The sequence below is a fragment of the Microbispora sp. H10830 genome, from assembly GCF_014161375.1.
GTDB classification, from domain to species: Bacteria; Actinomycetota; Actinomycetes; order Streptosporangiales; family Streptosporangiaceae; genus Microbispora; species Microbispora catharanthi.
On record NZ_JABBWX010000001.1, the window covers coordinates 1 to 112,283 of the forward strand.

Sequence of the window (112,283 nt, forward strand, 5' to 3'; positions counted from 1 at the left end):
CCACCCGCAGACGATCCGGCCGAACCCCTGGCGCACACCGCCCTGGCCGCGTCATAGTCACACCAACCCACAACTCGCCGACCCCACATGATCAGCAGCGAGTTACACCACTCAGCGGGACATCACCCGACTACCAGGACGCCTGGCAGCCCTGAGCGACGAGCCCACCCGTTCCGACGCGTCGGCGGTGGTGTCCCGCCTTCTCGGCAGTACGGCGGTGTTTTACGCTTCGGCTCTGTGAGTCGTTCGGCAGCCGGAGGGGGCTCGCGATCACCGGCAGCCGGCAGGCCATGAGCGACTCCCTGAGCAAGCCTGTGTTACCTGGAACTACAGGACCCAGCGCGGGCGTAGGGGCGAACGGGGGAGGCGATGGCAGAGCCGTCATCTCCGGGGACGGGACCGCTGTCACCGGATTTCAGCGGCATCGACCCGGGCGGCATGCGCGAGTTCATCGACTCCCTCGCGCGCGGCCACGGCGTCATCAGGCAGGAAACAGACGCCATCCGGCGGATTTTGGCCTCTGCAAACGTCTCGGCTGCCGGCCTGAATCCCGTCGGAGAGGTCCTGGCCTGGCTTGAGACCGAGCTGCCGAAACTGCGGCGGCGCCAGGCCGAGATTCTCGCGTCCGAGAAGGTGCCGGGGTGGCTGCCCGGCATGGGCTCCGGCCTGGTGCCGTTGGACGAAGGCGCGATACTCACCGCGTCCGGGGCCCAGCGCCAGGGCAAGGCGCTGGCCGAGCGATTCGCCGATACGACCGCGAGGGACTACGGCTTCCCAGTCGGGAAGACGAACGACGACGCTTTCACCCATCTGGTCGCCGAACTGAACGCGCGCCGGAACGACCCCGACTTCGTCGCCGCTTTCTTCGCCGCGCTCGGGGCCAAGGGCACCCTCGGGCTCGTCGAGAAGCTCAGGACCGGGATGGACCACCCCGAGAAGGCGATCGACACGGTGAGCCAGGCGTTCGGCACCGCGGTCCGGGAGGGCGGCGACGTACCGGGCTTCGCCGAAGTCAGGTACGAACTCGTCACCGGCAAGGCCCCTGCCGCGGCCGGTGCCTGGTTGCGGCCCTTGCCGGCGTCCTCCGCCGGGCCGCGCCCGCCTGCAGACGTGGGATTCGCGGAACTCCGCGACGGCCAGGCGACCGTTCCTGAGCACGGCGAACGTCGGCTGGGCGACCTGCTGCGGACCGGCGAGTTTCCCACCGAGTGGCTCGCCGCGGTGGTGAGCATGCACGCCCTCGGCAAGAAGAGCACGGTCGGCGGGACAGACCTGGCAGGCTTCCTGAACGCCCTGGGCAACAACCCCAAGGCGGCCAGGACGGCGCTGTCCACCGCGACCAAAGAGTACGGCTCGCTGCCGAAGGCGCTCAGCGCGCTCAACGGTCGAGTCGAGGTTCGAGGGTCGTCGTTGGTCCAGCCGGAGGTGCAGAAGGAGGAGGACTCTCGGGCGGACGCCTTCGGCCGCATGCTGGCCTCCGCGGCCGGAGCGTACGACGAGAAGGACGGCGCCCACTCCGCCGAGGTCGCCCAAGTGGCCTTCCAGCTCATCCGCGAGCTGCCCAGGCTCGACATCCAGGAACCAACTCGTGTCCACCTCGCCGAAATCGCCGGATCGTACGCGACGGAGATCACCGAAGGAGCCAACCTCGGCGACGCCAACCGCACCCAGCCCAGCGCGTTCGGCCCGGTTAAGACCATCATCCCCGGCCTGAAGCCCGCCTTCCGGCTGAGCCCGAAAGACACCTACGCCTTCGTCAAGACGTTCGCCGACTCCCCCGACCACATCAAGCCTTTCGAAGAGGGCATGGGCGACCTCACCAACAAACTTGTCAATGCCGCCGCACGTAAGGACCGTGGCACCGGCAACATTGACAACTTGGAACGAACGATGCAGGCGCTCGGCTATGTCTCTGGGATGCAGTTCACGGCGGAGCGGAAAAGCCAGGCCGCACTCGACGTGGAAGACCAGCAGCGGATCAAGAACGAGCTGTTCCTCGCCGGCCCGGCCCTCGGCGTGGGTATCAGCTTGGAGAAGTCCCGCACCATCCGCCGCCCCTCGGCTGCGGAGTCGTTGACCGTCCAGTTCGTCGCGCCCAGCACCGCCTGCCCGGCGCGGGCCATACTCTTGATCTTGTCCTTGACCTCGGCCAGCTTCGCCTTGTACGCGACCGCGTCGCTGAGCGGATGCTGATCTCATAGACGCCGACCTCCTGCAGCAAGGCGACGTCCTCGGTCTGCACAATCTGCGCCTCGATCTCCCGCAGCCGGTGATCGGCGTCCTGGATCGCCGCCTGCAATCGGACCACGGCGGGATATGGCAGAGGGCAAGCCAGTTCTGTATGTGATCGCGTGTGGAGGTCGGCCAGCGGGGGACCTCGCCGCCTTCGTCGAGCGCCTTCAGGCGGACGGCTGGACGGTCTGTGTCATCGCGACGCCGTCAGCGACGAAGTTCATCGACGCCGAGCGGCTCAGCGCACTCACCGGTTATCCCGTACGGCACGACTACAAGCGGCCGGAAGAACCGGACGTGCTGCCCCCGGCCGACGCCATGGCGGTCGTCCCGGCGACCTTCAACACGACCAACAAGTGGGCCCAGGGCATCAGCGACACCCTGGCACTGGGCCTGCTCACCGAACCATCGGTCTCGGCCTGCCGATCGCCGTCCCCTGGCCCAACCACGCCCTCGCGAAACATCCCGCCTTCCCCAACAGCGTGGCCCGGCTTGAGGAATGGGGCGTACGGATGATCCTCGATTGGGACCGTCTCCCCGCCCCCAACTCAGGCGCACCAGGAGCAGTTTCCTTCCCCTGGGACGATCTTTACGAAGCACTGCACGCCATACGCGGAAACATCGGCTCTTCACCTGGCTGAAACGGCTTTGTCGCCGGTCACCCGAAGGCGCTCGCGTGGTCGGCGATGAACGGGAAGCGACTCACCAGTTGGTCTCCCCGGCGAAATACTTGGCCGCCCGGCAGCAGGATGTCGCGCTCCAGCTCCAGTTCCCGGATCCAGGCCTTGAGCTGCTTGTTCTCCTCTTCCACGTCGCCCAGCGATAGCGGGGCCTGCGAATGCTTGGGCATCGGCCTCGCCTTTGCGTGCACCCCGGCCACCGAGGTGATCGTCCGGGTCAGCTCCGACAGGTATAGCGCCCCGCGTCGGCTTTGACGTCAGGCGGGTAGACCTTCATGACCACCAGGAACTCCTCGGTCTCCAGATCCCCATGATCTGGCACTCAAGGTGTCCACACCTCGGGGGAACCCCCGACCCATGCGTGATGCGTCCGGCCACCCACACCTTCAGTCCGAAACGGACATGCGTCCGTGTTCGCTCACGCTCCGGCCTCGTGGTCCGAGAAAACTGAAGCATTGGTGGCACCGAAGTGATGCGAATCACTTCTGATGACACCTCCCCACGGAAAGGGGACAGTGTTTGAGATCGGCAATGAGTGCGCTGGTGGCTTCGCCGCGTGGCGGCGAATGCGTGGACGGGGCAGCGTAGAACACGCCAGACCGGCCTTTTCAGAACACCGAAAGCATGACCTGCTCGACGTAGTCCCACTCTCGGAGGTTGGCGGCCATCGCTGGGAGGGCAACCAACGGCCGGGTCATGTTCAGGATGAGTCGCCTCCGGTCGTTCTTCTTGGCGACGTCGCCGCGTCCGGTGCCGGCTTCGCCGGCATCAAGGAGAGTCCGCTGCGGACGGGCCCTGATCCGACCGGCCAGGCCATGCGCGCCGAAGCCGAGATCGAGCACGATCCGGCCGCGACCGGTCAGGGCAGCGGGCAGATCTGGGCAGGCGCCATGGACGGCGTCGCCTCCGGCACCCAGGCGAGCATCGCCGTCCCGGCGGACACGCTTACCGACGGATGGAAGATCCGCTGGCGCCTGCGTGCGGTCGCCGGCGACGCGGCCTCGGCCTGGTCGGATTGGCAGCAGGTCACCGTGGACGTCGTCCAGCCGGGCGAGGAGCCTTTGGCCCAGACCACCGGACCGGTGATCCGCACCGACCAGAGCTTCACCGCCGCCGCCTGGCTGCGCTGGAGCGACAAGGACGGCGACTACACCGTCCTTGAGCAGAAGGGCACCCGCCAGGCGCCGTTCCGGCTGGGCAACACCGCCGAGCACGGTTTGGTGTTCACCTTCACCAGTGCCGACGCCACCGATGCGACGGTCGAGGGCGTTCTGTCGGGGGTCGAGCCGCCGATCGATGAGTGGTTCCACGTGGCGGGCACGTATGACGCGGCCACACGGACGGCCACCTTGTACCTGAACGGAGCACAGGCCGGAACCGCCCAGTTGTCCTTCCCCGCCTGGGACGCCCAGGCTCCGCTGCGGATCGGCGCGGCGATGGCCGGGAGCATGGACGAGACCGTGGCCTATCAGCGTCCGCTGTCGGCGTCCGGAGTCGCCGATCTATTCACGCAGGCCCAGGCGGCCACGGCTCCGGCAGCGCCGTCCGTGACGGTGAGCCCGGCCCGTACGTCGCCCGGCATCACGACGAGCGCCTCTTCCACCGCCGCCGCGGATGACGGGAGCTTCTACAGGCGGGTCGACCTGGAGGACTGCCTGGCCCTGGACGACAACTACGACGGGGACACGGCGGACAGCTATGTGACCTGGATGAAGGGGGAGTACGCCTTCGGCCAGTCCAGAATCCATGAATCCACCTACAACTACTGCTGGTCGTCCTATATCTACGTCCTGGAGTTCGCCGAGAATCCGTTCACAGGCGGGATGGTAAGGGCCGCGAAGCGGTCGTTGCTCAAGAAGGCGAAGAAGAAGAGCGGGCAGTCGGTCGAGGTCGAGGACGACGACGCGTTCCGGTTCCGCGCAACCTGGGTCATGCATACCTACCTCGGTGGCACGGGAGGAAAAGAGTTCTCCGAGGGTCAGCTCTTCGCCCAATCATTCAAGGTGTTCACCCGCTTCGACCAGTTCGCGATCGTCGACGGCGACGGCGACGTGAAGGTACCGTCGGGTGACCTGAGCGGGATCGAGATAGCATCCCACCCCGGCCAGGGGCTGGGCGAATGCCGCTATCAGAGCGGATCGAGAAAGGAGCGGGACGTCTCCGCATGGCATGCCGCCCCCGACGCCGAATTCATGTTCGGATGGCCGGACGGGATCGACAAGAACCGCGTCCACCGGTGCGAGGTCGGCGTCGTCGCCTTCATTCCCGGTGAGGATGTGGGCACGGGCCTGGCCATCCCGCTTTGGAGCCGGAAACTCGTCGACTCCCGCTTCATGCTCGAACAGGAGAAAATTCTCCGGCACGGCTCAGGAATCCCTGTCAGCGACTGGGACGGTGCTCCGTACACAGAGCTGGTGCCCGAGGTCCAGTGTGACTGGCAGAAGCTCGGCGGGCCCAGAACCCCCACCCGCATCGGAGGCTGCATCATTCCGTCGGTCCCCCGAGTATTCGTGATGTCCAAGAGCAAGAACCCGGATTTCGTCGAGGTCATCAATCACATCGAGAAGGCGCTCAAGCAGCGGAACAACGCGGACACCGCCCCACCGAAGCGGCCGGGCCACGACTGGACCAAGCCCGAGCTGCCGCCCGCGAAGACCACCATCGCGCTTCCGGTGAACAAGGTGATCCCCGGGAACTGGGCGGATGTCACCAGCAAGCCACTGACCAAGGTGAACACGACCGACGCAACAATCAACCGGAGACAGTTCTCCGGACTCCGGTTCACCACGGACGCGGGCACTACCGACGTGAAACGCTGGCCGAACGTTCCCGACGACTTCGTGGTGCCGCCCCGGGAGCTCGCAGGAGTGAACTACTGCAAATACTACTTCTACGACCAGTACGCGGTGACGAGGAGCTGGTATTACGGGGTCCCGAAGGCGGGATGGCTCAATTGCGATGAGTATCCGTTCGCCTCGACCAAGGAAGGTGCCGGCCGGCAGGACGGCAACTACTCCATCCGGGCGGTTTCCAAGGATGACAACATTCTCCACGGAAGAGCTCTCAACAGGTTCTATTCCGATTACCGGGTAGTGCCCGGGGAGCAGTTCTGGGTCAAGGTCGTAAGCTAGTCGAGTCTGCGGGGTGGAGGTGATCGCATGATCGCCTCCACCCCCTGTCGCTGAGATAGTCAAAGGAGCAGGACGATGGACATGACGCGGGCACTGCCCACGGAGAGTCAGTGGGACCTCCTGGACGAGCACGACTTGAACGCCCGCTTCGATGCGGCCTGGATCGACACGGAGGACGTGGAGGAAATCGCCGCGCGCTTCCGCGCAGATCCACGCTCCGGAATTCCTTGCGATCTCAAAACTGCATTTCGCCTGGCCGGCGATCGCGGGCAGGACAGTTTGGTGTGGATCGGGGCGCACTCGCCGGGCTGGTCTGTCGCGATCACCCTGGGCGGCGCTTTCACATTGCGAGAGACGGCCAGTGCGGGAGGAAGGCTTATCATCACTTATTGGCATATGGCCGAGCTGGGCGAGATCGACGATGAGGGAATGATCTACTACCAGGACGGGGAGCCCATGGGCACAGTGGGGGTGGAAAGGTTCCGGGAATATGTGCACGATCTGGACGCATTCGCTGACTTCCAGGGGGAAATGGAAAATTACCTCATCCTCGCGGGGCGGGTAACGGGCCGTTTTCTCGACCGGGCCTGGTTCGCGGTGCCGCGTGTCCTTTACCGCATTCCCAAGGGTGCGTGGCCTCGCATTCCCCACTGAGTCCGGTACCGCAGGAGAAAGCCAGGGCGAATCCAAACTTGGAGTTGTTGACGGCCCGGTGTGACTCTGGCAGATAATCCCATTCCGCTCCCGGTGGCGGCCCGGCGGCATGTGACACCTAGCGACCGCGGCCACCTGGACGGCGAAGGCACGTTACCGGCTACCGTTCGGGGGGTCAGCTTATCCCATAGCTGAGCTGGATCAGGGGAACGCCTTTTCCAGATCGTTCTGGGTGCGGATGCGAAGCTCCAGGTCACCGGTGCCGAAATGGCCGATGTTCCGGACGTCGCGGCTGAAGCCCTCCTCCAGTTCGATGCGGTCCGGATCGACCTTCACGAAGACCAGAATTGTCTGGGATTTGGGGTGGACTTCGACACAAGCGAAGTTTTTGATCCGGAAGTCTCCAGTTGGCCGTACAGGTCGGCGAGCGGCTGCGGTGCTTGCGCGAGGGATTCGGTCACGGTCTTGTACTGCGTCGGTACTTTGCCGCCGGTCTTCGACGGTGAGTTGTCCCCGGACCCGCCCGCGCCGCTGTGGGACGCGACCAGCTCAAGGGCGAGCAACTCACTGTCGAAGTCCCGGTATCGGATCAGCTCGATCGACCGGTTCATCGGCATGATCGCGTGCTCGTCATAGCGGTTGAAGTCGCCGGCGACGCACACGAGCCGGGGGTTGCTCCAGTCGATCTCCTCTGCGGCCTGCACCCCTAGCTTCCGCATGACCAGCAGTTCGAACTCGCCCCGATGGTCGAGGAGCCAGTCCAGGTAGAAAAGCCCTTGGCTGATGACGTTCTCGTTGCTGGCGCGCTTGTACTCGAAGATGACCGGGGAGCCGTTCTCGTCGATGCCGAGTGAGTCGATCCGGCCGCGATGTTTGGTCCCGGTGGAGTACTCCGTCTCCAGGAACCGTACGCCAAACAGCGTCTCCATGTTGTTCTCGATCAGGCGCTGTAACGATACCTCGACGGCGAAGGCGTTCCCTTTCAGCTCAGCTGCCTTCCCGTCTTGGATCCGGAACAGCTTCAGATCGCTCACGTGACAGCACAGCCGTCTCCTGATCTCCAAAGCTTCGCCTGGGCTTCGACTATGTGATGAGAGCGCCCCTGGATCGCGATCGGTTGCGGCAGGTTCAGGGCAGTCTGAGCTGACAGCGCGTTCCGGGGCATGTGAGCACGCGATAGCGGATTCCTCTGGCTCTCGGGGACCTCACTGAGCGGTGACCGGCCGCCAGGGCAGGTGCACCGGTTCGGAGGGGAGGTCACCGGCAAGCAGCCGGGGCAAAAGCGCGCCGATGCCGACGGGGAAGACGAGGTCGGAGGTGGTTTGAAGCTCCTGGACGGTCCACCAGCGGTGTGCGGCAATCGCCTCGCGTTCGTGGGCTTCGAGGCCGGAGGGAGCCAAGGTCAGACGGTCTACGCGGGTGAAGAAGAACGAGTCGACAGCGTGCAGGGTGAGCTCGCCGAATCGGGCAGGACCAGAGGAGACGGCCACCACCGGACCCAGCCGCTGCGGAGCCAGGATGTGACCGGTCTCCTCAAACAGTTCACGCACCGCCGCCTGAGAAAGGGTCTCTTCGTCGTCGACACCACCGCCGGGCGTGGCCCAGAAGTGGGAGGCGGGCAAATCGTCGGAGGCACGGAAACGGAACAGCAGGAGCCGGTCGTCGCGGTCGACCAGCAAAACGCGGGCGCTGGCCCGCATGGCGGGGACGGTCACCCTGCCGATCCTAGATGTACCCGATCATGGCGTTGGTGACCGTCGGCTGATCGATGGTAAGCCGTCCAGTGCGGTGTGACGTCGCCGGGTGTTGTAGTACTCCAGCCATGGTCGCAGGGCCTGGGCGCGTTGGATGTTGCTGGTGAAGAGCTGACGGTAGGCCTCCCACGCGATCTGCAGTGTGCGGTTACCCTTGGCGCCGAGCGCCTTCACCATCGCGGCATTGAGCCGCATGTGGGTGTCGTCGAGCAGGTCGAGTCGCCAGGACCTGCAGGGCACCGAGGAGCCGTCCTTGGTGGTGCAGGCGTCAAGCGAGGCGCAGCGGATCGAGTGCCGGTGCTGGGCGTGCGCGACCGCCTGGGCGTACGCGCCGGCGTCGGCGTGCGCGGGCGCGGCGACCGCGAAGATCGTCAGTATCGCCAGGGCGAGGCCGGTCAACTTCCTTGCCATCGGTCTGGTCGGGTCTGCATGATCCTCTCCGTTCTGAGGTCTCATGCAGTTGGACTCGGCCTGGCCCCGCCCGGTTGGCCACATCGCCGTATCAGGCCCGTGAACCGCTGCGTCCCCGATCGCCCATCGCGACGCTCCGCGCTGCCGACGAAAACGGCCAACCATGGCGGCTGGGTGGGGCGGTTCATTTGAACACACCGGGCTGGAGCAGCCTCGTTGACCGTGGATCCCCTGGTCAGCTCCGGTATTGACGGGCACCGGTCGGGAGCGGTCGGCACGTTCAGCTTCACGGTCAAACGACGGTCAGACAACAAAAGAGCCTGATCACTTGGAGAGTGATCAGGCCTCTGACCTGCTAGAACGATGTCGGGACGGCGGGATTTGAACCCACGACCCCTTGACCCCCAGTCAAGTGCGCTGCCAAACTGCGCTACGTCCCGTTGCCCTGGTCTCCCCGGGCACACCCAAACCTTAGCGCAGTTTCCGCCCTCGTGCGTACACGAACCGCGCCAGTGGGCCTAGGCTGGCGATCATGGGGAGGAAGGCGCGCATCGACCAGGAAGAACTCGTCCGGCTGGCCGCCGAAGGGTGGACCAACGCCCGTCTCGCGGAGCACTTCGGTGTCACTGAGTCGGGCATCCTGCAGGCGAAGCGAGCCGCCGGCCTGTCCAAGCCGATGACGGACCACAGCCGTGCCCTGCCGTGGAAGCTCCGGCGCGAGCACAGCCAGGGCGGCCCCGCCACCAACCTGCGGAACCTCTCCGCCGCGGCCCAGGGCCGCCGGATCCCCAAGGACAGGCTCAATACCGCCCTGCGGTGGGCGAACCGGCTGGTCGACAACGGGCTCGACATCGCCTACGACCCCGAGCGGGGCTTCCACGAGGTGCCCGCCGGGGACGACTCACACGTCGCCCGGGTCCTCGCCGAGGCCCGCGAAGCCACGGACGCGGCGGGCACCGGTCCCTGACCGTACGGCTCACACACCGTCGCGCGGCAGGGGCGTGGTCTCCTCGCGTACGTGCACGTGGCGCTCGCCCGGGTGGACGGCGGTGTGCGACTCGGTCTCCTGGACGTGGACGTGCGGCTCGGCCGCCGGGTCCACGGTGTACATCGTGTCCGGCTCGATGGTCTCCACCGTCTCCTCGGTCCGCGGGCGCCGGGTGTAGCGACCGGTCAACACCATGCCGACGACCCCCACGGCCATGAGAATCCAGCCGATCATTTGAAGATCGATTCCAGGAACGTCCCATTTGACGGCGAACGCGAGAACCGCGCCGACCGCGATGAAGGCGAGACTGGCCCCGAAGCCCATGGCTACCTCCTCTGCTGGTCAACCGCCCTTTACCCGCAGAATCCGCGATTACGCAAGGCGTGAAGACCGCTTTCCCGGGCAGTGCGGATGAACAACGCACTCACCCCTGGAGGCAGATATGACCGCCGTAGCATGGGTGGCCGTCGTGATCGTCGCCGTGCTGGTGATCCTGGCAGTCGGCTACCTTGTGTCGGCACGCAACCGCCGGCGCCACCTGCAGGACCGTTTCGGGCCCGAGTACGAACGGACGGTGCGGGAGAGCGACAGCCGTAAAGAGGCCGAGCAGGAACTGCTCGCCCGCGAGGAGCGCCACGCCAAGCTGGACATCCGCCCGCTCGACCCGCAGACCCGGGAACGGTACGCGAGGAAGTGGGCCGAGGTGCAGGAGCGCTTTGTAGACGCTCCCGGTTTCGCCGTGACCGAGGCGGACGCGCTGGTCACCGCGGTGATGGCCGAGCGCGGCTATCCCACGGACGAGTTCGAGCAGCGTCTGAGCGACCTGTCGGTGGCCCACGCCGCCACGCTCGACCACTACCGCAACGCCCACGACATCAGCAGCCGCGCAGCCCGGCAGGAGGCCACCACGGAGGAACTCCGTCAGGCGATGGTCCACTACCGCGCGCTGTTCCAGGAGCTTCTCGGCGACGGCGCCGACGTCGCTCTGCACGACCACGTCAACGGTGCCGCGCACACCACCGACGACTACGACGGCGCCTCCATGACCGGCCACCACGCGCACGTACGGAAGGCGGGGCGATGACCATGCGGACGAACAGGTACGACGAGCGCGACAACGTCGCCGAGCAGCCGACTCCCGAGACCCCCGAACCCCTCGAGGAGGAGGCACGCAGAGAGAGGGCTGTCGCGGACGCCGGGCGGGACGAGCACGAGGGTCCCGGTCCGGTCTACTCCCCCAGCGACGCGTACACCGCCGGCTACGCGGACGGCACGGCACGCGACGCCGGCGACCGCGCGTACCCGCGGGACACGACACCGGAAACCGGCGGTGACGCGCAGACGGACGGAACGACCGACGCGGACGGCGACGGCTCCCGCTTCCGCCAGCCGTACGGCCAGGCGGGCGACGACGTCCTCACGTCGCCCCAGACCGGCGGCAGGCACACGGCCGAGGGCGACCGCCTCGTCGCGGGCCGCCGTACGGACGACTACACCGAGCCCGGCACCCAGGCGGGTCCGTCCGGCGACGCCACGACCGGCGCGTACGACACCTACGGCGACGACGCGCACGGCGACGCTGAGACGGACGGCACCGGATATGCCGAGGACGGTGTGACCCCCGCCGACGCCACCACGGCCGCCGCTACTGGTGCCGCCGTCGACGGCCCGGTGGCCTACCCCGTCACGACCACCACCGCCGCCTCCGGCGCGGCGTCCGTCCTGGACGAGGCGCTGGACAGCCGGTGGCGCGAGATCAAGACGGGCTTCGTCGACGATCCCCGGCAGTCGGTCGAGCAGGCGGACGCGCTCGTGGAGGAGGCCCTGTCGGCCCTCACCAGCCGTCGGCAGTCGCTGCTCGACCAGTGGAAGGACAACGAGCGGGGCGACACCGAGGCGCTGCGCCTGGCCCTGCACGAGTACCACGCGTTACTGGCCCACCTGACCCGGAAGTGAGGTAACAATGCTCGCCATCGCCGCGGCGGTCGTCTTCGGGATCGCCTTCCTCCTCGACCTTCTCAACGCGAGCATCGGCATCGGCCTGACCGCGCTGCTCGCCCTCGGCCTGTGCCTGCTGTCTCTGCACCAGGCCGGCGTCGGCACCGCCGGGGTGAACTCCTGGCGCGGCGGGTGGCGGGGCGGACGCGTCCGTCGCTGACCCCGCGACCCGAACGTCTCCCCCGGAAAACACCATTCCTGAAAACGCGAAGCGGTCTCGTGGGAGCACACCTCCCGCGAGACCGCAGAACCGTATAAACGGTATAACCGCAAGAATCCGCCCCACCGGCCCCCTCAGGAGACCGAGATGCCCCACAAGGTGGAAGAGGTCATGACGCGCGATCCGGTCACGCTGCCGGAGGAGGCCCCGGTGGTCAAGGCCGCCAAGCTGATGCGCGACCGCGGGATCGGCGACGTGCTGGTGATCGGGGACGGCCGGCTGTGCGGGCTGGTGACCGACCGGGACATCGTCGTACGCGCGGTCGCGGAGGGCAGGGACCTCGCCACCACCCCGCTGGCGACGCTGTGCACCTGCGACGTGGTGACCGTCGGCCCTGACCAGGACGTGGCCGAGGCGGCGCGGCTGATGCGCGAGAAGGACGTGCACCAGCTTCCGGTGGTCGTGGACGGCCGCCCGGTCGGCATCGTCGCCCTGGCCGACCTCACCCCGGACCTCACCCGCGACCTCGCCCCCGCCCCCGCCTCCGACCTCACCCCCGCCTCCGCCTCCGGCCACGCTCCCGCCCCCGCCTGACGGCCCCCGTATGGCCCTGCCACCCGCGCAGGAGGGCGGACACCAGTGCCCTGTTCGCTCCTGCTGAAAATCATGCGTGAGTGAGCTAGCTGCTCATATAGCGTGTTCCGCATGATTTTGCCCTCCCCCCGGCGCTCCCCTGGACCACGGCCGTGCTGAGCCGTCTGCTCCGCACGTATCTGCGGCCCTACTCGCCCGCGCTCACGGCGGTGGTGCTGTTCCAGCTCGTCGGCACCATCGCCTCCCTGTACCTGCCGAGCCTGAACGCCGACATCATCGACCGTGGCGTGGCCACCGGCGACACGGGCTACATCCTGGCCACCGGCGGCTGGATGCTGACCGTGTCCCTCGTGCAGATCGCCTGCTCGATCGCGGCGGTCTACCACGGCGCCCGGGTGGCGGCGGGGTTCGGCCGGGATGTGCGGTCGGCGGTCTTCCACCGGGTGAGCGGCTTCTCCCAGCGCGAGGTCACCGAGTTCGGGGCGCCGTCGCTGATCACCCGCAACACCAACGACGTGCAGCAGATCCAGATGCTCGTGGTGATGACCTGCACGATGCTGGTCGCGGCGCCCATCATGGGGGTCGGCGGCATCATCATGGCCCTGCGTCAGGACGTCGGGCTGTCGTGGCTCATGCTGGTCTGCGTCCCGGTGCTGCTGGTCTCGATCGGGCTGATCGTCTTCCGCATGGTCCCGCAGTTCCGCGCCATGCAGACCCGCATCGACGTGGTGAACCAGGTGCTCCGCGAGCAGCTTTCCGGCATCCGCGTGGTGCGGGCCTTCGTCCGGGAGCGTGAGGAGATTCGCCGGTTCGCGCAGGCGAACGACGAGCTGACCGGGACGGCGCTGCGCGTCGGGCGGCTGACCGCGCTCATCTTCCCCACCGTGATGCTGATCCTCAACGCCTCCAGCGTCGCCGTGCTGTGGTTCGGCGCCGCCCGGGTGGACAGCGGTGAGATGCAGGTGGGCGCCCTCACCGCGTTCCTCATGTACCTGATGCAGATCCTCATGTCGATGATGATGGCCACCTTCATCTCGATCATGATCCCGCGCGCCGCGGTCTGCGCGGAGCGTATCGCCGAGGTGCTGGACACCGAGTCGTCGGTGCGCCCGCCCGAGCAACCTGTACGGCAGGTGGACCGGCGGGCCGAGCTGGAGCTGCGCGACGTCGAGTTCCGCTATCCGGGCGCGGAGGCGCCGGTGTTGTCCGGTGTCTCCTTCCGCGTGGCCGCGGGACAGACCACCGCGGTCATCGGCAGCACCGGGTCGGGGAAGACGACCCTGGTCTCCCTGGTGCCCCGGCTGTTCGACGCGACGTCCGGCGCCGTGCTGATCGACGGTGCCGACGTACGCGACCTCGACCCCCAGATGCTCTGGACGCGCATCGGCCTGGTGCCGCAGAAGCCGTATCTGTTCACCGGCACCGTGGCGAGCAACCTGCGGTACGGCAACCCGGCCGCCACCGACGAGGAGCTGTGGGAGGCGCTGGAGATCGCCCAGGCCCGCGACTTCGTCGAGGCGATGCCCGAGGGCCTGCAGGCGCCGATCTCCCAGGGCGGCACGAACGTGTCCGGCGGGCAGCGCCAGCGCCTGTCCATCGCCCGCGCGCTGGTCGCCAAACCCGAGATCTATCTGTTCGACGACTCCTTCTCGGCACTCGACCTCACCACCGACGCCAGGCTGCGCGCCGCTCTGCGCCCGTACACGGCCGACGCCGCCGTGGTGATCGTCGCCCAGCGGGTCTCCACCATCGCCGACGCCGACCAGATCGTCGTCCTGGACGACGGCGTCGTCGTCGGCATCGGCACCCATGACGAGCTGCTCGGTTCCTGCCCGACGTACGTCGAGATCGTCGAGTCCCAACTGACCGCGGGGAGTGCGGTATGAGCGACCGGCCCACGGCACGGCCCACAGCACCGGCGCGACCGCGGCCCGCCGGGGGCGGCGGTTTCGGGCCCTTCGGCGGCGGGCAGATGCCGGCGGAGAAGTCGATGAACTTCGGCCCCTCCGTCCGGCGGCTGCTGCGCCGGTTGAGCCCGGAACGGCCGAGGATCCTGGCCGTGATCGGCCTCGCCGTGATCAGCGTGGTGTTCTCCGTCATCGGGCCGAAGCTGCTCGGCCGCGCGACCGACGTGATCTTCAGTGGTGTGATCGGCGGACGGCTGCCCGCGGGAACGACCAAGGAGCAGGCCGTGCAGGGCCTGCGCGCCTCGGGCCACGGCGACTTCGCCGACATGCTCTCAGGGATGGACGTCGTTCCCGGTCACGGCATCGACTTCGGCGCGCTGGCCACGGTTCTGGCCTGGGTGCTGGGGCTGTACGTCGCGGCGTCGCTGTTCATGTGGCTGCAGGGCCGGCTGCTCAACGACGTGACGCAGCGCACGGTGTTCCGCCTCCGAGCCGACGTCGAGGACAAACTGCACCGGCTCCCACTGAAGTTCTTCGACGGCCAGCCGCGCGGCGAGCTGCTCAGCCGGGTCACCAACGACATCGACAACGTGTCCCAGACCCTGCAGCAGACGCTGAGCCAGCTGCTGAGCTCGCTGCTCACCGTGATCGGCGTGCTGATCATGATGTTCGTGATCTCGCCGCTGCTCGCGGTGATCGCGCTGGTGACGATCCCGGTCACGATGATCGTCACCGGGCAGATCGCCAAGCGCTCGCAGAAGCAGTTCGTCGCCCAGTGGGCTCACACCGGCACGCTGAACGCCCACATCGAGGAGGCGTTCACCGGTCACGAGCTCGTGAAGGTCTTCGGACGGGGCCCGGAGGTCGAGCAGGTGTTCCGGGAGCGGAACGAGGCCCTGTACAAGGCGAGCTTCGGCGCGCAGTTCATCTCCGGGATCATCATGCCGACGATGATGTTCATCGGGAACCTCAACTACGTCGCCATCGCGGTCGTCGGCGCCGTACGGGTGGCCAACGGGTCGATGAGCCTGGGCGACGTCCAGGCGTTCATCCAGTACTCCCGGCAGTTCACCCAGCCGCTGACCCAGGTCGCCTCGATGGCCAACCTGCTGCAGTCGGGGGTGGCCTCGGCCGAGCGGGTCTTCGAACTGCTGGACGCCGAGGAGCAGAAGCCCGACCCCGCCGACCCGGTGCTGCCCGCCACCCGGCGGGGGCGCGTCGAGTTCGAGCACGTGTCCTTCAGGTACGACCCCGAGCAGCCTCTCATCGAGGACCTGTCGCTGGTGGCCGAGCCCGGGCACACGATCGCGATCGTCGGCCCGACCGGCGCGGGGAAGACCACACTGGTCAACCTGATCATGCGCTTCTACGAGCTGGACGCGGGCCGCGTCACCCTCGACGGCGTCGACATCACGGCGATGCGCCGCGAGGACCTGCGCTCCCAGATCGGCATGGTGCTCCAGGACACCTGGCTGTTCGGCGGGACGATCCGCGACAACATCGCCTACGGCAATCCCATGGCCAGCGAGGAGGAGATCCAGGCGGCGGCACGGGCGACGTACGTCGACCGGTTCGTGCGCACCCTGCCGGACGGGTACGACACGATGATCGACGAGGAGGGCGGCAACGTCAGCGCCGGCGAGAAGCAGCTGATCACCATCGCCCGCGCCTTCCTCGCCGACCCGTCCCTGCTCATCCTGGACGAGGCGACGAGCTCGGTCGACACCCGCACCGAGGTCCTGGTGCAGCACGCGATGGCCGCGCTGCGCAGCGACAGGACGAGCTTCGTCATCGCCCACCGGCTGTCCACCATCCGCGACGCCGACCTCATCCTGGTGATGGAGGCCGGGAGCATCGTCGAGCACGGCACCCACGACGAGCTGCTCGCCACCCGGGGCGCCTACCACCGGCTCTACTCGGCCCAATTCGCCGGTGCCCTGGCCGGCGACGACACCCCCACGGAAGTGGGCTGAGGAGTGCCGCGTGGCCTCGGGTCACGCGGCACTCCCCACAGCGGGTCACGAGCGGGCGGACAGGGTGAACTCCTTGCGCGGCTCCTCGATGGCCCCCAGGGAGACGATCTCCCGGGGGAAGAACAGCCCGAGTGTCCAGTCCATGAGGATCCGGGTCTTCTTGTTGAAGGTCGGCATCCGCGTCAGGTGATAGGTGCGGTGCATCAACCAGGCGGGGAAGCCGCGAAGCTCCCGGCCGTAGATCTGCGCGACCCCCTTGTAGAGTCCCAGGCTCGCCACCGACCCCGCGTACTTGTGCCGGTATGGCCGCTGGGCCTCCCCCCGCAGCGCCGCGAGCAGGTTGTCGGCCAGCGTCTTGGCCTGCCGTACGGCGTGCTGGGCGTTGGGCGGGCAGAACTCGCCCGGCCGGGTGAGGTCGGGGACGGCGGCGGAGTCGCCCGCGGCGAAGGCGAAGTCGGTGCCGTGCACGCGCAGGTAGGGATCGACCCTGATCCTGCTCTTCTTGTCCAGGGGCAGGTCGCCCGCGCCGACCAGCGGGTTGGGCTTGACGCCGGCCGTCCAGACGAGGGTGTCGGCGTCGAACTCCTCGCCGTCGCTCAGCACGATGCGGCAGCCCTCCGCGGACTTCAGCAGCGTGCCCATGCGGATCTCGATGCCCCGCTCGCGCAGCTGCAGGGCCGTCCACTTGCCCATGTCGGGGCCCACCTCGGGCAGGATGCGGTCGGTGGCCTCGACCAGGATCCAGCGCATGTCCTCGCGGCGCAGCCCCGCGAAGTACTTGAGCGCGCCCGCCGCCATGTCCTCCAGCTCGGCCAGGGCCTCCACGCCGGCGTAGCCGCCGCCGACGAAGACGAAGGTGAGGGCCTTGCGGCGGACCTCCGGGTCCGGCGTGGACGCGGCGATGTCGAGGCGGCCGAGCACGTGGTTGCGCAGGGCGATGGCCTCTTCGATGGTCTTGAAGCCGATGCCGTACTCGGCCAGGCCGGGCACCGGGAGCAGCCGTGAGATCGAGCCCGGCGCGACGACCAGGTAGTCGTAGTCGATGGTGAGGTCGGGCCCCTCGTGCGGGGTGAACTCCGCCTTGCGGTCGCCCAGCCGCACCTGGGTGACCCGCCCGCTGAGGATCTGGCACTTGTTCAGCACCCGCCTGAGCGGGACGACGACGTGCCGCGCCTCGATGTTCCCGGCGGCCGCCTCCGGCAGGAAGGGCTGGTAGGTCATGTAGGAGTCGAGGTCCGCGACGGTCACGAGTGCCTCGCCGCGGCGGAGCCTGCGTTGCAGGCGGAGTGCTGTGTACATGCCGACGTATCCGCCGCCGACGATCAGAATCCGTGGGACAGCCATGGCTGTCCCCTACCCCTACTCAAGGAGGAAACGCATCGTCACCGTGGTCCCCCTGGGACCGGTGGTGACGTGGAGGTCGTTGCTCAGCATGCGCGCGACCCAGAGCCCCATGCCGCTGGTCGCGTCCTCCGGAGGCGGGTCGTGGCCCGGCTCGCCCTCGAGACGCCACTCCCGGCCGTCGTCGTGCACGGCCACCACCAGGGCCGGCCCCTCACGCCAGATGCCCAGCCGCGCCTTGGTCGACCCATGGGTGACGGCGTTGGTGGCGACCTCGTTGAGCGCGACGAGGAAGTCGCCGATCGCGTCCTCCCGCATACCACGACGCAGCGCCTCGGCGGCGGCGAACTCCCGCAGATCGGGCAGATCGGCTAAGGAGAAGGCACGCTCCCTCGCCGCTCTGGTGACGTGCGCGGGAACGCCGTCATCTTTCACCCGGTACACGCCTCCCGCCGGAAATCTGGCCGTCTCAGGATCTATGGGCTGTGGGCAGGACGAAGATACCCCGGGACACCGCCTTGGCACAGACGGTGTCCCGGGCATCGTCGCATCCTCTCATCCCGCGACGAGCTCCGCCCGGAGCTGGTCGAGGGTCTTGCGGAGGATCCGTGAGACGTGCATCTGCGATATGCCGAACTCCGCCGCGATCTCGGCCTGCGTCATGTTGCCGTAGAAACGCAGCAGGAGGATGTTCTTCTCCCGCTCGGGGAGAAGGTCGATGAGAGGCTTCAGCGCCTCGGTGTCCACCAGGGTGTCGAGCGCGTCGTCCTCTTCGGGGATCACGTCGCCGAGGGCGGCGGCGTCGTCGTCGGCACCGATCGGCGCGTCCAGGGAGAGGGTGCTGTACGCCGCGGAGGCGTCCATGGTGAGGAGCATGTCCTCCTCGGACAGACCCATCTTCTTGGCGAGCTCGGCGACGGTGGGGAACCGGCCCAGCTCCTGGGTCATGTCGGCGACGTGCCGGTTGAGCTCGGCCCGGCGCTCCTGGTAGAGGCGGGGCACCCGGACGGCCCAGGTGCGGTCCCGGAAGTGCCGCTTGACCTCGCCCGTCATGGTGACCATGGCGTACCCGCGGAAGCTGTGGCCCAGGGTGGGGTCGAAGCCGTTGATGGCCTTCATGAGGCCGACGTACGCGGCCTGGAGGAGGTCTTCCATCGGCTCGCCACGGTTGAGGTACCGCCGGGCGATGTCCCTCGCCATCGGGCGGTGCATTTCTACGATCTTCTCACGGAGGCGTTCCCGCCGCTCCTCGGACAGTCCGTCCTCGGCCAGCTCGGCCAGGAGCTCTTCGGCGGTCGGATTGCTGACGGTCTCTGCACGGACCTCGGCAGCCATCTGCGCAGTCCCCTCGTATTTTCTCGCGAGGGCGCCTACGCGCTGGGGTGACCACGCAGAAGGCACGCCTCGCTACAGTATCGAGACGAGGCCCTCTGCTGGACCTCTGCTTCAGTATATTGCCCCAAAATCAGGAGTATCACCACCCCTTCGGCACCAGTAATGTTGCCGCAGAGGAGGCGCGAGGTGTCTAACAACGGACTGCTGTCCCTGACGTCCAGCATGGCGGGGGACATCGTGGTGATCCATGTGAACGGTGTCCTCGACGCCACCACACGTGAGCAGTTCTCGGACTATCTGGACGCCGCGGCGGACGACCACGGTCCCGGCATGATCCTTGACCTGGGCGGCGTGACGTTCATGGACTCCCGGGCGCTGGGCCTGATCGTGCATCACTGGCAGCGCTCGACCACGGCCGGCGGCAACTTCGCGCTGATCTCCGTGCAATACCCGAACTCCAAGGTCATGTGGGTCACCGGCCTGTCGGAACGGCTGCCCCTGTTCGACACCCTCGACGAGGCCCTGGCCGCGTTCGCCGCCTAGAGCTCGCCGCGCCCCGCCGCCACCCCGCGCTGCCGCCCTCCGCTGCCACCCCGTGCCGGCCGCCAGCCCGCGCGTACGGCCCCGCTCAGGCCGGGGCGGCTCCCCCATGCTTCTGCTGGTGCTCGGTCACCAGGAGCTTGGCCAGGTCGGCCACCTTGACCTGGTGGTGCTGCGACACCCGCCTGAGCTCCTCGAACGCCTCCTCGGCCGAGCAGCCGCTCTTCGACATGATGATGCCCTTGGCCTGGTCGATCACCGACCGGCCCGCCAGGGCCTCCTGCATCTGCGCCGCGCCGGTCAGGACGTCGTCGAACTCCCAGATGTTGGCCAGCGCCACGGTGACCTGCTCGCCCAGCAGGGCCATGAGCGTGCCGCCGGAGCTGAACACGCCGGGGCGCACGCCGTACAGGCCGATGATCACGACGGCGCCTTCCACGGCGATCGGCACGACGAGGACCGAGCGCACCCCGTGCCGCACGGCGGTGGCGGCGTAGCGGGACCAGCGGGACTCGCGCATCACGTCGGGGATCGTCACCGGGCGCCCGGTGGACAGCGCCTCCCTCGACGGGCCCTCACGCAGGTCGCGCTCGCGATCGATCAGCACGGTGAGCTCGCTGTGGGAGGCGGCCAGCAGCACGCGCTCCTCCATCCACAGCTCGGCGGTGCCGCCGGCGCAGCCGGGGACGCCGCGCGCGACCGCCTCGGTGATGCCGCGCAGAACGCTCTCCGCCGACGTGCCCTCTGTCACACGGCCCAGCGCCGCGAGGTCACGCGCGAGAATGGATGTCGTCTCCATGGTAGAAAGACCATTCCCATAGTTTTCGGGTTAATCCAGGCTGGATCGATTAGACCCGGGGTTTGGCGTAGCGTCTACGTCGAGAGAGGGGGGCAGCTTGCCCGACACCGCCGAGCTCGAGCGCGCGTTGAGCGGGCTCGCCGACCGCATCGCCACCCTACGGGAAGATCCCGATCCGGGTGCGATGCTACGGGAGCTGGACGCCGCCGAGGAACTGGTCCGCAAGGCCCTGAGCGAGCTGGCGCGCGGCCGCAGGCGCAGGGACGGCGGCAGCCAGCGCGAGCAGAAGCTGCTGCGCCAGGTGTTCCGCGCGCTGCCCATCCCCGTGATCATCATGGACACGGGCGGCACGGTGCGCCGTATCAACAACGAGACCACGCGCCTGCTCGGCAGCCCCGCCGGCTACCTCCTCGGCCGCGCCTTCCCCCTGCTCGTCGACGTGACCGCCCGGGCAGCGTTCCGGCAGCGCTTCGCCGCCGTCCTCCACGGCGACGACAGCGCCTCGTTCCAGACCCGGCTGGCCCACCAGGGCCGCGCCCACACCGTACGGCTGGTGCTGAGCCGCCTGCGCATGCCCGGCGAGCCGCAGGAGATGATCGCCGGGGTCGTGCTGCCCACCGAGGTCCAGCTGCCCGAGCCGGCCGTACAGGCGGGCGTGCCCGACGACGCGGCGGTCCTGGCGGCGGCCAGGCGGCACGAGCTGCTGTCGCGGCTGACCGGGCTGCTGCTGGACGAGGAGAGCCTGCGCGAGCCCGTCGCCCTGCTGCGGGCGGCCCGCCTGCTGGCGGCGGAGACGGCCGACTGGGTGATCGCGGACGCCGCCAGGGACGGCGGCCTGGTCCGGTCGATCGTCATCGGGCCGAGCGACCAGCCGGTCGGGCGGCTGCAGCGGACGGTCGAGGAGGCCCCGCCCGCGCTGGCTCCGGTCGTGGAGCAGGTGATGACCACGCAGAGCGGCGTCGTCCACGAGATGCTGACCGACGACTCCCTGCTCGGCGGCGACGTGCTCCAGGCGATGCGCGCGGGCTCGCTGCTCAGCGTGCCGATCCGCGCCGACGACGAGGCGCGCGGCGTGCTCACGCTGGTGCGGCTGCGCGACCGGCCGCCGTTCGGCCTTGCCGACCTGGGCCTGATGGAGGAGATCGGCCTGCACCTCGGCCTGGCGATGCGTGCCCAGCAGGGGTTCCAGCGCCGGGCGCAGGCCGCCGACACCCTGCAGACCGGCGTGCTCCCCCGCACGCTCCCCGAGATCCCCGGCTTCGAGATCGCCGCCGCCTACCACCCCGGCTCCGGCATGCGCGCCATCGGCGGCGAGTTCTACGACGTGTTCCCCGTCAAGAACGGGTGGGGCTTCGTGATCGGCAGCGCGGCGGGACGCGGCGAGGAGGCGGCCGCCGTCATCGCCATGGTCCGCAACGGCCTGCGCGTGCTGAGCGTGTGGGAGGACGACCCGGGGCAGGCCCTGCACAAGGTCAACGACGCGCTCGTCGCGCAGAACACGGGCCTGTTCGTGATGGCCGCCGCGGGCTTCGTACGGGGGCGCAAGGTGCGGCTCGCCTCCGCTGGGCACCATCCCACCGCGCTGATCCAGCCGGGCGGCGGCGTCCGCTTCTCCGAGGGCGGCGGCGTTCCGCTGGGGTTCGAGGAGGGCTCGGTCCCCGCGACGGAGGAGCTCACGCTGTCGGCCGGGGAGACGCTCGTCCTCTACAGCGACGGCCTGGTGGGCTCGCAGAGTCCCGCCGGGGACAACTACGGCGAGCAGCGGCTCACCGAGGCCCTCGCCCGCTGCGCCGGGCAGCCCCCGGGCGCGGTCGTCAAGGCCATCGAGGAGGACCACCGGGCCTTCTGCGGCAGCCACGCGGTCGACGAGATCACCGTCCTCACGCTGCGCCGCTCCCGCTGACGGGATTTGCCGCCGCCTCGGCGACGTGGTGGACTGAGGTGAATGCGATACGTGGGGGCGGTCGCATGACTGAGTTCATCCACGAGGCCGGACTGTACGGCTCCGACGACGAGTTCCTCGGGACGGCCGTGCCGTTCGTCCGCGACGGGCTGGACAAGGGCGAGCCGGTGATGGTCACCACGACCGCGGGGAACCTCGATCTCCTCGGCGCCGCGCTGGGCGACGACGCCCGGCGCGTCGACTACGCCGAGAGCGCGTACTTCGGCCGCCGCACCGCGCAGCGGGCGGCCGCGTTCCTGCGCTACTGGGAGCGCAACGCGGCGCGCGGGCGGGTCCGCGTTCTGGCCGAGCCCGTGTGGGCCGGCCGCTCGGCCCGCGACGTCGTGACCTGGAAGCGGATGGAGTCGGCGCTCAACGTCATCCTCGCCGGCACGGGCGTGTGGATGATCTGCCCGTACGACACCAGGACGGCCGGTCCCGGCGTCGTCGAGGACGCGCTGCGCACCCACCCCTCGATCAGCGTCGGCGGCCGGGAGCGGCGGCCCTCCCCCACGTACGCCGACCCGGCGCGCTTCATCGGGGAGTGCGACCGCGAGCCGCTGCCGGAGGTTCCCCGAGACGCGGCGGTCGCGACGATCGGTCACCTGCGGCGCGTGCGGCGCTTCGCCGGCGAGCAGGCCCGGCTCCACGGGCTGGCGGAGGACAGGGCCACGATGCTGTGCGTGGCCGTGCACGAGGCGGCCCGCTACCTGGGCCTGCCGCTGATCGCCCGGATGTGGGAGACGTTCGGGGCGCTGGTGTGCGACCTGTGGGCCGGCCGGGAGACGGAGTGTGATCCGCTCGCCGGATTCACTCCTCCGGGTCCGGACGAGCGGCCCGGGGACGGCCTGTGGGTGGCCCGCCAGATCTGCGACTACCTGGACATTCGGCAGGAGGAGAGCGGCTGCCGGATCAGGTTGCAGGCGGCAACGGTGCGGCTGCAGGAGTGCGCATGATTTTTCCCGATTAGGCGTTTAGCGCGAATCAGAGTAAGGTAAACATCCTCTACATCGATCGTGCCTAGGACGCAGGCACACCCTTTCAGACGCCTTCCTGTCTTGAGGTGTGCCATGGATATCGCAATCGTCTCCGCGCACGAGCTGACTCCCGACACTCCCGCCATCGCCCGTGAGCTGGGGCGGGGCCACCGGGTGACCGTCTACACCCGCTCGAAGGTCCAGGGGGACGGCGTCGAGCACGTGCCCGCCGGACCCGACGTGGAGCTGTCGGAAAGCGACCTCCTGCCCTACATCTCGGACTTCAGCGACGGCCTGCGGCGCAGGTGGCGGGAGCACCGCCCGGACATCATCCACGCCTACTCGTGGTCCAGCGGCCTGGCCGCCATCGCCGGGTCCGAGGGCCTGGGCGTGCCGGTCACCCAGACCTTCCACAGTCACTACGACGACGCCCGGAGCGCCGCGCCGGTGCGGCGGCTGGAGTGCGCGATCGGCCGCCGGGCCAGGGCGGTGATCGCCGCCTGCGCCGACGAGGAGTCCGAGCTGATCCGGATGGGCGTGCCGCGCCGCAACATCTCGGTCGTCCCGCACGGCGTGGACATCGAGCGCTTCCGCCGTCAGGGCCCGGCCTTCCCGAGGGGCGAGCGGCCCCGCCTCCTCCACGTGGGGCACGTGGGCGCCGACTGGGCCGTGCACGCCCTGCGGGCCGTACCGGACGCCGAGCTGGTGATCGCGGGCGGCGACGACCAGAGCGTCGAGCGGCTGCGCGCCCTCGCCGGGGAGCACGGCGTGGCGGACCGCGTGGAGATGCTCGGCATGGTCCCGCACACCGCGATGCCCAAGCTCATGCGCAGCGCCGACCTGGTGCTGTCGCTGCCGCCGACCGTCCCCACGGGCACGGCCGCGCTGGAGGCCATGGCCTGCGGCATTCCGGTCATCGCCTCGGCCACCGGGGCGCACCTCGACTCGGTGGTGGACGGCGTGACCGGATTCCTGACCCGGCCCGACCGCCCGCTGGAGATCGCCCACCGGATCCGCCGCCTGCTCGGCGACGCCACCCTGCGCACGGCCATCGGCTACGCGGCCGCCGACCGCGCCCGTTCCCGCTATTCGGTCGAGCGAATCAGCATGGAACTGCTCCGCGTTTACGAGAAGACGTGCGCGTAAAGGCAAGCGATATTACCGGATTTAGGCCGTTATCTGAGTGAAATCATGTGATTAACTCGGCTCATGTCACGTCATGGGCCTGGTTTAGCGGTGGCGGCGGCGATGCTCATCGCCGCCGCCACGGCCTGTTCAAGCGGGGACTCCACGAAGGTGTTCAACGCCGGGAGCGAGTCCACCGCACAAGGGTCGGCGTCCTCCCCCGGTTCGCCCGGCGCGCTGCCGGGCAACGCGAACGCGGCGGGGCTGAGCGCGACGCAGACCGCCACCGCGGCCGCCGCACCCGCCGGAGAGGACGCCGGCCGGAACGGCGACGAGGCCGCGGAGAAGATCGGCGACACCACGGTCGCCGAGAAGATCGGCGACGTCCCCGCGGCCCCGTCACCGCGCCCCTCCCCAATTCCGTCACCCGGCCTCTCGTCCGGCCCGCGGGCGACACCCGCGCCCACGACCGGAACCGAGACCGAGCCGCCGATGCGGCTCGCGCGGCCCGTGCGCACCGCCGACCGGCCGGTCGTGGTGGACGCCATCGAACCGGAAGACGTGCCCCGGGCGGACCGCGCGCCCGCGCGGGAGTCCTCCCCGCCGTCGCGTACGCCGTCCGCTACACCGCCCCGCTCGTCCGGCGCCTCCGCGGGCGGCTGGGGCGACCCGGCCCTGGCCGAGGACTTCGGCGGGCAGGCGCTGCGTCTCGCCGGGGGCGGCGGCGACGTGGACCTGTCCGGAACCTCGGTCCAGCTGTACGGCCGCTGGGAGGTCCGCCTGCGGGCCGAGGGGGGCGCGCTTCCCGTCGCGCTGCTGCGGTCCGCCCAGTCGGGCGCCGCCCAGAACGGAGACTCGCGGCGCGACGGCTCCCGATACGACGAATCGCGATACGACGACTCGTGGCGCGACGATTCGGAATACGCCGGGCCGCAGGACGACGTCTCGCAGTCCGGCGAGACGGACGGCGCGGGGACGGAGGACACGGCGATCGGCGTGGCGGGGATCGCGGGCGGGCGGCGCGTGGAACTGTCCGTCCGGCAGGGCCGGGAACTGGCCCAGGCCGCGATGGCGGCCGACTTCACCCAGTGGCACACGGTCACCGTCGACTGGCTGCCCGGCCGGGTGACCTTCTGGTTCGACGGCAGGCAGGTGTGGAACTACACCGGCCCGTACGTCCCCCGATCCCAGATGGGCCTGGTGTTGCGCAACGACGCCTCCGGCGGCACGGTGTACGTCGACTGGGTGCGGGTCTACCGGGCTCCGGAGCGGTAGCCTTACCGGATGATCTCGGATGCGTGACGGAGACGCGGGGCGGGTGTGAGCGAACGGCACGGCACGGCCGGGCAACCCCCGGCCGATCCCTCGGCGGAACCCACAGCGGAACCCCCGGCGGATTCCAGGGCCGAACCCGCGGCAGAGGCGGTCCGGGCGGGCGACGAGGCCGTGTTCGGCGAGCTCGCCACGCGTCACCGGCACGAGCTGCGGGTGCACTGCTACCGGATGCTCGGGTCGTTCACCGACGCCGAGGATCTGGTGCAGGAGACGCTGCTGCGGGCCTGGCGGGCGCGGGAGAGCTTCGAGGGACGCTCGACGTTCCGGGCGTGGCTGTACCGGATCGCCACGAACGCCTGCCTGGACGCGCTGTCGGGCCCGGCCCGCGCCCGCGAGACGGTGGCGGCGGACGTCTCGGAGAGCCCGGGGCGACCGGCCGCGGCCGACGTCCCCTGGCTCCAGCCCTATCCGGACGAGCTGCTTGATCTGGCGGCGCCGGACGAGGGTGCGCCGGACGCGGTGGCGATCGCCCGGGAGACCGTCGAGCTGGCGTTCCTGGCGGCGATCCAGCACCTCCCGCCGCGTCAGCGGGCCGTGCTGATCCTTCGCGACGTCGTCGGCCGGCCGGTGGCCGAGACCGCCGAGGCGCTGGAGATGAGCGTCGCCTCGGTCAAGAGCGCGTTGCAGCGCGCCCGCGCGACGCTGCGCGGGCGGCTGCCCAGGCGTCGGGCGGACTGGTCCGCGGCCACCCGGCCCAGCCGCGACGAGCTCGATCTGCTGGAGCGCTACGTCACCGCCTCCAGGAACGCCGATCTGGCGGCGCTGGCGGCGCTGCTGCGCGAGGACGTCCTGCAGGCCATGCCGCCCGCCGCCCTGGTGTACGACGGGCGGGCGGCCGTGCTCGACATGTGGCGCCCGGTCCTGGAGGGCGAGGAGCGGTGGGGCGAGTGGCACTGCGTCCCGCTCGCGGTGAACCGGCAGCCCGCGGTGGCGAACTACGTGCGGCGGCCCGGTGAGACCTCCTACACCGCGGTCAACATCGACGTGTTGTGCGCCGAGGACGGCCTCATCACGGAGATCACCACTTTCGGCCCCGAGCTGCTGCCCCTGTTCGGCCTGCCGCTCTCCGTCCGCCCTTCCATCGTCGAACAGGCCGTTACCGGATCGTGATGCGGGATGACCGCGCGGACCGATTCCCTTTCCCGGCCCGCGCCGTCGTACGAGCGGTATCGCAGAACGCCACCAACGGAGAAGGGGAACACCATGCCGGACATCATCGAGACGACGCAGCCGGACGAGCAGGTCAGGGCGCTGGACCGGCTGGTCGGCTCATGGCGCGTGAGCGGCGGCGCGGAGGGCACGGTCACCTACCGGTGGATGGAGGGGGGATTCTTCCTCATCCAGGACATCCGGATGGAGCAGGACGGCCAGCCGATCGTCGGCCTCGAGGTCATCGGCCGTGAGAGGTCCTACGGGGCCGACAAGCCGAGTGAGGACATCAAGTCGCGCTACTACGGCAGCGGGGGCGACACCCTCGACTACGTCTACGAACTCGACGGCGACACGCTCACCATCTGGTTCGGCGAGAAGGGGTCTCCGGCGTACTTCCGGGGCACCTTCACCGCCGACGGCGACGCCATGACCGGCCGCTGGAACTACCCCGGCGGCGGAGGCTACGAGTCGAACATGACCAGGATCGGGTAGCCCCTTCACGGGTGGGGCGGGAGCAGGGCCGCCGCCTTCAGCGACAGGTGGAGCAGCAGGCGGTCCTCCCCGTCGGCGAGGTCGAGCCCCGTGAGGTGCCCGGCCTTGCCCAGGCGGTAGTACAGCGTCTGCCTGTGCACGCCCAGCGCCGCCGCCGTCTCCTGGACCTGCCCGGCGTGGTCGAGGTAGGCCTCCACGCTCGCCGCGATCCTGGGCGTGAGGGCGACCGACTCGGCGGCGAGGTCGGCCAGGTCGCGCGGGGACAGCCGGGCCAGCAGCCGGTAGACGCCGAGCGCGCTCCAGTCGGCGACCGGGGCGTGCCGCTCGACGTGCTCGGCCACCCGCAGCGCCAGCAGCGCCTCCCGCCAGCTCTGCCACGCCTCCCCCGGGTCGTCGCGCGGGCCCCCGACTCCGGCGGCCATGCCGTACAGGCCGTGCAGGAGGCGCGCGACGTGCGCGGCCTGCGCGGCGGGCGCCAGCACCGCGAGCAGCCGCGCGTCCACGGCCGTGTCGGCCACGTCCGGGTCGGCGAGCACGCCGCGCGGCAGCGTGCGCGGCGGTCCGGGGACCTCCGCGGGCGTCCGCACGGCCACCGCCGTCACCGGTCCCTCGACGTCCACCCCGGCGGTGGCGCGAACCGCGGGGTCGGCCGAGAAGAACTGGCGCAACGGGGCGTGCCGCCCGCGGGCCTGCGTGGCCAGCAGCGCGGCCGCCCGGCCGACCAGCGGCGCGACGGCGGCCAGTCGCTCGTCGGTGAGCGCCCCGGATTCGAGCGCCCACAGGTAGCCGTAGGTCACCCCGCCGTGCCGCAGCGGCACGCACACGCGGCCGAGCAGGCCGGGCAGCCCGGGGATGCGCACCGGGCCCGTCGCGGTGGCGATGCCGTACGCCTCGAAGTGGGCCCGCACCTCGTCGGACGCGTGCCTGCGCAGGATCGACTCCTGCCGCACGCGGTCGATGTCCCCGCTCTGCGCGCCGTACGCCAGCAGGTTGAACGAGCGGTCCTCCAGCGTCACGGAGGCGTCGAGCAGCCGGGAGATCTCATCGACGATGTCTTGCATGCTGACATTCTTGTGCATTTGTCGAAAAATGCTGTGGCGGATGTCCGTGGAACTTCCGTGACGTGCGGATTTAGCCTGAGGCCATGCTCGGTTCCCTGCTTCTCGCGGGCTCACGCAGCCCGCTCGCCCGCCGGGCCGTGTCGGGGCTCCCGCTCACGCGCAAGGTCGTCGACCGCTTCGTGGCCGGGGAGTCCACCACGGACGCCGTCGCCGCGACGCGCCGCCTGACCGGTTCGGGGCTGTCCGTCACGATCGACCATCTGGGCGAGGAGGTCCGGGACCCCGGAACCGCCGTCGCCGCCGCCAAGGCGTACGTCTCGCTGCTTGAGGAGCTGCGGCCGCTCGGCCTCGGCGACCGGGCCGAGGTGTCGGTCAAGCTGTCGGCCGTCGGCCAGGCCCTCGACCCGGGCATGGCCCTGGAGAACGCGCGGCAGATCTGCGCGGCGGCGCGGGAGTGCGGTTCCACCGTCACCCTGGACATGGAGGACCACACCACCGTCGACGCGACGCTCGGCGTGCTGCGCGTGCTCCGGGAGGACTTCCCGGAGACGGGCGTGGCGATCCAGTCCTACCTGTTCCGCAGCGAGGCCGACTGCCGCGACCTCGCGGGGTCGCGGGTGCGGCTGGTCAAGGGCGCCTACGCCGAGCCCGCCTCGGTGGCCTGGCAGAGCAAGGCCGAGGTCGACCGCGCGTACGTGCGGTGCCTGCGGGCGCTCATGTCGGGCACGGGCTATCCCATGGTGGCCACGCACGACGACCGGCTGATCGCGATCGCCGAGTCGCTCGCGGTGAGCGCCGGGCGCGGCCCGGACGACTACGAGTTCCAGATGCTCTACGGCATCCGGGCCGACAGGCAGGCGGCGCTGGCCGCGGCCGGGTCGCGGGTGCGGGTCTACGTCCCCTACGGCGACGACTGGTACGGCTACTTCATGCGCCGCCTCGCCGAGCGCCCGGCCAACGTCGCCTTCTTCCTTCGCGCTCTGAGGGGTAAATGATGGATGCGATCACCGACGTCCCGGTGCCGGCGAACGAGCCGGTGCACGCGTACGGACCGGGCAGCGCCGAGCGCGCGGCCCTGGAGACCCGGATCAAGGAGCTGTCGGGGGCGTCCCTCGACCTGACGATGACGATCGGCGGCGAGCGGCGCATGGCCGGCGGCGCCCCGATCGACGTCGTGCAGCCGCACAACCACGCCGCCGTGCTCGGCCGTACGGCCGACGCCACCGCGGCCGACGTGCGGGCGGCGGTGGACGCGGCGCTGGAGGCCGCGCCGCTCTGGCGGGCCCTGCCGTTCGAGGAGCGCGCCGCGGTGTTCCTCAGGGCGGCCGAGCTGCTCAGCGGCCCGTGGCGGGCCACGCTCAACGCGGCCACCATCCTCGGCCAGTCGAAGTCGGCGCAGCAGGCCGAGATCGACGCCGCGTGCGAGCTGATCGACTTCTTCCGGTTCAACGTCGCCTACGCCCGGCGGCTCCTCGCCGAGCAGCCGCAGTCGGCGCCGGGCGTGTGGAACCGCATGGAGTATCGGCCGCTGGAGGGCTTCGTCCTGGCGATCACGCCGTTCAACTTCACCTCCATCGCGGCCAACCTGCCGGCGGCGGCGGCGCTGATGGGCAACGTCGTGGTGTGGAAGCCGTCGCCGACGCAGCAGTTCTCGGCGCACTTCACCATGCGGCTGCTGGAGGCGGCCGGGCTGCCGCCCGGCGTGATCAACATGGTCACCGGCAACGGCGCCGCCGTCTCCGAGGTCGCCCTGCCCCACCCCGAGCTGGCCGGGATCCACTTCACCGGCTCGACGGCCACGTTCCAGCACCTGTGGCGCACCGTCGGAGAGAACATCACGGGCTACCGCGGCTACCCGCGGCTCGTCGGCGAGACCGGCGGCAAGGACTTCGTCCTGGCCCACCCGTCCGCGGAGACCGGTGTGCTGGCGACCGCGCTGCTGCGGGGCGCGTTCGAATACCAGGGCCAGAAGTGCTCGGCGGCCTCCCGGGCGTACGTGCCGCGCTCGCTGTGGACCCGGATGCGCGACGACTTCGTCTCGGCGGCCGAGTCGCTCACCGTGGGCGACGTGTCGGGCGACCTGTCGACGTTCATGGGCGCGGTGATCGACGCTCGGGCCTTCGCCAAGCACAGGGAGGCGATCGACCGGGCGCGGTCGGCAGACTCGATCGAGGTGCTCACCGGCTCCTACGACGACTCGGCCGGCTACTTCGTCCGGCCGACCGTGCTGGAGTGCGCCGATCCCACGGACGAGATCTTCTCGAAGGAGTACTTCGGCCCGATCCTCGCCCTCCACGTCTACGACGACACCGCGTACGACGCCGTGCTGGACCAGATGGAGAGCGTCGCGCCGTACGCGCTGACCGGGTCGGTCATCGCCCGGGACCGGTACGCGATCGACGACGCCACCGAGCGGCTGCGCTTCGCCGCGGGCAACTTCTACGTCAACGACAAGCCCACCGGGGCGGTCGTCGGGCAGCAGCCGTTCGGCGGGGCCCGCGCCTCGGGCACCAACGACAAGGCCGGCTCGATCTTCAACCTGATCCGCTGGGTCAACGCCCGCACGATCAAGGAGACCTTCGTGCCCCCGGTCGTGAGCGGGCCGTACAAGGGCGACGTGCCGCAGGGCGGCTGGCAGCAGCCCGATCTCGGCGACCTCGGCTACTGACGGACCGCGATGCCCTCGGAACCCGACGCGGGGTTCCGAGGGCGTCCTCGTTCATCCTGCTCACCTGAGCTCCACGACCATTGGCCGATTTGCTGGCCGGAATTTCGGCTACACGTCTACCATAGACGCATGGAGATAATCCCGATCAGCGAGGCCAAGGACCGGCTGACCGAGTTGGCCGATCGGGCTGCCCGTGAGCACGATCACTTCACTCTCACGCGAAACGGCCGCCCTCACGCGATGATCGTGTCGGTGGCGGAGTGGGAATCCCTGCAGGAGACTCTCGAAATCCTCGCCGACCCTGAGATGCGCGCCGATCTCGTCGAGGCCGCCGCCGCCGAGGCAAGGGGCGATGTGACGACAGAGGAAGAGATGGCCGCCATCATGGTCGCTCGCCTCGGCAAGGCGAGTGCGTGAGTGACCGATACAGCGTCCTCCTCGCTCCGCCGGCGCGCCGCGCCCTCAGCGGCGGTCTCCCGGAGGAGGTGGCCGCCGCCGCGCGGGAGCTCATCACCGGTGCGGTAGCCCGTGAACCGTGGCGGGTGGGCAAGCCTCTCCAGGAACCGTACGAGGGGCTGTACGTCGCCCGGCGCGGAACCTACCGGGTGGTCTACCGCATCGATGAGGACAAGCGCGCCGTGACGATTCAGACGATCAAGCACCGCCGGGACGCCTACCGGTTCTGAGCGCCTTTCAGTCCACTGCGACGGGTGGCCACCCGCGGCAAGACCCCGACATCGGGGTCACCGAGAGGGCGGCCACCGAGCCAGGGGATGAGCGCCTCGGCACTCTGCCGGCAGCAGCCCGATCTCGGCGACCTCGGCTACTGACGGACCGCGATGCCCTCGGAACCCGGTGCGGGGTTCCGAGGGCATCCGCGCGTCGCGGCGCGGGACCAGCGTGCGGACAGTCCCCAGACGGCGAGGGCCGCCAGGCTGAAGGCCGCGCCGAGCAGGCAGACGGCGCCCCAGCCCGCGACGCTGTACACAGTGGTGGAGGCCAGCGCCCCGGCGGCGCTTCCAGCCGAGTAGAACATCATGTAGCCGCCGATGACCCGGCTGCCCGCATCGGGGCGGTGGGCGTAGATCATGCTCTGGCTGGTGACGTGGACGGCCTGCACCGCCAGGTCGAGCAGGACCGCGCCGAGCGCGAGAGCCCACAGGGACCGCTGGGTGAGGGCCAGGGGGATCCAGGAGACCGCGAGCAGGAGCAGGGCTCCCCCGGTGGTCCGCTCGCCGAGGCCGCGGTCGTGCAGCCGCCCGGCCGGTGCGGCGGCCGCGGCGCCGGCGGCGCCGGCGAGACCGAAGGCGCCGATGGCGGTGTGGGTCAGGGACAGCGGCGGAGCGCTGAGCGGCAGGGCCACGCAGCTCCACAGCGTGCTGAAGGACGCGAAGACGAGCAGGGCGAGCACGCCCCGGGTGCGCAGGAGGGGTTCCGCGGCGAACAGCGCGACGGTGGAACCCAGCAGCCGGCGGTAGGGCATGCGGGGCGGCGCCGTGGGCCGGCGTGGCAGGACGCGCCGCAGGGCGAGGGTGAGGAGCAGCATCGCCGCGGCCGAGGCGAGGTAGACGGCGCGCCAGCCGGCCAGGTCTGCCAGCAGCCCGGAAACGGTGCGGGCGAGCAGGATCCCGAGCACGATGCCGCTCGTGACCTGGCCCACCACGCGACCTCGGCGGGCCTGCGTGCTCAGCGCGGCGGCGTAGGCGACCAGGGACTGCGTGACGACGGCCAGGAAGCCGACCGCGGCGGCGGAGGCGAACAGCACGGGCGCGTGCGCGGCGGCGCCCAGGGCCGCGAGCGCCGCGGCCAGCAGCAGCGACTGCGTGGTCACCAGTTTCCTCCGGTCGAGCACGTCGCCGAGAGGCACCAGCAGGAACAGGCCCAGTCCGTAGCCGAGCTGGGTCGCCGTGACCATGGCGCCGGCCGCCGCCTGCCCGATCCCGAAGTCCTGGGCGAGGGTGGCCAGCAGCGGCTGCGCGAAGTAGACGTTCGCCACGGCCGTACCGGCGGCCAGGGCGAACAGCACGGTGGTTCCGCGTGGTGCGGGACCCGCGTTCCCGATGTGCGTCTCGCGCCCGTCCGTGGTCTCGCACGTGGCCATTACCCCTCCTGGTTTCAAGTTGCTACCAGGCGCGAGACTACGGGCAGCTGGTAGCATGTTGCAACCAATGGGGTGTGAGAAAGAGGAACGACCGTGGTGAGACGGACCCGATTGGACGACAGCGACTGCCCCGTGGCGCGCTCGGTGGACGCCATCGGCGACTGGTGGTCACTGCTGATCGTGCGCGACGCCTTCGACGGACATCGCCGCTTCGGCGAGTTCCAGCGCAGTCTCGGCGTCGCGAAGAACATCCTCGCCGCACGGCTGCGTGCCCTCGTCGCCGGCGGCGTCTTCGAGGTCGTGCCGGCCTCCGACGGAAGCGCCTACCAGGAGTACGTCCTGACCCCCAAGGGCCGGGGGCTCTTCCCGGTGATCGTCGCCCTCAGGCAGTGGGGTGAGGGCCACTTCTTCGCCGAGGACGAGCCGCATTCCGAACTGGTGGACCGGCTGTCCGCCCGGCCGCTGGCCCCTCTGCGGATCCTGGCCGCCGACGGGCGTCCCATCGCCCCTGAGGACACCGTCGTCGTCAAGGTTCCCCACCGTCACTGACGCTCGGCGCCTCCTGGCACCGCTCGTTTCGGCAAGGCCGGGAACCTCGGCGACCTCGGCTGCCGACGGATCGCGATGCCCTCGGAACCCGATGCGGGGGTTCCGAGGGCATCACGTCGTTGCCTGTCCTGGCTCGCTCCGGCGTGCACCGAGGCGGGTGATGCGTACAGGCGGTCGCGTCGGGCGGACAGCGTGCGGGCCGGTAGCGGTACGTGTCAGCCGAGGGCGGCGGTGTCGATGACGAACCGGTAGCGGACGTCGGAGGCCAGGACACGCTGGTAGGCCTCGTTGATCTGGTCCGCCGAGATCAGCTCGACGTCGGCGCCGATGCGGTGCTCAGCGCAGAAGTTCAGCATCTCCTGCGTCTCGGCGATGCCGCCGATCATCGACCCGGCGTAGGAGCGTCGAGCACCGATGAGGGAGAACACGTTGAGGCTCAACGGTTCGGCGGGGGCGCCGACGTTGACCAGGGTGCCGTCGACGGCGAGCAGGCCGAGGTAGGCGTCGAGGTCGATGCGGGCGCTGACCGTGTTCACGATCAGGTCGAACCGGCCGGCGAGCTGCTCGAACGTGTCGGGGTCGCCGGTGGCGTGGTAGTGGTCGGCCCCGAGCCGAAGGCCGTCCTCCTGCTTCTTCAAGGACTGCGAGAGCACGGTGACCTCGGCGCCCATGGCGTGGGCGATCTTGACGGCCATGTGCCCGAGCCCGCCGAGGCCGACGACGGCGACCTTCTTGCCCGGACCGGCCCCCCAGCGGCGCAGCGGCGAGTAGGTGGTGATGCCGGCGCACAGCAGCGGCGCCGCGGCCGCCGGGTCGATGCCCTCGGGCACCGACAGGACGAAGCCGGCGTCGACGACGACGTGCGTGCTGTAGCCGCCCTGGGTGATGGTGCCGTCCCGGTCCACGCCACCATAGGTGGGCACCATCCCGTCCAGGCAGTACTGCTCGTCGCCGTTGCGGCAGTTGGCGCACTCACCACAGGAGTTGACCATGCAGCCCACTCCGACCCGGTCACCCACCCGGTGCCGGGTGACGGCGGCGCCGACCTCGGTGACGATGCCGACGATCTCGTGGCCGGGGACCAACGGATAGGGCTGGGGCCCCCAGTCGCCGTTGACGGTGTGGATGTCGGAGTGGCAGATGCCGGCGTACTCGACCTCGATGAGCACGTCGTTGAGACCGACGTCACGCCGTTCGATGATCGTGGGGGCAAGCGGCTCGGCGGCGGCCGGCGCGGCGTAGGCATGAACACGCATGGTGATTGCTCCTCAGGTAAGGGCCCGCCCCCCGAATGCTCACTGGGCTGGTGCTCACTGGGCTGTGCTCACTGGGCCGGTGCTCACTGGGCTGGGCGGCGTGGCCACCACCCATCCAAAGCGCCGGCCGGAGGGGGAGGAAGGCACCGGTGAAAGGTGTACTGGCAGGGCATCCCTGCAATGGGGAAGGCTACCTAGCCTGGAGACGTGGACAGCCGCACCGAGATCCGTGAGTTCCTGACCTCCCGCCGGGCCAGGATAAGCCCGCAGCAGGCCGGGCTGCCCTCCTACGGCACCCGCCGGGTCCCCGGCCTGCGCCGCGCCGAGGTCGCCCAGCTGGCCGGGATCAGCGTGGAGTACTACTCCCGCCTGGAACGCGGCGACCTGTCCGGAGTCTCCGGCAGCGTCCTGGACGCACTGGCCCGCGCCCTACGGCTCGACGACGAGGAACGCACCCACCTGGAGGATCTCGCCCGTGCCGCCGCACCCGCCCGGCGTCGCCGGCGCCGCCCCACCCCGCAGCAGGTGCGGCCCACCGTGCAACGGCTGCTGGACGCCATGACCGACGCCCCCGCGTTCGTGATGAACGGCCGCGGCGACGTCCTGGCGACCAACGCACTCGGCCGCGCCCTGTACGCCCCCATGATCGGCGCAGCCTGCGGCGCCACCCCCAACCACTCGCGGTTCATCTTCCTCGACCCCCGCTCCCACCAGTTCTGGGGCGACTGGGAACGCGCCGCCAACGACACCGTCGCCCTCCTGCACGCCCAAGCCGGCCGCGACCCCTACGACCAGGACCTCGCCGACCTCATCGGCGAGCTGTCCACCCGCAGCGACGACTTCCGCGCCCGCTGGGCCCGCCACGACGTCCGCCAGCACCACATCGGCACCAAGCCCTTCCACCACCCCGTCGTCGGCGACCTCCACCTCACCTACGAATCCCTCGACCTGACCGCCGACAACCTGACCCTGGTCGCCTACGGCAGCGAACCCGGCAGCGAGTCCGAAGACAAACTCCGCCTCCTCGCCAGTTGGGCCGGCACACTCGACGCCGCCCCCGAGCACGACGACCGCGGCCGGTCCCGGCCCGCCCCTCCCGCCTCGCGGTCGCGGCCTCTGGATGCCTTCTGACTTCGTCTCAGTCCTCGGCGGGGACGGCCATCTCGCCGAGGAGGGACCAGTCGTCCTGCGGGACCGTGACGTTGACGATTCTCGGGGTCTCGGCGAGGTGGGGCGGCAGCGTCCGCCGGGCCGTCCGGAAATGCTCCGACCCGACGTGCGCCGCACCGGCCTCGTCGTCCCGGAACGCCTCGACGAGGACATACTCGGCCGGGTCGTCGAGGCCGCGCGACCAGTCGAACCACAGGCAGCCCGGCTCGGCGCGGGTCGCCTCGGTGAACTCACGGGTGATCTCCGGCCACTGGTCGGCGTACTGCGGCAGCACCCGGAACTTGGCGGTGATGAAAATCATCTGGTGTCTCCTCAGGTGATCGCGGGCAGGACGACGTCCTCCAGGACCGCCCTCGGCGCCGTGTCCTGGCCCGCCCCGTTGTAGTCGCCGGCGGTGACGGCCACGACGAGGCCGAGATCGGGCAGCAGGAAAAGCCGCTGGCCGCCGTTGCCCATGGCCGACGCCCGGCCGTCCGGGCCCGCGTACCACATGTACCCGTAGGAGACGCCCTCCCAGGCGGGCACACGCGGGCGCAGCATCTCCCCGATCCAGCCGGGGGCGACCTCCCGCTCCAGCACCGCCTGCCCGATCCGGGCGAGGCCGCGCGGCGTCAGACGCAGGCCGGAGGCGGCCAGAGCGCTCCCGTCGGAGCCGGCCGACCATTCGAAGTCCCCGGCGCCGAGCGGCTCGAACAGCGCGGTGCGGGCGAACTCCTGAAGGCGCAGGCCCGTGCCCTTCTCCACGATCGCGCCGACGAGGGCCGCGGCACCGCCGCTGTAGCGCCACCGCTCGCCCGGCTCCTCCACGAACGGGCACTCCAGCACGTAGCGGCAGCGGTCCGGCGCCAGCTCCATCGCGATCTCGCTGTTCGCCGGGCTGGTGTAGGGCGCGCTCTCGTCCCACTCCAGGCCCATCGTCATCGTCAGCGCGTGGCCGATCGTCAGCCCGGCCCGGCGGGGATCGGCCGCCAGGTCGGCGTACTCGGGGAAGACCGACAGGATCGTCTCGCCGGGGTCCGGCGCCTGGCCGGACTCCAGCGCCAGGCCGTACAGCAGCGCCACCAGGCTCTTCGTGACCGAGCGCAGGTCGTGGAGCGTGTCCGGCCCGAAGTCCACGTGGCCGAGCGGAGTGTTCATCACGTAGTCCTCGCCGCCGCCGTACCACTCGAGGACGACGCGGCCGTGCCGGGCCACCACGACGCCGTGCAGGGCCGGAGCGCCGCCCCGCCGTACGAGGGCGTCCAGCCGGTGGGACAGGTCCGGTGCGAACCCGGCCTTCTCCGGGGAGATCAGCCGCATGCGTTTCCTCCGCTTTCTCGGGGATTCCTCCTCGTCCCGAGGCTCGCATAATTTTCTGGTGCTAAACAACCGACATAGGGGGTACCCAGCCTCGAAAGACGCCCCGAGCGAGCCGAGGTCGACATGCGGAGGATCCTGGCGGCTCTATGCGTCGCGGCCGCGGCCGTCACCGCCGCCTGCGGCGACATCAAGCAGGACTACTACACCCAGACGATGCCCCAGAACGAGGGGGCGAACGTGAACCTGCCCGGTCTGCTGCTCCGCAACGCCTTCATCATCGGCTCGCAGCAGCCCGCCCCGCCGGGGACCGACATGCCGATGTACATGATGCTGCTCAACGAGAGCGGACGCACCGACCGCCTGGTGTCGGTGGACACCGGGGGCGTGTTCCGGGAGGCCCGCCTGCCCGCCGGCGGCCTGGAGGTCCCCGGCGGGAAGTACGTCGGCGGGACGGCCCTCCCCCAGGTGCTGCTCGCCGGCCTCACCCGCCCGCTGGGCAGCGGTGGCACGATCCCCGTGACGTTCCGGTTCCAGAACGCGGGGGCGGCCCGGGTCTACGTCCCGGTCCTGCCGCCCGGAGCGTGGAGGAGCACCTACTCCCCCTGGCCGGGCGCGTCGCCGAGCCCGTCGCTGGCTCTTTCGCCCAGTTCCTCGCCGGCCGTCTCGCCGAGCCCGTCACCCGCCGGGAGCTGACCCGTCCCGGATCTCGGGGTTCGCGTCGATGATCTCCTCGGCGACCGCGCGCAGGCGGGGCAGGTACGCGGTCACCTCGCTCGCCCTGTGCCGCAGGTCGTCCGGCGACCCGGCGCCCAGGTCGGCCGCCAGGTCCGCGAACCCGGCGAGGTGGCCCGTCTCCCCGGGCGCGTCCGCGGCGAGGATCTTCAGGCACCGGGCGTACGTCGCGGCGATCCAGAAGACGGCCTCGCGGTGCAGTCCCCGCGCGACGAGGTCGGCGCTGCCGTCCACCGCCACCGGCCGGGCCGCCGCGGTGACGTCGGCGGAGAAGGGGAACGGCGTGCGGGCCGCGGCCGCCGCCGCGTCGAAGGCCCTCGTCATCGCGGCGAGGTGGGCGCTGACCCGCTCGCGGGTCAGGTGGGCGCAGCCGAGCAGGCCGAGCAGCTCCTCGTAGACGTCCGTCCGGCCGTACACCCGCAGGAGTTCGCGGACGGCCGGGTAGCGCAGCCGTACGGTGGGGTTGCGCAGCCCGGCGGCGAGGAGCACATGGGTCGTGATGCCGGCCGGGAACAGCCAGGCGGTGACCTGGTCGTGGAACGGTTTGCGGGGATCGAGCGCCGCGAGCCCGCCGGTGATGCGGCGTTCGGCGTCCTCGCACCGCAGACGGACCCAGCGCCGTTCGGCGAAGCCCGCCGCGACGGCGGCCTGGAGCCGGGCCAGCCGCCCGGTGGGGTCGGCGATCACGGTGTCGGTGCGGAAGGCGCCGGCCAGGTGGCAGGAGGCCAGCACGTCGTGCGCCGAGGCGAGCCCTTCCCAGGACACGTACGTGACCTCGACGAGCACGCCCTCCCAGGGGACCTTGCCGAGCTTGGGCGGCGGGACGGGATCGGTGACCACGACCGCCACGTCGACGTCCGACGTTGGCGGTAGCACCGCGTCGGGATCGGCCCAGGCCGCCGACCCGGTCAGATAGGCCCCGGCGAAGTTCGCGGCGGAGGCGGCCTCGCGGCCGACCCATCGGGCCGCCGCGGCCCGCGCGTCCCCGACCCGTGTCCCTCGCATGATCCACAGTGAACCACAGGGACGAAGGTGGCGTATGGCTCAGCCGGCCTGGTGCGTCGGTGAGAGCGCCGCCGGCTCCTGTTCAGACGCCGCGCCGGCCGCAGGGATGGGGAGCGTGACCTCCACCGTGGTGCCCGCCCCCGGCTCGCCGGTGACGAGGCAGGTCCCGCCCAGCTCCGCCGTGCGCTCGCGCATGGAGGTCAGGCCGACGCCCGAGCGGCGCTCCGGCGGCAGGCCCACGCCGTCGTCGGCGATCAGCAGGCGCAGCGCCTCGGGCTCGCGGCGCAGCTCGACCCGGACACGGGTGGCCCGCGCGTGGCGCCGGACGTTGGTCAGCGCCTCCTGCACGATCCGGTAGACGGCCACCTCGACGGCGGCGGGCAGGTCGGCCAGGTCGCCCTCGGCGCTCACCGCCGTGGCGGGGCCTTCTGCATCATCCGGCCCGGCCAGCGCTTCTACGGCGGCGGCCAGGCCGAGATCGTCCAGGACGGGCGGGCGCAGGCCGTACACGAGCTGCCGGAGGTCGCCCGTCACCGCGTCCATGCCGGAGCGCAAGTCGCGCAGCAGCCCTTCCGCCGCCTTGGGGGAGGTCTTCAGGCTGAGGCGGGCCATGGTGACGGTCATGGCCAGCTCGCCGAGCGTCTGGCCGAGGCCGTCGTGCAGGTCGCGGCGCAGCCGCCGCCGCTCCTCCTCCCGGGCGGCCAGGATGCGCTCCCGGGAACGCTGCAGGTCGGCCGCCATCCGCACCGCGTGTGCCACGTCGGCCGCGTACGGGACCAGCGTGTCCAGCACCCGTTCGTCGTGCGCGGCGAGGAAGCGTCGCGGGGCGGGCGGGCCGACCAGCAGCCGCCCCACCCGCTCGCCGTGCCAGATCAACGGCACCTCACGCGGGGAGTCGCCGACCTGCCCGCTGACCGTGGTCACCGCCTGGTGCCCCGGCTCGCCGCCGGTCACCTCCACCGCGATCCCCTGCACCGCCAGGCCCTCGCGCAGTACGCCGATCACCGGCGCGAGCGCCTGCGCCGGATCACCCCGGCGCACCTCCTGGACCAGCCGCTCGGCGAGCACGCGCGGGTCGCCCACCGGGCCGTAGAGCAGGCGGTCGACGGCACGTTGCAGCACCCGGCGCAGCGGCTGGAAGAACGCGCCTGTGAGGAGGGCGGACGCGAGCCCGGCGACCTGGTCGTACCCGGAAACCATCAGGCTCGACAGCGCGGCCACGCCGAAGTAGACCCCGCCGACCACGGCCAGCAGCCCCGCAGTGACGAAGGTCCGGCTGATGACGGTGTCGATGCCGTACAACCGGTATCGCATCACCGAGAACACCATCAGGACGGGGATGAGCGCCGCCCAGACGATCGACAGCCAGGTCAGCTCCGGCGCGGCTATGCCCACGAGCATGAACACGATGTACCCGGCGAACGCGAACAGCGGCCAGCCGATCTGCCGCCTGCCCACCGGGTCGGCCCGGCGCAGGCGCAGCAGCAGCGAAAGCGCCGCCAGCGGCAGCGTGACCAGGATCCCCGTCCAGGCCAGCGCCCCCGCCGCCGGGATGTACGGCGTCAGGGCGGGGATCTGCAGCGGGTTGGGGATGACGGCGGGGAACGGGTAGCCCTCGGCCGGTGGGTCCGGCCGCACCGACGGCGCCGCCGAGCCCGCCCGCGCACATCAGCCATGCCGGCCCGAACCGGGGCCGGTGCGCGACGAGGAACGCGCCGACCACCGGGAAGGTCACCCCCGCCGCCGACAGCGGCGTGTTCATCACCGGCAGCCGCCACTCCGCCGGAATCCCCGCGGAGATCAGCATCGCCGCGGCCACGAGCACCGGAGACACCACGGCCATGACGACAGCGGCCGCCCGGGCTGCCCACGCCATCCCGCCCCCGCTTTCCGGCTCCCCGTTCCCGCCTGACCCCAGGGTGCCCCCGAAACGGCACGAGAACGGCGATTTCCCCGCCATCGTGGCAGGGCCGTTACAACCGGGCGACGGACGGCCGGGCGGCCACCGGGCCGCCCGGCCGGGAACGGGGGCGATCAGCTGTTGAGCAGGTCGCGGATGCCGGACATCGCCTGGATGTTGCTCAGGATCGACAGGTGGTCGACGCAGGCGAGGGTGTGGTTGTCCGCCCCGGACAGCCGGGTGCTGGTGTAGGGGATGATGATGCCGTCACAGGGCGACACCCAGGTGCCGTACTTCGCCGACCCCGGCGTCTCGTCGCCGCTCAGTGAGACGATGTACGCCGAGCCGGGCAGCATCTCGATGCACGAGATGTTGATGGTGCAGGCACTGGCGTAGGTCGTGCCGTGGTTGGCGCCGGCCAGCGAGGCGACGTGGTCGACGTTGGCCGCTCCACCGAGCTTCTGCAGGTAATACCGCGTCACCAGGCCGCCCATCGAGTGGTTGACGATGTCGACCTTGGACGCGCCCGTGCTGGCCTTGATCTGGTTGACGAAAGCGGCCAGGCCCTGGGCGCTGATCACGTTCGACCCGGCCCAGTTGTAGTTGTAGCCGTACAGCCGGCCGGCGGACCAGCCGTTGGCCACCAGGTACGCCTGCAGGGTGGCGAAGTTGGTGCTGTTTCCCGTGTAGCCGTGGACGAAGACGACGGGGTTGTGCGTGGCCGCCTGCGCTGGGGCGGCGGGGGCGAAGAAGCCGAGGAGGGCCAGGATGCCGATGAGGGGGCCGACGATCCTACGCATGAGATCTCCTTGCCGTGGGGGATGACAGGAGTCTCGCGATCAGGACCGGTCACGGCATCGGGGAAATCACCAGTCGCCGTCCCCCGTCCCTTCGGGGGCGGGTCTTCCGCCAGAAGAAGCGTGGCGCGCCGCGATCAGGCGGGGATCTTGAGCACGACGACGGCGATGTCGTCGCGGGGCAGCCCGGACCGGAAGGCGACGGCCTCGTTCACGACCGCCTCGGCGATCCCCCCATGGCCCGGGAGGCGCGTCGCCGGGGGCGAGATCGACGTCGACGTCGGTCAGTCCGGCCCTGGGCAGCGGGCCGAGGACGTTGCCCGGCCGCCCGATCTCGCCGACCGCGTCCCCGCCGGCCCGCAGCGGGTGCGGGTGACCGGCCAGGAAAACGGTGAGTCGGAGTACTCCGTGCCGCCGGGGGTAGGCGGCGGGCATGGGCGCCGGGGTGTGAACCCGGTCCCTTCTCGCGGCCGATCCCCCGGCCGCGCCTACCGCACACGAAAGAAAGGAGAAGGCATGACGACCGCTCGCGACATCATGACCCCCCGGGCCGAGTGCGTGAACGCAGACGAGACCGTCCTCGACGCCGCGCAGAAGATGGCGCGCCTCGGCGTGGGCTCGCTGCCGATCTGCGGCACCGACGACCGGCTCAAGGGCGTGCTGACCGACCGCGACATCGTCGTGAAGGTGCTGGCCCAGGGCAAGGACCCGAAGTCGTGCCAGGCCGGTGAGCTCGCCCAGGGCGAGGCCGTCACGATCGGCGCCGACGACGACGCGGCCGAGATCCTGAGCACGATGGCCACGCACAAGGTCCGCCGCCTGCCCGTCATCGACGGCCACAAGCTGGTGGGGATCGTCGCGCTGGCCGACGTGGCCCGCGCCCTGCCCGACCGTCCGGTGGGCGACCTCGTGGGCGCCATCAGCACGGACTGACGTCCGTCCGCCGCCGTACGGCAGGCGGTCGCCGGAGCCCCGGTCCTCCCCCGGCCGGGGCTTCGCGGCGTGAAGGCCCTGTTTGATCCCGACCGAGGGGGTATGGCGGCATTTACGCGCTCTGTCCTGGTGGGACGTCGCCGGAGACGGAGCCGCCGCGACCGGGGGCGAGGCGCCGCAGCTCCGCGCCGAGACCCGCCGGCCGGACTCGTCGACGACCGAGGTGCCGGGAGGGGTAGCGATGGCCGACGACACCACCGCGGGCAAGCCGGAACGCTTCGCGTTCGACTTCGACCCCCGATTCACCCCCCTGCTGTCCGTCCTGGGCATCCGCCCGGACACCGCCGGGGCCCTGGTCGGCCCAGGCACGCTGCGGGTCCGCTTCGGGCCCTGGGTGATCGAGACCCCGCTGGCCAACGTCTCCGGCGTCGAGACGACCGGCCCCTACTCCCCGTTCCGGGCGATCGGGGTCCACGTGTCGCTCGCCGACCGCGGCCTCACGTTCGCCACCAACGCCCGCAAAGGGCTGTGCGTGCGGTTCCACGAGCCGATCCGGGGCGGCGAGCCGCTCGGGCTGCTGCGTCACCCCGGCCTGACCGTGACGGTCGCCGACCCCGCGGGACTCGCCGAGAAGCTCTCCCGGCGTCTGTAGAAGCCTCCTGGAGGAGATCCTTGATCCGCCACCTCGTACGCGGCGCGGCCGCCGGAGCGCTGTCCACCCTCACGATGAGCGCGGTGATGCTCGCCGGGCAGAAGAGCGGCCTGATGCCGGGCCAGCCGCCCAAGCACATCGTCAGGGCGGCTCTGCCGGGCCGGCGGCACCGGCCCAAACCCGGCGAGAGCGTCCTCGGCGCCGCCGCGCACCTGGGGTTCGGCGCCGGCTGCGGCGCGGCATTCACGCTGCTCACCCGCGGGCGCGGGGCCGGCGTTCCCCTCGGAGTGGGCTACGCCCTGCTGATCTGGCTCGGCGCCTACGAGGGCTGGATGCCCGCACTGAACATCCTGCCGCCCGCCTCGCGCGACCCCGCGCGCGGCCGCCCGGTCGTCATGGCCGCGGCGCACGTGGCGTACGGCGCCACGCTGGCGCTCGCGGTCCGCGCCATGCGCGGAGCGGACGGACGACACGACGAGAAGGAGGAGAGATGACGACGACGGAACGGCCGCTGGCCCTCGTGACCGGCGCCTCCAGCGGCATCGGGTATGAGCTCGCCAGGCAGTTCGCCCAGCACGGCTTCGACGTGGTGGTCACGGCGGAGGACGCGGAGCTCGACACCGCCGCCGAGTCGCTGAAGGAGCACGGCGGGCAGGTCATACCGGTGCGCGCCGACCTCACCCAGTACGACGAGGTCGAGCGGCTGTGGACCGCGACCGTCGCGGCCGGACGGCCCGTCGACGCCGTGGCGGTCAACGCGGGCGTCGGGGTGGGCGGCGCCTTTCGCGAGACCTCCCTGGAGGCCGAGCTGAAGCTCGTCGAGCTCAACGTCACGTCCTCGGTGCACCTGGCCAAGCGCGCCGTCGCCGCCATGGCCGCCCGCGGCAAGGGGAAGATCCTGTTCACGTCGTCGGTCGCCGCGCTCACGCCCGGGCCTTTCGAGGCCGCGTACGCCGCGAGCAAGGCGTTCCTCCACTCGTTCGCCGAGGCCCTGCGGAGCGAGCTGAAGGACTCCGGGGTCACCGTCACCTCGCTCCTGCCGGGCCCGACGGACACCGAGTTCTTCGAGCGGGCCGGCATGGAGGACACGCGGGTGGGCTCGGGCAAGAAGGACGACCCGGCCGAGGTCGCCCGGCAGGGCTTCGACGCGCTGATGAAGGGCGACGACAAGGTCGTCGCCGGGTCCCTCATGAACAAGGTCCAGAGCGTGGCGGGCCGGGTCACCCCGGACACGGCCAAGGCCGCCATGCACCGCCGCATGGCCGAACCCGGCAAGGGCGACACGTCCGAGAAGGACGAGTAGGCGCATCCGGCCGGGGCCCCGCCGAGAGCGGTCGACGCGCGGCGGGGCCCCGGCGACCAGCCGTCGTCGCAGCCGGTCAGCCGGCGACGTCCCTGAACGCGACGACCTTCCCGACGCGCAGCCGCACGAGGAACTCCCCCGGGACACCGTTGCGCCGGCCGTACTCCTCGGCCCGGTCCTCCCCCATGTAGCGGCCGCCGAGCACCGTCGCCCAGTGGCGCACCTCGGCGAGGTCGTCCGACAGGGTCGCCTCTCCCTCGGCCATCACATACGAGTACGGCGGGGCCTGGTCGTCGACGCACAGGGTCGCCCGGGGATCGCGGCGCAGCGCCTTGGCCTTCACTCCGCTCTCGTGAGTGGTGAACACCACGTCGTCCCCGTCGAGCGCGAACCAGATAGGCGTCACGTGCGGCCGCCCGTCCGCCCTGGTGATGGCGAGTTTGCCGGTCCTGGTGCCGCTCATGGCGAACTCGCGCCACTCCGCCTCGGTCATCCTTTCCATGGCGTCGAACCTAGCGCTCCTCGCCCGTTCGCCTCGTCTCCCCTCCCCCACGTGGTGGCCGTCTTCTTACGCCCTACGCACTAAGGCCGTCGCTTTTCCGTAGATGTACGGATATCGCTACGGATGTTCGCGTCCGGACCATGGTTCTAACGTCGCGCACGGGCCGGTTTCCCCGGCCGGGTCGGCGAAACGAGGAGTCCCTTGACGTAGAACTCCCCTCTTTTCTCCCAGCCGTCTCCGCCATGGGAGAGACGTCTCCGCTCGTGCCCGCCACAGCGGAAAGCACCATCCATTTCTCTCATCACCCCCCAAATCCCACTGTGTCCGCCGCCCGGGCTGGTCTCCCGGAGGCGCGACCGCCGGCGCCCGCCCACAAGGCGGACGTCATGTGGGAGGCAGAGAAAGGAAGACGCCCATGAGGCGCACAGCACTGCTCGCGGCGGCCGGCGCGCTGGCCGTGACGAGCGTGGTGGTACCCCCCACCGTCGCCGCGGCCAAGCCCCCGCCCGGCAGCGAGAGCGCGGTCAGGTCCCTCGCCGACGACCCGGCGCAGCGGGCCGCGGCCGCCGCCGACCAGGCCGTCGCGAGCGGCCTGGACGACCTGCGCGTGTCCCCCAACGAGACCTACCGGCGCACCGCCGTCACGCCGGGCGGCGGCATGTACTACGTCACCTACGAGCGCGCGTACAAGGGCCTGCCCATCGTGGGCGGCGACGCGGTCGTGGTCACCGACGCGAACGGGCGCGTACGCGACACCGAGGCGGCGTCCGGCGCCCTTCCCCTGGGCGTGCCGACCTCGCCGACGGTCACCGCGGAGACCGCCACCTCGACGGCGAAGACCGTGCTGTCGCGGGTCGACGACACCGCGGCCCCGCGCCTGGTGGTCCTGGCCTGGGGCGGCAAGCCGCGCCTGGCGTGGGAGGCGCTGGTCTCCGGCATCGCCGACGGCAGGCCGAGCATCCAGCACGTCTTCGTCGACGCGACCACCGGTGAGATCGCAGACTCCTACGACCAGGTGAAGGCGGGCACCGGCAACGGCTACTACTACGGCACGGTCACCATCAACACGAGCGGCTCCGGCACCTCCTACTCGATGACCGACTCCACCCGCAGCGGCATCAAGTGCGGCGGGCAGAACGGCTCGGCCTACACCGGCACCGACGACTCCTGGGGCACCGGAAGCGGGACCAACCTGGAGACCGCCTGCGTCGACGCGCTCTACAGCGTCCAGCGCGAGTGGGACATGCTGCGCGACTGGCTCGGCCGCAACGGCATCAACGGCAGCGGCGGCGGCTTCCCCGCCCGCGTGGGCCTGTCCGACGTCAACGCCTACTGGAACGGCAGTTACACCAACTTCGGCCACTCGCAGGACAACGCCCGCCAGGCCACCACGATCGACGTCGTGGCGCACGAGTTCGGCCACGCCATCTTCCAGACCACGCCCGGCGCGGCCGGATCCGGCAACGAGAACGGCGGCCTGAACGAAGCCACCGGCGACATCTTCGGCTCGCTCACCGAGGCGTACGCCAACAACCCGAACGACCCGCCGGACTACCAGGTGGGCGAGGAGGTCGACCTCGTCGGCGACGGGCCGATCCGCTACATGTACAACCCGTCCCTCGCCGGCGACCCCAACTGCTATTCCTCCTCGATCCCGAGCACGGAGGTCCACTCCGCGGCCGGCCCGCTCAACCACTGGTTCTACCTGCTCGCCGAGGGCTCCTCGCCGGGCGGCGGCAAGCCGAACAGCCCGATCTGCTCGGGCGGTCCCTCCTCGGTGACCGGCGTCGGCATCCAGAAGGCCGGCAAGATCTACATGGGCGCGCTGCAGCGTAAGACCTCGACCTGGAAGTACGTCAACGTCAGGACCGCGTCGCTGGCGGCGGCGGTCGAGTTGTACGGCGCGAGCAGCGCCGAGTGCGCGGCCACCAAGGCGGCCTGGAACGCGGTCGGCGTGCCGGCGCAGTCGGGCGAGGCGAGCTGCAGCTCGTCGGGCAACGACTTCTCGCTGTCGCTCAGCCCCACCGGGAGCACGGTGACGCCCGGCCAGTCGGCCACCGCGACGGTCGCGACGTCGACCACCTCGGGTAGCGCGCAGACGGTGAGCCTCAGCGCCTCCGGACTCCCGTCCGGGGCGAGCGCGAGCTTCAGCCCGTCCTCGGTGACCTCGGGCGGCTCCTCCACCCTGACCATCTCCACCAGCGCGTCCACGCCCTCGGGGACGTACACCGTCACCGTCACCGGCAGCGGGTCCTCGGGCGGCCACACCGCGTCGTACACGCTGACGGTGTCGGGCACCTCGGGCGGGCGCACGTTCACCAACGGCACCAACTACACGATCAACGACCTGTCCACGATCACCAGCCCGATCACCTCGACCGCCACGGGGACGGCGGCCTCCCCGGTGCAGCTGAGCATCACGATCTCGCACACCTGCGCCGAGGACCTGCGGATCAGACTCCAGGGCCCGAACGGCACCTGGTACACGGTCAAGTCCAGCGGCGGCTCCAGTTGCACCTCCTTCGGCACCAGGACCTACTCCGTCCCGGTCACCCAGACGGCGGCGGGCACCTGGACCCTTGAGGTCCGCGACCAGTACTACTACGACACCGGCTACCTCGACTCGTGGAGCATCACGCTCTGAGTGACGGCGGCGCAGCCCCCGGGACCGCACGGTCCCGGGGGTTTCCACGTCCCGGGGGCCGGTCAGGCGGGCGGTGCGATCTGGGTCCGCGACCGCACGCCGAGCTTGCGCAGCACGGTGGCGACGTGGGTCTCGACCGTGCGCGTGGACAGGAAGAGCACGTCGGCGATCTCGCGGTTGGTCCGGCCGAGCGCGACGAGCCTGGCGACCTCCCGCTCCCGCTGCGACAGCGCGCCGGCGCCCCGCCGCCCGCCGCGCGGGAGCGGGACGTCCACTCCGATGTCGCGCAGCACCCGCCTGCACCGGGCGGCGTCGTGCGTGGCGCCGAGCCGGGCGTACGACTCCGCGGCCTCCCGGTAGCCCGCCGCCGCGGCGCCGTCTCCGAGCGCGAGCCGGGACCGCGCCTCGCCCTCGGCCGACCGCGCCGCCGCGTAGGGCTGGGGCAGGGCGGCGTACGCCTCGCGGGCCCGGGCGTAGAAGGCGGCGGCGTCGGCGTGCCGGGGTTCGGCGGCGGCGAGCGCCCCGCGGGCGGCGTCGAGCGCGGCGTGCGCGGCGGGCGCCACCCGGCCCGCGATCCCGGCGGCGTACTCGTCCACCAGCTCCGCCGCCGTCTCCATGCGCCCGGCCCTGGCGAACGCGGCGACGGCCGACGGGACCAGGCCCGCGCCCCACACCCACACGCCCTTGCGGCGCAGCCGGGCGACCGCCCGCCCGGCCTCCGCGACGGCCTCGTCCCCCGCTCCCCGGGCGAGGTGCAGATCGACGAGCCCCCCGGCGGCGGCCGTCACGACCGGGACGTTGCGGGCCTCCGGCGCGTCCAGCCCCGCGCGGTGGAACTGCCTGACCGCCTCCTCCCATTCGCCCGTCGCCAGGGCGAGCAGCCCGAGCACCAGCCACAGGTCCACCGCGATCAGCGGCGTCTCCGTGGCCGACTCCCCCAGGGACGCCGCCCGGTCGCGCAGCCCGTCCCACCGTCCGGTGAGCCACTCCCTGCGGATCGCGGAGGCGGCGAGGAGAAAGGCCGGATACTGCGCGCCGGTCTCCAGGGCGAGCCGCCGCCCTTCCCGGGCGAACCGCTCGGCCGCCGCGTAGAGCCCGACGGTCGTCGCCGAGTCGTGGAGGTTGCAGTACGCCCTGGCGACCTCCCGCCGGACCCCCGTGCGCGGGTCCTCGGCCGGAAGCCTCGCGGCGACGTCGAACGCGCCGGGAGAGCCGGTCGTCATCTCGAAGGAGGCCCGGTTGGCCAGGACCGCGGCCGACAGCTCCGGGTTGTCGGCGGTGGCGACGAGCGCCTCCGCACGGGCCATCCACTCCGCGTGCTCCGCCAGCGACTCGGCGCCCCACTCGGGCATCGCCATGCTGGCCCAGCCGCGGGCGGCCAGCGTCGGCCGGTCGTTCAGCTCGGCGAGGGCGGCCATGATCTCCGGCCGCCCCGCGGCGGCGTCGCCCGCCTGGTTGGACAGGACGACGCCGAGGTTGAGCCGCACCTCGCCGCGCACGTCCCGGGAGAGGAAGTCGCCCCGCAGCACCTGGCGCAGCAGCCGCACCACCCGCTGGTGCGACAGGCCCGTCGCCGCGAATCGGCTCAGCATCAGCACCAGCGGGCCACGGTCGCGCACCGGCAGGTCGGGGTCGTCGAGCATGCCCTCGACCACCTCCACGGCCAGGGCGGTGTCGCCCAACGCGGCGGCCTGCTGGGCGGCGGCGGTCCCGTGGCTCACCCAGGCGTCGATGTTCCCGGCCTGCCGGGCGTGGAAGGCCAGCTGCACCAGCGGCGGCGCTTCCGTCGCGGCGAGCGCTGCCATCGCCCGGACGTGCGCCGACCGGCGTTCGGGGCCGGGGATGACGTCGTAGACGGCCTGCTGGGCCAGCGCGTGGCGGAAGCCGTACCGGCCGCCGGGGTGCTCGTGCAGGACTCCGGCGCGCAGCGCCTCAGCCAGACCGACGGAGCCCAAGCCGACGGAGCCCAAACCGACGGAGCCCAGCCCGGCGAAACCCGGTCCTGCGGCGGCGCCCTGCCCGGCGGAGCTCAGCGCGGCCGGGTCGCCGCCGACCGCGGTGATCAGCTCCTCACCCGCGGGAAGCCGCAGCACCGCCGCCGCCCTGACCGCTCCGGCCGCCGCCGGGGACAGACCGGCCATCCGCTCGGCCATCGCCTCGCGCAGCAGCAGCGGTGCGCCGGCACGGTCGACGGCACGGTCGAGCGCGTCCGGGTCGTCCGCGCCGGGCAGCGAGGCGGGCAGGGATCGGACCAGTTCCTCAACCACGAACGGGATGCCCGCCGTGCGCTCGTGCAGCCGCGTGACGAACCCGGGAGACAGGTCGGACCGCTCCAGCAGCGCACCGGCCAGGCTGGCCACGCCGGACGCGTCCAGCGGCGTCAGCCGCACGACCACGTTGGCCGTGTCCGGCTGGTGCCGGTAGGCCCGGCCGAGCGGCGGACCGGCGACGCCGTCCCGGCGGCACGTCGCGACCACCGCCAGCCCCTGCGGCGGCTGCCCCGTCAGGAAGCGCAGCAGGTCGAGCGTGCCGTCGTCGGCCCAGTGCAGGTCCTCGACGACGAGCACGGCCGGTCCGACGGCCGCCAGCAGGGCGCGTATCGCGCGGAAGACCCGGTGGCGTTCGGCCCGCGGGTCGTCCAGGGGCTGCGGCGACGGCGGCAGCACGCCGGCCAGTTCGGGAAGGTGGGCGCGGAGCGCGCCGGTGACCGGGTTGAGCCGGTGTGCCGCCGGGAGCCGGCCCCTGATGTCCCGCAGCGCCTCGAAGACCGGCCCGTACGGGAAGGGCTCGCGGATCTGGTGGCAGTAGCCGAGGAGGACGGCGCGGTCGCCGGACGGCAGGCGGTCGAGCGCGGCGCGGACGAGCCGGGTCTTGCCGATGCCCGCCTCGCCCTCCACCAGAACGACCGCCGGCGGGCGGGTCACCGCGTCGATGAGAGTCCGCAGCTCAGTGGCGCGTCCGACCAGCGGGGGCGGGGGCACGATGCTCATCCACGGCTCCAAGGTACGGGTTGCGAGTCCCCCAGGCTCGGCTACGGCTCAGTTATCCCCGTCCCTTGACCACCGGTCAACCCTCCGGCGTAACGGCCGTGTTGCGGAACCGGACAGACGTCCTGAGCCCTACTCGCGGCGGGGCCGGGAGGCGGCGTCCAGCGCGGCCGCCTCCTCCGGGGTGGGCGCGGTGCCGCCGAGGTGGGCCGGCTGCCACCACACACCCCGCCGCTGGTCGGGGTAGGTCCGCTGGGCCTCGTCGAGCAGGTCCGCCATCCGTCGCCGGAGGTCGCCGGTCAGCGTGGCGATGTCGTCGTCCGCTCCCGGAAGCATCGGCTCGCCGACCAGGATCGTGATCGGGACATGCCGCTGCAGCAGCTTGCGCGGCCGGCCCTTGGTCCACAACCGCTGGCCGCCCCACAGGGCGACCGGGATCACGGGCACCCCTGCATCGGCCGCCATGCGGATCGGGCCGCTCTTGATCTCCTTGACCGTGAACGACCTGCTGATCGTCGCCTCGGCGAAGTTGCCGATGATCTCACCGTCCTTGAGGGCCCGTACGGCGGCGTTGTAGGCTCCCGCCCCGGCCGCCCGGTCCACCGGGATGTGGTGCATGCCGCGCATCAGCGGGCCCGACACGGGGTGGGCGAAGACCTCCTTCTTCGCCATGAACCGGACCAGCCGCCCGGCGGGGTAGGCGGCGAAGCCGGCGAAGATGAAGTCGAGGTAGCTGACGTGGTTGCTGACCAGGACCGCGCCGCCGCTGCGAGGTATCCGGTCCGTGCCCTCCATGCGGATCCTCAGGTCGAGCAGTTTGAAGGCGGTCAGCGCGGTCCGCAGGACCGGCGGGTACACGATCTCAGCCATGCTGAAACCGTAACCTACCCGCCCGTAACTTCCGGCCGCCGTCCGCGGTCTCAGCGCGCGGGCCGGGCGCAGCGCCGCACCCATCGCGGGGAGAGCAGCGAGTCGGCCGATCCGGCGGCGGCGAGGGCCAGTTGGACGGCCGGGCCCAGAAATCCCACCCACAGGTCGGGGGTGACGACCGACGGCCTGTCTGACGACCACACCGTGTCGCCGTCCTGGGAGTGCCGCAGCAGCCGGAGCGTTCCGGTCAGGTGGGCGACGCGGCGGCGTGCCCGGTCGCGATGCCCGGGCAGGGCCTGCAGCATCCGCCACGTCTCCAGCACGCCCGACAGCCCGTGGCACATGGTCGGGTTGTCCAGGAACGGCGTGGCCTGGTCGAACGCGGCGACGGCCGCCTCCCGGACCTCGGCGTCCCGCGTGCGCGCGTGCAGCAGGCACCACAGGAAGCCCGCCACCCCGTGGCACCAGTGCTCCGCCACGCGCTGCTCGCCGGCCGTCGTGGCGAGGATGGTGGACCCGTCCTCCGTCAGCCCGTGGAGGGCGATGCCGCGCAAAGCGTCGTCGGCGAACGCCGCCACGCTCGCGCGGCCCGTGGACCTGCCCCAGGTCGCGAGGGCCGCCGCCACGCCGGCCGTGCCGTGGGCGGCACCGAGATACACCGTGCCGTGGGCGGCCCCGAGATACACCGGACCGGACGGATCCGGGTCCGCCGGCCAGCCGGTCAGTCCGCCTGCCTGCCGGGCGGCTTCGACGATCCTGACGACCTGTCGTCCGGCCAGCTCACGAGCCCATTCGGCGTCCAAGGCGGCGTCGATCAGGCAGCCCGCGAACACGATCCCCGCCGCTCCGGAGAACAGGTCGTAGCCACATGCCTGGCTCGCCGCCGCGTGCTCGAAGCGCCGCCGCGCGGCGACGACCAGGTCCGTCCGGCCCAGCCGTGCCCCTGCCAGGGCCAGCGCCACCGCCACACCGGCTTCGCCGGTGAAAAGCCCGTGCACGGGGGACGGCGGACGCTCGGCGAGCCATGTGGCCGCGTCCGCGACGTCGCCGGTGAACTGCCGGGTTCCCAGGGCGGTGTCCAGCGTCGCCAGCGCGACGACGATTCCTGCGGCGCCCGAGTGCAGGCCCTCACACTCGTATTCCAGGCAGTCGCCGGGCCGACGGTGGGCGTCGCGACGGGACGCCATGAAGCGCCGGGCGGCCAGGCCGGCACTCATCGCGGCACGGCGTGCCCAGCGCAGGTCCGGTGAGCCGTACGGGCCGGGGCCGGCAGCGCGCTCGGCCCGCATGGCGGGCAGGGCCTCTCTCAGCCGCTCGGCGATCTGGTCCGCGGCCGGCCGCCTCGCGGGATCGGGGTGATGGCACGCGCGCACGACGGCGGCGGCCGCCCGCTGCCCGTGCCACAGGAGCAGGCCGATCTGACGGCCCGCGTTGCCCTGCTCCGGCAGGACACCGGGGCAGTGCCCCAGGACGGCGTGGGCCAGGCAGGAGCCGAGGCCGTAGACGTCGTACGGCGGTGCCGCCGCCGCGTGGAGACCTTCCGGCGGCGTGTGCCCGTCGGTGCCGCACGGCACCGGGCGCTCCGTCCCGACCGGCGCCGCCAGTTCGAGATCGACGAGGCGCAGGCCGCGCGGCCCCACCCGCACGTTGGACAGTTTCAGGTCCCGGTGTACGACGCCCCTCGCGTGCAACCTGGCCACGGCCGCGGCGAGTGCCGGCATGAGATCGAGACGCTCCTGAGCGGGAAGCCGTTCCGGCCTGCCGCCTCCCTCGTCGGAGACGACGAGACAGCCGGCCGACGGGTCGTACGCAAGCGGTTCGGGGACGAGGCCCGAGCCGCGCAGCCGGTCGAGCACCCGCCTCTCGTTCTCCAGCCTGGTCACCACGTCGTCGCCGAATTCGTCGCCCTCGACACCCCGCCGTCTGTGCCGGACGACCACGAGCCGCTGGTCGGCGGGCCGTACGCACAGGGCCACGAACCCGCGGGCGTCCGCCCCCAGCAGCTTCAGCGGAAGATAGGCGGCGCCGTCGATCTCGATCGGGCCGTCGGGGTCGGTGGTCACGGGCCGGTCGGCCGGCGGCACGGGAGGGATGGCCCAGTCCGGCTGGCGGCCCCGGACGTCACGCGTGTCCGGATGCAGGCTGCCGTCGGGCGCGCGGAGCGCCGCACGGGGGACGCCGTCGGAGTCGACGATCACCTCCCCCGGCTCGAACTCGCCGTACCGGATGAACAGGGCCTCGCTGATCGAGCCGACCGGCAGGTCGGACGGTACGGCGGGTGCCCGCGCGGGACGCCACATCGCGTCGAGGCGCTCGACCAGCGCGGCCAGCGCGTCATCGGACGCCGGGTACACCGTGACGATCTTCCCGACCTGCGCGCGGCCGGCGAGCCCGGCGTTGATCCGGAGGATCGACGGCACGTCCTCCGGCAGCTTGAACGCCGCTCCGGCGTCGACCAGCGCGGGGAGCACGACGTCCAGCAGGTCCAGGGCGTCCGCCGCCGAGGCGGAGACGTGGAGCTTCCACCCCTGGCGCGGTAGCCGCTTCGGGGGCTCGCACGTCCGCCAGGAGACCGGGCCGTCCCGGTGGACGCCGGTCGACCAGTCCCCCGGCAGCCCGGCGGCGAACGCCTGGAGAGCCAGCGCGTACCGAGCGTGGAACCGCTCGGCGGGCGATGACCTGTCCATCGGCGACCTCTCGCCGCGCGTGTCCTAGTCAGGACAGCGACGGTAGGTGCAGCCGTATCCTGACCTGGTCTTGCTTCCGTCCGTGTCGTCGGTCGTCTCCTCCTGGAGATCCCGGGACAGGCCCTGCTCCGACAGGACCGCCATGGGGTCCGTCGCGAAGCGCGCCCGAAGCGCGTGGTCGCGCTCCAGCGAGACGCTGAGCCGCGACCAGAGGTCGCGCACCGAGGTCTCGTCGGCGATCGGCGCGGCCTGGCCGCCGCGCGTGACGAAGGTCTGCTCTGCGCTCGAAGACATTTCGGCGTACCTTTCTCTCGGCTCGGCCTGCCCTTCGCCGCCCCGGCTCAGCGGGGAGGTCTTGTGCGGACGGGCGCTCGCCACGCGCCTCACGCGGTCCGCGGGCAGCCGGATGTGCCGCCTGTCAGGGGCGAGGCCCTGCGCGGCTCGCGACCGATGTAACCCTGTCTCGGCCGCTTTGTGGCTTGGTACCCCGAGGCAGCACCCGCACGTGCGTCACTCCCGCCCGTTTGATGAAGAGTGACCACAGCCTTACCGAACACGAACCGGGCCGCCGTACCGCCAGACTCGAGTGCGACCGCGCTCAGTGGCCGCGGAAGGCCTCCTCCAGCCACCACGACGGGCGGTCGGCGGTGACCTTGGCGTGGACGAGCAGGGGTTTGTCGCGCGGCCCCTTCAGCCACTCGGCGACCCCCGACAGGTCCTCCTCCCGCCGTACGGTCACCGCCTCGAAGCCGAAGCCCCGCGCGATCCCCGCGATGTCGGCGGGCGGGAAGGTGACCGCGCCGAGCGGGAACCCGTGCGGGCCGAAATGGTGGACCTCCGCGCCGTACCCGTCGTCGTCGTAGACCACGACCACCATCGGCAGGCCGAGCCGTACGACCGTCTCCAGTTCGGCGACGCCCATCAGGGCCCCGCCGTCGCCGAGGGCCGCGACCGCGAGCCGGTCGGGCCGCGCGACGGCCGCGCCGATCGCGGTGGCCAGGCCGAGCCCGATCGACTGGTACGCCTGGGTGAAGCAGAACGCGCCGCCGTCCGGGACCGTGAGGAACATCGACGGATATCCCATGAAGTTCCCCGAGTCGACGGCCACCAGCCGCTCCTGCGGGAGCAGGTCGTCGAGCCCGATGGTCAGCGTGCGGGGGTCGATGCGCCCTTCCGCGCTCAGGTCCTCGTAGGGCACGTCGCGCCAGCGCCCCTCGCGGGTGATGCGCTCGGCGATCTCCGGAGCGCGGTAGCCGCGCGTCCCCGTCTCGCTCCCCGCCCCCGGTTCGCCGAGCAGGGCGGCGACCGCCCGCGCGGTCTCGCGTACGTCGCCGACCACGCCGAGGCCGATCTCGCGGTGCACGCCGAGCGCGTCGGGGTCGAGGTCCACCTGGACGACCCTGGTCTCCGGCCCGATCAGCGCGCCGTGCCGGGTGGTCCACATGGTGAACGAGCAGCCCCAGCCGACGACGAGGTCGGCGCCGCGGATCAGCTCGGCCGCGAGCGGGGTGGCGAAGCCGCCGCTCACGTCGAGGTCCCATGGGCTGCCGTGGAAGTGGCCCTTGGCGACCGCCGAGGTGGCGAACAGCGCCCCCACCCGCTCGCCGAGGGCCTCCAGCTCCCGCCGCGCGCCGCGGGCTCCCCGGCCGGCCACGAAGACCGGCCGCTCCGCCTCCGCCAGCATCCGCGCGAACCGCGTCAGCTCGTCGGACGGCTCCGCCGTGAGCCCCTCCGGCTCCTCGTCGTCCCCTGACTCGATGGGGAACGTCAGCCCCCACGCCGCCGGCACGCGGCTCGCCACGTCGCGGTGCGCGCCGCCCCGGCCGGCCAGCAGTTCGCGTACGGCCTCGGCGGCCTCGTCGGGCAGCGTCTCGGCCTGCACGTCCAGGGGCAGGTTGAGCACCACCGTGCGGCGCCCGAGCAGGGCGGCGAGGAAGGCCATCACGGTGTCGTCCACGACCGTGGCGGCCGACCCGACCCTGGCGCAGTGCGCGCCCACGGCCTCGGCGAGCGCGGTCTGGTCGATGCGGAAGTTGGAGGTGGGCGAGGTCACCTCCGGGGCGAGCACGAGCAGCGGGGTGCGGCTCTTGGCCGCCTCGGTGACGCCGGTCAGCGCGTTGGTCAGGCCGGGCCCCTGATGGACGGTGAGCACGGCGACCGTGCCGCTCATCCGGGCGTAGGCGTCGGCCATCGTGGCGGCCCCGCCCTCGTGCCGCGCCGCGACGTACCGCACGCCGTGCTCGACGAGGGCGTTGGTGACGTGGAAGTTGCCGCTGCCGACGACGCCGAAGGCCGCCCGTACGCCGAGGGCGGCGAGGGCCGCGCCGACGGCCTCCGCGACGTTCACCGCTCCACCAGCGCGAGCACGCGGACCGGGCTTCCCGAGCCGCCGACGATCGGCAGCGGGCCCGCGATCACCACCGCGCCGGTCGTCGGCAGCCGGTCGAGGTTGCGCAACTGGGTCAGGCCGTACTTCCCGGCACCCAGAAGGTAGGAGTGGCAGGGAAAGGCGGGGTCGAAGGAGTGGGCCGCGCCCGCGTCGGTGCCGACGGTCTCCGTCCCGATGCCCGTGATCGGCGTCTCCTCGGCGAGGTAGCGGGCGCAGGCGGGCGACATGCCCGGTGTGTGCGGCCCCGTCTCGTCGGCGTTCAGGAACTCCGCCTGGTCGTGGGCGCGCGCGTCCCAGCCGGTGCGGTACAGCAGCCAGCCGCCGTCGGGCAGCGGCCCATGCTCGGCCTCCCACGCCTTGACGTGGTCGACCTCCAGCAGGAAGTCGGGGTCGGCGGCCGACTGTGCGCTGAAGTCGAGCACCACGGCGGGGGCGATCAGCTTGGCGGGAGCCACCTGCGACACGTCCTCGCCGTCGCGCCCGGTCACCCAGTGGACGGGCGCGTCGAAGTGCGTGCCGGTGTGCTCGCCCGTGGTGAAGTTGTTCCAGTACCAGGCCGGGCCACGGTCGTCGTACCGGCTGATCTCCTGCATCGAGAACGGCACCGTCTGCCCGAACGGCTCGGGCAGCAGCAGGATCGGCGTCGTGTCGCTCAGCGGCGCGGTGAGGTCGAGCACCTCGATCCCCCCGCCCCGGATGCCGTCCACCAGATCCCGCAACACCGACATCAACGCCTCCCCAACAGTCAGGCCCCTGTGATCCTCCTACACCCGCCCCCCGGAACGCCATATCGGACGCGGGTGAACCGTACGACGACGATGATCGTCCAAACCACGTAGGCGATGCCAGACGGAGGAGACAAGGTGGCGGTGAGCTCTCGGGGCACTGGAGCCGCCGCGGCTTGGCTCGGCCATCCCGTGACACTCGCCGCGATCGCCGTGCTCCTCGTCAACGACCACCTGCTCAAGCGCTTATGGCCGGGCATGGTCACCGGCAAGCTGAGCGACGTCGCGGGGATGCTGGTCGCCCCGCCGCTGCTGGCGTTCGCCGCGGCCCTCGCCGTACGGCGCACCGTCGCTCGCGCTGGTGGCGGCGCCTCGCGGAGCGCCGCAGTGGAGTGCGGGGAGGCGGACGGGCGGGCCGCCCTGACGGCGATCGCGCTGACCGGCGCGGTCTTCGCCCTCGTGAAGACCACGCCGATCGGAGCGCGCGTGGCCGCCGACGCCTGGGCGTTGTTCACCCCCTCCGCCGGCGTCGTCGCGGACCCGACCGATTTGCTCGTCCTTCCCGCCCTCGGCCTCGCCTGGATCGTCCGGCGGCACGCCGTGCGGCCATCCTCCCGCCCCGGCCGTTCCGCACGCCGCGCCCGGCTGCTGGTCGCCCTGCCCGCGGCGGTTTTCGCGGTCACCGCAACCGCTGCGGCTCCGACCTTTCCGTCCGCCGTGCACGTGGAGGCGCACGACGCCGTGATCGTCGTGTACCTCGGCTACGGCCTGGACGGGCTTGCCACGAGCGACCAGGGCCGGTCGTGGCATCGCTGGACCAGCCCGCCGTCCGAGAGATCGTCGCGGACGACAGCCTGTGTGCCCGGCGAGCCGAGGCGCTGTTACCGAGTGGCCCCGCCTCTGCTCAAGGTCGAGCAGTCCGACGACGGAGGGCGCACCTGGGCGACGGCCTGGGAGGTCTCACCGGGCCGGCAGCACTACCTGTACCGGAGCCGATACGAGAGCAGCCCTCTTCGCTCCGACACCGCGGCGTCCACGGCCGTGGCGGTCCTGCCGGCGCCCCGGGGGCACCTCGTCGCCGTGGCGAACGGCCGCGACGGCGTGGCGCTGCGCGACGTCAGCGGACGATGGCACCGGCTCGGCTTCCGGGGATACGACGACCTGTCCGAGCAGTCGGCCGCACCCCTCTTCAACGCGGGCGAGCGCATCGAGGCGGAGACGGGGACGGCCTACCTCACCGCGCTGACCGTGCTGCTGGCCGCGCTGGCGTTCGCCGGGTGCCTGCGGAGGTCGCCGCTCGGCTTCTCGGCCGCCGGGTTCCTCACCTGGGTGGGCCTCTACATGACGGTGAAGGGCCCGGCGGGCATCTACGGGCTGCCGTTCACGGTCCTGGGCGCGCTCCTCGTGGTGGGCGGGTGTGTCGCGCTGGCTGCCATCGCCGCATACTCCCGTATTCGGGGACTGAGCTCGATCGTCGCGGCGCCGCTGACCTTCGCCGCGATCTACCTGCCGTTCCGGGGCTGGAGCGCCGGGCGCCCCGACGACTACGGCACCGCCGTGCTGCTGGCGGTCGTGCTGTGCTGTCCGGCCGTCGCCCTCGGCGCGCATCTCGCGATCCGGGCCCGAGGCGGCTACCGCCGGGTCGCCCGGGCGCTGCGCTCCCTCACCCGCTGACCCTTCACAGCCCTGCCCCCCCCGATGGCCCTTGACGTGGGCGGCCTCCAGATTTAACTTCTATGAAACCGCGTTCGACATTATCGAACGACGTTCAAACTCTGGACGGTCTCATGAACGACTCACCCCCCTCCACGTTCCAGAAGCTCCTGTCAGAACTGCTCGGCACCGCCTTCCTCGTGTACGTCGGCGCCGGCTCCGCCGCGGCCACCGGGGTCATCGCCACCGGCTCCCACGCGCCCTTCTCCATGGCCCAGCTCGGCATGATCAGCTTCGCGTTCATGCTGGTCATCGTGGGCACCGTGTACGCCATCGGGCACATCTCCGGCGCCCACATCAACCCGGCGGTCACGGTCGCCCTCGCCGCGACCGGCCGCTTCCCCTGGCGTGAGGTGCCGGGCTACGTCGCGGCGCAGGTCGCCGGAGCGGTCGCCGGCGCCCTCGGGATCTTCGCGACGCTCGGCGCGGACGCGGCCGGGGCCGCCGGCGGCGGCGTGACCGCGTACACCGCCGAGGTCGGCTTCGCCCGCGGCACGCTGATCGAGGCGATCGGCACGTTCATCCTGGTCTTCGTCGTCTTCGGCGTGCTCGACCGGCGGGCCGCCACCGGATGGGCGCCGATGGCGATCGGCTCGATCGTCTTCGCGATCATCGTGATCGTGGGCCCGGTGACCGGGGCCGCGATCAATCCGGCCCGCTACGCGGGCCCGTTCCTCGTGAACGCCGCCTGGGGCGGCGCGGTGAGCTGGGACCAGCTGCCGGCCTACTTCATCGGGGAGTTCGCGGGCGGGCTGCTCGGGGCACTCGCCTACACGGCGCTTGCGGCCTCGCGAGGAAGGACGAAGCTGGAGAGCACGACCACGGCAGTAGGGACCGCATCATGAAGAAGCTCATCAACAGTGTCGATTCCGTCGTCACCGACGCGCTGCGCGGCATCGCCGCGGCGCACCCCTCGCTCCGCGTCGACCTCGAGAACAAGGTCGTCTTCCGCGCCGGCGCCCCCCGGCCGGGCAAGGTCGGCCTGGTCTCCGGCGGCGGTTCAGGACACGAGCCGCTGCACGGCGGGTTCGTCGGCCACGGCATGCTCGACGCGGCCTGTCCAGGAGAGGTCTTCACCTCCCCCGTCCCCGACCAGCTCATCGAGGCGACCAAGGGCGTGGACGGCGGCGCGGGCGTGCTGCACATCGTGAAGAACTACACGGGCGACGTGCTGAACTTCCAGATGGCCGCCGAGCTCAGCGGCGACGAGGGCGTCGAGGTGGCGACCGTGCTGGTCAACGACGACGTGGCGGTGCAGGACTCCCTGTTCACGGCGGGCCGCCGGGGCACCGGGGCCACGCTGTTCGTCGAGAAGATCGCCGGCGCGCTGGCCGAGACCGGAGCGCCCCTGGCCGAGGTGGCGCGGGTCGCCCGGGAGGTCAACGAGCGCAGCCGCTCGTTCGGGGTGGCGCTGACGCCCTGCACGGTCCCGGCCGCGGGCAAGCCCACCTTCGAGCTGGGCGACACGGAGATCGAGCTCGGCATCGGCATCCACGGCGAGCCCGGGCGGACCCGGGCCCCGATGCGCGAGGCCCGCGAGATCGTCCGCACCGCCATGGACGCGATCGACGCCGACCTGCCGCTGTCCGGCGAGACGCTCGTCATGGTCAACGGCATGGGCGGAACACCGCTCATCGAGCTGTACATCGTCTTCGCCGAGGTGGAGGCGTACCTGCGGGAGAAGGGCGCGACGGCCGTGCGCAGCCTGGTCGGCAACTACGTGACCAGCCTCGACATGCAAGGCTTCTCGGTGACGACGTGCTCGCTGACCGGCGAGCTCACCCGGCTCTGGGACGCGCCGGTGGAGACACCCGCGCTGCGCTGGGGCCGCTGACCGCCATCCGAACCTCAGGAGTCCCCTCGTGAACACCCAGTTCTTCGCCGCCTGGATCGAGGAGATCGCCGCCGCCGTGCGGGCGCAGCGCGACCACCTCACCCAACTGGACGCCGCGATCGGCGACGCCGACCACGGCGCCAACCTCGACCGCGGGTTCACCGCCGCGCAGGAGGCGCTGGCCGGCGCCTCCCCGCAGACCCCGGGCGCGCTCCTCGTCCTCGTCGGCTCCACGCTCATCCGCAAGGTCGGCGGCGCCTCGGGCCCCCTGTACGGCACCGCCTTCCGCGAGATGGGCAAGGCGTTCGGCGAGGCCGCCGAGATCTCACAGGCCGAGCTGAGCACGGGCCTGAACGCGGCCCTGTCCGGCGTCCAGCGCCTCGGCGCCGCGGCGGAGGGCGACAAGACCATGGTCGACGCCCTCGCCCCGGCCGCGCAGGCGCTGGCCCAGGCCGTACGGGACGGGCTGAAGCCGGAGGAGGCGCTGGAGGCGGCGGCGGTCGCGGCCGAGCAGGGCGCCAGGGCGACGGTCCCGTTGCAGGCGCGCAAGGGGCGGGCCAGCTACCTGGGGCCGCGCAGCGTCGGGCACGAGGATCCCGGCGCCGCCTCGACGGCTCTGCTGTTCGGCGCGCTCAAGGCGGCCGCCTCCCGATGACCGCGAGCCGCGGCCGGGCCGCGCGGAGCCGGGACCAGTCAGGCGGCCGGGCCGCCGGGCACGGCGGAGCGGGGCGCGCCGAGGTCGCGCGAGAGCGCCCGTGCGGTCTCGCGCACGGCCAGCGCGATGTCCTCGCGCCGTGCCGGGTCCAGCACCCGCTCGACCGGCCCGACCACGGCGACGGCGCCGGCCACCGAGCCGTCCCGGGAGAAGACGGGCGCGGCGACGCCCGCGTCCCCCAGCGCCGCCTCCTGGTCCTCGACCGCGTACCCCCGGCGGCGCACCTCCGCGAGCGCCCGCTCCAGGTCGTCGCGGCCTGTCCTGGTGAGCCCGGTCAGCGGGGCGAGGTCGTCCGACAGCAGCTCGTCCCCGCGCGGGTCGTGGGCGGCGATGGCGTGGCCGAGTGCGCAGGCGTGCCACGGGATCGCCGCGCCCACCTCCAGGATCTGCACGACGTCGTCGGGCCGGAACACGTGATGGAGCACGATCACCCGGCTCCCCGACAACGTGCCGATCCAGACGGCCTCGTTGACGCGCTGGGCCAGGGAGTCGGCCCACAGCAGGCTCCTGGCCCGCAGTTCCGACCCCTCCAGATAGGCGTTTCCGAGTTGCAGCACGGCGGGCCCGAGCGCGTACTTCCCGGTGTCGGGGTCCTGCACGACCAGCTCGCAGGCGGCGAGCGTGCGCAGCAGCCCGTGCACGGTCGGCTTGGCCAGGCCGACCCGCTCGGCGATCTCGGTGACCCCGAGCCGGGGGGTGCCTGACCCGAGGACCTTCAGGATGAGCGCGGCGCGCTCCACCGACTGGATCACTTTTCGATTATGCCGAACGATCTTCAGGAATAACGAATGGTTGGCATCGTACTCATTTCACACAGCAGCGGCCTGGCCGCGGAGGTGGCCGCGCTGGCCAGGCAGATCGGCGGCGCGCAGGTGCCGCTTGCGGCCGCGGGAGGCACCGAGGACGGCGGTCTCGGCACCAGCCCCGACCGGGTGACCGCCGCCATCGAGGAGGTGGACCGGGGGGACGGCGTCGTGCTGATCCCCGACCTCGGCAGCTCGGTGCTCACCGCCAGGCTGCTGCAGACCCCGGGTGACGTCGTGATCGCCGACGTGCCGTTCGTGGAGGGCGCCATCTCCGCGGTCGTCGCGGCGGGCGGCGGGGCCTCGCTGGACGGCGTGCTGGCGGCGGCCGAGGAGGCGTGGCATGTCCGTAAGCTCTGAGCCCACGGCAACCACCGGACCCGCGGCAAACTCTGGGCCCACGGCAAACTCTGAGCCCGCGGCCCCCGAGGCCGGTGCCGGCGAGCGCGCGATCGTCCTGACCGAGGACCTGCACGCCCGCCCCGCGGGCGCGCTCGCCCAGACCGCCGCCGCCTTCACCTCGGCCGTCACCCTCTCGTACGGCTCCCGCTCGGTCGACGTGCGCAGCGTGCTGTCGCTGATGGGCCTGGGCGCCACGAGCGGGCAGACCGTGACACTGCGCGCCACCGGCGACGACGCCGCCGAGGCGCTGACGGCTCTCGGCGCGGTGCTCGGCGGCTGACGGACGCGCGGGAGTCCGGGCCGGCGCGGCCGGAGCCGTCCTGCGGCGGAGCGGTCATGACCCCACGGGCGCAGGATGGTCCTGCCTCTCGGACTTTCCGGCGCTCTCCAGGAAGTCGCGGACCTTCTCGGCCTCCGGAACACCGAGCTCGCCGTAGAGGCCGAAAGCCAGCCGCCCATGCGCACACGCCTGCTCCGCGTGCCCGAGCGCGAGGTGGGCGCGCGCCAGCCCGTCGTGGGCACGCGCCTGCTCCGGCCGGTTGCGCGCGAGGTCGGCGAGCGCGAGCGCGGCCGTGTGCTCCTCGACCGCCCGAGCCGGGTCGCCCGCCGCCTCGGCCAGCCCGTTGAGCGCGGCCGCCTCGTCGGCGGTGTTGCCGAGGGTGCGCGGTAGACCGCCGCGGCCTGCTCGTGGCGGATGCGCGCCTGGGCGAGCTCGCCCTGGCGCCGGAGGACGACGCCGAGGTGGTCGAGGATCACCGCCTCTCCCGCCGGGTCGCCCACCTTGCGGTGGAGTGCCAGCGCCAGGTCGAGATGGCGCCGGGCCTCCTCAGGGCGGCCGGCTCGGTCGAGGAGGAGGGCGAGGACGCCGAGCACGTTGGCCTCGCCCCAGGTGTCGGCGCCGATGCGGGTGAGGTCGAGCGCCTGCTTGAGGTAGTGCTCCGCCTGGGTGTCCCGGCCGCGGCGCAGAGCCACGTTCCCCAGGGTGAGCAGTGCCCGGGCCCGTTCGCCGGCCTCCTCGCACGCGTCGAGGGCCTGGTGGGCATGCTCCTCCGCCCGCTCGTACTCGCCGAGCCGCCAGTAGGTCCGCGCCAGGTCGGTGAGCGCTCGCGCCTGGACCTCGAAATCGCCGAGCGCGCGGCTGCGCCGCAGCGCCAGGGTGTGCAGCGTGAGCGCGTCGTCGTGATGTGCGTGCCGGTCGAGGTAGGGGCGCATCGCCAGGGCCAGCATGCCCAGGCAGATCTCGGGTCCGTGGACGGCGGTCGCGATGATGTTGGAGCGTTCGGCGTCGAGCCAGGCGATGGCCTCCGCGGCGTCGCGGATGGGCGCGATCGGGGTGGCCGGCTGGGGGATGCCCTCCCGCTGGCCGACCGTGTACGGGAAGAGCCGGTCCATCGCCGCGCGGGAGCGGTGCAGGTAGTAGGTGAGCAGCCGCATGACGGCGCCGTCGTCCTCGGCGAGCGAGCGGGCGTGCTCGCGGAGCAGGTCGTGGAAGGTGTAGCGGCCAGGGTCGAGCTGCAGGAGCATGTGGGCGTCGAGGAGGCATTCGAGCAGTTCCTCGGCCTCGTCGTCGCAGATCCCGGCCAGCGCGGCCGCGCCGCAGACGTCGATGTCGCGCCCCGGCACCAGCCCGAGCAGGCGGAACATGCGCTGCTCGTCTTCGTGGAGTTGCTCGTAGGAGAGGGCGAAGGCCGCCGACACCCCGTCGAGGAGCCGGCGATGGTCCCGCAGCCGCCCGGCCAGATAGGACACGGTCCAGCGCGGGCGATGCTGGAGGCGGGCGGCGGAGATCCGGATGGCGAGCGGGAGGTGCCCGCACAGCCGCAGCACCTCGCGTACGGCGTCCGGCTCCTGGTGAGCGCGTTCGCCCACGATCCGCTCGAACAGCTCGGCGGCGTCCGCCTCGCCCAGCACGTCGACCGACAACGCCTGGGCGCCGTCCAGGTCGACGAGCCGCCGCCTGCTGGTGATCAGGACGAGGGTGCCGGAGCGTCCCGGCAGCAGGGGGCGCACGTGCTCGGCGTCGAGAGCGTTGTCCAGTACGGCGAGCACCCGGCGATCGGCCAGCTCGGCGCGCCAGAGGGCGCTCCGCTCGGCCGGGGTGACCGGGATGCGGTCGGCGGGCACCCCGAGCTGGCGGAGGAGTGTCTCCAGCGCCGCGGCGGCGTCGATCGGCTCCCGGCCCGCCGTGTGGGCCTGCAGGTCGATGAAGAGCCGGCCGTCCGGATAGCGGGGGGCCAGCCGGTGGGCCACGTGGACGGCGAGAGCGGTCTTGCCGATCCCGGCCATACCGTCGATCGTGACGACCGCCGGCCCCTCGTGCTCGTGGTGATGCCCGTCCGCTAGCCGCTCCAGTTCGGCGGTCCGTCCGGAGAAATCGGGGATGTCGTAGGGCAGGAAGGTGGAGCGGGAGGGCTGGGCGGGAACGACCGGTGCCGGGCCGGCCTGGCGTAGGGCCGGATCGTCCGCCAGGACCGCCCGCTCCAGTTCTGTGAAGGCGTGTCCGGGGTCGAGGCCCTGTTCGTCCGCGAGAGCCGTACGGTAGGCGCGCGCGGCGGCCAGGGCGTCGGGCTGCCGTCCCGCGCGGTGCAGGGCCAGGACGAGATGGCCGTTGAGCTTCTCGCGCAGCGGGTTGGCGGCCACCTGGGCGGCGAGCTCGTCGAGCAGATCACCGTGTCGCCCCGCGGCGAGCTCGCCCTCCACCAGGCGCTCGTACGCCGACAGCCGCCGGTCGTTCCAGAGCTCCCGGACGCCGGTGACGTAATGCGCGTGCACGTCCTCCAGCGCCTCGCCGCTCCACAGGTCCAGGGCCTTGCGCAGCTCGCCGGCGGCCACGAGCTCGGTGAACTCCTGCGCGTCGATCTGTCCGGGCTCCGGCCGCGCGACGTAGCCGCCGGCACGCGTCTCCAGGAGCCCTACGGCTCCCGCACCGCGCAGGACCTTGCGGATCGCGGTGATCGAGGCGTGGATCTGCGATCGGGCGGTGTCGGGCCGGTCGTAGCCCCACATCGCGTCGATCAGCCGCTCGATGCCGATCACCCTGTCGGCGTTGAGCAGCAGGTAGGCCATGACAGCCCGATGACGTGGGGCGATGCCTGGCAGGGGCGCACCGTCGACGACCATCTGGACGGGACCGAGAAGGGTGAAGCGCAGCATCGTCCCCCCATCACGATCACATCGTGCGCGCATAGCGAATGTATCAATCCGGGCCGCCACTCTGATCTCACACGAACCGAGACGGATCTCACCCGAACCGATACGGAGGGAACACGATGGAAGCCCGGATGAAGAACCCCGCCACGATCATCCCCGCGGCGATGAAGCCGATCATGGAGCTGATGAAGGCCGCCCAGTCGCAGGGTCTTCCCCAGGAGCTCATGGAGATGATCCACCTGCGGGTCAGCCAGATCAACGGGTGCAGCTACTGTGTCGACGCCGGCCTGAAGAACCTGCGCAAGCTCGGCGAGAGCGACGAGCGCATCGGCCTGGTCTCCGCCTGGCGCGAGACCCCCTACTACACCGACGCCGAGCGCGCCGCACTGGAGCTGGCGGAGGCCTCGACCCGGCTGGCCGACCGCGCCGACGCCGTCTCCGACGAGGTCTGGGACAACGCCGCCGACCACTTCGACGAGAAGCAGCTGGCCTCGATCCTGCTGATGACCGCCGTCACCAACCTCTTCAACCGCCTGAACGCCCCGGTCCGGCAGATCGCCGGCAGCTGGTGAGTCCCCTCCCCCGACCCCCACGCACAGAAGGAGACACCGACATGTCCGCCGTACGCTCGCACCGCTACTCCGTCCCCGAGGCCGGCCTGGAGGAGTTCCTGGCCCGCAGGAGCTCGCTGATCGCGACCATCAGGGAGGGGCACCCCGGCCTCACCCGCACCGTGCTGGTCCAGCTCGAGGACGGCACCTACACCGACACCTGGCACTGGGAGAGCGGCGAGCAGATGGGCGCCGCGCTCGCCGCCCTGCCCACCTTCCCGGAGGCGCCGCTGACCATGGCCCTGACCAAGGACGCCACCGCTCTGAACGGCCGGGTCGTCGACGAGCACTGACGCGGGCAGGGCGCGACGGCCTCAACGGCTCCGCGTGCGCCGCGCGCGGGGCATGGCGACGAGCTGGTCGCGCCGGATCTCCTCCAGGTAGGTCCGCATCAGGTCGCCCGCGCGGGTGAACCAGTCGGACAACACGGCGATCTCCGCGGGCGTGTAGTCGGCGAACAGCTCGTTCAATCGCCGGTAGAAGGGTTCGTAGACGGCCGCGGCGGTGGCGGCCGCGGCCGGATCGGCGACGACGCGCACGCGGCGGCGGTCCTCGGGGTCCGGCTGCCGGTGCGCGTACCCGGCCTTCTCCAGCCGGTTCAGCACGCCGGTCACCGCACCCGTGGTCAGACCGGCCTGCTCGGCGAGCGTGCCCGCGCTGATCGGGTCGTCCCCCGCCGCCAGGATGAAGCCGAGGCAGGTGACGTCGGTGACGTTCAGTCCGAGCCGCTGGGCGATGTCGTGCTGCCCGACCAGGCTGAGCGCGATCAGCTGATCCATGCCGGCGAGAGCCTGCTCGGGCGTCGCCTCCGGGCGCGGCTTGCCGTCCATCCTCAATCTCCTTAGAATCTAAGATGTTTAGTTCGTGAGATAATTATCTCACCACCGAGGAGAATCATGAGCGGCATGCACGACGACGTCGATCTCGGGCACACGGTCGCGGGCTGGACCGGCTGCGTCGTCGTGCTGTGCGGCTGCTCGACGGTGGGCGTGGCGATGTGCGCCGCCTCGTCCCTCGGCGTCTGGCTCGGCATCGGCGTCATCGTCCTGGGCGGTCTGGCCGCCTGGGCCCTGCACCTGGCGGGCTGGGGCAAGCCCAGCGGCCCCCGTCCTCCCGAGCAGTGGGACTGGCGGGTGAAGGACGCGATGACGGGCCACGGCGTCTGCCTCGCCTGCCGTCTCGCGGGCCGCCGAAACGAACCTCGCACTGGAAGCGCTCCACGCGTCGATGCCGTCCGCGAGGAACCCGCGATCTCCGACATGCCGGTATTCGCCAACCGCTGAGCTCCGCGCTGTCCTAGCATCGTGCGGTGCTCGACCGGATGATCGATCAACGGTGCGACGACCTCTACCGTGCCGCGGAGGCTCAGGACGCCCCCGGTTTCCTGGCGACCCTACAGGACCTGTGGGAGAGGACAGAGGACTCGGACCCGGCCACCGCGGACGCCGTCCTCGTCCGCCTGTGCGGCCTGTTCGACCGGCTGACTCCCGGGCTCGGCGCGCGGCTCGCCGTGATGGGCGGCGCGATGGTCGAGAACGGAGCCGATCCCGCCCCGCTGATCGACCCCGTGGTCGCGGGACTGTGCGACGCGCTGGAGCGCTCCGCCGAGTTCGCCCGGGCCTGGCACGCGGTCACCGACCGGCGCCTCCCGGAACCCGGTCCGGACAACCGGGTGGTCCTCGGCGCGGCGCGCGTGCTCTCCGGCCCCTTCGGCCTGCCCGGACGGCTCAGGCTCGGCCGTCGCCTGCCTTTCGCTCACGCCCTCGATCTGGCCGTCGGCTGGTCGATCGCCGAGGATTGGAGCTTGGCCGCGACCACCGTGCTCCAGCGGTCGACGGCCATCCGCGCGGATCTCTCCCGGCGTCCGCGGCTCGCCGCGGCGGTCGCGGCAGTGGAGGACGACCGCCCCGACCTGTGGTGCCTGCCGAGGCTCCTGGCCGTACTCGACGACGAGCCGCTGGTCGTCCTGCACCAGCCGACCGGGCGGGCGTACGCGATGAGGATCGGCGGGATCGGGGACAACTTCCAGCTCTCCACGCTGCTGGCGCACGCCCTGAACGGGCACGTGCCGGTCACCATGCCCCATCCCTCCTGGGTCGCGGCGGCCGTGGACGGGCCCCTCGAACCCGAGGCCGGGCCGATCGTGGAGCGGTTCGACCTGCGCGACGCGACGGGCGAGTCGATCCGCACCGCCGGGCGCCCCGCCGACATCCCGATCCTCGACGGGCATCGAGTGGTGGTCCTCGGCAGTCCGTCGTTCCGGCGTACGTGGAACATCGGCCGTACCTATCCGATGATGCGGCCGTCGATCAGCCTCGACCGCGTGCTGTCCGAGGAGGAAGCCCGCATGTGGTCCTCCCGGGTGGCTCCCACTCCATGACCGTCCTCCCGGCGCGCGTGCCGCGGGAGCCCGGGGGTATCTAGTCTCGTCATGCGTGCCCTCACCCACCTGATCCTGCCGATGGTCGTGGTCTCCGCCATGACCTCGGGCTGCGGGGCTTTCGCCGACGGCGTACGCATCACCTACACCTCGGCGGGCCGTCAGCGTACTGTCGACTTCAGTCTGCGAGTGCTGCTGTGCGCACCCGGCGACACCGAGCGATGCAGGGAGGCGTACGAAGAACGCAGCACCACGAGCGACGACGATTGATTCATCAGCTCGTGTCGCCGTACGGAGGTCGAACGGCTCGGTCCACGACCCGATGAGCGACTCGGATCCGAGGAGAGGAAGACCATTGACGTATCCACCGCCGGCCTACCACGGTGACACGGGCGAGCCGACGGCGTCGTACCGGCGCCCGGACGCCACGCCCGAGCTCGACTACCCGAGCGGAACCACGGTGCACTATCTGGCGACCGGTGCGACGACCAATGGACAGTTCGGGCTCTACCGCTGGGACATGGGACCGAAGCCCAGCGGTCCGGCGGCGCATTTCCACCGGTCGATCTCCGAGTCCTTCTACATCCTCTCCGGCAGCGTGCGGATCTACGACGGGCGGCGCTGGATCGACACCGGCCCCGGTGACTTCGTGCACGTCCCGGAGGGTGGCGTACACGCGTTCCGGAACGAGTCGGGAGAGCCGGCGTCGATGCTGCTGCACTTCGCTCCCGGCGCGCCACGAGAGGGCTACTTCGAGGGGCTGCTCACGATCGCGGACATGAGCGAAGAGGAGAAGGCGGAGTTCTACCTCCGCCACGACACCTTCTGGCTCTGAGGAGCGTCCCGACGCGATGAGCCGAGGCGCCGCCGGCGGCTCATCGTCCGTTTGCCTGCTGACCTGAGGCATGCTCAAGGCCCCGTCTGGCTCGGAGACGGGGTTCGCAGGGGTGCGCCCCCTGTTGGGCACGCGGAAGTCGCCGGTCACGGTGAAGGGCACGTAGCCGATCGGGTGTCCGGTCACCTGGAGACCGGAGAACATCACGGTGATGTCGTGTGCGTCGGTGTCGTACACGTGGTCACCGATGGGGCCTTCCGGGGCATCAATTCCTGAGTGCTGTCATCCACGGCGAAGCTCTGTTGCTCCGGCGCGGACGGCCGTCCAGTCGGTTTCTGGCACATTCCGCAGGCCTCTCGCAAGCCATGTCATTCGCTCGGCGTGCTCGGCGCGTAATCGCTTCAAATCGAGTTGAATGCCACTCGGTGGCCCGGTCCGTTCCAACGCCCTGATTCTCCGCCCCATGGCGGTCATGAGTTCATGGTCGAATCGCCGGACGGCGGTGAGGAACGAGTCAGATGAAATGACGACCTGGCCGGATGGAGGGGCGCTGAACCGGATATCGCCGTCGTCGTCGTGCCGCCACGTCACCGTCACCACGTCGAGATCGTCGCTGACGGTGCGCCACACCCTGATTCGGGGCGGGTGCCGGATATAGCCGAGATCCACGGTGTGTTCGTCGTACCAGACCGCGGCGGTCGACGCCGCATCACCGTTCACGGGCCCCCAGGCGTCGGGATCTCCGGCGACGAAATCGAGGAGATCGGCCGGCACCGGTTCGAGGACGGCCGGTGTCATCTCGATGACGTCTTCCCACAGACGAGCCAGGTAGTTGTCGACATAGGGGCGCTGCCCAGGTGTGTCCGGCGTGTAGCGCAACAACTCGTGATCGGCCAGCTCGATCCAATACCAGCCATCGGTCAGTCCGAACCAGTGCAGTGTCCGGTCCTCATGCCCCCAAGGAGCAACCCTGCCCAAGGGTGTCAGCACGAAGCGGAATCTGATCACGCGTCCTCCTCACCGGCTGATTCGTCCCATCGTGACCGGAAGACCGCCCCTTCCGCAGCTAACCTCGTAAGGTGATCGACTTCAACAACGGCTCCCTCTTCAAGCTGAATCCGTGCCACCCGCAAGAGGTCGGCCCGGCCGTGGCTCCTCTCCTGCTCCACGGCGAGCAGATCGTCTCCTCCTACAAAACGGTCCGGGACTTCGTCGTCTTCACCGACAAGCGCGTCATCGCGGTCAACGTCCAGGGGCTCACCGGCAAGAAGCGCGACTTCTCCTCCCTGCCCTATAGCAAGATCCAGGCATGGTCAGTCGAGACCGCCGGGACCTTCGACCTCGACGCCGAACTGGAGCTCTGGTTCAGTGGCCTGGGCAAAGTCCGCTTCGAGTTCAAGGGCAACTCCGACGTGATCCGCCTCAGCCACATGATCGCCGGCTACGTGCTGTAGCAGCGTGGGCTCGGCGAGCCAGGTTCACAGCTGAAGGTCGACTGCCAGTCCGATGTTCCGCGCCGGGTCACCAGGAGTGCCGGCAGGCCAGTTCGCTGAGCGGTCCGCCGTTTGCCAGTGGTGCGGATAGGCCGGTCGCTGCTTGGGATCACGGGGCCACCACCGGCCCGGGTGTGAGCCGGGGTAAGGAGGCCGGCGATCCGAGCGGGGAATGGAGGACGCGGGCACGCAGTCGTACTGCGGGCACGGTGTGGTGAAGCACTGCTTGGGAGAGGGCACGCAGACGCGGCCCGGGCCACAGTCGACTGCCGCACACGGCGATCCGGGACTACACTCACCGGATGCTTGCCCGGCCGGCGGAGTGGCGATAACCGCCCGTGCCGGTGGAACCGCCGACACCTCGCCTGCCCAGGCATTGGCCGTGGCGGCTGGTGATGCCGCTACGGCCACGCCCACTGTCACGATCAGTTTTCGCAGCATTCTTCCCCCAGCTGTGGTGATCGCTTCTGCCTCTCGCGATGCTCGCACCGGCCGCGCCTGCTGACGGCAAAACGGCTCTCAGCAAGTTGCACGGCTTGCCGAAAGACAGATAGCCGACGCTGTCGCGCTGGGGTCACCGGATCGAGCGCCCGCGCCTGCCGACGCGAGAGGCCCCTACTTCCGCTGGAAGTGATCGGCCGCCGTTCTGGCGTGCGACAGAACCCTGAACCACCGGCATGAGCTGCAACGGCTGTCTCGGTGGTTCTCGGCATTTCGCAGCTGATCACAGTGTCATGTGCCCTGAGTGTGCCCTCTATCGGGCGGCCAGCGTATATCTAAGTAGCCTCGAAGCCAGTACGATGCAGCCCTTGCAGATAAGGGTTGTCTTTGGCTGCTGGCTGATGCGAGAAGATCATGTCGAGCGCATCACGAAGACTCGTGTCGACGGCAAGGTCGAACTCCTCGGCCGGGCAACGTCCGATTCTCGAATCGAAGTGCCAGCCATCTTTGGTCGCCACCCGTGTCCGCAACTCGATAGCGTCGACGTTCCTGGCGAAGCGCCACTCGTCCTGGCGGTCAGTCAGTTCGACCACGGCAGTGCTGTGAGTCCGCAGGATGTTTTGGGCAGCTCTCAGCATCAAGACGAAGTCGAGCACCGGCACAAATTCGGTAGACGTGCTGAAGTCGGCGTCTCCAATCTGAAAGACGACGTTGACGCGAAAGTGGCCAAAGATGAAGGCGGCCGGGGGGAGTTCCTCGACGGCCATCGGCTGCAACTCCGGCCCTCCGCCCGGCAGCCAGCCAGGACTCCATGTCGGGTCGCTGCGGACAGGTTCAAACCGAATAGCGATCATTAGCTGCGGACCCGGCCCAACCCGTTGATCTGGCCCAAGTGCCTGCTGCTGCGCGGTGCCCGTCCCGCCGGCCCGCCTCCTGTGCTGGCCCGGTCGCCAGTCACGGTGCAGCGCCGGGCCAACTCCTTCGGCGTGATCATGGTGTGCCGTCAGACCGTCTGCCTGAGCCGCCAGTACGCCGGCGAGGTCGTCACCGTGCACGTCAGCGACACGACCTTCACGATCGACCTGGACGAGGGACCGCGCACGGTGCGGCGGACCACCGACATCCCGATTCGGAACACAAAGCTCACCGACCCCGCAAGGTCGACCATGTTTCCTAGATCACCTGTCGCCCATGTCCTGGGACAGAAACGTCAGGCATCTCATGGGACTAGACACTGAGGGGAGGCCCCTGTCCTGCCTCGGTTGATGCTTGACGCCTCGCCGGAGGCGTCGATCCAGCACAACTGGAAAACGGACGCGCGGCCGGGCATGAGCAGTGTCAGGCTGTCCGGGTGACCTCAGCCGAGACAACCCTGATCCGTGCCGCCGCAGCTCGAAACAACGCCGACTGGTGTGCCTCGGTCTGCCGGTCCCACGGCATTGCAAACAGCTTCGGCGAGACGGCCTGGCGCAGTGCCTATCGCACGCCGCCGTACTACCCCGACGCCGTCACCTTGCGCCCCGACGCAGTCCCGGCCGACTTCCTGTCCGAGATCGACACGGCCTCACCCGGGTGTTCGATCAAGGACAGTTTCTCCGCTCTCGACCTCACCTTGAACGGCTTCGTCGAGTTCTTCACCGCCCAGTGGATGCACCGCCCAGCAGGGCTCCCCGCACCGGTAACACCGCCCCTGCCTACCGAGCGGGTCTCCACGGCCGCTCGGCTTCGCGACTGGCAGGCCGCCTGGCACGGCGGTATCCCAGCCCCGGATATCTTCCGACCAGCGCTGCTGGACGACCCGTCCGTGCTGGTGCTCGCCCTTCACGACGGCGAGGACCTCCGTGGGGGTGTCGTCTTGAACCGCAGCTCCGGGCTGGTCGGCCTCTCCAACCTCTTCGCCGCCGACAGCAGCGACATCGCCGCCGCCTGGTCATCAGCGATCACTGCAGCTGCCGACCATTTCCCCGGCCTTCCCCTGGTCGGCTACGAGCATGGCGACCATCTCACGCACGCGCTCGCCAGCGGCTTCACCGCGATCGGTCCACTCCGCATCTGGGTGGCGAGCGGACACATCAACCACGAAATCTAGGGCCAGCGGAAAGCAACACCCGACAGCGAGACGTCGCCCATCAACCGATGTTGCACCTGAGGGGAGACCCCCTGGTCCTGCCGATGGTCGGTGAATTGTCGCTTCGCAGTGACAGTCGAAGGTGGGTGGCGTTGTCCGTAGCGCTCTGTACGGTATCCCTATGTCGCTAACCTCGTGGGCCTTCAGCCTCACTCAGCAGTACCTTGCCGAGGCGCTACCGCGCCGGTGGGCTCATATTCAAGGCGTTGCTCGCCAGGCACGGATGCTTTAATCCGTCGTGGCCCCAGACTCGGAACTGCTAGAGGCTGCCGCAGTTCTTCATGACGTCGGTTATGCACCCGATCTTGCGACCTCCGGCTTTCACCCGCTTGATGGCGCGAGGTTTCTCCAGATGGTAGATGCTCCTAAGCGGCTCGTGGATCTCATCGCTCATCACTCGTATGCCCTCCTTGAAGCGCGCATGCGTGGTCTTGAGCACGACCTTGCGGCGTTCGATGATGAGGGGCCGTCGGTAGTCCGGGATGCGCTCTGGTATTGCGACATCACCACGACTCCGGATGGCGATGCTACGACCGGCCCTCAACGTATCGCTGAGATCAAGGAGCGCTATGGTCCGGATAGCCTGGTGACACAGTTCATCACTGAGGCATCACCTGAGCTGCTGGCCGCTGTAAATCGAACGGAGAACCGCCTCCGGGCTGCTATCGCTTCAGCCTAGATAGGTGCTGTCTTCTGAATGGATTGCGTGATCGATTCGTAGCCGCATAGTGGGATGAATGTCGAGGCGGTCTAGTTCCTCTCGACTGATCCATCGTAGCCGTCGAGGACATCGACTTCCTCGGTCGTTTGGTGCATGTAAACCGTCAGGTTCGGCTGATCGCCGGACGCCTGGTGTTCTCACCTCCCAAGCGCGGCAGGACCCGGATTGTGCCTCTGCCTGAGTCTCTCGGCCTGCGACTGAGCGCGCACATCGCCCCGCACCCGCCGGTCGCGGTCACGCTGCCGTGGGTCGAGAAGGGTAAGCCCAGGGGCGACCTGGTGACGGCGGAGCTCCTGTTCCCCGGCCCCAATGGCGGTGCCCTGCATCGCAACACGTTCAACCACACGTGGCATGTCGGTCTTGAGCGTGCGGGCATCGTGCCCCCGCCGGTGAAGGGAGAGCTCCGGAAGTCTCACCGCGAACATGGATGCCATGTGCTGCGGCACACTGCGGCGTCGGCGTGTCTCGGTGCCGGGGTCGAAATTCGCACGGTCGCTGAATACCTCGGTCACTCCGACCCTGGCTTCACGCTCCGGACGTATACCCACCTCATGCCGAACGCAGCGGACCGGGCGCGCAAGGCCATGGACCCGTTCTTCACTCAAGAGCAGACCGGGCCGAGTGCCCTGGTTGTACCCTCGGGAAGATCAATATGACCTTTACCCTGATAGACGCGCGGTGCCCTTACTTCCACTGGAAGTAGACGAACAGACGGCCGTGGTTCTTGGAGTCCTTGTCGATCCGGTGGTAGAGCGCCTTGATCTCCTTCTGCTCCAGGAAGCGCAGCACCTTCTTCTTGAGCTGGCCGGACCCCTTGCCCGGGATGATCTCCACCTGGGTCGCCTTCTTGCGTACGGCCTCCTGGATGATGCCGTGCAGCGCCTTGTCGATCTCGCTGCCCTTGTTGTAGATGTCGTGGAGGTCCAGCTTCAGCTTCACGGAAGCGAGTCTAAATCGCCGCTCGCCGTGGGACGCGGGGCGAGGCGGGTGACCGCGCCCCACGCCGGCACGGTCTCGCGTCAGCCGTTGATGTAGCCGACCAGGGCCTCCTTTTCACTCTCCAATTCCTGGATCGACGTCTTGACGACGTCGCCGATGCTGACGATGCCGGCGAGCCTGCCGTCGCGGACCACGGGCACGTGCCTGATCCGGTGGTTGGTCATGGTGCGGCGCAGGTCGTCGACGTTGGCGTCCGGGCCGCAGGTGCGCACCTCCACAGTCATGATCGACGATACGGGCATGGTGAGCAGCGCGACGCCGTGCTCGTTGAGCCGCCGCACAACGTCGCGTTCCGACACGATGCCCGCGATGGACAGCCCGTCCTCGGAGACCACGACCGCGCCGATGTTGAGCTCGGCCAGCCGGGCGAGAAGCTCGGACACCGTGGCGTGCGGAGGAACGGTCGCCACACCTGTTCCCTTACTCTGCAAGATCGTCCCGATGAGCATCGACACCGCCTCTCAGGGCACCCGGGGGACATGTCCCCGCTTCCGCTCCCGCCGGCCGGCCGGAGCGGCGAATCCTGTTTCCCCAGGCAACAGCGGTCGTCCTACCTCGTCAAGGGCCCCCACCCCTACGATGGCGAAATATCACCGCACGCTGGGGGCAGAGGATGGCCGAGAAGCTCAACACCGGGAGCCACGATCTCCCGATCTCAGACGCGCTCGCGGACTTCATGCGCGGCGGCTGGGCCGACACGCACGAGGACGTGGCGCCGTTGCCGGTCGCCGCGTACGCCGCCAAGCGGCGGGCGCGGCTCGCCGAACGGCTGCCCGGCGAGCGGCTCGTCATCCCCTCGGGCACGCTGCAGGCCCGCAGCAACGACGACGACCACCGGTTCCGCACGCACAGCGCGTTCGCCTACCTCACCGGCGGCCGGCAGCCCGACGACGTCCTGGTGATCGAGCCGTCCGGCGACGCCCGCCTGTTCCTGCATCCCCGCCCGTCCCGTGCCGAGTCGCAGGAGTTCTACCGCGACCGGCGGTACGGCGAGTTCTGGGTGGGCCGCCGTTTCGACCTCGCGGAGGCCGAGGCGGCGTCCCAGATCGAGTGCGCGCACATCGACACGCTGCCGGCCGCGCTGAGCGGACCGGCGCGCGTGCTGCGCGGGGTGGACGCCTCGGTCGACGCGCTCGTCTCCCCCGCCGGCGACGACCGCGACGCCGAACTGGCCGCGGTCCTGTCGGAGCTGCGGCTGGTCAAGGACGAGTGGGAGATCGCGGAGCTGCAGCAGGCGGTGGACGCGACCGCGCGCGGGTTCGAGGACGTCGTGCGCGCGCTGCCCGCGGCCCTCGCGCACCCGCGCGGCGAGCGGTACGTCGAGGGCGTCTTCGGCCTGCGCTCGCGGCTGGAGGGCAACGCCGTGGGCTACCAGTCGATCGTGGCCTCCGGGGCGCACGCGTGCGTCCTGCACTGGATCCGCAACGACGGACGGCTCGACCCCGCCGAGATGCTGCTGCTGGACGCCGGGGTCGAGGGCGACAACCTCTACACGGCCGACGTCACCCGCACGCTGCCGCTGTCGGGCCGGTTCAGCCCGGTGCAGCGTCAGGTGTACGACCTGGTCTACGAGGCGCAGACGGCCGCCATCGCCGTGCTGCGGCCGGGGGTGCGCTTCCGCGAGTTCCACGAGACCGCCATGCGGGTGATCTCCGACGGGCTGCGCGAGTGGGGCCTGCTGAGCCGGGCGCAGGCCGACGCGGGCCTGCACCGGCGCTACACCCTGTGCAGCAGCGGCCACATGCTGGGCCTCGACGTGCACGACTGCGCCCGGGCGCGGGCGGAGACCTACCTCGACGGCGTGCTTGAGGAGGGCCAGGTGCTGACCGTCGAACCGGGGCTCTACCTCCAGCCCGACGACCTGACGCTGCCGCCGGAGCTGCGCGGGATCGGCGTCCGCATCGAGGACGACCTCGTCGTCACGGCCGACGGCGCCCGCCTGATGTCGGCCGCGCTGCCCCGCCGCGCCGACGAGATCGAGGCGTGGATGGCCGCCCTGACCGGGTGACCCCCCTTCCGGTGCCGCGGGCCGGCGATCACCCGGCCGGCAGTGCGCGGTCCCGCGGGTTGCCGGCCGCGGCTCAGAGACGGGGCTGAGGCGGCTCTTCCGGCTCGCCCTTGTAGACGGGGTCGGATGGGTCGTCGATGACCGCATCGATCCGGATCGAGGTGTCGATGGCCTTCTCCGCCGCGGTCAGGACTCCGATCATGGACGTGCCGAACGCGTCGGCGTCTGTGCGGTCGGCGGCCTGTAGGCACGCCGGACCCGCGCTCCGGACGTCCAGTCCGAACTGGTGCCAGGACGCCTGCGCGGCCGGGTCGGGGATCTGGAAGTAGACGGGTTCCCAGGAGGCCACGTTCACCATGCCCTGGCACGCCGGCCGCACCTTGGCCATGAGATCAGCGGTGATCTCGAGCCGGCGGTCGCGCACCGCCGAATGGAGCAGCGTCACGATCCACCTACCGTTGCGAGTGGCGTGGTCGAGGAGATATCGGCCACCGAGCCGATACCAGGCGTGAACCTGCCGCCGTCGCATGTCCCGCGACACCGGCAGGACCGGCAGACCCGCCGTCTGCTGAAAGGCGGTCTGCATGTCGGCCGTCACTGATTGCGCCTTTGTCGCGAACTGCGCTTCGGCGTCACCCGCCATCAGCACGGCCGCGGTCGCGAGGGCCACACCGGGTATGCCGGCCGCCGACAGCACCGCTCCGGCGTACCGTCCTCCGGCCCTGGCGTGCGCGGTGACCGCGACCGGCGGGGGCGCCGGTGTGCCGTCCTTCGCGTGGATCGCCCGCCGGGCGAGGCGGAACAGGGCCGCCGATGCCGTGGCCGCCACCGCGATGACCGGGGCCATGAGCAGCGTGCTGTGCGCGACGAGGCCGAACGTGTTCCCGCCCTGCAGTTGCCGCCAGGCGGGACGCCAGGAGCAGGTGTCGTTGAGGACGTTCAGCGGTTGGATGCATCCGTCGACAGAGATGAGCGCGGTCGCGGCGCCCAGGCCGAGCAGCGCGCCGATCCCCGCGGCGGCGAGCGCGGCCGGCAGGCGGAACCGGGCCGAGGCCGCCGCGACCAGGGCGGCGACGAGTGCGCCGAAGGCGATCGCCCACAGTGACCAGATCGCGTAACTGAAGGCGTACATGCCGCCGCGTTGTCCCGGCGCCGCGTGCAGGGTGTGCAGCCATGCCTGGACGGCGGCGAGGCCGGCGGTCGCGATGACCGCTCCCAGCAGCGCGGGTGCGGTGGCCTGCCGCAGCGCGGGCGCCCGCCAAGCCACGGGAGCGGTGGCATCCGCCGCTGCGCGGGCGTCGCCCGGTGAGCGCAGCCAGCCGGGGCCGCGTACGGCGGCGCCAGCGGCCCACAGGACGAAGGGCGTGACCCAGGCCGCGACGGCGGCGACGGGCGTGAGCGGCTGATACGCCGCGTATCGCAGCACGGTGATCGTCGGGGCCATGACGGCGGTCGTGTCCGGGTGGGCGGTGCCCATACCGGGGAACCAGTTGACGATGGTCCGTCGCAGGCCCGCCGGGTCGTACCAGAATCCGCTGGCGTACATCGCGCCGTAGTAGTTCCACCAGGCGAACCACGCCGCGAGGATCAGCCAGCCTGCGATCAGGCACAGCGCCAGCGGCCATCGCAGCGACCGGCCCGGCCAGGACGCGGCGGCCAGGCGAGCACACTGACAGATCCAGCACGTCAAGGCGACCGCGACACCGACGACCAGCGCCAGCACCCACCATCTGCCGGGCGGCCACAGGTTCCCGATGACCTGACCGCTGACCAGCGAGCCGGTGGCCAACCCCAGGCCCAGCCACAGCCCGGCCCGCACCCCGGCGGGAGCCGGTCGGCCCAGCACGGCGGCGCGGACCACCGCCCGCCACAGCACCGCTGTGGCGGCCGCCGCGACCACGGCGGCCGGGACTGCGGCGAGGCCCTGCCCGAGCCAGTCGCTCAGGTCGGCGACGTGCGGCGCCACGTGCCCCATCAGGTGGAAGTTCATCAGCGTTGCGCTGGTGCCGGCCAGGAACATCAACAGCGAACTCACCGCGAAGAGCGGCGCCGGGTCGTCGAGGGCGTCGCGGCGGATCTCCCACCTCGGATGGGTGCGCATCTGGTCCAGCAGGACGCCCGCCCACCGGTGCGGACCCCGGCGCCCGGCCGGCGTGGGCCGCGCGGCCCAGACGTGCTCCAGCGGCGCGCCCCACCGCCTGGCCGTCAGGTCGGCGTACAGCTCCCTGCTGCGCAGCACGTCCGCACGGGCGAAGTGCATCACGATGGCGATGACCACGGGAACGGCCAGATAGCGCGTGATCACGGCGGTGAGCGTCGGGCCGACGCCGGCCGCGATGCCGAGCAGCCACAGTCCCGACCACCACAGCAGGTACGGGATGATCACCAGCACGACGAACGTCCGCCACAGGGCGACGGTGGCGTAGGTGATCGTGAGATCCCGGTTGGCGACGTGGCCGAGCTCGTGCAGGACGACGGCGTCGAACGTCCGCGGGTCGGTGGTGCGGCAGGCGACCAGTCCGCCGTGCAGGAGCAGCCGGGGGCGGCCGTTGGTGCCGAACACCGTGGCGCTCCTGGTGGTCACGGCCGGCGCGAAGAACAGTTCCGGCACCCGCGCGACGCGGCCCGCGGCCAGTTCCTCGACGCGCGCGGCGATCTCGGAGCCGCCGGGGACGAGGTTCAGACGGATGCAGCGGCCGGGGCGCTGCTTCCACAGCGGCAGCAGGACTGTGGCCGCCGCCGCGGCGGCGACGACCACCGCGGGCGCGGCCAGGATCTGCCACAACGGCGGAGGTGGCGCGTGCCGGGCCACGCAGGGGAGAAACGCCAGCGCCTGCCCCGTCAGACGGGTCGCCGTCGCCAGCGCGTGGGCGGAGTCCCAGTCGACGCCGGCCGCCAGCGCACACCCCTGGTAGCCGCCGAGGCGGAGCACGGTCAGTGTCGACACCAGCATGTAACCGCTGGCGGCCACGAGCAGGAGCAGCAGCAGAGCGAAGCGGGAGTTCGTGCCGGCGCCGAGTATCCGTTCGTCGAGCCTGGCCCGGACAGGCTCGACCGTGGTCACCGTGTCTCCCTCACATCGGCTTCTCCGTCGGACTCGCCCGGCTCGGCCAGCGCCAGACCGGCGACGACGCCGTCGGCGATCCGCTTGGCCAGGATCGGCGACAGCCCGGCCTCTGTGGCCGCGTCGAGGACCATCTGCCTGACCATCGCCTGCTGCTCGCGCGTGAGGGGAGGGATGGTTTCGGGCTTCGCCTTGCGGCGCCGAATGCGCCGCCACAGTGACGCCGAGCCGCGCGCCGCCCTGTCCACGGCTGCGTCGGCCAGCTTCTGGCGGGCGCTTTCCAGCGTCAACCACAGCAGCGGGGCCACCAGCGGAACGACGTCGGCGAGTCCGAAGCCGAGCGGGTCACGCCCGTGCCCGCGCCGGCGCAGCCGGGCCACCACCTCGGCGTCGCTGTAGCGCAGCAGCCCCTCGACCACGACCGCTTCCTCCGGCGCGCAGTCGGCCACGACCCTCCGTACGACATCGCGGACCAGAACCTCGGCGGAGCGTTCGGGCTGTGTGTTCAACGTCCCGTCCCTGGTGGAAGTTCGCTGACTTCGGAATCGGCCCCTGGGCGTGATGCTACAAGCGCCGATCGACGCGCATGCCGTTATTCGGGGGCGAGACCAGGGGAACCGTGGGTCGCGGGAACGCCGGCCGTGACGTCCTGGACCCCAGTTCACGTGATCGTCACATCGCTCCCCTACAGTGGCCTCGTGCGCCCCCCACTGGCCGTGGCCGGCCACACCGACGACGTGCTGGACATGGTCGCCGGCACACTGACCGAGGCCGAGCGCGAGCGCGCCGGGCGTTTCACCCGCAAGCGGGACCGCCTCGACTTCGTCGCCGCCCACCTGCTCGTACGGCACTGCGCCGCGGAGCTGCTCGGCACCCGCGCCTGCATGCTGACCGTGGTGCAGCGCTGCGAGGGCTGCGGGCAGGCCCACGGGCGGCCCTGGCTGGCCGAGGCCCCCGAGGTGTCGATCAGCCTCGCGCACACCTCGGGCTACGTCTGCGCGGTCGCCGGGTTCGGCCGGGTGGGCGTGGACGCCGAGCACGCCACGAACGGCCCGGCCGACGAGAGGCTGGTGGAGCTCGCGCTGACCCCCGCTGAGGCGAAGCTGGTCGGCGACGACAACCGCGGGCTGATCCGGCAGTGGGTACGCAAGGAGGCACTGGTCAAACGGGGAGAGCTCACGCTCGACCGGCTGCGCGAGGCGGACCTGTCGGCCCTGCCGCTGGAGGACGGGCTGTCGATCCCGCTGGAATGGCAAGGCCGTCACTTCGTCGAGTGGACGGCCGGCACGGTGATCGCCTCCGCGGTCACCGACGAGCCCGCCAAACTACGCCTTCTTGGCGGCTGACCGCCCCGGGGTGGGGTCGAGGAAGACCTGCCGGATCTCCGGGAACCGCTCGGTGAGCCGCCGCTCCACCTGGTCGGAGGCGAGCTCGAGCCGCTGCCCGGACGTCTCGTCGCGGAAGTCGACCTTGGCCGCGACCATGACCTGGCCGGGGCCCATCATGACCGTGACCAGCTCGACGACGGCCTCGACCTCCGGATGGGCGGCCAGCTCGCCGCGGATCTCCTCCTGCAACCCGCGCGGCGCCGCCTGGCCGATGAGCAGCGAGGCGTTGGTCCTGATCAGGGTCAGCGCCACGCCGAGCAGCAGCAGCCCGATGACGATCGACGCGACGCCGTCCCACACGGCCGAGCCGGTGAGCTGCGACAGCAGCAGGCCGACGCCGGCCGTCGCGATGCCGATCAGCGCGGCGGAGTCCTCCAGCACGACGGCCTTGAGCACGGTGTCGGAGGTGCGCCGCAGCAGCCGCCCGGGGCTCACCTGCCAGCGGCGGGCCTCGCCGCGAAGCTGCCGCAGGGCCTTCCAAAGGGAGACCGACTCGATCGCGAAGGACACCGCGAGCACGAGGTACGACACGCGGATGTCGCCCAGGCTCTCCCCCGCGGTGATCGTGTGCCAGCCGTGCGTCAGCGAGAACCCGGCCCCCACGACCAGCGTGAAGCAGGCCGCCACGATCGCCCACAGGTAGGCGGCCCGTCCGTGCCCGAGCGGATGGCGGGAGTCGGCGGGGCGCTCGCCGTGCCGGATCGCGGCGAACAGCACGACCTCGGTGGCCGTGTCGGCCGCCGAGTGCGCGGCCTCCGACAGCATCGCCGAGGAGGAGCTCATCAGGCCGGCAACCAGCTTGGCCAGCGCGATGGCGAGGTTGGCCGCGCCCGCGACCACGACGGTGCCTAGACTCTCACCGTTCTCGCTGTCAGGCATTCCGCTCCGTTCGTTCAAGTGATCTTATGCTGGTCGTCATGGAAGCCCCTCACTGGCTCACCCCGCAGGAGCAGCGCGCCTGGCGGGCCCATCTGGCCGCCCACCGCCTGCTCTTCCACCAGCTCGACCGGGAGCTGCAGGCCATCGGGCTGTCGCTGAACGACTACGAGATCCTCGTGAACCTCTCGGAGAGTCCCGGCCGCCGCATGCGCATGAGCGAGCTGGCCGACGCCACCATCCAGTCGCGCAGCCGGCTGTCCCACCAGATCTCCCGGATGGAGGCCGCCGGCCTGGTGACCCGGCAGGACTGCGAGGACGACCGGCGCGGCACGTTCGCCGTGCTGACCGACCAGGGCTGGGAGACGATCCAGCGGGTGGCGCCGGACCACGTGGCGAGCGTCCGCCGGCACTTCATCGACCAGATGACCCCCGAGCAGGTCTCCACCCTGGAGCAGATCTACACACCGATCGTCGATCGTCTCCAGGCGCTCCGCGGCACCCGGTGAGGAGGTTGCGGGACGGCGGGGGATGAGCACCGGCCCCGACTTCCCGCGACAGGCCGCGCCAAACCGATTGCCTGGGGAGCGCGTGCCGGCCCCGCCCGCTCGCTACGATCCGGCTGTGCGAACAATCCTCGGGCTCGTCGTGGCCGGCCTGCTGCTCGTGACCGCCTGCAGCGCGAAGAGCGAGACGGCCCTGCCGGACGGTCCGGCGTTGCTGAAGCGCTCGGCCGAGGCCATGCGGACGGTCAAGACGGTCGCCTTCACGATCGAGACCAAGGACAAGCCCGCCGTACCGGTCCGGCACGCCGAGGGCAGCCTCACCCGGGAGGGCGACGCCAAGGGCACCCTGCAGATCGAGATCGCGGGACTGCAGGAGATCGAGTTCGTGCTCGTCGGCGACAAGGTCTACTTCAAGGGACCCACCGGCGGCTTCCAGACGATGACCCGGCAGCAGCTCATGGCCCTTTACAACCCCTCCGCCGTGCTGACCGGCGTACCCGACCTGCTGTCCACCGCGAAGGACGTCCAGACACAGGCGGAGGAGAAGGTCGGCGACGCCGCCGCCTACCGGGTGACGGCCGCGCTGTCGCAGGAGGTGCTGGCCAAGCTGGTCCCCGGCGTGCAGCAGGGGGTCACCGGCACGCTCTGGATCGACAAGGCCACCAGCCGCCTGCTCAAGCTCGACCTGCCGCTCACCGGCGGCTCCGTGGCCGTGACCCTCGGGGACTACGACGCCCCCGTGACCATCGCCCCGCCCGCGTCATGACCGACGCCACCGACGCCACCGGCGCCACCGGGCAGACGCGGTCGACCGGGGCCGCCCGGCCCTCCATGCGGCACCGGCGTCTCGCGCTGGGCGTCGGCGGCGCCGCCGTGCTGCTCGCCGCGCTCGACGCGTACGTCGTGGTCACCGTGCTCGTGGACGTCGCCGCCGACGTCGGCGTGCCGCTGAACCACCTGGAGCGGGCGACCCCGGTCGTGACCGGGTTCCTGCTCGGCTACGTCGCGGCGATGCCGCTGCTCGGCCGCCTGTCCGACCGGTACGGCAGGCGCGCGCTGATCCACGCCTGCCTGGCCGGGTTCGCCGCCGGTTCCCTCGTCACCGCCCTGGCGGGGAGTGTCCCCGCCCTGGTCGCGGGGCGTACGCTCCAGGGCGTCGCGGGCGGCGCGCTGCTGCCGATCACCATGGCCCTCATCGGCGACCTGTGGGACGAGCGCGCCCGGCCGGTGGCGCTCGGGGCGGTCGGCGCCGCGCAGGAGCTCGGCAGCGTGCTCGGCCCGCTGTACGGCGCGGGCCTGGCCGCGCTCGCCGGATGGCGCGGCATCTTCTGGGTCAACCTCCCGCTCGCGCTCCTGGCCGCCGTCGCCGTGCAGGCGGCCGTCCCCGGCGGGCGCGAGCCGTACGGCCGGCCCTCCCGCGAGGCGAGCACGGGCAAGGCGGACGTGGGGAAGGTGGACGCGGGCGGCGGCGTCCTGCTCGCGCTGGCCCTCGGCCTGCTGGTCGCCGGGCTCTACAACCCCTCCCCCGACACGGCCGTGCTGCCGCCGTGGGGACTGCCGTGCGTGGCGGCCGGGGCGGTCGCGGCGGTGCTGTTCGTGCTGTGGGAGATCCGCTCCCCGGTCCGCCTGCTCGACCTGACGGGCGTACCCAGGACACCGCTGCTCGCCACGCTGGCGGTGAGCCTGCTGGCCGGGGCGGCGCTGCTGGTCACGCTGGTCGACGTGCAACTCGCCGCGCAGACGCTGCTCGGCAAGGACGCGGTGGGCGGCGCTCTGGTGCTCACCCGGTTCCTCGCCGCGCTGGCGGTCGCGGCGTTCCTCGGTGGGATCCTGGTGCGGCGGTTCGGCGAGCGCCCGGTGGCCGTGGCGGGGATGGCGGTGGCCGCCGCGGGCTACTGGCTGATCTCCCGGTGGCCGCTCGACCCGGCTTCGGCCGGCGTGCGGATGGACGTCGACCTCGTGGTGGCCGGCCTCGGCCTCGGGGTGGTGATCGCCCCGGTCTCGTCGGCGGTGCTGCGCCTGGTCCCGGCGGCACAGCACGGCGTGGCGTCGGCGGCGGTCGTGGTGGCCAGGATGATGGGCATGCTGCTGGGCGTGGCCGCGCTGTCGGCCTGGGGCTTCCACCGGTTCCAGTCGCTCACCGCGCACCTGGACACGCCGCTGCCGTTCGGGGTGGACGCGGCCGAGTACGCCCGCAGGCTCGCGGACTACACGGCGAAGGTCCAGGCGGCGCTGCACGCGGAGTACACCGAGATCTTCCTGATCACGTGCGGCCTGTGCGTGCTCGGCGCGGCCGCGTCCCTGGCCCTGCCCCGCCGCCGCGCCTGATCCCGCGCCCCTGCCGGGTCAGGCGCCGAACCAGCCGGGCACGTCGAGGCGGAAGACGTCCTGCGGCGTCACCTTCCGCAGGTCGGCCTCCAGGTCCCTGAGCCGCTCGTCCCCGATGACGGCGGCCCAGCGCGCCCGCAGGTCGTCGAAGATCCGGGCCGAGCGCGCCAGGACGTCCACCCCCCACGGCGTGAGCCGTACGATCTTGCGGCGCGTGTCGCGGGGATCGCGCGCGCGCTCCACGTAGCCGAGGCGCTCGAGCGTCTCGATGGTCTTGCCCGCCGCCTGCTTGCTGACGCCCAGCGTGCGGCCCAGCTCCACCGCGGTCGTGCCCTGCGTGCCGATCGCCTGCATGACGAATCCGTGCATGGGACGGGCGTGCGGATGCCCCTGACGGGCGAGCTCGGCGTGCAGCTCGTCGATGAGGACGCGAAAGCCGAGGAAGAGCCGCAGGGGCAGCTCGAAGCCGGGCGGGTCGATTGACACGGATAGACAACCTGGTTCACTATTACCGACAACGACGTTGTCTATCTTAGGAGACGCCGGCGATGTCTGTCATCCGCCATGCCCAATGCCGCAGATCCGAGACCCCGGCCGGGGTCATGACCACCTACGCCTCGCCCACCCTGGGCGGCGCCACGCGGGCCGTGTGGCGCGTCGAGGCGACCCCCGCGACGAGCGGGCCGCTGCACGACTTCGACGCCGAGCAGGTGTGGACGTTCCTCGGCGGCACCGCCACCGTCGAACTCGGCGGCGAGACGTTCACGGTCGCACCCGGCGACACCGTGGTCATGCCGCCCTCGACCCCGCGGCGCGTCACGGCGGGCGCCGATGAGGGCTTCACCGCCGTCGTCACCGCCCCCGCCGGGGCCAGGGCCGTCCTGCCCGACGGCACCGTGCACGGCGTGCCGCCCTGGATCGCCTGACCTCCGCCCCTCCACCTTCTCTCACCCTTCCCCCGCGGACCGGCCCGGCGACCCGTCCGGCACCCGGACCGCCCTGTCACCCAGGAGTCACGCATGCCCGTCATCCGTTCCGCCGACAGCCGCAGGAACACCACTCCCAACGGCGTCATGACCACCCTCGCCTCGCCCACCCAGGGAGGCGCCACCCAGGCCGTCTGGCGGGTGGACATGCCGGCCGGAAACAGCGGTCCCCACCACGCCAGCGACGGCGAGCAGGTGTGGACCTTCCTCACCGGCGGCGCGACCGTCGAACTCGACGGCGAGACCGTCGCCGTCGAGGCCGGAGACACCGTCGTCATGCCCGCCGACGTGAGCCGCCGGGTGCACGCCGGCGCGGAGTCCGGCTTCAGCGCGATCGTGGCCGCGCCGGCCGGCTGCGAGGTCTACAACCCCGGCGGGATGACCGCCGCGGACGCCTGCGACCTCGCGCCCAAGGGGACCGACCGGCTCGTGCCGCCCTGGGTCCGCTGACAGGCCCGCGCCCGCGCGTCTGCGGGCGCGCGGGTTCGACCGGCGGACCCACAGGCCGCCTCTGGCGGAGTCCCGGACACCTCTGATGAAGTCCCGGACGCCTCGGCGGCAGGGCGGATCGGGTCTCGCGGGCTTCCTGTGGGCGAACTTCCCGGCGGGCGGGTGCGGATGTCCCGGGTGCCCGGGACACGGACGGTCCACCATTGCGGCGTACCGTTCCGGCTCTCGCCACCGCCCCGCAGAACCCCCGGGGCTCACCCCTTTCCGACTGAGGAGGCCCCGTATGCGTAAGGTGTTCTTCGGCTTCGCCGTTCTGCAGCTCGTCGTCGTGCTCGCCCAGTTCTACCTCGCCACGTTCGGCGCGTTCGAGGCCCCGCACCCGGCGCCGGGCGACCCGGACGCCGCCATCAACTACCACGTCACGAACGGCTCGCTGGTGATCCCGCTCGTCTCGCTGCTGACCGCGATCACGGCCCTTGCCGCCCGCGCGGGCGGCAAGGTCGCGGGCCTGTCGATCCTGCCGTTCGTGCTGGCGGCGGTGCAGCTGTTCGTGATCTTCCCGCTGGCGGAGCTCGCCGGCACGACGGACACCGCGACGACCACGGCCGGCCTGGTCGTCATGGGCTTCCACGCCCTCGACGGCGTGGCGATCCTCGCCGTGGCCGTCGTCGTCGTGCGGCGAGCCCGGGCCCTGGTCAAGGGCGTGCCGGTCGCGGCGTCCGCCGGCGCGCACGTGGCGGCGTGACCACCGCCCGGCGCGTGCGGTCAGGAGCGGAGGTAGGCCAGCACCGCGAGGACGCGGCGGTGCTGGTCTCCGTCCTCGGCGTACAGGCCGAGCTTGGTGAAGATGCCGCGGATGTGCTTTTCCACAGCGCCTTCCGTGACGACGAGGCGGCGGGCGATCGCGGGGTTCGACCTGCCCTCGGCCATCAGCGACAGGACCTCGCGTTCACGCGGTGTCAGCGACGCCAGCGGGTCGTCCCGCCGCCGCCGCACCATCAGCTGGGCGACGACCTGGGGGTCGAAGACCGTCCCCCCCGCGGCGACCCGCCGCAGGCCGTCCATGAACTCCTCGACGTCGACCACGCGGTCCTTCAGCAGGTAGCCGACCGCCCCGCGAGCGTCGGCCAGCAGGTCGTCCGCGTACGACACCTCGACGTACTGCGACAGGATCAGCACGGGCGTGCCCGGCACCTTCTCCCGCGCCTCGACGGCGGCGCGCAGGCCCTCGTCGGTGAACGTCGGCGGCATCCGCACGTCGACCACCGACACGTCGGGCCGGTGGGCGACGACGGCCTTGACCAGGTCCTCCCCCGTGCCCACGGTCTCGACGACCTCGCAGCCGAACTCCTCCAGCAGGCGGACGAGCCCCTCCCGGATGAGGACGGCGTCGTCGGCCACCACTACGCGCACGGAACCTCCGCCGTGATCAGTGTCGGCCCGCCCGCCGGCGACCGCACCGACAGCTCGCCGTCGACGGCCCGCAGCCGGTCGGCCAGGCCGGACAGGCCGTGTCCCTTGGCGACGTGTGCGCCGCCGACCCCATCATCCCCGATCGTGAGGATGAGCGTGTCGCCGATCCTGGTCAGCCCGACCGAGCAGGACGTCGCCCTGCTGTGCTTGGCCACGTTGGTGAGCGACTCGGCGGTCACGAAGTAGATCGTGTTCTCGATGAGCGCGGGATACCGCTCGGCCGTCTGGACGTCCAGCTCGACGGGCACCGTGCAGCGGCCGGCCAGGGCGGCGAGCGCGGGAGCGAGGCCGCGGTCGGCGAGGATCGGCGGGGCGATGCCGCGCGACAGCGCCCGCAGCTCGTCCAGGGTCTCCCGGGTGGCGCTGATGGCCTTGCCGATCGTGTCGTGCGCGGCCGTGGCGTCCTTCCGCAGTTCCCGCTGGGCCCGCGACAGCTCCATCGCCAGATGGACCAGGCGCTGCTGGGGTCCGTCGTGGATGTCGCGCTCCAGGCGGCGCAGCGCGTTCGCCTCCGCGTGGGCGGCGGCGTGACGGCCCTCGGTGAGGTCGTCGATGCGCTCCTGCAGCTCGGCGACGCCGGTCAGCAGCGCCCGGCCCAGCGACGCCTTGATCAAGGCGCAGGAGCGGACGACCGGATAAAGGGTGATCGCGGCGACCACGCCGATCGCGACGTAGAAGACGCTGTTGATCACGTAACCCTGGCCGAGGCCGAGGAGCTCGGGCAGCTCGGTGTTGCCGGGGATGTTCGAGGTGATCCAGCCGTACAGCGGATAGGTCAGCCCGGCGAGAGCCAGCGCCCACCAGGTGACGGTCACGCAGAACGCGACGATCGCGACCGGGAAGGCCAGCAGCGCGTGCAGCACGTCGAGCCAGGGCTGGCCCCCGGCGAGCGGGGTGACGGTCTTCCGGAACACCCCCGCCCCGGGCGGCGATGTGGGATATCGCGGCCGGGGCACGTCCCTGCCCAGCACCGCGCGCATGCGGAGCCGTTCGACGTCGCCCATCCCCCGGGCGATGAGGAGGGTGAGAGCGAGGACGGGGACGCCCAGCCAGACCACCAGCAGGCCGGTGCCGGCCGACAGGCCGGCCACCGTGAGGCAGAACGTGATGATCGCAAGGGGGAACCCCACGAGGATATAGATCGTGTCGCCGCCGAGGCGGGAGAAGAATCGGCGCATGTCCCCAACGCTATTGACCCGCCCGCCGCGGATCGATCCGGCGGACGGCAGTCCCGGGGGTAGGGCAGTCCCTACCCCCGGGGCCCGGCGGCCTCGACCAGGATCTTGAGCAGGTCCTCCGGGGCGTCGCGCATGAGGTTGTGCCCGCCCCCCAGGGCGTACGTCGTCCACGCGGGGTCCTCGCGCAGCCGCTCGTACGTCGGGGTGAAGGGGGACTCGCCCTGCCAGCCCGCCGCGTACACGTAGATTCGGCGCCCGACGCGCGCGGGGTCGCCGGTCAGCCGGAGCGGCTGGAGCAACGAGGCGATCGGGTGGGGGGTGGCCCGGGGGTCGAAGAACGGCAGCGGTCGCGTCGCGTGACCGGTCTCCACCACGTCGGCGTACCACTGCCGTTCCCGGTCGGAGACCAGGCTCCAGCAGGAGTCGCCGTCCCCCGGCACGACGGCGTCCAGGTAGACCAGACCGGCCACCCGGCCGGGCAGGCGGTCGGCGACGCCGGTGATCACCATTCCCCCGTAACTGTGGCCGACCAGCACGGCGTCCCGGACGTCCTCGGCCTCCAGCACCCCGGTGACGTCCCGGATATGCGTGTCGAGGTTCACCGCGCCGTCCAGCAGGTGGGCGCGTTCGGCGAGCCCGGTCAACGTCAGCGCGACGGCCCGGTGCCCGTGGTGACGCAGCCCCTCGCACAGCTCGCGGAAACACCAGCCGCCGTGGCACATGCCGGGGATCAGGACGAACGTGGTCATGGTGTGCCTCACTATCTCGTGGACGCGTCCGCGTCGGATGTCTTCTCGGCCGAACCCGCTCTGGCCCGGCGGGAGGGATTCGCGAACGCCGCGATCACAGCCGCGGCGGCGCACAGGATCGCCGTCCACGCCAGGGCGGCGGCGGTCGAGGTGTGGTCGGCGACGAGTCCGGCGAGCCACGGGCCCGCGGTCTGCCCGCCCGCGAAGATCGTGGTGAACGCCGCCAGGGTGGCCGTCCAGTCGGCGGGCGGGGTGTTCGCCTTGATGAGCGCGGTGACGGCGGCGGGCACGCCCATGAACGTCGCCCCGTAGAGGATCGCGGAGGCGAGGATGACCGGCGGCGCGGGCGCCGTCATCGCCAGCGCCGCGCCACCGCCCAGAAGACCGAGCAGCACGGCCAGGGCCCGGGTGCCGGGCCACTCCGCGGTCGGACGGCTCCACAGCGCGGGCGCCGCCACCACGGCCAGGCCGAGCGCCGTCCAGGTGAGCACCACCTGCCCGAGCGGCGCGTGCCGGTCGGCCAGATAGGCGGACAGGAAGGTGATGTAGGTGATGTAACCGGCGGCGAACAGCAGGTAGGCCAGGGCGATCCCCCACAGTGGCCGCACGTGGACCCGCCCGGCGGTGGCGGTCTGCGCCTCTCCCCCCGTCTGCGCATCTCCCCCCGCCTGCGCTTCCCCCCGCGCCTGTGCCTTCTCCCGCGCGTGTGCCTCCCCGTCGGCCCGGGCGGCGGTCCAGCTCAGCAGCGCCGCCAGCCCGGCGGCCACGCCCAGGCCGGCCCAGGCCAGGTGAAGGTGGTCGCCCAGCGGCGGGATGCCGGCGCCGCCGACCAGGATGCCCAGCCCGGCGCCCGCGAAGTACACGGTGATGGGCGCCCCGGAGGCGGCGCGGACGGCGAGGCGCGACGCGATGACGCCACCGGTGACGAACACCGCGGCGCCCGCCACCCCGGCGGCGGCTCGCGCCGCCAGCAGCACCGGATAGGCGTCGCTCGTCGCGGTGACCGCCAGCGCCAGCGCGGTGAGGACCATGCCCCACCGGAAGGTGGCCGCCGTGCCCAGGCGGCGTACGACGACCGGGGTCGCCAGCGCGCCGAGCAGATAGCCCAGGCCGTTCGCGGCGCTCATCGCCCCTGCTTCGGCCAGTGACCAGTGCAGTTCGTCCCGCATCGCCGGAAGGAGCAGCCCGTACGCGAAACGCGCCAGCCCGAGCGCCGACGCGGTGCCGAGAGCCAGCCGCGCCGCCGGCCACGTCTCCCGCCGGGCCGGCGTGCCGATGGCGAGGAGGTCGGGCATGACGGACTCCTTGAGATCGAACCGATCGGTACGATCTCGGAGCGTAGCAGTGCATCGAACCGATCGGTACCATCTAGGTATGCCGGTTCCCAAGGGCTCGACGATCGACCCGGAGCGCACCCGCGCCGCCATCCTGGAGGCGGCCACCGCCGTGCTGTACGAGCGCGGGCTCGACGGCGTCGGCGTCGCCGAGCTGTGCGCCCTCGTCGGGGTGTCGAAGGAGACGCTCTACCGGCACTTCGGCACGAAGGACGGGCTCGTGGAGGCCATGCTCCTGGCGCGCAGCGAACGGGTGACCCGCTGGCTGGCCGACGCCGCCGCGGCGGCGGGGGACGACCCCCGCGACCAGCTCGCCGCCGTGTTCGACGCGCTGCGGGAGTGGTACGAGGACCCGGCCTTCCGCGGCTGCGCGATGGTGAACGCGTCGGCCCAGCACCATGTCGAGGCCGTGCGCGCCATCACCACGCGCCACCTCGACCGCTACCTCGACCTGCTGACCGGCATCGCCGAGCGCTCCGGAGCCGCCGATCCGCCCCTCCTGGGGCGCCAGCTGCTCATGCTGGTCGAGGGCGCCACCGTCGTCGCCGCGCACCACGGCGCGGCCGGCACGGGCGAGCAGGCCCGCCAGGCGGCGCTCGCCCTGCTGTCGGCCGCCGCCAGAACCAGCGGCGGAGACTGACGCCCCGGGACCGGCCGGGCGTTACTTCTTCTTGCGCTTCTCGCGGATCTTCATCGTCACCTCGATCGGAGAGCCCGCGAAGCCGAACTCCTCGCGGATGCGGCGCTCGAGGAACCGGCGGTAGGTCTCCTCCAGGAACGCCGAGGTGAACAGCACGAACTTCGGCGGCTCCGTGGACGCCTGGGTGGCGAAAAGGATCTTCGGCTGCCGGCCGCCGCGCACCGGCGGCGGGGTGGCCTGCAGCAGCTCGGTGAGGAACTGGTTGAGCCGGGCCGTCGGCACCCGCGTGCCCCACGAGTCCAGGGCCCGTTCGATGGCCGGGGCCAGCTTCTCGACGTGGCGGCCGGTCTTCGCCGAGATGTTCACCCGCAGCGCCCAGGGCGTGCGGACGAGCTGCCGGTCGATCTCCTTCTCCAGGTAGTACCGCCGGTCCTCGTCGACCAGGTCCCACTTGTTGAACGCGACCACCATCGCCCGGCCCGACTCGATGACCAGGCCGAGGATCCGCAGGTCCTGCTCGGTCAGCACCTCGGAGGCGTCGATCAGCACGACCGCGACCTCCGCCCGCTCCAGCGCGGCCCGCGTGCGCATCGCCGCGTAGAAGTCCGCGCCCTTCAGCTCGCGGTCCCGCCGCCGGATGCCGGCCGTGTCGATGAACCGGTACGTCGTGCCGCCCAGCTCGATCAGCTCGTCGACCGGGTCGCGGGTGGTGCCGGCCATCGGGTCGACGAGCACCCGCTCCTCCCCGGCGAGCTTGTTGAGCAGCGACGACTTGCCCACGTTGGGCTTGCCCAGCAGGGCGATCCGGCGCGGGCCCCGCCGCTCGCCGAACGTCTGCGGCGGCGTCTCGGGCAGTGCGTCGAGCACGATGTCGAGCAGGTCGCCGCTGGCGCGGCCGTGCAGGGCGGAGACGGGGTGCGGCTCGCCCAGGCCGAGCGACCACAGCCCGGTCGCCTCCAGCTCCATCTGCTGGTTGTCGACCTTGTTGGCGGCCAGCACGACCGGCTTGCCCGAGCGGCGCAGGACCGCGCCGACGGCCTCGTCGGAGTCGGTGACCCCGACGCTGGCGTCCACGACGAAGAGGATCACGTCGGCCAGCTCGGCCGCGATCTGCGCCTGCTCGGCGATGCGCAGGGCCATGCCGGTCGCGTCGGGGTCCCAGCCGCCGGTGTCGACCAGCGTGAACCGCCGGCCCCGCCAGGTCGCCTCGTACGTGACCCGGTCGCGGGTCACGCCGGGCACGTCCTCCACGACCGCCTCACGACGGCCGATGATGCGGTTGACCAGTGTCGACTTGCCGACGTTGGGGCGCCCCACCACGGCGACGACCGGCAGCGGGCCCGAGTCGGGCTCCCGCTCCGCCTCCTCCGTGGATAGCTCGGCGAGCTCGGCCTCGATCCAGCCGCCCTCGTCCTCGTCGTACTCCCCCGTCACGTCCATACCCTGCCTCATCGGCTCTTCCCGTTCTCCCCGGCCTCCCGTGAGGCCTCCCGGCGGACCGCTTCCGGGGCCGGGCTCGTTCGTACGTCGCACCGCGTGGCCCACTCCGGCGCGGCGGACGCGGCGCGGGAAGCGGTCAGGCGGTGCGTGCGGGCGTCAGACCCGCTCCTTGACGAGCCGGAGCACCTCGGCGATCACCTCGTCCAGGTCCAGCGGCGTCGTGTCCAGTTCCACCGCGTCCGCGGCCATCGCCAGCGGGTCGGCCTTGCGCGTCGAGTCGAGGGCGTCGCGCCGGGCCATCGCGGCCCTCTGCGCCTCCACGGTCGTCCCGTCCAGCTCCGCCGTACGGCGCAGGGCGCGCGCCTCGGCGCTCGCCGTGAGGTAGATCTTGACGGGCGCGTCCGGCGCGACCACGGTGCCGATGTCGCGGCCCTCGACCACGATCCCGCCGCCAGGCAGGGACTCGGCGATGATCTCCCGCTGCAGGGCCACCAGCCGGTGGCGCACCTCGGGCACGGCGCTCACGGCCGACACCGCGCCGGTCACCTCGGGGCCGCGGATCGGCCCGTTGACGTCGACGCCGTCCACGGTGACGCCCGGCGCGTCGGGGTCGGTGCTCATCACCAGTGTGGGCTCGGCGGACCTCGCGGCGATCTCGGCGGCGTCCTCCAGGTTCACGCCCCGCTGGAGCATCCACCAGGTGACCGCGCGGTACATGGCGCCCGTGTCGAGGTATCGCAGGCCAAGCGCCCGCGCGACGCCCCGCGAGGCACTCGACTTGCCCGATCCCGAGGGACCGTCCATGGCGACGACCAGACCCGACACCGGCTCTCCTTCTCCCCTTCGAATCGTCGCCCCCGAGGCTACCGGGATACCGCCGGAAAGCATGCATCGGCGGCGGGACAGGGCCGCCCGCGCGATCCTCTCGCGTTCGCCGGCAGTACCCGCGAGACGGGTCTCAGGCGGTCTCCTCGGCGGTCCCGCCGAGCAGCCGGGCCGCCCGCGCCTCCTGGGCCAGGCGGCGCAGGGATGCGATCACGGGGTCGCCGAGAGCGGTCCAGATCACGATCGCCTCGGCCATGGCGTGCAGGTCGCCCCGCCGGCTGATCGCCCGCACCTCCGTGTCCGCCAGGTGCTCGGCGGTCTCGGCGTAGGTCTCCAGCAGGTCCAGGTAGTCGTCCTCACCGAGGCGCCGCAGGGTCGCCAGCGCGTCCGCCAGCGTCCGCCTGGCCGGATTGCCCGGCTTGACCTGCCAGCCCCGCCGGGCGATCAGCTCGTCGACCTGCGCTGCGGCCTCGTCCCAGGCGTCGTCCTCGGCGCGTTCCCTTGGCGGGGTCAGCGCGTACTGCGCCTTGCCGAGCACGTCGAACTCCGAGATGCCGGACGAGAAGATCAGCGCGAGCGCCTCGCGGGCCGAGGCCACCGGCAGCCCGCCGACCTCGACCAGCGCCCTGGCCAGCCGAAGCCGCCTGACGTGCTCCTCGTCGTACCGCGCCTGGTTGGGGCCGGTCCGCTCTCCCTGCGGGACCAGCCCCTCCCGCATGTAGTACTTGATGGTCGGGATCGGGACCCCGGTCCGCCTGCTCAGCTCCGCGATCCGCATGTCCCTCTCCCTCGCCGCACCCTCACAGGATAGGCCCGGGGCTTGCCCGCACCCACAGATATGGATAGCGTCGCTATCGGTCAATTATGGATAGTGACACTCTCTACTATCGGAATGAGGGAAGCGCATGTTCGGCGCTCTGGGCCGCTTCGCGGTCCGTCACCGTCGCCTGATCCTGCTGGGCGCGCTGCTGTTCACCGTGGTCGCGGGCGTGTGGGGCGCCGGCGTCTTCGGCCGCCTCGGTGGCGGTGCGGGCTTCGACGACCCCGGCAGCCCGTCCTCGCACGCCGACCGGCTGCTCGCCGGACCGCTGGGCCGTCACACGGCCGACGTCGTCGTCCTGTACGAGAGCGACCGCCTCACCGTGGACGACCCCGCCTTCGCCGGGCCCGTACGCCGGGCCCTCGACGCGCTCCCCCGTCAGGACGTCGTGCGGCTGGAGTCGTACTGGTCGACCGGCTCACCCGGCTTCGTGTCGGAGGACCGGCACGCGACGTACGTCACCGTGCAGTTCCGCTCCCCCGACGACCAGGAGCGCGTACGGGCCCTGCGCGGCATCCGGGACAGGTTCGAGGTCGAGGGCCTGACTGTGCGGTTCGGCGGCCTCACCGCGATGACCGACCAGGTCAACAGCACGATCGCGCGCGACATCGGCCTGGCCGAGGCGATCTCGGTGCCGATTCTGCTGATCCTGCTGGCGGTGGTCTTCCGCAGCCTCCTGGCGGCGGCGCTGCCCCTGGCCGTCGGCGTGGTCGCCGCGCTCGGCACGATGGCGGTGCTGCGCCTTGTCACGCTGGTCGCCGACGTCTCGACGTTCGCCATCCAGGTCGTCACGGTGCTCGGCCTCGGCCTGGCGATCGACTACGCGCTGCTCGCGGTCACCCGGTTCAGGGAGGAGCTCGGCAGGGGCGCGTCCGTCGCGACGGCGGTGGAACGGACGACGGCCACGGCGGGCCGGACGATCGCGTTCTCCGGCGCGGTCGTGGCGCTGTCGTTCGCGGGCCTCGCGGTGTTCCCTTCGCGGTTCCTGCTGTCGATGGCGTACGCGGGCGCCGCCACGGTCGTCCTGGCCGTGCTGACCTCCCTCACCGTGCTGCCCGCGCTGCTGGCGGCCGTCGGCCGACGGGTCGGCCGAAGGGAGCTCGGCCGGCAGGCCGGCCAAGGGGGGCTCGGCCGCGCCCGGCCCGCCGCCTCAGGCGCGCGGTGGTATCGCCTGGCCCACGCCGTCATGCGGCGGCCCCTCGCGAGCGCGCTCGCCGTCGTCGCGGTGCTCGTGGCGCTCGGCCTGCCCTTCCTCGGTGTGAACTGGGCCAGGCCCGGCGACTGGGTGCTGCCCTCCGGCGCCGACGCGCGCGCCGTGACCCGGGAACTGGCCGAGCGCTTCACCGCCGACCCCGCCAAGATCGTGACGGCCGTCGTCGAGGCGCCGCGCGCCCTGGACAGGGCGGCGCTGGACGGCTACGCCGCCCGCCTGGACGCCGTGTCCGGAGTGGAGAGCGCGGCCGTCACCGGGACCACCGGCGCTCTCGCCAGGATCACCCTCGGCTACGCGATGGACCCGATGTCTCGCGCGGCCGTGCGGATGGTCGAGGACCTGCGGGCCGTGCCGCCTCCGGCCGGGGCCGTCGCGTCGTTCACCGGGATGCCCGCCTCGCGGGTGGACATCGTGGACATGGTCGTCACCCGCCTGCCGTGGATGGCGCTGTTCGTGGCCGTCGTGTCGATCGCCCTGATGTTCCTGGCGTTCGGCTCGGTGATCCTGCCGATCAAGTCGGTGCTGCTGAACCTGTTGTCGCTGTCGGCGTCCTTCGGCGCCATCAAGCTGATCTTCCAGGATGGCCGGCTGGCCGGGCCGCTCGGCTTCGAGCCCGTCGGGGCCGTCGACGTGAACTTCCCCGTGCTGATCGTCGCGATCGCCTTCGGGCTGGCGATGGACTACGAGATGTTCCTCCTGTCGCGCGTACGCGAGGAGCGCGAGCGCGGGGCCGATCCCGCGGAGGCGATGGCCCGCGGGCTGGCCAGGACGGCCGGGGTGGTCACCAGCGCCGCCCTCCTCGTCGCCGTGTCCGTCGCGGGCTTCGCCTTCTCCAGCGTGACGATCATGAAGATGATCGGCGTCGGCCTGGTGATCGCGGTCGCCGTGGACGCGACGATCGTGCGCGGCCTGCTGGTGCCCGCCACCATGCGGCTGCTCGGCGAACGGGCGTGGTGGGCGCCCCGGCCCCTGGCCCGATGGTGGCGGCGGCACGGCCTGCCGGAGCACGCTCCCGCGGTGCCCTCCCCCGAGGAGGCGGTCACCAGCCTCTGAGATCGGGTCTTCCGCGCGCCGGTTCCGCGCTCGTTCCGCGCTCGTTGTGGGCCCCCGCGGATCCTCCTGTAGCTTCCTCCGCGTGTTGACCTTGCCCCTGGGTGAAGCCCCAGCATCGTCGGCACCGGCCATGGCGGCCGGGACGAGGAGGAGTGGTGCGGGAGCTGCTGACCATCGGGACGTTCGCACGGGCCGCCCGGCTGTCGCCCAAGGCGCTACGGCTGTACGACGAGGTCGGGCTGCTGCGGCCGGCCGCGGTGGACGGCGAGTCGGGATACCGCTACTACGACCCGGCCCAGCTGGAGCGGGCCCGCCTGATCGCCTGGTTGCGGCGGCTCGGCATGCCGCTGGAGCGCATCCGGCGGGTGTGCGACCTGCCCGTGCCGGACGCGGCCGAGGAGGTGGCCGCGTATTGGCGGCACGTCACGGCCGAGACCGAGGCCCGGGGCCGGCTCGCCGCCTTCCTCGTCGACCACCTGTCGGGAAGGGGCAGCGCCGTGAGGGACACCAGGACCATGCCGGGGATCCGTTACGCCGCCCGGTCGGAGCCGGGACCGGTGCGGACGAGCAACGAGGACGTCGCGTACGCCGGCGAGCGGTTGCTGGCGGTGGCCGACGGGATGCGGGGCCCGGGCGGCGACCGCGCCGGCGCGGCGGCCGTCGACGCGCTCAAGCGCCTGCAGACCCTGTCCGTGCTCCCCGAGGACCTGCTCGGCGCGCTCGCCGACGCCGTCGGCGACGCCGAGCGGGCGATCCGGGACATCGCCGCCTCGACACCCTCGGGAGAGGCGGTCACCACGCTGACCGCGCTCGTGTGGTCCGGGTCGCGGCTGGCGCTGGTGCACATCGGCGACAGCCGGGCGTACCTCTTCCGCGACGGGGGACTGTTCCAGATCACCCACGACCACTCGTACGTACAGTCGTTGATCGACGAGGGCCGGCTCACCCCGGAGGAGGCCGTCTCCCACCCCCGGCGCTCGCTTCTGGTACGCGCGCTGACCGGCACCGGATCCTCCCTGCCTGATCTGTCGATGCACGAGGCCGTCCCCGGCGACCGTTACCTGCTCTGCACGGACGGCCTGCCGGGTGTCGTGCCGGTCGGCGTGCTGCGCGAGACCCTCGCCGGTCCCGGCGATCCGCGGCAGGTCGTCGACGAGCTGATCGACCGGGCGTACGCCGCCGGCGCCTCCGACAACGTGGCCTGCGTGGTCGCCGACGTGGTAGCCGACACCGCGGCTGACCCGGTGGCCGACACGGTGGCTGACACGGTGGCTGACACGGCGGCGGAGGGATCCCCGGCCGCCGGCGACGGCGGGGCCGCGCGATGAGCGCCACGACGGTGCGGCCGCCCCGTTCTTCCACCTGTTCCTCCAGGCCGGCCTCCGTGTGGGCCTTCACCGTCGACTGCCGGCCGCTCGCCATCCCGGCGTTCCGCCGGATGTGGGCCGCCTCGGTGATCTGTGCTGTGGGCGGGTCCTTCAGCGTGGTCGCGGTGCCGACGCAACTGTTCACGGTCACCGGCTCGTCGGCGGCCGTGGGAGCCGCCGCGGGGGTGTCGTTCGCCGCGCTGGTCGCGGCGGCGGTGTGGAGTGGCGCGCTCGCCGACCTGACGGACCGGCGGACGATGCTGCTCGCCGCCGACCTCGGTCTGGCGCTGACGTACGCGGCGCTGTGGCTCCAGGCGGTCCTGGGTGGCCGCTCCGTCCCCGTCCTGCTGGTGGCGGTGGCCTTCCAGGGGCTGACCTACGGGACGGTCCTGACGACGACGGGGGCCACCGTGCCCCGCCTCGTCCCGGCCGAGCTGCTGCCGGCGGCCAACGGCCTCAGCTCGCTGGTCCGCTACGGCGGGTCGATCCTGGGGCCGATGCTCGCCGGTGTGCTGGTCCCGGTTGCAGGGCTCGGCACGCTGTACCTGTTCGACGCCGTCGCGCTGCTCGCCGTGGTGTGGGCGGTCGCCATGCTGCCGCCGCTGCCGCCTCCCGCCGCGGGCACGAAGGACGCGGCGGGCACGGCGGGCGCGGCGGGCAGCCGGATGCTGGCCGGGTTCCGATACCTGGCGACCGACAGGCTGCTGGTGGCGGTGCTGGCCGTGGACCTCGCGGCCATGGTCTTCGGCATGCCGTCGGCGCTGTTCCCCGAGCTGGCCCGTCACGTCTTCGGTGGCACGGCCGGGGGCGGCACGGAGACGGGACTGCTCTACGCGGCCTACCCCGCCGGGGTCTTCGCGGCCGGGCTGCTGTCGGGCACGTTCACCCGCGCGCGGCGCCACGGCGCCCTCGTGGCGGGCGCCGCCGTCGCATGGGGGATCGCCGTCGTGTTCGTCGGCCTGGCCGCCGAGCTGTGGATCGCGCTGGCGGCGCTCGTGCTCGGCGGCGCGGTCAACTTCGTGCTGAGCACCTTCCGCACCACGATCATTCAGGCGCACACCGGCGACGCCGTACGCGGGCGCGTGCAGGGCGCGCTCACCGTCGTGCTGGTCGGAGGGCCGCAGATCGCGAATCTGCTGCACGGTTCTGCCGGCGCCGCGTTGCACGGTCTCACCAGCGCGCCCCTGCACGACACCGCGGGCGTGTTGTCCGGCCCGCGCGTCGTCATCTGTGCGGGCGGACTGCTCACCGTGGTCAGCGTGACGGCGATCGCCTGGGCGATCCCCGACCTGCGCCGCTACATCGCCCCCGCTCCCGCCACCGCCCCGGGGCCGGGGCCGGTGGCCGGTCTGACATCACCGGCCTTACCGGGAGACCGGGTCAGCCCGGCACCTGCCAACCGCGCTCGCGCAGGCCGTGGGTGAGCGCTTCCGCCGCCTCCGGGCGGACGTACAGCTCGGCCGCGCCGAGCTCCAGTCCGGTGGCGTGCTCCAGGCGGATGTCCTCGATGTTGACGCCCGTCTCGCCCGCGGCCTGGACCAGGCGGGCCAGCTCGCCGGGACGGTCGCCGATGAGCACCTGGACCACCGCGTACGTCCGCGCCGGACCGCCGTGCTTGCCGGGGATCCTGCCGGTCCCCCGCACGCCGCGCGACAGGAGGTCGGTGACCTGCCCCATGGCCGCGCCGTCGCCCGCCAGCGCGCGAAGCGAGCGGGCGGCGGCGCTCAGGTCGTCCACGAGCGCCTCCAGCACCTCGGCGACGGGCAGCGCGTTGCCCTCGAGAATGCCGGTCCACAGCGCGGGGTCGCTGGCGGCGATGCGGGTCACGTCGCGCACGCCCTGCCCCGACAGCCCGAGCGCCGTCTCCGACGCCTCCGCCAGCCGGGCCGCCACCGCGGCGGCCGTCACGTGCGGGGCGTGCGAGACGACCGCGACGGCGCGGTCGTGCTCGGCCGCGTCCACCCGCACGGCGTTGCCCCCGCACAGCGAGATCAGCCGCTCCACCGCGGCCACCGCCCGCGGGGACGCCTCGTCCGTCGGGCAGTACGCCCACGGACGGCCGAGGAACAGGTCGGCGCGGGCCGCCGCCGGGCCGGACCGCTCGCGGCCCGCCAGCGGATGCCCCGCGACGTACGTCGTCAGGTCGCAGCCGAGCTGGGCGGCCTGGGCCAGCGGGAGCGCCTTCACGCTCGCCACGTCGGTGTAGAAGCGGGCGCTGTCGCGCTTTTGCAGGTCGAGCAGTTGCTGCGCGACGAACTGGGGCGGCACGGCGACGACCGCGAGATCCGCCCGCTGCTCGCCGGTCCAGTCCTCCCCCGCGCCCAGTTCACGCGCGAGCCGTACGGCTCCCGCGTCCCGGTCGGCCAGGAAGACCCGCACGTCCCGCTGCCGCAGCGCCAGTGCGATCGACGTGCCGATGAGGCCCGTTCCCACAACGACCACACTGCCGATCCCGGCGTCCTCGATGGGAGTCATCGTGCTCTTCCTGCCGTCGCCGTCCCCAGGTGCGCTGTCCCGCGACGGATGTCTCGTGGGTGGATTGTTGATGGTTCGCCGGCCCCGCCGTCCCGGCGTGGCCCTGCCGGGCGACGCCTACCGGGCGATGCTCGATGGGCGATGCCTATCGGAGGGTGCTCATTGGGCGATGTCCACGCGCAGCGCCACGGCGCCGCGCAGGTACACGTGCTGGATCTCCTGCCGGGGACGGTCGGTCTGCACGTGGGCCATCAGCCGCACCACGCGCGGAAGCGCGCCCGGCACGTCGATCTCGCTCGCGCACAGCAGGGGCACGTCGTGGAACCCGAGCTTGCGCGCGGCCAGTGCGGGGAACTCGGCGGTGAGGTCGGGCGTGCACGTGAAGATCACGCTGATGACGTCGTCGGTCGTGAGGTTGTTGCGCCCCATCACCTCGGTCACCAGCTCGGTCGTCCCGGCGAGGATCGCGTCACGATCGTTGCCCTCGACCTGGATGGCTCCGCGAATCGCCCGCACCATGTCGTTCCCCTCTCGCTGGGACGGGCCGGTCTCCTGCGGAGACGAGCCCGGCCCATCTACGTGACTTTCAGCCAATTCTGCCCGGCTTGCGACTTTCGTCCGCCGCGCGGAAAGGCTACAGGCCGACCGCCGCGTACAGCTCACCGATCTCCTGCACGGTGAGCGTCCGGATGGTTCCCGGCTTGAGCCGGCCGAGCTTGACCGGGCCGAACTCGATGCGGGCCAGGTCGATCACCCGATGCCCGACCGTCTCCATCACCCGCCGGACGATGTGCTTGCGGCCCTCGTGGAGAACGATCTCGACCAGCGCCTGCTGGCCGTGCTCCTGCACCACCCGGAACTCGTCCACCTTGGCCAGGCCGTCCTCCAGCTCCACGCCCTTGCGCAGCACCTTGTGCAGGTCGCGCGGAACGGGACCGGGCACCTTGGCCCAGTACTTCTTCTGCACGCCGTAGCTCGGGTGGGTCAGCCGGTGAGCCAGCTCGCCGTCGTTGGTCAGCAGCAGCAGGCCCTCGGTCTCGGTGTCGAGACGTCCCACATGGAACAGCCGGGGCGCGAGGTCCTGCACGTAGTCGTTCAGGCACGGCCGGCCCTCGGGGTCGTCCATCGTGCTCACCACGCCGATCGGCTTGTTGAGCGCGTAGTAGACGGTCTCCGAGGACGTCGGGATGCGCTTGCCGTCGACCCGGATGACCTGCTTGGCGGGATCGACGCGCGCGCCGTAGCGGCGCACCGTCTGTCCGTCCACCGACACCCGGCCTTCGCCGATCATCTCCTCGCACGCCCGCCGGCTGGCCACCCCGGCCTGGGCGAGCACCTTCTGCAGCCGCTCACCGTCCGGCACCTCGGTCGTGTCGCGCTCGTCGGTGTAGTCCTCGTCGTAGAAGTCCGGGTCGCGCAGCGGCTGCCGGGACGTCTTGAACGGGTTGCTCACCGGGCCGCTCGCGCCGGGGCTCTTGAAACCTCCCGCGGGCCGCGCCGCGCCGCGCGAGCCTCCGCCGGCTCCGGCGCCGCCGAACCGGCCGCGCCCGCCGCCGAGACGGCCGATCGTCTGCACCTCGTCGCGGCTCGCACGGCCCCTGCCGCCGCCGCGCGCCGCGCGGAAGTCGCCGCGCTCGGGCCGCGCGCTCCGTGCCTCACGGTCCCCGCGCTCGCTCCGTGTACCACGGTCGCCGCGCGGGCCCCCTGTCTCACGCTGGCCGCGTCCGCTCCATCCCTCACGGTCGCCGCGTCCGCTCCGTACCTCACGGTCGCCGCGTCCGCTCCGTACCTCACGGTCGCCGCGTCCGCTCCGTACCTCACGGTCGCCGCGTCCGCTCCGTGTACCACGGTCGCCGCGCTCATCGTCGCGGAAGGCCGCCCGCCTCGGCTCACGCGTCGTCTCGTAACCGCCGTCGCGGTCACGCGGCCGGTCCCGGCCACCCTCCGGCCTGCCGTACCGGCCGCGCGAACCGGTCCCCTCCGTACGGAACGACGGACGGTCGGCGGAGAAGGCGTCCCTGGCACCGCGCTCCCGGCCGGAATTGCGATCACGGTCGAAGTCACGCTCGAACCCACGGCCGCCGTCGCGGTCGAACCCACGGCCGGACCCGCGGTCTGACCCGCGATCGAAGCCACGGCCGCCGTCACGATCGCCGGAACGGCCGCCCTCGGGCCTGCCGTACCGGCCGCGAGAACCGTCCCGCTCCCCGCGGAAGGGGGCCCGGTCGTCGTCGCGATACCGCTCGCCGCCGGAACGCGCGTCGCGGCGGCCGGTGTCACCGTAACGGCCCGTGTCATTGTGACGACCGGTGTCACCGTAACGGCCGTGGGAGCGGTCGTCGCCGGAACGGCGGTCGCCGTACCGGTCGCCGCGCGGGGCCTCCTCGTCGCGGAACCGCCTGGAGTCCGGCCTGTCGGACCGGGAGTCGGACCTGGAGTCGGACCTGGAGTCGGACCTGGAGTCGAAACCGTACCCGGACCGGGAACCAGGGACGCGGGAACCGCCGCGCCGGTCGCCCTGGGGGCGGAAGCCGCCGGATCCGCCACGGGATCCACGCGGGCTCGCGCCCTGCTGACCGGTGCTCCGGCTCCGACCGCGTCCCTCACCGGACGGGGTGCCACGCCTGTTGTTCACTACTTCTGCTCCTCAAGAATTTCCACGTCGTCCGGGAGGAACGGGGCGAGTTCGGGAAGCTCGTCGAGGCTCCGCAGCCCCAGTCTCTCCAGGAAGTAACTCGTCGTCCGGTAGAGCACTGCCTGGCTCTCCGGGTCGGTTCCGGCCTCTTCCACGAGGCCGCGTGCGACCAGCGTCCGCATGACGCCGTCGCTGCTCACGCCGCGCACCGCCGCCACCCGGGCCCGGCTGACCGGCTGCCGGTAGGCGACCACGGCGAGGGTCTCCAGCGCGGCCTGCGTCAGCCGCGCCTGCTGGCCGTCCCTGACGAACCTCTCCACCAGCGCGGCGCATTCCGCCCTGGTGTAGAAGCGCCAGCCTCCGGCCACCTCTCGCAGGTCGAAACCCCGTCCGGCGGTCGTGTATTCCTCCGACAAAGCGCGGAGCGCGGCGGCGACCTCCACCGTCGGGCGTTCCAGCACCTGAGCGAGGGTCACCTCGGCGACCGGCTCGTCCACCACCATCAGGATCGCTTCGAGGGCCGCGGTGAGCGTGGTCCCCTCGCCCGGCGGCTCCGCCTCGGGCTCCCGGGCAACGGGGGCCGGATCCGGCGATCCGAGACCGGACGCGAGCGCGCCGCCGTCCCGCCCCGTCACATCGCCGGCGGAGCCGGAGAGGTCGTCGCCGGAACCGGGGGTGTCGCTCGCTTCCATCGCTCCTCGCTCGTCGTACGGGTCACGTCTCCGCCGCGCCGCTCATTCGGCGTCCTGGTTGGGCGCGGCCTCGAGCGGTCGGCCCTGGCGGGCCGCCTCACTCGTCCCGTGCGGCCGCCGCTTCGGCGGGCCGCTCCTCGCGCCGGCCCTCGTCGTAGTCGTCGCCCACCGTGACGTCGCCGTCGGCGGTTCCCGTCCAGGTGACGTACAGGTCGCCGAGCGGTTCGACCTGTTCGAAGGAGACCGCGGCCTCCCGGAACAGCTCAAGGACGGCCAGGAAGCGGGCGACGATCTCGAACGTCCCCGAGCAGTCGGCGGTCAGCGCCCGGAAGGTCGCCGTGTGCAGCCGCCTCAGCCGCTCGACAAGAATAGCGGCTTGCTCCCTGACGCTGGCCAGCGGTTGGTAGATGTGCGAGACCGACACCGACGGCGGCGCCTTGGGAGTGAAGGCCCGTGCCGCGATCTTGGCGAGTTGCTCGGGCCCGATGCCGAGCACGAGTTCCGGCAGCAGGTCGGCGAAGCGCTTTTCCATCGGCACGGCGCGCGGGAAGCGCAGCGCCTCCTCCGCCATCCGGCCGGCGAAGATCTTCGCGACCTCCTTGTACGCCCGATACTGCAGCAGCCGCGCGAACAGCAGGTCGCGGGCCTCCAGCAGGGCGAGGTCCTCCTCGTCCTCGACCTCTCCGGTGGGCAGCAGCCGGGCCGCCTTGAGGTCGAGCAGGGTCGCCGCGACGAGCAGGAAATGGCTCGTCTGGTCGAGGTCCCACTCCGGGCCCCGCGACCGGATGTACGCGATGAACTCGTCGGTGACCTTGTGCAGGGACACCTCGGTGATATCCAGCTTATGCTTGGAGATCAGCCCCAGCAGCAGGTCGAACGGCCCTTCGAAGACGTCCAGGTGCACCTGGAAGCCGCTCGGAGCGCTCTCCTCGCTCCCCTGGTCGGTCTCCTGGCCGGTCGTCACACCTGCCATTGTCCCCTACCGGCGCGATCGCGCGGCACCTACCGGCATCACTGTCAGACGCGGGCGGGCCACCTGGCCAGCAGCTCGCGGGCCAGCTCACGGTAGGCGGTGGCGCCCATCGAGCCGGGGTCGAACTGCGTGATCGGCTCCCCCGCCAAAGTGGCGTCGGGGAAGCGAACCGTCCGGTTGATGACCGTGTGGAACACCTTGTCGCCGAAGCCCTGCATGATCGTCTGCAGCACCTCGCGGGCGTGCAGCGTCCGGGGGTCGTACATGGTGGCGAGCAGACCGTCGATCTCCAGGTTCTTGTTGAGCCGCTCCTGGACCTTGCCGATCGACTCCATCAGCAGCGCCACGCCGCGCAGCGCGAAGAACTCGCACTCCAGCGGGATCATCACGCTGTGCGCGCAGGTCAGCGCGTTGACCGTCAGCAGACCGAGGGACGGCTGGCAGTCGATCAGGCAGATGTCGTAGTGCGGCAGCAGGGGCTCCAACGCCCGCTGCAGGGCGTACTCCCGCGCGACCTCGTTGACGAGCCGGATCTCCGCGCCCGACAGGAAGATGTTGCTCGGCAGGAGCTGCATACCCTCGACGGTGGTGTCGATCAGCACGTCCTCGACCGTGACGTCGGGCTCCTCCATGATGAGGTCGTAGACCGTCGCCTCGAGCGGCCGGGGGTCGATGCCGAGACCGACCGACAGCGCGCCCTGCGGATCGAAGTCCACGAGCAGCACCCGCTGGCCGACCTCGGCGAGCGCGGCACCCAGGTTGATCGTGGTCGTCGTCTTGCCGACGCCGCCCTTCTGGTTGACCATCGCGACGATGCGCGCGGGCCCGTGGGACTCCGGCGGTGTCGGTTCGGGGAACACCGGACGGGGACGGCCGGTAGGCCCGATCGCGCCGGGAGCCCCCACCCACGTCCCCTCTGTGGTCGCAGTCACCTGTTGGTCCTCCCTGACGGCCCTCGAACCTGATCGAATCTAAAGGGTCGGCACGTGGTCGGCAAGGCGGCGCGCCAACGGCTGCCGAGATGCACCCGTTCAGTGCAAGGCGCGGGGATGTGCCGCCGCGTAGACCTCCCGGAGCTTGTCGACCGTCACCAGGGTGTACACCTGCGTGGTGGTCACCGAGGCGTGGCCGAGCAACTCCTGGACAACCCTAACGTCGGCGCCCCCGTCGAGGAGGTGGGTTGCGAACGAATGGCGCAACATGTGCGGCGATACACCAGAAAGTCCGGCTCGCTCTGCCGCCGCCTGCAGCACCTCCCAGGCGCCCTGCCGCGTGAGCCTTCCGCCCCGCGCGTTGAGGAACAGCGCGGGCGTCCCCCGGCCGTGCGCCGCCAGCCGGGGCCTGGCCCTGACCAGGTACGCGTCGAGCGCCCGGCGGGCGAAGCGGCCGAGCGGCACGATCCTGGTCCGCCCGCCCTTGCCGCGCAGCCACACCTGATCCTGGTCCCCGTCGTGGTCATGGTCTTCGTCGTACGCCGGCCCCGTGGGCACGTCGTCCACCGCCAGCCCCACGGCCTCCGAGATCCGGGCGCCCGTGCCGTACAGGACCTCCAGCAGCGCGCGGTTGCGCAGGGCGAGCGGCGAGTCCTCCGGGCCGCAGGCGGCGATGAGCCGCTCGACCTCCGCGACGGTGATCGCCTTGGGGAGCCGCCGAAGCTGGCGCGGCGGGCGCACCTCGTGCGCGGGGTCGTGCCCGGCCACCCCCTCGCGCAGGGCGAAGCGGTGCAGCCCGCGTACGGCCGACACGGCGCGGGCGGCCGAGCTGGCGACCAGCGCCGGGTGGTCCTCGTCGCCCTCCCGCAGCGCGGCGAGGAAGGCGACCACGTCCGACTCCGCGACCTGCGCGAACGTCTCGAGCCCGCGCGCCCGGAGATGTTCGACGTATCGGCGCAGGTCGCGCCGGTAGGAGGCGAGCGTGTTGGCAGACAGCCCCCGCTCCACCGCCAGATGGGCGAGGTAGCTGGACAGCACCGCCTCGGGCTCGCTCAGGACGTCTCCCTACGGACTCATGCCTCCGGCGCGTCGGCGGGACGAAGGCCCTTGAATCCGTCGGCGGAAGCAGCGTATGCGGCGAGGATACCGGCGACGGCAGGAGAATTGTGGATCATTCCGCTCAGCACCTTGTCGACCGCCGCACCCAGGGGAATCCAGGCCGCCGGCATGTCGGTCTCCTCGTGGTGGCGCACGTAGGTGTTCTCCTCGTCGGGGATCGGCTCCACGTCGCGGGCCAGGAAGACCCGGATCCGCTCGTCCGACATGCCCGGGGAGGTGCGCAGGTCGACCAGCGTGTGCCACGTGCGCGCCCGGTAGGCGGCCTCCTCGGCGAGCTCGCGCGCCGCGCACTCCACCAGCGGCTCGCCCGGCACATCGCGGATACCGGCCGGCAGCTCCCACAGCAGGCGCCGCGCCGGATGCCGGTACTGGCGGATCAGCAGCACGCGGTCCTCGTCGTCTAGGGCGAGCACCGCGACCGAGCCGGGGTGGACGACGTAGTCGCGGTCGGCGGTCACCCCGCCGGGCATCTCCACCGTGTCGGTGCGCACCGTGATGATCCGCCCGGCGAAGCGCTCGGCGGAGGCGACGACGTTCCAGGACTCCTCGGCGTCTTCGACGTTCACCGTGTTCTCCGCGGTCACTTGGCCCGGCCCGCCTTCGCCACGTTCTCCCGCCGGCCCGCGTACTCCAGCGCGGCCTGCACCAGCCCCTTGAACAGGGGGTGCGACCGGGTCGGGCGGGAGCGGAACTCCGGATGGGCCTGCGTGCCGATGAAGAACGGGTGCTGGTCGGTGGCCAGCTCGGCGTACTCGACGAGGCGGCCGTCGGGCGACAGGCCGGAGAACACCATGCCGACCTTCTCCAGCCGCTCCCGATAGGAGTTGTTCACCTCGTAGCGGTGCCGGTGGCGCTCCTCCACCTTGGCCTTGCCGTACAGGCGGCGGGCCAGCGAGCCCTCCACGAGCTTGGCCGGGTAGAGGCCGAGCCGCATGGTGCCGCCCATGTCGCGCTCACCGGCGACGACGTCCTTCTGGTCGGCCATGGTGGAGATGACCGGGTTGATGGTCTCGGGGTCGAACTCGGTGCTGTCGGCGTCCTCGATCCCGGCCAGGTTGCGGGCCGCGTCGATCACGATGCACTGCATGCCGAGGCAGATGCCGAGCAGGGGCACGCGCTGCTCGCGGGCGTGCCGTACGGCGCCGACCTTGCCCTCGATGCCGCGCACGCCGAAGCCGCCGGGGATCAGCACGCCGTCGACCCCGTCCAGCTCGCGGGCCGCGCCCTCGGGGGTCTCGCAGTCGTCGCTCTTGACCCAGCGGATGTTGACCCGCGCGTCGTTGGCGAAGCCGCCGGCGCGCAGCGCCTCGGTGACCGACAGGTACGCGTCGGGCAGGTCGATGTACTTGCCGACCAGCGCGATCGTGACCTCCTTGGCCGGGCGGTGGACCCGGCGCAGGAGCTGGTCCCACTCGGTCCAGTCCACGTCGCGGAACGGCAGGCCGAGCCGGCGCACCACGTACGCGTCGAGGCCCTCGGCGTGCAGGACCTTCGGGATGTCGTAGATCGAGGCCGCGTCGACGGCGGAGACCACGGCGTCCTCGTCCACGTCGCACATCAGGCTGATCTTGCGCTTGAGCGAGGTGGTGATCGGGCGGTCGGAGCGGCAGACGATCGCGTCGGGCTGGATGCCGATGCTGCGCAGCGCGGCGACCGAGTGCTGCGTGGGCTTGGTCTTCAGCTCCCCGCTCGGGCCGATGTACGGCAGCAGGGAGACGTGCAGGAAGAAGACGTTGTCGCGGCCGACCTCGTGGCGGACCTGCCGGACGGCCTCCAGGAACGGCAGCGACTCGATGTCGCCGACCGTGCCGCCGACCTCGGTGATGACCACGTCGACGTCCGGGCCCGCCATGCCGCGGATGCGGTCCTTGATCTCGTTGGTGATGTGCGGGATGACCTGGACGGTGTCGCCCAGGTACTCGCCGCGCCGCTCCTTGGCGATCACGTTCGAGTAGACCTGGCCGGTGGTGACGTTGGCGGAGCCGTGCAGCTCGGTGTCGAGGAAGCGCTCGTAGTGGCCGATGTCGAGGTCCGTCTCGGCCCCGTCGTCGGTGACGAACACCTCGCCGTGCTGGAAGGGGTTCATCGTGCCGGGGTCGACGTTGAGGTAGGGATCGAGCTTCTGCATCGTGACGCGAAGGCCGCGAAGCTTGAGGAGACGACCGAGGCTGGAGGCCGTCAGTCCCTTGCCGAGACTGGAGGCGACGCCGCCGGTGACGAACAGATGCTTGGTTTGTGCGGCGCTGCGCAAGAAGAGCTCCCGTGGTCGATGTCGATCCGGCCGTCCGGTTTGGACGCCGCGATGCCCACGGGCTCTCAGAATATCAAACGTCGGGCAACATTGGGCTTGCCACGTGCACTAACCTGCCATAGCGGACAAGCCGACCTAACGGTAACTTGTCGCGTTATGTCGTTCGTGAAGCGCGCCGTCGGCCGTCTGGTCCACCGGGGGTGGGCCTATGTGCGGGAGGCCGCGGCGATCAGCCCGGCCGCCCCGGGCGGCTACCGGTTCCGCAGCATGGGCGAGGGAGTGTGCCTGTCCTTCCCCCAGGGCGCCATCTTCGGCGAGCAGTGGATCGAGATCGGCTCGCACACGCTCGTCGGGGAGCGGGTGTCGATCTCCGCCGGCATGGGCCCCGGCGTGGACCTCGGGCCCGACTCGATCGTGCGGATCGGACGGGGCTGCTCGATCGGCAGGGGCAGCCACATCGTCGGCCACCAGTCCATAGACATCGGCGACGACGTCTTCACCGGCCCCTACGTCTACATCACCGACCAAAACCACGTGTACGACGACCCCGAGACGCCCATCGGGCGGCAGTGGCCGCGCAACAAGCCGGTCTCCATCGGCTCGGGATCCTGGATCGGGACGGGGGCGATCATCCTGCCGGGGACACGCATCGGCCGCCAGTCGGTGGTCGCGGGCGGCGCCGTGGTGCGCGGGGAGTTCCCCGACCACTCGGTCATCGCCGGCGTCCCCGCCAAGGTCGTCCGACGGCATTCCCCCGACCTCGGCTGGCACAGCCCCTCGGCCGGCCGCCTCACCTCTCCCCTTCCCGCCGACCCCCGCCCCCGGCCCGAGCGCGAGTCACGTACGGCCTAGCCGGACACCGGCATCCGTGTCCACATCTGCCCAGCCAGTCACGCATGACTACGCCTCGTGTCAGAATTACGCCGGTGAGTCACGCCACGACGGCAGGCGGACAGCGAATGGCCGCGGCCCTCCCCGAGTGGTTCTACCCCGGTCCATCCGGCGGGTGGACCGCCGACATGCTCGACCACCTTCCCCCTGATGCGCCCCGGCATGTCGAGTTGATCGACGGCTCCCTGATCATGAGGTCCCCCCAGACCGCATTCCACATGCTGATGGTCAGTTTGCTGGCCCACCACGACCTCGGCATCCGGCCCCCGAATCACCTCGGGGTCGCGAACGAGATGTCGATAACGCTGGGGCCACGGCAGCGACCGGAACCGGACGTCCTTGTCGTCAACAGGGAGGCAGTCTCTGATCTGCGCAGAACCTCCTACCGCCCCGAGGATGTTCACCTTGTCGTCGAGGTGGTGTCGCCCGGCTCGGAGGAGCGGGACCGCACGACCAAGCCGATCAAGTACTCGGATGCCGGGATCAGATATCTCTGGCGCGTCGAGCTGGAGGACCAGGAACCGGTCGCGTACACGTTCGAGCTGGAGCCGAGCGTCAAGGCGTATGTGCCGACCGGGATCCACCGCAAGCGCCTCACGACCTATGTCGGCTTCGACGTGGACATCGACCTGGACCTGAGCC

112 protein-coding genes, 1 tRNA gene and 1 pseudogene (1 of these 114 running past the window's edge) are annotated in these 112,283 nt (G+C 71.5%); 61 read left to right on the top strand and 53 right to left on the bottom strand.

The genetic code is table 11. From position 1 onward, the window contains the following. Positions 1-369 precede the first annotated feature (369 nt). Both HHX35_RS00005 and HHX35_RS00010 read left to right on the top strand, forming a co-directional pair. Positions 370-2,193: a DUF6571 family protein gene (locus HHX35_RS00005; RefSeq protein WP_182897012.1), complete on the top strand. Its 1,824-nt coding sequence runs from the start codon at positions 370-372 to the stop codon at positions 2,191-2,193. Between the two features lie 150 nt (positions 2,194-2,343). Further along, positions 2,344-2,748 (top strand): flavoprotein, encoded by a 405-nt coding sequence (locus HHX35_RS00010; protein ID WP_310738814.1) that lies wholly within the window; start codon positions 2,344-2,346, stop codon positions 2,746-2,748. Between the two features lie 142 nt (positions 2,749-2,890). On the opposite strand, the gene HHX35_RS00015 is transcribed toward HHX35_RS00010, so the two are convergent. After that, entirely contained in the window at positions 2,891-3,082 is a 192-nt protein-coding gene (locus HHX35_RS00015) for a hypothetical protein (protein ID WP_182897013.1), read from the bottom strand. A gap of 345 nt (positions 3,083-3,427) precedes the next feature. Between HHX35_RS00015 and HHX35_RS00020 the strand changes: the two genes are divergently transcribed. Next, positions 3,428-6,043, top strand: coding sequence for a LamG-like jellyroll fold domain-containing protein (locus HHX35_RS00020; protein ID WP_182897014.1), 2,616 nt, complete (start codon positions 3,428-3,430; stop codon positions 6,041-6,043). Between the two features lie 75 nt (positions 6,044-6,118). Continuing rightward, positions 6,119-6,697 carry a hypothetical protein gene (locus HHX35_RS00025; protein WP_182897015.1) on the top strand — a complete coding sequence of 193 codons (579 nt, stop codon included), beginning with the start codon at positions 6,119-6,121 and terminating at the stop codon, positions 6,695-6,697. 201 nt (positions 6,698-6,898) lie between these two features. On the opposite strand, the gene HHX35_RS42990 is transcribed toward HHX35_RS00025, so the two are convergent. From HHX35_RS42990 to HHX35_RS00045, 5 genes are all read right to left on the bottom strand, one after another. Continuing rightward, positions 6,899-7,033, bottom strand: coding sequence for a hypothetical protein (locus HHX35_RS42990; protein WP_259404663.1), 135 nt, complete (start codon positions 7,031-7,033; stop codon positions 6,899-6,901). Next, positions 7,030-7,731, bottom strand: coding sequence for a hypothetical protein (locus HHX35_RS00030; protein WP_396779419.1), 702 nt, complete (start codon positions 7,729-7,731; stop codon positions 7,030-7,032). The genes HHX35_RS42990 and HHX35_RS00030 overlap by 4 nt, the downstream gene beginning before the upstream one ends. Before the next feature lie 171 nt (positions 7,732-7,902). Further along, positions 7,903-8,412 carry an NUDIX hydrolase gene (locus tag HHX35_RS00035; RefSeq protein ID WP_220504862.1) on the bottom strand — a complete coding sequence of 170 codons (510 nt, stop codon included), beginning with the start codon at positions 8,410-8,412 and terminating at the stop codon, positions 7,903-7,905. Between the two features lie 24 nt (positions 8,413-8,436). Then, positions 8,437-8,862, bottom strand: coding sequence for an integrase core domain-containing protein (locus HHX35_RS45030; protein WP_182897016.1), 426 nt, complete (start codon positions 8,860-8,862; stop codon positions 8,437-8,439). 366 nt (positions 8,863-9,228) lie between these two features. Beyond that, positions 9,229-9,302: transfer RNA gene (locus tag HHX35_RS00045), tRNA-Pro, on the bottom strand. Between the two features lie 92 nt (positions 9,303-9,394). Between HHX35_RS00045 and HHX35_RS00050 the strand changes: the two genes are divergently transcribed. Beyond that, complete coding sequence (locus tag HHX35_RS00050; RefSeq protein ID WP_182897017.1) at positions 9,395-9,829, top strand: hypothetical protein; 435 nt, start codon at positions 9,395-9,397, stop codon at positions 9,827-9,829. A 9-nt stretch (positions 9,830-9,838) separates the two neighbouring features. Here the strand turns inward: HHX35_RS00050 and HHX35_RS00055 are convergent, their stop codons facing one another. After that, complete coding sequence (locus tag HHX35_RS00055; protein ID WP_079319766.1) at positions 9,839-10,174, bottom strand: DUF6458 family protein; 336 nt, start codon at positions 10,172-10,174, stop codon at positions 9,839-9,841. Between the two features lie 118 nt (positions 10,175-10,292). Between HHX35_RS00055 and HHX35_RS00060 the strand changes: the two genes are divergently transcribed. The 6 genes from HHX35_RS00060 to HHX35_RS00085 all read left to right on the top strand — a co-directional run bounded on the left by HHX35_RS00060 (position 10,293) and on the right by HHX35_RS00085 (position 16,482). Next, positions 10,293-10,934, top strand: a complete 642-nt coding sequence (locus tag HHX35_RS00060; RefSeq protein ID WP_259404664.1) for a hypothetical protein — start codon at positions 10,293-10,295, stop codon at positions 10,932-10,934. Beyond that, on the top strand, positions 10,931-11,806 hold the full coding sequence (locus tag HHX35_RS00065) for a hypothetical protein (protein ID WP_182897018.1): 876 nt from the start codon (positions 10,931-10,933) through the stop codon (positions 11,804-11,806). Before HHX35_RS00060 ends, HHX35_RS00065 begins: the two co-directional genes overlap by 4 nt. Positions 11,807-11,813: 7 nt before the next feature. Beyond that, a complete protein-coding gene (locus HHX35_RS00070) occupies positions 11,814-12,008 on the top strand; it encodes a hypothetical protein (RefSeq protein WP_030509495.1) in 195 nt (64 codons plus the stop codon). A gap of 147 nt (positions 12,009-12,155) precedes the next feature. Further along, positions 12,156-12,602: a CBS domain-containing protein gene (locus HHX35_RS00075; RefSeq protein ID WP_182897019.1), complete on the top strand. Its 447-nt coding sequence runs from the start codon at positions 12,156-12,158 to the stop codon at positions 12,600-12,602. A gap of 152 nt (positions 12,603-12,754) precedes the next feature. Next, positions 12,755-14,488 (top strand): ABC transporter ATP-binding protein, encoded by a 1,734-nt coding sequence (locus HHX35_RS00080; RefSeq protein ID WP_182897020.1) that lies wholly within the window; start codon positions 12,755-12,757, stop codon positions 14,486-14,488. After that, positions 14,485-16,482, top strand: a complete 1,998-nt coding sequence (locus HHX35_RS00085; protein WP_182897021.1) for an ABC transporter ATP-binding protein — start codon at positions 14,485-14,487, stop codon at positions 16,480-16,482. Before HHX35_RS00080 ends, HHX35_RS00085 begins: the two co-directional genes overlap by 4 nt. Positions 16,483-16,527: 45 nt before the next feature. On the opposite strand, the gene HHX35_RS00090 is transcribed toward HHX35_RS00085, so the two are convergent. The 3 genes from HHX35_RS00090 to HHX35_RS00100 all read right to left on the bottom strand — a co-directional run bounded on the left by HHX35_RS00090 (position 16,528) and on the right by HHX35_RS00100 (position 19,158). After that, complete coding sequence (locus HHX35_RS00090) at positions 16,528-17,826, bottom strand: NAD(P)/FAD-dependent oxidoreductase (RefSeq protein WP_182897022.1); 1,299 nt, start codon at positions 17,824-17,826, stop codon at positions 16,528-16,530. 15 nt (positions 17,827-17,841) lie between these two features. Beyond that, positions 17,842-18,258 (bottom strand): ATP-binding protein, encoded by a 417-nt coding sequence (locus HHX35_RS00095; protein ID WP_182897023.1) that lies wholly within the window; start codon positions 18,256-18,258, stop codon positions 17,842-17,844. Positions 18,259-18,378: 120 nt separating this feature from the next. Then, on the bottom strand, positions 18,379-19,158 hold the full coding sequence (locus HHX35_RS00100; protein WP_142557195.1) for a SigB/SigF/SigG family RNA polymerase sigma factor: 780 nt from the start codon (positions 19,156-19,158) through the stop codon (positions 18,379-18,381). Between the two features lie 186 nt (positions 19,159-19,344). Here HHX35_RS00100 and HHX35_RS00105 point away from each other — a divergent pair, with 186 nt between their 5' ends. After that, positions 19,345-19,701, top strand: a complete 357-nt coding sequence (locus tag HHX35_RS00105) for an STAS domain-containing protein (RefSeq protein WP_310738816.1) — start codon at positions 19,345-19,347, stop codon at positions 19,699-19,701. Positions 19,702-19,786: 85 nt separating this feature from the next. Here the strand turns inward: HHX35_RS00105 and HHX35_RS00110 are convergent, their stop codons facing one another. Beyond that, a complete protein-coding gene (locus HHX35_RS00110) occupies positions 19,787-20,497 on the bottom strand; it encodes a GAF and ANTAR domain-containing protein (protein WP_182897025.1) in 711 nt (236 codons plus the stop codon). Positions 20,498-20,594: 97 nt separating this feature from the next. Between HHX35_RS00110 and HHX35_RS00115 the strand changes: the two genes are divergently transcribed. The 6 genes from HHX35_RS00115 to HHX35_RS00140 all read left to right on the top strand — a co-directional run bounded on the left by HHX35_RS00115 (position 20,595) and on the right by HHX35_RS00140 (position 27,520). Continuing rightward, positions 20,595-22,400, top strand: a complete 1,806-nt coding sequence (locus HHX35_RS00115) for a SpoIIE family protein phosphatase (protein ID WP_259404666.1) — start codon at positions 20,595-20,597, stop codon at positions 22,398-22,400. Positions 22,401-22,465: 65 nt separating this feature from the next. Further along, positions 22,466-23,395, top strand: a complete 930-nt coding sequence (locus HHX35_RS00120) for a sensor histidine kinase (RefSeq protein ID WP_182897026.1) — start codon at positions 22,466-22,468, stop codon at positions 23,393-23,395. 114 nt (positions 23,396-23,509) lie between these two features. Then, on the top strand, positions 23,510-24,562 hold the full coding sequence (locus tag HHX35_RS00125) for a glycosyltransferase (RefSeq protein WP_182897027.1): 1,053 nt from the start codon (positions 23,510-23,512) through the stop codon (positions 24,560-24,562). 90 nt (positions 24,563-24,652) lie between these two features. Next, a complete protein-coding gene (locus HHX35_RS00130) occupies positions 24,653-25,816 on the top strand; it encodes a glycoside hydrolase family 16 protein (protein WP_182897028.1) in 1,164 nt (387 codons plus the stop codon). Between the two features lie 45 nt (positions 25,817-25,861). Further along, positions 25,862-26,986, top strand: coding sequence for an RNA polymerase subunit sigma-70 (locus tag HHX35_RS00135; RefSeq protein ID WP_182897029.1), 1,125 nt, complete (start codon positions 25,862-25,864; stop codon positions 26,984-26,986). A 93-nt stretch (positions 26,987-27,079) separates the two neighbouring features. Then, positions 27,080-27,520 (top strand): hypothetical protein, encoded by a 441-nt coding sequence (locus HHX35_RS00140; protein ID WP_182897030.1) that lies wholly within the window; start codon positions 27,080-27,082, stop codon positions 27,518-27,520. A gap of 5 nt (positions 27,521-27,525) precedes the next feature. Here the strand turns inward: HHX35_RS00140 and HHX35_RS00145 are convergent, their stop codons facing one another. Further along, positions 27,526-28,581, bottom strand: coding sequence for a CdaR family transcriptional regulator (locus HHX35_RS00145; RefSeq protein WP_259404667.1), 1,056 nt, complete (start codon positions 28,579-28,581; stop codon positions 27,526-27,528). Between the two features lie 83 nt (positions 28,582-28,664). Between HHX35_RS00145 and HHX35_RS00150 the strand changes: the two genes are divergently transcribed. The 4 genes from HHX35_RS00150 (at position 28,665) to HHX35_RS44435 (ending at position 31,935) form a co-directional block, all read left to right on the top strand. Next, positions 28,665-29,576, top strand: coding sequence for a proline dehydrogenase family protein (locus HHX35_RS00150; protein ID WP_182897032.1), 912 nt, complete (start codon positions 28,665-28,667; stop codon positions 29,574-29,576). Continuing rightward, the gene (gene pruA / locus HHX35_RS00155) at positions 29,576-31,249 is read left to right on the top strand and encodes an L-glutamate gamma-semialdehyde dehydrogenase (RefSeq protein WP_182897715.1); all 1,674 of its coding nucleotides are present in this window, start codon (positions 29,576-29,578) and stop codon (positions 31,247-31,249) included. The genes HHX35_RS00150 and pruA overlap by 1 nt, the downstream gene beginning before the upstream one ends. Positions 31,250-31,378: 129 nt before the next feature. After that, positions 31,379-31,666 (top strand): type II toxin-antitoxin system Phd/YefM family antitoxin, encoded by a 288-nt coding sequence (locus HHX35_RS00160; protein WP_182897033.1) that lies wholly within the window; start codon positions 31,379-31,381, stop codon positions 31,664-31,666. After that, on the top strand, positions 31,663-31,935 hold the full coding sequence (locus tag HHX35_RS44435) for a type II toxin-antitoxin system RelE/ParE family toxin (protein WP_182897034.1): 273 nt from the start codon (positions 31,663-31,665) through the stop codon (positions 31,933-31,935). The genes HHX35_RS00160 and HHX35_RS44435 overlap by 4 nt, the downstream gene beginning before the upstream one ends. Positions 31,936-32,072: 137 nt before the next feature. Here the strand turns inward: HHX35_RS44435 and HHX35_RS00170 are convergent, their stop codons facing one another. Then, complete coding sequence (locus HHX35_RS00170; RefSeq protein ID WP_182897035.1) at positions 32,073-33,350, bottom strand: MFS transporter; 1,278 nt, start codon at positions 33,348-33,350, stop codon at positions 32,073-32,075. A gap of 93 nt (positions 33,351-33,443) precedes the next feature. On the opposite strand from HHX35_RS00170, the gene HHX35_RS00175 reads away from it, so the two are divergent. After that, positions 33,444-33,899 (top strand): helix-turn-helix domain-containing protein, encoded by a 456-nt coding sequence (locus HHX35_RS00175; protein ID WP_182897036.1) that lies wholly within the window; start codon positions 33,444-33,446, stop codon positions 33,897-33,899. 215 nt (positions 33,900-34,114) lie between these two features. On the opposite strand, the gene HHX35_RS00180 is transcribed toward HHX35_RS00175, so the two are convergent. Continuing rightward, complete coding sequence (locus HHX35_RS00180) at positions 34,115-35,155, bottom strand: NAD(P)-dependent alcohol dehydrogenase (RefSeq protein WP_182897037.1); 1,041 nt, start codon at positions 35,153-35,155, stop codon at positions 34,115-34,117. A gap of 207 nt (positions 35,156-35,362) precedes the next feature. Here HHX35_RS00180 and HHX35_RS00185 point away from each other — a divergent pair, with 207 nt between their 5' ends. After that, positions 35,363-36,286 (top strand): helix-turn-helix domain-containing protein, encoded by a 924-nt coding sequence (locus tag HHX35_RS00185; RefSeq protein WP_182897038.1) that lies wholly within the window; start codon positions 35,363-35,365, stop codon positions 36,284-36,286. A 7-nt stretch (positions 36,287-36,293) separates the two neighbouring features. Here the strand turns inward: HHX35_RS00185 and HHX35_RS00190 are convergent, their stop codons facing one another. Both HHX35_RS00190 and HHX35_RS00195 read right to left on the bottom strand, forming a co-directional pair. After that, positions 36,294-36,626 carry a putative quinol monooxygenase gene (locus HHX35_RS00190; RefSeq protein WP_182897039.1) on the bottom strand — a complete coding sequence of 111 codons (333 nt, stop codon included), beginning with the start codon at positions 36,624-36,626 and terminating at the stop codon, positions 36,294-36,296. Between the two features lie 11 nt (positions 36,627-36,637). After that, positions 36,638-37,624, bottom strand: coding sequence for a serine hydrolase (locus HHX35_RS00195; RefSeq protein WP_182897040.1), 987 nt, complete (start codon positions 37,622-37,624; stop codon positions 36,638-36,640). A 123-nt stretch (positions 37,625-37,747) separates the two neighbouring features. Between HHX35_RS00195 and HHX35_RS00200 the strand changes: the two genes are divergently transcribed. Then, positions 37,748-38,317: a hypothetical protein gene (locus tag HHX35_RS00200; RefSeq protein ID WP_182897041.1), complete on the top strand. Its 570-nt coding sequence runs from the start codon at positions 37,748-37,750 to the stop codon at positions 38,315-38,317. Here the strand turns inward: HHX35_RS00200 and HHX35_RS00205 are convergent. Both HHX35_RS00205 and HHX35_RS00210 read right to left on the bottom strand, forming a co-directional pair. Next, a complete protein-coding gene (locus tag HHX35_RS00205; protein WP_182897042.1) occupies positions 38,300-39,361 on the bottom strand; it encodes a hypothetical protein in 1,062 nt (353 codons plus the stop codon). The genes HHX35_RS00200 and HHX35_RS00205 overlap by 18 nt on opposite strands. A 39-nt stretch (positions 39,362-39,400) precedes the next feature. Then, positions 39,401-40,999: a sensor histidine kinase gene (locus tag HHX35_RS00210; protein WP_310738817.1), complete on the bottom strand. Its 1,599-nt coding sequence runs from the start codon at positions 40,997-40,999 to the stop codon at positions 39,401-39,403. On the opposite strand from HHX35_RS00210, the gene HHX35_RS43005 reads away from it, so the two are divergent. Continuing rightward, a complete protein-coding gene (locus tag HHX35_RS43005) occupies positions 40,984-41,406 on the top strand; it encodes a hypothetical protein (protein WP_259404668.1) in 423 nt (140 codons plus the stop codon). The two genes, HHX35_RS00210 and HHX35_RS43005, sit on opposite strands and share 16 nt — an antisense overlap. Here HHX35_RS43005 and HHX35_RS00215 read toward each other — a convergent pair. After that, positions 41,396-42,061 (bottom strand): triacylglycerol lipase, encoded by a 666-nt coding sequence (locus HHX35_RS00215; RefSeq protein ID WP_139574242.1) that lies wholly within the window; start codon positions 42,059-42,061, stop codon positions 41,396-41,398. The genes HHX35_RS43005 and HHX35_RS00215 overlap by 11 nt on opposite strands. A gap of 513 nt (positions 42,062-42,574) precedes the next feature. Between HHX35_RS00215 and HHX35_RS00220 the strand changes: the two genes are divergently transcribed. The 4 genes from HHX35_RS00220 (at position 42,575) to HHX35_RS00235 (ending at position 44,946) form a co-directional block, all read left to right on the top strand. Further along, positions 42,575-42,991, top strand: a complete 417-nt coding sequence (locus HHX35_RS00220) for a CBS domain-containing protein (protein WP_182897043.1) — start codon at positions 42,575-42,577, stop codon at positions 42,989-42,991. A gap of 241 nt (positions 42,992-43,232) precedes the next feature. Continuing rightward, positions 43,233-43,643, top strand: a complete 411-nt coding sequence (locus tag HHX35_RS00225) for a hypothetical protein (RefSeq protein WP_182897044.1) — start codon at positions 43,233-43,235, stop codon at positions 43,641-43,643. Between the two features lie 20 nt (positions 43,644-43,663). Continuing rightward, a complete protein-coding gene (locus tag HHX35_RS00230; protein WP_182897045.1) occupies positions 43,664-44,137 on the top strand; it encodes a DUF6789 family protein in 474 nt (157 codons plus the stop codon). Beyond that, the gene (locus HHX35_RS00235) at positions 44,134-44,946 is read left to right on the top strand and encodes an SDR family oxidoreductase (RefSeq protein WP_182897046.1); all 813 of its coding nucleotides are present in this window, start codon (positions 44,134-44,136) and stop codon (positions 44,944-44,946) included. The genes HHX35_RS00230 and HHX35_RS00235 overlap by 4 nt, the downstream gene beginning before the upstream one ends. Before the next feature lie 76 nt (positions 44,947-45,022). On the opposite strand, the gene HHX35_RS00240 is transcribed toward HHX35_RS00235, so the two are convergent. Beyond that, on the bottom strand, positions 45,023-45,448 hold the full coding sequence (locus HHX35_RS00240; protein WP_182897047.1) for a PPOX class F420-dependent oxidoreductase: 426 nt from the start codon (positions 45,446-45,448) through the stop codon (positions 45,023-45,025). 415 nt (positions 45,449-45,863) lie between these two features. Between HHX35_RS00240 and HHX35_RS00245 the strand changes: the two genes are divergently transcribed. Then, the gene (locus HHX35_RS00245; RefSeq protein WP_182897048.1) at positions 45,864-48,092 is read left to right on the top strand and encodes a M4 family metallopeptidase; all 2,229 of its coding nucleotides are present in this window, start codon (positions 45,864-45,866) and stop codon (positions 48,090-48,092) included. A gap of 62 nt (positions 48,093-48,154) precedes the next feature. On the opposite strand, the gene HHX35_RS00250 is transcribed toward HHX35_RS00245, so the two are convergent. The 6 genes from HHX35_RS00250 to HHX35_RS00275 all read right to left on the bottom strand — a co-directional run bounded on the left by HHX35_RS00250 (position 48,155) and on the right by HHX35_RS00275 (position 57,753). After that, complete coding sequence (locus tag HHX35_RS00250; RefSeq protein ID WP_182897049.1) at positions 48,155-51,082, bottom strand: LuxR family transcriptional regulator; 2,928 nt, start codon at positions 51,080-51,082, stop codon at positions 48,155-48,157. 129 nt (positions 51,083-51,211) lie between these two features. Beyond that, a complete protein-coding gene (locus tag HHX35_RS00255; RefSeq protein ID WP_182897050.1) occupies positions 51,212-51,949 on the bottom strand; it encodes a 1-acyl-sn-glycerol-3-phosphate acyltransferase in 738 nt (245 codons plus the stop codon). 50 nt (positions 51,950-51,999) lie between these two features. Continuing rightward, entirely contained in the window at positions 52,000-54,636 is a 2,637-nt protein-coding gene (locus HHX35_RS00260) for a lanthionine synthetase LanC family protein (RefSeq protein WP_182897051.1), read from the bottom strand. 24 nt (positions 54,637-54,660) lie between these two features. Beyond that, positions 54,661-54,930: a hypothetical protein gene (locus HHX35_RS00265; RefSeq protein WP_139574252.1), complete on the bottom strand. Its 270-nt coding sequence runs from the start codon at positions 54,928-54,930 to the stop codon at positions 54,661-54,663. Between the two features lie 304 nt (positions 54,931-55,234). Next, on the bottom strand, positions 55,235-56,983 hold the full coding sequence (locus tag HHX35_RS44440) for a thiamine pyrophosphate-binding protein (protein WP_182897052.1): 1,749 nt from the start codon (positions 56,981-56,983) through the stop codon (positions 55,235-55,237). Next, entirely contained in the window at positions 56,980-57,753 is a 774-nt protein-coding gene (locus HHX35_RS00275; protein ID WP_139574254.1) for a cyclase family protein, read from the bottom strand. Before HHX35_RS00275 ends, HHX35_RS44440 begins: the two co-directional genes overlap by 4 nt. 135 nt (positions 57,754-57,888) lie before the next feature. Here HHX35_RS00275 and HHX35_RS00280 point away from each other — a divergent pair, with 135 nt between their 5' ends. The 4 genes from HHX35_RS00280 (at position 57,889) to dhaL (ending at position 61,952) form a co-directional block, all read left to right on the top strand. Next, the gene (locus HHX35_RS00280; RefSeq protein ID WP_182897053.1) at positions 57,889-59,424 is read left to right on the top strand and encodes a hypothetical protein; all 1,536 of its coding nucleotides are present in this window, start codon (positions 57,889-57,891) and stop codon (positions 59,422-59,424) included. 113 nt (positions 59,425-59,537) lie between these two features. After that, positions 59,538-60,308 carry an MIP/aquaporin family protein gene (locus HHX35_RS00285; protein ID WP_182897054.1) on the top strand — a complete coding sequence of 257 codons (771 nt, stop codon included), beginning with the start codon at positions 59,538-59,540 and terminating at the stop codon, positions 60,306-60,308. Further along, positions 60,305-61,297, top strand: coding sequence for a dihydroxyacetone kinase subunit DhaK (gene dhaK, locus HHX35_RS00290; protein WP_139574257.1), 993 nt, complete (start codon positions 60,305-60,307; stop codon positions 61,295-61,297). The genes HHX35_RS00285 and dhaK overlap by 4 nt, the downstream gene beginning before the upstream one ends. A gap of 28 nt (positions 61,298-61,325) precedes the next feature. Continuing rightward, entirely contained in the window at positions 61,326-61,952 is a 627-nt protein-coding gene (gene dhaL, locus HHX35_RS00295) for a dihydroxyacetone kinase subunit DhaL (protein WP_182897055.1), read from the top strand. Between the two features lie 38 nt (positions 61,953-61,990). Here the strand turns inward: dhaL and HHX35_RS00300 are convergent, their stop codons facing one another. Further along, positions 61,991-62,764, bottom strand: a complete 774-nt coding sequence (locus tag HHX35_RS00300) for an IclR family transcriptional regulator (protein ID WP_182897056.1) — start codon at positions 62,762-62,764, stop codon at positions 61,991-61,993. A 36-nt stretch (positions 62,765-62,800) separates the two neighbouring features. Between HHX35_RS00300 and dhaM the strand changes: the two genes are divergently transcribed. Beyond that, entirely contained in the window at positions 62,801-63,175 is a 375-nt protein-coding gene (gene dhaM / locus HHX35_RS43020) for a dihydroxyacetone kinase phosphoryl donor subunit DhaM (protein WP_139574260.1), read from the top strand. Beyond that, positions 63,159-63,497 (top strand): HPr family phosphocarrier protein, encoded by a 339-nt coding sequence (locus HHX35_RS45035; RefSeq protein ID WP_182897716.1) that lies wholly within the window; start codon positions 63,159-63,161, stop codon positions 63,495-63,497. The genes dhaM and HHX35_RS45035 overlap by 17 nt, the downstream gene beginning before the upstream one ends. Positions 63,498-63,889: 392 nt before the next feature. Here the strand turns inward: HHX35_RS45035 and HHX35_RS42450 are convergent. Next, positions 63,890-66,403, bottom strand: a pseudogene (locus HHX35_RS42450) (tetratricopeptide repeat protein); the annotation flags it as partial. An 83-nt stretch (positions 66,404-66,486) separates the two neighbouring features. Between HHX35_RS42450 and HHX35_RS00315 the strand changes: the two are divergent. Then, positions 66,487-66,939, top strand: a complete 453-nt coding sequence (locus HHX35_RS00315) for a carboxymuconolactone decarboxylase family protein (RefSeq protein WP_182897057.1) — start codon at positions 66,487-66,489, stop codon at positions 66,937-66,939. A 41-nt stretch (positions 66,940-66,980) separates the two neighbouring features. Next, positions 66,981-67,271 carry a hypothetical protein gene (locus HHX35_RS00320; protein ID WP_182897058.1) on the top strand — a complete coding sequence of 97 codons (291 nt, stop codon included), beginning with the start codon at positions 66,981-66,983 and terminating at the stop codon, positions 67,269-67,271. 21 nt (positions 67,272-67,292) lie between these two features. On the opposite strand, the gene HHX35_RS00325 is transcribed toward HHX35_RS00320, so the two are convergent. Next, the gene (locus HHX35_RS00325; protein WP_182897059.1) at positions 67,293-67,808 is read right to left on the bottom strand and encodes a MarR family transcriptional regulator; all 516 of its coding nucleotides are present in this window, start codon (positions 67,806-67,808) and stop codon (positions 67,293-67,295) included. A gap of 66 nt (positions 67,809-67,874) precedes the next feature. Between HHX35_RS00325 and HHX35_RS00330 the strand changes: the two genes are divergently transcribed. From HHX35_RS00330 to HHX35_RS00345, 4 genes are all read left to right on the top strand, one after another. Beyond that, a complete protein-coding gene (locus tag HHX35_RS00330; protein ID WP_220504864.1) occupies positions 67,875-68,261 on the top strand; it encodes an HGxxPAAW family protein in 387 nt (128 codons plus the stop codon). Positions 68,262-68,287: 26 nt separating this feature from the next. After that, positions 68,288-69,358: a hypothetical protein gene (locus tag HHX35_RS00335; protein WP_182897060.1), complete on the top strand. Its 1,071-nt coding sequence runs from the start codon at positions 68,288-68,290 to the stop codon at positions 69,356-69,358. A gap of 51 nt (positions 69,359-69,409) precedes the next feature. Continuing rightward, positions 69,410-69,628: a hypothetical protein gene (locus HHX35_RS00340; protein ID WP_182897061.1), complete on the top strand. Its 219-nt coding sequence runs from the start codon at positions 69,410-69,412 to the stop codon at positions 69,626-69,628. A gap of 85 nt (positions 69,629-69,713) precedes the next feature. Then, the gene (locus HHX35_RS00345; protein WP_182897062.1) at positions 69,714-70,193 is read left to right on the top strand and encodes a cupin domain-containing protein; all 480 of its coding nucleotides are present in this window, start codon (positions 69,714-69,716) and stop codon (positions 70,191-70,193) included. A gap of 282 nt (positions 70,194-70,475) precedes the next feature. On the opposite strand, the gene HHX35_RS00350 is transcribed toward HHX35_RS00345, so the two are convergent. After that, positions 70,476-71,201 (bottom strand): DUF5984 family protein, encoded by a 726-nt coding sequence (locus HHX35_RS00350; protein ID WP_182897063.1) that lies wholly within the window; start codon positions 71,199-71,201, stop codon positions 70,476-70,478. A gap of 71 nt (positions 71,202-71,272) precedes the next feature. On the opposite strand from HHX35_RS00350, the gene HHX35_RS00355 reads away from it, so the two are divergent. Further along, a complete protein-coding gene (locus HHX35_RS00355) occupies positions 71,273-71,647 on the top strand; it encodes a PH domain-containing protein (protein WP_182897064.1) in 375 nt (124 codons plus the stop codon). An 815-nt stretch (positions 71,648-72,462) separates the two neighbouring features. On the opposite strand, the gene HHX35_RS00360 is transcribed toward HHX35_RS00355, so the two are convergent. Next, positions 72,463-73,182, bottom strand: coding sequence for a hypothetical protein (locus HHX35_RS00360; protein WP_182897065.1), 720 nt, complete (start codon positions 73,180-73,182; stop codon positions 72,463-72,465). Positions 73,183-73,478: 296 nt separating this feature from the next. Between HHX35_RS00360 and HHX35_RS00365 the strand changes: the two genes are divergently transcribed. From HHX35_RS00365 to HHX35_RS00375, 3 genes are all read left to right on the top strand, one after another. Further along, positions 73,479-74,216 carry a hypothetical protein gene (locus HHX35_RS00365; RefSeq protein WP_182897066.1) on the top strand — a complete coding sequence of 246 codons (738 nt, stop codon included), beginning with the start codon at positions 73,479-73,481 and terminating at the stop codon, positions 74,214-74,216. Between the two features lie 277 nt (positions 74,217-74,493). After that, the gene (locus HHX35_RS00370) at positions 74,494-74,934 is read left to right on the top strand and encodes an HD domain-containing protein (RefSeq protein WP_310738819.1); all 441 of its coding nucleotides are present in this window, start codon (positions 74,494-74,496) and stop codon (positions 74,932-74,934) included. A 110-nt stretch (positions 74,935-75,044) separates the two neighbouring features. Next, positions 75,045-75,632, top strand: coding sequence for a tyrosine-type recombinase/integrase (locus tag HHX35_RS00375; protein ID WP_310738893.1), 588 nt, complete (start codon positions 75,045-75,047; stop codon positions 75,630-75,632). 28 nt (positions 75,633-75,660) lie between these two features. On the opposite strand, the gene HHX35_RS00380 is transcribed toward HHX35_RS00375, so the two are convergent. Both HHX35_RS00380 and HHX35_RS00385 read right to left on the bottom strand, forming a co-directional pair. Continuing rightward, positions 75,661-75,915 (bottom strand): Smr/MutS family protein, encoded by a 255-nt coding sequence (locus HHX35_RS00380; RefSeq protein WP_030509549.1) that lies wholly within the window; start codon positions 75,913-75,915, stop codon positions 75,661-75,663. 80 nt (positions 75,916-75,995) lie between these two features. Beyond that, the gene (locus HHX35_RS00385) at positions 75,996-76,424 is read right to left on the bottom strand and encodes a CBS domain-containing protein (protein ID WP_182897068.1); all 429 of its coding nucleotides are present in this window, start codon (positions 76,422-76,424) and stop codon (positions 75,996-75,998) included. Positions 76,425-76,588: 164 nt separating this feature from the next. Between HHX35_RS00385 and HHX35_RS00390 the strand changes: the two genes are divergently transcribed. After that, the gene (locus HHX35_RS00390; protein ID WP_182897069.1) at positions 76,589-77,983 is read left to right on the top strand and encodes an aminopeptidase P family protein; all 1,395 of its coding nucleotides are present in this window, start codon (positions 76,589-76,591) and stop codon (positions 77,981-77,983) included. A gap of 73 nt (positions 77,984-78,056) precedes the next feature. Here HHX35_RS00390 and HHX35_RS00395 read toward each other — a convergent pair whose 3' ends face one another. Together HHX35_RS00395 and HHX35_RS00400 are read right to left on the bottom strand one after the other, a co-directional pair. After that, positions 78,057-81,047 (bottom strand): M48 family metalloprotease, encoded by a 2,991-nt coding sequence (locus tag HHX35_RS00395; protein WP_182897070.1) that lies wholly within the window; start codon positions 81,045-81,047, stop codon positions 78,057-78,059. After that, a complete protein-coding gene (locus HHX35_RS00400) occupies positions 81,044-81,556 on the bottom strand; it encodes a hypothetical protein (protein ID WP_220504866.1) in 513 nt (170 codons plus the stop codon). Before HHX35_RS00400 ends, HHX35_RS00395 begins: the two co-directional genes overlap by 4 nt. Before the next feature lie 189 nt (positions 81,557-81,745). Between HHX35_RS00400 and HHX35_RS00405 the strand changes: the two genes are divergently transcribed. After that, on the top strand, positions 81,746-82,393 hold the full coding sequence (locus HHX35_RS00405; protein WP_142557080.1) for a 4'-phosphopantetheinyl transferase superfamily protein: 648 nt from the start codon (positions 81,746-81,748) through the stop codon (positions 82,391-82,393). On the opposite strand, the gene HHX35_RS00410 is transcribed toward HHX35_RS00405, so the two are convergent. Then, entirely contained in the window at positions 82,373-83,314 is a 942-nt protein-coding gene (locus HHX35_RS00410) for a cation diffusion facilitator family transporter (protein ID WP_139574275.1), read from the bottom strand. The two genes, HHX35_RS00405 and HHX35_RS00410, sit on opposite strands and share 21 nt — an antisense overlap. 38 nt (positions 83,315-83,352) lie before the next feature. Here HHX35_RS00410 and HHX35_RS00415 point away from each other — a divergent pair, with 38 nt between their 5' ends. From HHX35_RS00415 to HHX35_RS00425, 3 genes are all read left to right on the top strand, one after another. Next, a complete protein-coding gene (locus HHX35_RS00415) occupies positions 83,353-83,820 on the top strand; it encodes a MarR family winged helix-turn-helix transcriptional regulator (protein WP_259404669.1) in 468 nt (155 codons plus the stop codon). Between the two features lie 115 nt (positions 83,821-83,935). Further along, the gene (locus HHX35_RS00420) at positions 83,936-84,583 is read left to right on the top strand and encodes an LppX_LprAFG lipoprotein (RefSeq protein ID WP_139574277.1); all 648 of its coding nucleotides are present in this window, start codon (positions 83,936-83,938) and stop codon (positions 84,581-84,583) included. Continuing rightward, complete coding sequence (locus HHX35_RS00425) at positions 84,580-86,145, top strand: MFS transporter (protein ID WP_259404671.1); 1,566 nt, start codon at positions 84,580-84,582, stop codon at positions 86,143-86,145. The genes HHX35_RS00420 and HHX35_RS00425 overlap by 4 nt, the downstream gene beginning before the upstream one ends. Before the next feature lie 18 nt (positions 86,146-86,163). On the opposite strand, the gene HHX35_RS00430 is transcribed toward HHX35_RS00425, so the two are convergent. Beyond that, positions 86,164-86,631, bottom strand: coding sequence for a MarR family winged helix-turn-helix transcriptional regulator (locus tag HHX35_RS00430; RefSeq protein ID WP_182897073.1), 468 nt, complete (start codon positions 86,629-86,631; stop codon positions 86,164-86,166). A 62-nt stretch (positions 86,632-86,693) separates the two neighbouring features. On the opposite strand from HHX35_RS00430, the gene HHX35_RS00435 reads away from it, so the two are divergent. From HHX35_RS00435 to HHX35_RS00445, 3 genes are all read left to right on the top strand, one after another. Next, a complete protein-coding gene (locus HHX35_RS00435; protein ID WP_182897074.1) occupies positions 86,694-87,071 on the top strand; it encodes a cupin domain-containing protein in 378 nt (125 codons plus the stop codon). A gap of 93 nt (positions 87,072-87,164) precedes the next feature. Further along, positions 87,165-87,581: a cupin domain-containing protein gene (locus HHX35_RS00440; protein WP_139574281.1), complete on the top strand. Its 417-nt coding sequence runs from the start codon at positions 87,165-87,167 to the stop codon at positions 87,579-87,581. Positions 87,582-87,864: 283 nt separating this feature from the next. Next, entirely contained in the window at positions 87,865-88,326 is a 462-nt protein-coding gene (locus tag HHX35_RS00445; protein ID WP_182897075.1) for a DUF6220 domain-containing protein, read from the top strand. Positions 88,327-88,346: 20 nt separating this feature from the next. Here HHX35_RS00445 and HHX35_RS00450 read toward each other — a convergent pair whose 3' ends face one another. From HHX35_RS00450 to HHX35_RS00465, 4 genes are all read right to left on the bottom strand, one after another. Next, positions 88,347-88,994, bottom strand: coding sequence for a response regulator transcription factor (locus tag HHX35_RS00450; protein WP_182897076.1), 648 nt, complete (start codon positions 88,992-88,994; stop codon positions 88,347-88,349). Next, positions 88,985-90,232, bottom strand: coding sequence for a sensor histidine kinase (locus HHX35_RS00455; RefSeq protein WP_182897077.1), 1,248 nt, complete (start codon positions 90,230-90,232; stop codon positions 88,985-88,987). The genes HHX35_RS00450 and HHX35_RS00455 overlap by 10 nt, the downstream gene beginning before the upstream one ends. A gap of 71 nt (positions 90,233-90,303) precedes the next feature. Continuing rightward, the gene (locus HHX35_RS00460; RefSeq protein ID WP_182897078.1) at positions 90,304-90,981 is read right to left on the bottom strand and encodes an alpha/beta fold hydrolase; all 678 of its coding nucleotides are present in this window, start codon (positions 90,979-90,981) and stop codon (positions 90,304-90,306) included. Between the two features lie 11 nt (positions 90,982-90,992). Beyond that, positions 90,993-92,276, bottom strand: coding sequence for a YbfB/YjiJ family MFS transporter (locus HHX35_RS00465; protein WP_182897079.1), 1,284 nt, complete (start codon positions 92,274-92,276; stop codon positions 90,993-90,995). Between the two features lie 79 nt (positions 92,277-92,355). On the opposite strand from HHX35_RS00465, the gene HHX35_RS00470 reads away from it, so the two are divergent. Then, positions 92,356-92,955 carry a TetR/AcrR family transcriptional regulator gene (locus HHX35_RS00470; RefSeq protein WP_182897080.1) on the top strand — a complete coding sequence of 200 codons (600 nt, stop codon included), beginning with the start codon at positions 92,356-92,358 and terminating at the stop codon, positions 92,953-92,955. Between the two features lie 21 nt (positions 92,956-92,976). Here HHX35_RS00470 and der read toward each other — a convergent pair whose 3' ends face one another. The 3 genes from der to HHX35_RS00485 form a co-directional block, all read right to left on the bottom strand. Beyond that, positions 92,977-94,395, bottom strand: coding sequence for a ribosome biogenesis GTPase Der (gene der / locus HHX35_RS00475; RefSeq protein ID WP_205825697.1), 1,419 nt, complete (start codon positions 94,393-94,395; stop codon positions 92,977-92,979). Between the two features lie 156 nt (positions 94,396-94,551). Further along, complete coding sequence (gene cmk, locus HHX35_RS00480; RefSeq protein WP_259404711.1) at positions 94,552-95,199, bottom strand: (d)CMP kinase; 648 nt, start codon at positions 95,197-95,199, stop codon at positions 94,552-94,554. Between the two features lie 154 nt (positions 95,200-95,353). Next, complete coding sequence (locus HHX35_RS00485) at positions 95,354-95,998, bottom strand: MerR family transcriptional regulator (protein ID WP_182897082.1); 645 nt, start codon at positions 95,996-95,998, stop codon at positions 95,354-95,356. A gap of 127 nt (positions 95,999-96,125) precedes the next feature. Here HHX35_RS00485 and HHX35_RS00490 point away from each other — a divergent pair, with 127 nt between their 5' ends. The 3 genes from HHX35_RS00490 (at position 96,126) to HHX35_RS00500 (ending at position 101,097) form a co-directional block, all read left to right on the top strand. Next, the gene (locus HHX35_RS00490; protein WP_182897083.1) at positions 96,126-98,306 is read left to right on the top strand and encodes an MMPL family transporter; all 2,181 of its coding nucleotides are present in this window, start codon (positions 96,126-96,128) and stop codon (positions 98,304-98,306) included. A 155-nt stretch (positions 98,307-98,461) separates the two neighbouring features. Continuing rightward, complete coding sequence (locus tag HHX35_RS00495; RefSeq protein ID WP_310738820.1) at positions 98,462-99,634, top strand: MerR family transcriptional regulator; 1,173 nt, start codon at positions 98,462-98,464, stop codon at positions 99,632-99,634. Then, on the top strand, positions 99,631-101,097 hold the full coding sequence (locus HHX35_RS00500; RefSeq protein WP_182897085.1) for an MFS transporter: 1,467 nt from the start codon (positions 99,631-99,633) through the stop codon (positions 101,095-101,097). The genes HHX35_RS00495 and HHX35_RS00500 overlap by 4 nt, the downstream gene beginning before the upstream one ends. On the opposite strand, the gene HHX35_RS00505 is transcribed toward HHX35_RS00500, so the two are convergent. The 9 genes from HHX35_RS00505 to HHX35_RS00545 all read right to left on the bottom strand — a co-directional run bounded on the left by HHX35_RS00505 (position 101,054) and on the right by HHX35_RS00545 (position 110,750). Further along, positions 101,054-102,148 (bottom strand): prephenate dehydrogenase, encoded by a 1,095-nt coding sequence (locus HHX35_RS00505; RefSeq protein ID WP_139574294.1) that lies wholly within the window; start codon positions 102,146-102,148, stop codon positions 101,054-101,056. The genes HHX35_RS00500 and HHX35_RS00505 overlap by 44 nt on opposite strands. 159 nt (positions 102,149-102,307) lie before the next feature. Next, positions 102,308-102,667: a chorismate mutase gene (gene aroH, locus HHX35_RS00510; RefSeq protein WP_182897086.1), complete on the bottom strand. Its 360-nt coding sequence runs from the start codon at positions 102,665-102,667 to the stop codon at positions 102,308-102,310. A 115-nt stretch (positions 102,668-102,782) separates the two neighbouring features. After that, positions 102,783-103,724 (bottom strand): pseudouridine synthase, encoded by a 942-nt coding sequence (locus tag HHX35_RS43025; protein ID WP_310738821.1) that lies wholly within the window; start codon positions 103,722-103,724, stop codon positions 102,783-102,785. Between the two features lie 1,058 nt (positions 103,725-104,782). After that, complete coding sequence (gene scpB / locus HHX35_RS00520; protein WP_182897088.1) at positions 104,783-105,475, bottom strand: SMC-Scp complex subunit ScpB; 693 nt, start codon at positions 105,473-105,475, stop codon at positions 104,783-104,785. A gap of 97 nt (positions 105,476-105,572) precedes the next feature. Beyond that, entirely contained in the window at positions 105,573-106,448 is an 876-nt protein-coding gene (locus HHX35_RS00525) for a ScpA family protein (protein WP_182897089.1), read from the bottom strand. A gap of 44 nt (positions 106,449-106,492) precedes the next feature. Further along, complete coding sequence (locus HHX35_RS00530; RefSeq protein WP_142557039.1) at positions 106,493-107,380, bottom strand: ParA family protein; 888 nt, start codon at positions 107,378-107,380, stop codon at positions 106,493-106,495. A gap of 99 nt (positions 107,381-107,479) precedes the next feature. After that, positions 107,480-108,418: a site-specific tyrosine recombinase XerD gene (locus HHX35_RS00535; RefSeq protein WP_310738822.1), complete on the bottom strand. Its 939-nt coding sequence runs from the start codon at positions 108,416-108,418 to the stop codon at positions 107,480-107,482. 35 nt (positions 108,419-108,453) lie between these two features. Beyond that, on the bottom strand, positions 108,454-109,065 hold the full coding sequence (locus tag HHX35_RS00540; RefSeq protein WP_285783424.1) for an NUDIX domain-containing protein: 612 nt from the start codon (positions 109,063-109,065) through the stop codon (positions 108,454-108,456). Positions 109,066-109,079: 14 nt separating this feature from the next. After that, entirely contained in the window at positions 109,080-110,750 is a 1,671-nt protein-coding gene (locus HHX35_RS00545) for a CTP synthase (protein ID WP_139574300.1), read from the bottom strand. A 156-nt stretch (positions 110,751-110,906) separates the two neighbouring features. Between HHX35_RS00545 and HHX35_RS00550 the strand changes: the two genes are divergently transcribed. Together HHX35_RS00550 and HHX35_RS00555 are read left to right on the top strand one after the other, a co-directional pair. Then, positions 110,907-111,602, top strand: coding sequence for an acyltransferase (locus tag HHX35_RS00550; protein ID WP_182897091.1), 696 nt, complete (start codon positions 110,907-110,909; stop codon positions 111,600-111,602). A gap of 74 nt (positions 111,603-111,676) precedes the next feature. Further along, positions 111,677-112,283, top strand: the 5' portion of a protein-coding gene (locus HHX35_RS00555) for a Uma2 family endonuclease (protein WP_310738823.1). 14 nt of this gene lie beyond the right edge of the window; 607 of the gene's 621 nt are visible here — the first part of the coding sequence; the start codon lies at positions 111,677-111,679; its stop codon lies off the right edge, out of view.

Coding starts and splice junctions, on each gene's coding strand:
- pruA (WP_182897715.1), top strand. CDS start 29,576: ATGGATGCGATCACCGACGTCCCGGTGCCGGCGAACGAGCCGGTGCAC.
- HHX35_RS45035 (WP_182897716.1), top strand. CDS start 63,159: ATGTCCGTAAGCTCTGAGCCCACGGCAACCACCGGACCCGCGGCAAAC.
- HHX35_RS00425 (WP_259404671.1), top strand. CDS start 84,580: ATGACCGACGCCACCGACGCCACCGGCGCCACCGGGCAGACGCGGTCG.
- HHX35_RS00220 (WP_182897043.1), top strand. CDS start 42,575: ATGACGACCGCTCGCGACATCATGACCCCCCGGGCCGAGTGCGTGAAC.
- HHX35_RS00505 (WP_139574294.1), bottom strand. CDS start 102,148: ATGACTCCCATCGAGGACGCCGGGATCGGCAGTGTGGTCGTTGTGGGA.
- HHX35_RS00245 (WP_182897048.1), top strand. CDS start 45,864: ATGAGGCGCACAGCACTGCTCGCGGCGGCCGGCGCGCTGGCCGTGACG.
- HHX35_RS00465 (WP_182897079.1), bottom strand. CDS start 92,276: ATGCCCGACCTCCTCGCCATCGGCACGCCGGCCCGGCGGGAGACGTGG.
- aroH (WP_182897086.1), bottom strand. CDS start 102,667: ATGGTGCGGGCGATTCGCGGAGCCATCCAGGTCGAGGGCAACGATCGT.
- HHX35_RS00150 (WP_182897032.1), top strand. CDS start 28,665: ATGCTCGGTTCCCTGCTTCTCGCGGGCTCACGCAGCCCGCTCGCCCGC.
- HHX35_RS00015 (WP_182897013.1), bottom strand. CDS start 3,082: ATGCCCAAGCATTCGCAGGCCCCGCTATCGCTGGGCGACGTGGAAGAG.
- HHX35_RS00205 (WP_182897042.1), bottom strand. CDS start 39,361: ATGCGAGGGACACGGGTCGGGGACGCGCGGGCCGCGGCGGCCCGATGG.
- HHX35_RS00445 (WP_182897075.1), top strand. CDS start 87,865: ATGCGTAAGGTGTTCTTCGGCTTCGCCGTTCTGCAGCTCGTCGTCGTG.
- HHX35_RS00415 (WP_259404669.1), top strand. CDS start 83,353: ATGGAAGCCCCTCACTGGCTCACCCCGCAGGAGCAGCGCGCCTGGCGG.
- HHX35_RS00285 (WP_182897054.1), top strand. CDS start 59,538: ATGAACGACTCACCCCCCTCCACGTTCCAGAAGCTCCTGTCAGAACTG.
- HHX35_RS00120 (WP_182897026.1), top strand. CDS start 22,466: ATGACTGAGTTCATCCACGAGGCCGGACTGTACGGCTCCGACGACGAG.
- HHX35_RS00330 (WP_220504864.1), top strand. CDS start 67,875: ATGAGCGGCATGCACGACGACGTCGATCTCGGGCACACGGTCGCGGGC.
- HHX35_RS00145 (WP_259404667.1), bottom strand. CDS start 28,581: ATGCAAGACATCGTCGATGAGATCTCCCGGCTGCTCGACGCCTCCGTG.
- HHX35_RS00075 (WP_182897019.1), top strand. CDS start 12,156: ATGCCCCACAAGGTGGAAGAGGTCATGACGCGCGATCCGGTCACGCTG.
- HHX35_RS00060 (WP_259404664.1), top strand. CDS start 10,293: ATGACCGCCGTAGCATGGGTGGCCGTCGTGATCGTCGCCGTGCTGGTG.
- HHX35_RS00490 (WP_182897083.1), top strand. CDS start 96,126: ATGTTCGGCGCTCTGGGCCGCTTCGCGGTCCGTCACCGTCGCCTGATC.
- HHX35_RS00225 (WP_182897044.1), top strand. CDS start 43,233: ATGGCCGACGACACCACCGCGGGCAAGCCGGAACGCTTCGCGTTCGAC.
- HHX35_RS00005 (WP_182897012.1), top strand. CDS start 370: ATGGCAGAGCCGTCATCTCCGGGGACGGGACCGCTGTCACCGGATTTC.
- HHX35_RS00240 (WP_182897047.1), bottom strand. CDS start 45,448: ATGGAAAGGATGACCGAGGCGGAGTGGCGCGAGTTCGCCATGAGCGGC.
- dhaM (WP_139574260.1), top strand. CDS start 62,801: ATGGTTGGCATCGTACTCATTTCACACAGCAGCGGCCTGGCCGCGGAG.
- HHX35_RS00470 (WP_182897080.1), top strand. CDS start 92,356: ATGCCGGTTCCCAAGGGCTCGACGATCGACCCGGAGCGCACCCGCGCC.
- HHX35_RS00340 (WP_182897061.1), top strand. CDS start 69,410: ATGCGTGCCCTCACCCACCTGATCCTGCCGATGGTCGTGGTCTCCGCC.
- HHX35_RS00250 (WP_182897049.1), bottom strand. CDS start 51,082: ATGAGCATCGTGCCCCCGCCCCCGCTGGTCGGACGCGCCACTGAGCTG.
- HHX35_RS00125 (WP_182897027.1), top strand. CDS start 23,510: ATGGATATCGCAATCGTCTCCGCGCACGAGCTGACTCCCGACACTCCC.
- HHX35_RS00085 (WP_182897021.1), top strand. CDS start 14,485: ATGAGCGACCGGCCCACGGCACGGCCCACAGCACCGGCGCGACCGCGG.
- HHX35_RS00485 (WP_182897082.1), bottom strand. CDS start 95,998: ATGCGGATCGCGGAGCTGAGCAGGCGGACCGGGGTCCCGATCCCGACC.
- HHX35_RS00190 (WP_182897039.1), bottom strand. CDS start 36,626: ATGATTTTCATCACCGCCAAGTTCCGGGTGCTGCCGCAGTACGCCGAC.
- der (WP_205825697.1), bottom strand. CDS start 94,395: ATGGACGTGACGGGGGAGTACGACGAGGACGAGGGCGGCTGGATCGAG.
- HHX35_RS45030 (WP_182897016.1), bottom strand. CDS start 8,862: ATGGCAAGGAAGTTGACCGGCCTCGCCCTGGCGATACTGACGATCTTC.
- HHX35_RS00090 (WP_182897022.1), bottom strand. CDS start 17,826: ATGGCTGTCCCACGGATTCTGATCGTCGGCGGCGGATACGTCGGCATG.
- HHX35_RS00385 (WP_182897068.1), bottom strand. CDS start 76,424: ATGCTCATCGGGACGATCTTGCAGAGTAAGGGAACAGGTGTGGCGACC.
- HHX35_RS00140 (WP_182897030.1), top strand. CDS start 27,080: ATGCCGGACATCATCGAGACGACGCAGCCGGACGAGCAGGTCAGGGCG.
- HHX35_RS00500 (WP_182897085.1), top strand. CDS start 99,631: ATGAGCGCCACGACGGTGCGGCCGCCCCGTTCTTCCACCTGTTCCTCC.
- HHX35_RS00525 (WP_182897089.1), bottom strand. CDS start 106,448: ATGGCAGGTGTGACGACCGGCCAGGAGACCGACCAGGGGAGCGAGGAG.
- HHX35_RS00265 (WP_139574252.1), bottom strand. CDS start 54,930: ATGTCTTCGAGCGCAGAGCAGACCTTCGTCACGCGCGGCGGCCAGGCC.
- HHX35_RS00410 (WP_139574275.1), bottom strand. CDS start 83,314: ATGCCTGACAGCGAGAACGGTGAGAGTCTAGGCACCGTCGTGGTCGCG.
- HHX35_RS00435 (WP_182897074.1), top strand. CDS start 86,694: ATGTCTGTCATCCGCCATGCCCAATGCCGCAGATCCGAGACCCCGGCC.
- HHX35_RS00215 (WP_139574242.1), bottom strand. CDS start 42,061: ATGCGTAGGATCGTCGGCCCCCTCATCGGCATCCTGGCCCTCCTCGGC.
- HHX35_RS00320 (WP_182897058.1), top strand. CDS start 66,981: ATGTCCGCCGTACGCTCGCACCGCTACTCCGTCCCCGAGGCCGGCCTG.
- HHX35_RS00110 (WP_182897025.1), bottom strand. CDS start 20,497: ATGGAGACGACATCCATTCTCGCGCGTGACCTCGCGGCGCTGGGCCGT.
- HHX35_RS00260 (WP_182897051.1), bottom strand. CDS start 54,636: ATGGACAGGTCATCGCCCGCCGAGCGGTTCCACGCTCGGTACGCGCTG.
- dhaK (WP_139574257.1), top strand. CDS start 60,305: ATGAAGAAGCTCATCAACAGTGTCGATTCCGTCGTCACCGACGCGCTG.
- HHX35_RS00065 (WP_182897018.1), top strand. CDS start 10,931: ATGACCATGCGGACGAACAGGTACGACGAGCGCGACAACGTCGCCGAG.
- HHX35_RS00325 (WP_182897059.1), bottom strand. CDS start 67,808: ATGGACGGCAAGCCGCGCCCGGAGGCGACGCCCGAGCAGGCTCTCGCC.
- cmk (WP_259404711.1), bottom strand. CDS start 95,199: ATGGACGGTCCCTCGGGATCGGGCAAGTCGAGTGCCTCGCGGGGCGTC.
- HHX35_RS00055 (WP_079319766.1), bottom strand. CDS start 10,174: ATGGGCTTCGGGGCCAGTCTCGCCTTCATCGCGGTCGGCGCGGTTCTC.
- HHX35_RS00195 (WP_182897040.1), bottom strand. CDS start 37,624: ATGCGGCTGATCTCCCCGGAGAAGGCCGGGTTCGCACCGGACCTGTCC.
- HHX35_RS00160 (WP_182897033.1), top strand. CDS start 31,379: ATGGAGATAATCCCGATCAGCGAGGCCAAGGACCGGCTGACCGAGTTG.
- HHX35_RS00440 (WP_139574281.1), top strand. CDS start 87,165: ATGCCCGTCATCCGTTCCGCCGACAGCCGCAGGAACACCACTCCCAAC.
- HHX35_RS00460 (WP_182897078.1), bottom strand. CDS start 90,981: ATGACCACGTTCGTCCTGATCCCCGGCATGTGCCACGGCGGCTGGTGT.
- HHX35_RS00050 (WP_182897017.1), top strand. CDS start 9,395: ATGGGGAGGAAGGCGCGCATCGACCAGGAAGAACTCGTCCGGCTGGCC.
- HHX35_RS00070 (WP_030509495.1), top strand. CDS start 11,814: ATGCTCGCCATCGCCGCGGCGGTCGTCTTCGGGATCGCCTTCCTCCTC.
- scpB (WP_182897088.1), bottom strand. CDS start 105,475: ATGGAAGCGAGCGACACCCCCGGTTCCGGCGACGACCTCTCCGGCTCC.
- HHX35_RS00315 (WP_182897057.1), top strand. CDS start 66,487: ATGGAAGCCCGGATGAAGAACCCCGCCACGATCATCCCCGCGGCGATG.
- HHX35_RS00255 (WP_182897050.1), bottom strand. CDS start 51,949: ATGGCTGAGATCGTGTACCCGCCGGTCCTGCGGACCGCGCTGACCGCC.
- HHX35_RS00275 (WP_139574254.1), bottom strand. CDS start 57,753: ATGTCGGTGTTGCGGGATCTGGTGGACGGCATCCGGGGCGGGGGGATC.
- HHX35_RS00180 (WP_182897037.1), bottom strand. CDS start 35,155: ATGCGTGTTCATGCCTACGCCGCGCCGGCCGCCGCCGAGCCGCTTGCC.
- HHX35_RS00235 (WP_182897046.1), top strand. CDS start 44,134: ATGACGACGACGGAACGGCCGCTGGCCCTCGTGACCGGCGCCTCCAGC.
- HHX35_RS00200 (WP_182897041.1), top strand. CDS start 37,748: ATGCGGAGGATCCTGGCGGCTCTATGCGTCGCGGCCGCGGCCGTCACC.
- HHX35_RS00025 (WP_182897015.1), top strand. CDS start 6,119: ATGGACATGACGCGGGCACTGCCCACGGAGAGTCAGTGGGACCTCCTG.
- HHX35_RS00390 (WP_182897069.1), top strand. CDS start 76,589: ATGGCCGAGAAGCTCAACACCGGGAGCCACGATCTCCCGATCTCAGAC.
- HHX35_RS00170 (WP_182897035.1), bottom strand. CDS start 33,350: ATGGCCACGTGCGAGACCACGGACGGGCGCGAGACGCACATCGGGAAC.
- HHX35_RS00550 (WP_182897091.1), top strand. CDS start 110,907: ATGTCGTTCGTGAAGCGCGCCGTCGGCCGTCTGGTCCACCGGGGGTGG.
- HHX35_RS00100 (WP_142557195.1), bottom strand. CDS start 19,158: ATGGCTGCCGAGGTCCGTGCAGAGACCGTCAGCAATCCGACCGCCGAA.
- HHX35_RS00455 (WP_182897077.1), bottom strand. CDS start 90,232: ATGCGCCGATTCTTCTCCCGCCTCGGCGGCGACACGATCTATATCCTC.